The 113,554-nt window shown below is 66.5% G+C and carries 107 protein-coding genes, 1 other RNA gene, 1 pseudogene and 2 riboswitches (1 of these 111 only partly in view); of the genes and pseudogenes, 48 read left to right on the top strand and 61 right to left on the bottom strand.

Annotated elements, in window-relative coordinates; all coding sequences use genetic code 11:
- Positions 1–7: 7 nt before the first annotated feature.
- Entirely contained in the window at positions 8–550 is a 543-nt protein-coding gene (locus ACO6D6_RS01575; RefSeq protein WP_484782692.1) for a magnetosome magnetite crystal formation protein family, read from the top strand.
- 102 nt (positions 551–652) lie between these two features.
- Here ACO6D6_RS01575 and ACO6D6_RS01570 read toward each other — a convergent pair whose 3' ends face one another.
- The 6 genes from ACO6D6_RS01570 to ACO6D6_RS01545 form a co-directional block, all read right to left on the bottom strand.
- Entirely contained in the window at positions 653–892 is a 240-nt protein-coding gene (locus tag ACO6D6_RS01570; RefSeq protein WP_484782691.1) for a hypothetical protein, read from the bottom strand.
- Positions 893–988: 96 nt separating this feature from the next.
- Entirely contained in the window at positions 989–1,789 is an 801-nt protein-coding gene (locus tag ACO6D6_RS01565) for an energy-coupling factor ABC transporter ATP-binding protein (protein WP_484782901.1), read from the bottom strand.
- Entirely contained in the window at positions 1,786–2,544 is a 759-nt protein-coding gene (gene cbiQ, locus ACO6D6_RS01560) for a cobalt ECF transporter T component CbiQ (protein ID WP_484782690.1), read from the bottom strand. The genes ACO6D6_RS01565 and cbiQ overlap by 4 nt, the downstream gene beginning before the upstream one ends.
- A complete protein-coding gene (locus ACO6D6_RS01555; protein WP_484782688.1) occupies positions 2,534–2,848 on the bottom strand; it encodes an energy-coupling factor ABC transporter substrate-binding protein in 315 nt (104 codons plus the stop codon). The genes cbiQ and ACO6D6_RS01555 overlap by 11 nt, the downstream gene beginning before the upstream one ends.
- Positions 2,845–3,522, bottom strand: a complete 678-nt coding sequence (locus tag ACO6D6_RS01550; RefSeq protein ID WP_484782686.1) for an energy-coupling factor ABC transporter permease — start codon at positions 3,520–3,522, stop codon at positions 2,845–2,847. Before ACO6D6_RS01550 ends, ACO6D6_RS01555 begins: the two co-directional genes overlap by 4 nt.
- 32 nt (positions 3,523–3,554) lie before the next feature.
- A riboswitch (cobalamin riboswitch) is annotated at positions 3,555–3,669 on the bottom strand.
- A gap of 218 nt (positions 3,670–3,887) precedes the next feature.
- Positions 3,888–4,538, bottom strand: a complete 651-nt coding sequence (locus tag ACO6D6_RS01545; protein ID WP_484782685.1) for a precorrin-8X methylmutase — start codon at positions 4,536–4,538, stop codon at positions 3,888–3,890.
- Positions 4,539–4,762: 224 nt separating this feature from the next.
- Here ACO6D6_RS01545 and lipB point away from each other — a divergent pair, with 224 nt between their 5' ends.
- The 5 genes from lipB to ACO6D6_RS01520 all read left to right on the top strand — a co-directional run bounded on the left by lipB (position 4,763) and on the right by ACO6D6_RS01520 (position 9,785).
- Positions 4,763–5,425, top strand: a complete 663-nt coding sequence (gene lipB / locus ACO6D6_RS01540; protein ID WP_484782683.1) for a lipoyl(octanoyl) transferase LipB — start codon at positions 4,763–4,765, stop codon at positions 5,423–5,425.
- Between the two features lie 73 nt (positions 5,426–5,498).
- Positions 5,499–6,452 (top strand): lipoyl synthase, encoded by a 954-nt coding sequence (locus ACO6D6_RS01535; RefSeq protein WP_484782682.1) that lies wholly within the window; start codon positions 5,499–5,501, stop codon positions 6,450–6,452.
- Positions 6,452–7,255: a DUF4191 domain-containing protein gene (locus tag ACO6D6_RS01530; RefSeq protein WP_484782681.1), complete on the top strand. Its 804-nt coding sequence runs from the start codon at positions 6,452–6,454 to the stop codon at positions 7,253–7,255. Before ACO6D6_RS01535 ends, ACO6D6_RS01530 begins: the two co-directional genes overlap by 1 nt.
- A 34-nt stretch (positions 7,256–7,289) precedes the next feature.
- A complete protein-coding gene (locus tag ACO6D6_RS01525; RefSeq protein ID WP_484782679.1) occupies positions 7,290–9,047 on the top strand; it encodes an ABC-F family ATP-binding cassette domain-containing protein in 1,758 nt (585 codons plus the stop codon).
- 39 nt (positions 9,048–9,086) lie between these two features.
- The gene (locus tag ACO6D6_RS01520; protein WP_484782677.1) at positions 9,087–9,785 is read left to right on the top strand and encodes a GntR family transcriptional regulator; all 699 of its coding nucleotides are present in this window, start codon (positions 9,087–9,089) and stop codon (positions 9,783–9,785) included.
- Positions 9,786–9,793: 8 nt separating this feature from the next.
- On the opposite strand, the gene ACO6D6_RS01515 is transcribed toward ACO6D6_RS01520, so the two are convergent.
- The 7 genes from ACO6D6_RS01515 to ACO6D6_RS01485 form a co-directional block, all read right to left on the bottom strand.
- Positions 9,794–10,486, bottom strand: coding sequence for a sugar isomerase domain-containing protein (locus ACO6D6_RS01515; protein ID WP_484782676.1), 693 nt, complete (start codon positions 10,484–10,486; stop codon positions 9,794–9,796).
- Positions 10,483–10,917 (bottom strand): PTS sugar transporter subunit IIA, encoded by a 435-nt coding sequence (locus ACO6D6_RS01510; protein WP_484782674.1) that lies wholly within the window; start codon positions 10,915–10,917, stop codon positions 10,483–10,485. Before ACO6D6_RS01510 ends, ACO6D6_RS01515 begins: the two co-directional genes overlap by 4 nt.
- Positions 10,902–11,207 (bottom strand): PTS sugar transporter subunit IIB, encoded by a 306-nt coding sequence (locus tag ACO6D6_RS01505; RefSeq protein WP_484782672.1) that lies wholly within the window; start codon positions 11,205–11,207, stop codon positions 10,902–10,904. The genes ACO6D6_RS01510 and ACO6D6_RS01505 overlap by 16 nt, the downstream gene beginning before the upstream one ends.
- Positions 11,204–12,628, bottom strand: a complete 1,425-nt coding sequence (gene ulaA / locus ACO6D6_RS01500; RefSeq protein ID WP_484782671.1) for a PTS ascorbate transporter subunit IIC — start codon at positions 12,626–12,628, stop codon at positions 11,204–11,206. Before ulaA ends, ACO6D6_RS01505 begins: the two co-directional genes overlap by 4 nt.
- Before the next feature lie 110 nt (positions 12,629–12,738).
- Positions 12,739–14,097: a hypothetical protein gene (locus ACO6D6_RS01495; protein ID WP_484782669.1), complete on the bottom strand. Its 1,359-nt coding sequence runs from the start codon at positions 14,095–14,097 to the stop codon at positions 12,739–12,741.
- 217 nt (positions 14,098–14,314) lie between these two features.
- A complete protein-coding gene (locus ACO6D6_RS01490) occupies positions 14,315–14,851 on the bottom strand; it encodes a GNAT family N-acetyltransferase (protein ID WP_484782667.1) in 537 nt (178 codons plus the stop codon).
- A gap of 140 nt (positions 14,852–14,991) precedes the next feature.
- Complete coding sequence (locus ACO6D6_RS01485) at positions 14,992–15,180, bottom strand: hypothetical protein (protein ID WP_484782665.1); 189 nt, start codon at positions 15,178–15,180, stop codon at positions 14,992–14,994.
- Between the two features lie 3 nt (positions 15,181–15,183).
- On the opposite strand from ACO6D6_RS01485, the gene ACO6D6_RS01480 reads away from it, so the two are divergent.
- From ACO6D6_RS01480 to ACO6D6_RS01470, 3 genes are read left to right on the top strand one after another with little or no spacing between them, the layout of a single operon-like run.
- Positions 15,184–15,912: an ABC transporter ATP-binding protein gene (locus tag ACO6D6_RS01480; protein ID WP_484782664.1), complete on the top strand. Its 729-nt coding sequence runs from the start codon at positions 15,184–15,186 to the stop codon at positions 15,910–15,912.
- The gene (locus ACO6D6_RS01475) at positions 15,909–16,682 is read left to right on the top strand and encodes an ABC transporter permease (RefSeq protein WP_484782662.1); all 774 of its coding nucleotides are present in this window, start codon (positions 15,909–15,911) and stop codon (positions 16,680–16,682) included. The genes ACO6D6_RS01480 and ACO6D6_RS01475 overlap by 4 nt, the downstream gene beginning before the upstream one ends.
- 4 nt (positions 16,683–16,686) lie before the next feature.
- On the top strand, positions 16,687–17,289 hold the full coding sequence (locus tag ACO6D6_RS01470; protein WP_484782660.1) for a TetR/AcrR family transcriptional regulator: 603 nt from the start codon (positions 16,687–16,689) through the stop codon (positions 17,287–17,289).
- On the opposite strand, the gene ACO6D6_RS01465 is transcribed toward ACO6D6_RS01470, so the two are convergent.
- The 3 genes from ACO6D6_RS01465 to ACO6D6_RS01455 all read right to left on the bottom strand — a co-directional run bounded on the left by ACO6D6_RS01465 (position 17,251) and on the right by ACO6D6_RS01455 (position 19,150).
- On the bottom strand, positions 17,251–17,439 hold the full coding sequence (locus ACO6D6_RS01465) for a helix-turn-helix transcriptional regulator (protein ID WP_061787200.1): 189 nt from the start codon (positions 17,437–17,439) through the stop codon (positions 17,251–17,253). The two genes, ACO6D6_RS01470 and ACO6D6_RS01465, sit on opposite strands and share 39 nt — an antisense overlap.
- Before the next feature lie 37 nt (positions 17,440–17,476).
- Positions 17,477–18,016 carry an ABC transporter permease gene (locus ACO6D6_RS01460; protein WP_484782658.1) on the bottom strand — a complete coding sequence of 180 codons (540 nt, stop codon included), beginning with the start codon at positions 18,014–18,016 and terminating at the stop codon, positions 17,477–17,479.
- 297 nt (positions 18,017–18,313) lie between these two features.
- On the bottom strand, positions 18,314–19,150 hold the full coding sequence (locus ACO6D6_RS01455; protein ID WP_484782657.1) for an ABC transporter ATP-binding protein: 837 nt from the start codon (positions 19,148–19,150) through the stop codon (positions 18,314–18,316).
- Between the two features lie 249 nt (positions 19,151–19,399).
- Here ACO6D6_RS01455 and glnA point away from each other — a divergent pair, with 249 nt between their 5' ends.
- The 9 genes from glnA (at position 19,400) to ptsP (ending at position 29,849) form a co-directional block, all read left to right on the top strand.
- The gene (gene glnA / locus ACO6D6_RS01450; protein ID WP_484782655.1) at positions 19,400–20,821 is read left to right on the top strand and encodes a type I glutamate--ammonia ligase; all 1,422 of its coding nucleotides are present in this window, start codon (positions 19,400–19,402) and stop codon (positions 20,819–20,821) included.
- 28 nt (positions 20,822–20,849) lie between these two features.
- A complete protein-coding gene (locus ACO6D6_RS01445; RefSeq protein ID WP_484782654.1) occupies positions 20,850–22,973 on the top strand; it encodes an MMPL family transporter in 2,124 nt (707 codons plus the stop codon).
- Between the two features lie 174 nt (positions 22,974–23,147).
- The gene (locus tag ACO6D6_RS01440; RefSeq protein WP_484782653.1) at positions 23,148–24,647 is read left to right on the top strand and encodes a PTS mannitol transporter subunit IIBC; all 1,500 of its coding nucleotides are present in this window, start codon (positions 23,148–23,150) and stop codon (positions 24,645–24,647) included.
- On the top strand, positions 24,640–25,080 hold the full coding sequence (locus ACO6D6_RS01435) for a PTS mannitol transporter subunit IIA (protein ID WP_484782651.1): 441 nt from the start codon (positions 24,640–24,642) through the stop codon (positions 25,078–25,080). The genes ACO6D6_RS01440 and ACO6D6_RS01435 overlap by 8 nt, the downstream gene beginning before the upstream one ends.
- On the top strand, positions 25,081–26,127 hold the full coding sequence (locus ACO6D6_RS01430; protein WP_484782649.1) for a zinc-dependent dehydrogenase: 1,047 nt from the start codon (positions 25,081–25,083) through the stop codon (positions 26,125–26,127).
- 11 nt (positions 26,128–26,138) lie between these two features.
- The gene (locus ACO6D6_RS01425) at positions 26,139–26,930 is read left to right on the top strand and encodes a DeoR/GlpR family DNA-binding transcription regulator (protein ID WP_484782648.1); all 792 of its coding nucleotides are present in this window, start codon (positions 26,139–26,141) and stop codon (positions 26,928–26,930) included.
- A complete protein-coding gene (gene pfkB / locus ACO6D6_RS01420; protein ID WP_484782647.1) occupies positions 26,927–27,856 on the top strand; it encodes a 1-phosphofructokinase in 930 nt (309 codons plus the stop codon). The genes ACO6D6_RS01425 and pfkB overlap by 4 nt, the downstream gene beginning before the upstream one ends.
- A 35-nt stretch (positions 27,857–27,891) precedes the next feature.
- Entirely contained in the window at positions 27,892–28,164 is a 273-nt protein-coding gene (locus ACO6D6_RS01415) for an HPr family phosphocarrier protein (RefSeq protein ID WP_484782646.1), read from the top strand.
- A gap of 8 nt (positions 28,165–28,172) precedes the next feature.
- Positions 28,173–29,849 carry a phosphoenolpyruvate--protein phosphotransferase gene (gene ptsP / locus ACO6D6_RS01410; RefSeq protein ID WP_484782644.1) on the top strand — a complete coding sequence of 559 codons (1,677 nt, stop codon included), beginning with the start codon at positions 28,173–28,175 and terminating at the stop codon, positions 29,847–29,849.
- 140 nt (positions 29,850–29,989) lie between these two features.
- On the opposite strand, the gene ACO6D6_RS01405 is transcribed toward ptsP, so the two are convergent.
- From ACO6D6_RS01405 to ACO6D6_RS01395, 3 genes are all read right to left on the bottom strand, one after another.
- Complete coding sequence (locus ACO6D6_RS01405; RefSeq protein WP_484782642.1) at positions 29,990–30,985, bottom strand: ABC transporter substrate-binding protein; 996 nt, start codon at positions 30,983–30,985, stop codon at positions 29,990–29,992.
- A complete protein-coding gene (locus ACO6D6_RS01400; RefSeq protein WP_484782640.1) occupies positions 30,982–31,821 on the bottom strand; it encodes an ABC transporter permease in 840 nt (279 codons plus the stop codon). Before ACO6D6_RS01400 ends, ACO6D6_RS01405 begins: the two co-directional genes overlap by 4 nt.
- Positions 31,822–31,890: 69 nt before the next feature.
- Positions 31,891–32,030: riboswitch (FMN riboswitch) on the bottom strand.
- A 35-nt stretch (positions 32,031–32,065) separates the two neighbouring features.
- Positions 32,066–34,987, bottom strand: coding sequence for a bifunctional [glutamine synthetase] adenylyltransferase/[glutamine synthetase]-adenylyl-L-tyrosine phosphorylase (locus ACO6D6_RS01395; RefSeq protein WP_484782638.1), 2,922 nt, complete (start codon positions 34,985–34,987; stop codon positions 32,066–32,068).
- Between the two features lie 62 nt (positions 34,988–35,049).
- Here ACO6D6_RS01395 and ACO6D6_RS01390 point away from each other — a divergent pair, with 62 nt between their 5' ends.
- Entirely contained in the window at positions 35,050–35,526 is a 477-nt protein-coding gene (locus tag ACO6D6_RS01390; protein WP_484782636.1) for a sterol carrier family protein, read from the top strand.
- Here ACO6D6_RS01390 and ACO6D6_RS01385 read toward each other — a convergent pair.
- The gene (locus ACO6D6_RS01385) at positions 35,513–36,805 is read right to left on the bottom strand and encodes a glutamine synthetase family protein (RefSeq protein ID WP_484782900.1); all 1,293 of its coding nucleotides are present in this window, start codon (positions 36,803–36,805) and stop codon (positions 35,513–35,515) included. The two genes, ACO6D6_RS01390 and ACO6D6_RS01385, sit on opposite strands and share 14 nt — an antisense overlap.
- 228 nt (positions 36,806–37,033) lie before the next feature.
- Between ACO6D6_RS01385 and ACO6D6_RS01380 the strand changes: the two genes are divergently transcribed.
- The 4 genes from ACO6D6_RS01380 to map are packed head-to-tail and all read left to right on the top strand — an operon-like array spanning position 37,034 to position 40,794.
- Positions 37,034–37,882 carry a DUF2510 domain-containing protein gene (locus ACO6D6_RS01380; protein ID WP_484782635.1) on the top strand — a complete coding sequence of 283 codons (849 nt, stop codon included), beginning with the start codon at positions 37,034–37,036 and terminating at the stop codon, positions 37,880–37,882.
- A 59-nt stretch (positions 37,883–37,941) separates the two neighbouring features.
- Positions 37,942–38,910 carry a DUF2510 domain-containing protein gene (locus ACO6D6_RS01375; RefSeq protein WP_484782634.1) on the top strand — a complete coding sequence of 323 codons (969 nt, stop codon included), beginning with the start codon at positions 37,942–37,944 and terminating at the stop codon, positions 38,908–38,910.
- 52 nt (positions 38,911–38,962) lie between these two features.
- Positions 38,963–39,892 carry a DUF2510 domain-containing protein gene (locus ACO6D6_RS01370; protein ID WP_484782632.1) on the top strand — a complete coding sequence of 310 codons (930 nt, stop codon included), beginning with the start codon at positions 38,963–38,965 and terminating at the stop codon, positions 39,890–39,892.
- A gap of 47 nt (positions 39,893–39,939) precedes the next feature.
- Positions 39,940–40,794 (top strand): type I methionyl aminopeptidase, encoded by an 855-nt coding sequence (gene map / locus ACO6D6_RS01365; protein ID WP_484782631.1) that lies wholly within the window; start codon positions 39,940–39,942, stop codon positions 40,792–40,794.
- Positions 40,795–40,803: 9 nt separating this feature from the next.
- On the opposite strand, the gene ACO6D6_RS01360 is transcribed toward map, so the two are convergent.
- The 4 genes from ACO6D6_RS01360 to ACO6D6_RS01345 all read right to left on the bottom strand — a co-directional run bounded on the left by ACO6D6_RS01360 (position 40,804) and on the right by ACO6D6_RS01345 (position 43,892).
- On the bottom strand, positions 40,804–41,007 hold the full coding sequence (locus ACO6D6_RS01360; RefSeq protein WP_484782629.1) for a hypothetical protein: 204 nt from the start codon (positions 41,005–41,007) through the stop codon (positions 40,804–40,806).
- A gap of 299 nt (positions 41,008–41,306) precedes the next feature.
- Positions 41,307–41,677, bottom strand: an RNA gene (rnpB, locus tag ACO6D6_RS01355) — RNase P RNA component class A.
- Positions 41,678–41,709: 32 nt separating this feature from the next.
- Positions 41,710–43,152: an RNB domain-containing ribonuclease gene (locus ACO6D6_RS01350; protein ID WP_484782628.1), complete on the bottom strand. Its 1,443-nt coding sequence runs from the start codon at positions 43,150–43,152 to the stop codon at positions 41,710–41,712.
- Positions 43,152–43,892 (bottom strand): zinc ribbon domain-containing protein, encoded by a 741-nt coding sequence (locus ACO6D6_RS01345; RefSeq protein ID WP_484782626.1) that lies wholly within the window; start codon positions 43,890–43,892, stop codon positions 43,152–43,154. The genes ACO6D6_RS01350 and ACO6D6_RS01345 overlap by 1 nt, the downstream gene beginning before the upstream one ends.
- A gap of 56 nt (positions 43,893–43,948) precedes the next feature.
- Between ACO6D6_RS01345 and ACO6D6_RS01340 the strand changes: the two genes are divergently transcribed.
- Entirely contained in the window at positions 43,949–45,406 is a 1,458-nt protein-coding gene (locus ACO6D6_RS01340; RefSeq protein ID WP_484782625.1) for an aminopeptidase P family protein, read from the top strand.
- Between the two features lie 72 nt (positions 45,407–45,478).
- Here the strand turns inward: ACO6D6_RS01340 and ACO6D6_RS01335 are convergent, their stop codons facing one another.
- Both ACO6D6_RS01335 and ACO6D6_RS01330 read right to left on the bottom strand, forming a co-directional pair.
- Complete coding sequence (locus tag ACO6D6_RS01335; protein ID WP_484782623.1) at positions 45,479–46,300, bottom strand: alpha/beta fold hydrolase; 822 nt, start codon at positions 46,298–46,300, stop codon at positions 45,479–45,481.
- Positions 46,301–46,314: 14 nt separating this feature from the next.
- On the bottom strand, positions 46,315–46,845 hold the full coding sequence (locus ACO6D6_RS01330; protein ID WP_484782621.1) for a YflT domain-containing protein: 531 nt from the start codon (positions 46,843–46,845) through the stop codon (positions 46,315–46,317).
- A gap of 55 nt (positions 46,846–46,900) precedes the next feature.
- Here ACO6D6_RS01330 and ACO6D6_RS01325 point away from each other — a divergent pair, with 55 nt between their 5' ends.
- Genes ACO6D6_RS01325 through ACO6D6_RS01310 form a run of 4 tightly spaced genes read left to right on the top strand, consistent with a single transcriptional unit; the run spans position 46,901 to position 50,224 of the window.
- Positions 46,901–48,172: a magnesium transporter MgtE N-terminal domain-containing protein gene (locus ACO6D6_RS01325; protein WP_484782619.1), complete on the top strand. Its 1,272-nt coding sequence runs from the start codon at positions 46,901–46,903 to the stop codon at positions 48,170–48,172.
- Positions 48,165–48,686, top strand: a complete 522-nt coding sequence (locus ACO6D6_RS01320) for a DUF1003 domain-containing protein (RefSeq protein WP_484782618.1) — start codon at positions 48,165–48,167, stop codon at positions 48,684–48,686. Before ACO6D6_RS01325 ends, ACO6D6_RS01320 begins: the two co-directional genes overlap by 8 nt.
- Positions 48,683–49,045, top strand: a complete 363-nt coding sequence (locus tag ACO6D6_RS01315; RefSeq protein WP_484782616.1) for a hypothetical protein — start codon at positions 48,683–48,685, stop codon at positions 49,043–49,045. Before ACO6D6_RS01320 ends, ACO6D6_RS01315 begins: the two co-directional genes overlap by 4 nt.
- A 21-nt stretch (positions 49,046–49,066) precedes the next feature.
- Positions 49,067–50,224, top strand: coding sequence for an Mrp/NBP35 family ATP-binding protein (locus ACO6D6_RS01310; protein WP_484782615.1), 1,158 nt, complete (start codon positions 49,067–49,069; stop codon positions 50,222–50,224).
- Here ACO6D6_RS01310 and ACO6D6_RS01305 read toward each other — a convergent pair whose 3' ends face one another.
- From ACO6D6_RS01305 to ACO6D6_RS01285, 5 genes are all read right to left on the bottom strand, one after another.
- Entirely contained in the window at positions 50,225–50,635 is a 411-nt protein-coding gene (locus ACO6D6_RS01305) for a sec-independent translocase (RefSeq protein WP_484782614.1), read from the bottom strand.
- A gap of 27 nt (positions 50,636–50,662) precedes the next feature.
- Positions 50,663–52,072, bottom strand: coding sequence for a zf-HC2 domain-containing protein (locus tag ACO6D6_RS01300; protein WP_484782613.1), 1,410 nt, complete (start codon positions 52,070–52,072; stop codon positions 50,663–50,665).
- 3 nt (positions 52,073–52,075) lie between these two features.
- Positions 52,076–52,663, bottom strand: coding sequence for an RNA polymerase sigma factor SigE (gene sigE / locus ACO6D6_RS01295; protein WP_484782612.1), 588 nt, complete (start codon positions 52,661–52,663; stop codon positions 52,076–52,078).
- 157 nt (positions 52,664–52,820) lie between these two features.
- Entirely contained in the window at positions 52,821–53,711 is an 891-nt protein-coding gene (gene dapA, locus ACO6D6_RS01290; RefSeq protein WP_484782610.1) for a 4-hydroxy-tetrahydrodipicolinate synthase, read from the bottom strand.
- Between the two features lie 3 nt (positions 53,712–53,714).
- Complete coding sequence (locus ACO6D6_RS01285; protein ID WP_484782608.1) at positions 53,715–53,897, bottom strand: hypothetical protein; 183 nt, start codon at positions 53,895–53,897, stop codon at positions 53,715–53,717.
- Between the two features lie 56 nt (positions 53,898–53,953).
- Between ACO6D6_RS01285 and ACO6D6_RS01280 the strand changes: the two genes are divergently transcribed.
- Positions 53,954–54,610: an O-methyltransferase gene (locus ACO6D6_RS01280; protein ID WP_484782607.1), complete on the top strand. Its 657-nt coding sequence runs from the start codon at positions 53,954–53,956 to the stop codon at positions 54,608–54,610.
- A 73-nt stretch (positions 54,611–54,683) separates the two neighbouring features.
- Here ACO6D6_RS01280 and glgC read toward each other — a convergent pair whose 3' ends face one another.
- Complete coding sequence (glgC, locus tag ACO6D6_RS01275; protein ID WP_484782605.1) at positions 54,684–55,910, bottom strand: glucose-1-phosphate adenylyltransferase; 1,227 nt, start codon at positions 55,908–55,910, stop codon at positions 54,684–54,686.
- A 63-nt stretch (positions 55,911–55,973) separates the two neighbouring features.
- On the opposite strand from glgC, the gene glgA reads away from it, so the two are divergent.
- Entirely contained in the window at positions 55,974–57,164 is a 1,191-nt protein-coding gene (glgA, locus tag ACO6D6_RS01270) for a glycogen synthase (protein WP_484782604.1), read from the top strand.
- 60 nt (positions 57,165–57,224) lie between these two features.
- Here the strand turns inward: glgA and ACO6D6_RS01265 are convergent, their stop codons facing one another.
- Genes ACO6D6_RS01265 through dapE form a run of 4 tightly spaced genes read right to left on the bottom strand, consistent with a single transcriptional unit; the run spans position 57,225 to position 59,685 of the window.
- Positions 57,225–57,392, bottom strand: a complete 168-nt coding sequence (locus tag ACO6D6_RS01265; protein ID WP_071162211.1) for a DUF3117 domain-containing protein — start codon at positions 57,390–57,392, stop codon at positions 57,225–57,227.
- A 10-nt stretch (positions 57,393–57,402) separates the two neighbouring features.
- On the bottom strand, positions 57,403–57,864 hold the full coding sequence (locus ACO6D6_RS01260; RefSeq protein WP_484782601.1) for a hypothetical protein: 462 nt from the start codon (positions 57,862–57,864) through the stop codon (positions 57,403–57,405).
- Between the two features lie 17 nt (positions 57,865–57,881).
- Positions 57,882–58,604, bottom strand: a complete 723-nt coding sequence (locus ACO6D6_RS01255; RefSeq protein WP_484782599.1) for an LOG family protein — start codon at positions 58,602–58,604, stop codon at positions 57,882–57,884.
- Positions 58,605–58,617: 13 nt separating this feature from the next.
- Positions 58,618–59,685, bottom strand: coding sequence for a succinyl-diaminopimelate desuccinylase (dapE, locus tag ACO6D6_RS01250; RefSeq protein ID WP_484782598.1), 1,068 nt, complete (start codon positions 59,683–59,685; stop codon positions 58,618–58,620).
- A 122-nt stretch (positions 59,686–59,807) separates the two neighbouring features.
- On the opposite strand from dapE, the gene dapD reads away from it, so the two are divergent.
- The 3 genes from dapD to ACO6D6_RS01235 are packed head-to-tail and all read left to right on the top strand — an operon-like array spanning position 59,808 to position 62,895.
- Positions 59,808–60,770 carry a 2,3,4,5-tetrahydropyridine-2,6-dicarboxylate N-succinyltransferase gene (gene dapD, locus ACO6D6_RS01245; RefSeq protein ID WP_484782898.1) on the top strand — a complete coding sequence of 321 codons (963 nt, stop codon included), beginning with the start codon at positions 59,808–59,810 and terminating at the stop codon, positions 60,768–60,770.
- A gap of 1 nt (position 60,771) precedes the next feature.
- On the top strand, positions 60,772–61,605 hold the full coding sequence (locus ACO6D6_RS01240) for a hypothetical protein (protein ID WP_484782597.1): 834 nt from the start codon (positions 60,772–60,774) through the stop codon (positions 61,603–61,605).
- Positions 61,606–61,656: 51 nt separating this feature from the next.
- Complete coding sequence (locus ACO6D6_RS01235; RefSeq protein WP_484782595.1) at positions 61,657–62,895, top strand: serpin family protein; 1,239 nt, start codon at positions 61,657–61,659, stop codon at positions 62,893–62,895.
- Positions 62,896–62,954: 59 nt separating this feature from the next.
- On the opposite strand, the gene dapC is transcribed toward ACO6D6_RS01235, so the two are convergent.
- From dapC to ACO6D6_RS01220, 3 genes are all read right to left on the bottom strand, one after another.
- Positions 62,955–64,064: a succinyldiaminopimelate transaminase gene (gene dapC, locus ACO6D6_RS01230; protein WP_484782594.1), complete on the bottom strand. Its 1,110-nt coding sequence runs from the start codon at positions 64,062–64,064 to the stop codon at positions 62,955–62,957.
- Complete coding sequence (gene fdxA, locus ACO6D6_RS01225) at positions 64,061–64,381, bottom strand: ferredoxin (RefSeq protein WP_484782592.1); 321 nt, start codon at positions 64,379–64,381, stop codon at positions 64,061–64,063. The genes dapC and fdxA overlap by 4 nt, the downstream gene beginning before the upstream one ends.
- A gap of 70 nt (positions 64,382–64,451) precedes the next feature.
- The gene (locus ACO6D6_RS01220) at positions 64,452–66,167 is read right to left on the bottom strand and encodes a VanW family protein (RefSeq protein ID WP_484782591.1); all 1,716 of its coding nucleotides are present in this window, start codon (positions 66,165–66,167) and stop codon (positions 64,452–64,454) included.
- Positions 66,168–66,268: 101 nt separating this feature from the next.
- Between ACO6D6_RS01220 and ACO6D6_RS01215 the strand changes: the two genes are divergently transcribed.
- A complete protein-coding gene (locus tag ACO6D6_RS01215; RefSeq protein WP_484782589.1) occupies positions 66,269–67,489 on the top strand; it encodes an MFS transporter in 1,221 nt (406 codons plus the stop codon).
- Positions 67,490–67,493: 4 nt separating this feature from the next.
- On the opposite strand, the gene ACO6D6_RS01210 is transcribed toward ACO6D6_RS01215, so the two are convergent.
- The 7 genes from ACO6D6_RS01210 to ACO6D6_RS01180 all read right to left on the bottom strand — a co-directional run bounded on the left by ACO6D6_RS01210 (position 67,494) and on the right by ACO6D6_RS01180 (position 73,855).
- The gene (locus ACO6D6_RS01210; protein WP_484782588.1) at positions 67,494–67,703 is read right to left on the bottom strand and encodes a hypothetical protein; all 210 of its coding nucleotides are present in this window, start codon (positions 67,701–67,703) and stop codon (positions 67,494–67,496) included.
- A 4-nt stretch (positions 67,704–67,707) separates the two neighbouring features.
- Entirely contained in the window at positions 67,708–69,393 is a 1,686-nt protein-coding gene (gene sppA / locus ACO6D6_RS01205) for a signal peptide peptidase SppA (protein ID WP_484782586.1), read from the bottom strand.
- A 63-nt stretch (positions 69,394–69,456) separates the two neighbouring features.
- Positions 69,457–71,511 carry a transketolase gene (tkt, locus tag ACO6D6_RS01200; RefSeq protein WP_484782585.1) on the bottom strand — a complete coding sequence of 685 codons (2,055 nt, stop codon included), beginning with the start codon at positions 71,509–71,511 and terminating at the stop codon, positions 69,457–69,459.
- A gap of 87 nt (positions 71,512–71,598) precedes the next feature.
- Positions 71,599–71,808, bottom strand: coding sequence for a hypothetical protein (locus ACO6D6_RS01195; protein WP_484782583.1), 210 nt, complete (start codon positions 71,806–71,808; stop codon positions 71,599–71,601).
- A gap of 30 nt (positions 71,809–71,838) precedes the next feature.
- Positions 71,839–72,333: a phosphoribosyltransferase gene (locus ACO6D6_RS01190; protein WP_484782582.1), complete on the bottom strand. Its 495-nt coding sequence runs from the start codon at positions 72,331–72,333 to the stop codon at positions 71,839–71,841.
- Between the two features lie 17 nt (positions 72,334–72,350).
- Complete coding sequence (locus tag ACO6D6_RS01185) at positions 72,351–72,848, bottom strand: GNAT family N-acetyltransferase (RefSeq protein ID WP_484782580.1); 498 nt, start codon at positions 72,846–72,848, stop codon at positions 72,351–72,353.
- 35 nt (positions 72,849–72,883) lie between these two features.
- Positions 72,884–73,855: a sugar-binding transcriptional regulator gene (locus ACO6D6_RS01180; protein WP_484782578.1), complete on the bottom strand. Its 972-nt coding sequence runs from the start codon at positions 73,853–73,855 to the stop codon at positions 72,884–72,886.
- 195 nt (positions 73,856–74,050) lie between these two features.
- On the opposite strand from ACO6D6_RS01180, the gene ACO6D6_RS01175 reads away from it, so the two are divergent.
- Genes ACO6D6_RS01175 through ACO6D6_RS01150 form a run of 6 tightly spaced genes read left to right on the top strand, consistent with a single transcriptional unit; the run spans position 74,051 to position 79,538 of the window.
- Positions 74,051–75,037, top strand: a complete 987-nt coding sequence (locus ACO6D6_RS01175; RefSeq protein ID WP_484782577.1) for a phosphotriesterase family protein — start codon at positions 74,051–74,053, stop codon at positions 75,035–75,037.
- Position 75,038: 1 nt separating this feature from the next.
- Positions 75,039–75,689 carry an orotidine 5'-phosphate decarboxylase / HUMPS family protein gene (locus tag ACO6D6_RS01170; protein ID WP_484782575.1) on the top strand — a complete coding sequence of 217 codons (651 nt, stop codon included), beginning with the start codon at positions 75,039–75,041 and terminating at the stop codon, positions 75,687–75,689.
- A complete protein-coding gene (locus ACO6D6_RS01165; RefSeq protein ID WP_484782574.1) occupies positions 75,686–76,549 on the top strand; it encodes an L-ribulose-5-phosphate 3-epimerase in 864 nt (287 codons plus the stop codon). Before ACO6D6_RS01170 ends, ACO6D6_RS01165 begins: the two co-directional genes overlap by 4 nt.
- Positions 76,549–77,217: an L-ribulose-5-phosphate 4-epimerase gene (locus ACO6D6_RS01160; RefSeq protein ID WP_484782897.1), complete on the top strand. Its 669-nt coding sequence runs from the start codon at positions 76,549–76,551 to the stop codon at positions 77,215–77,217. Before ACO6D6_RS01165 ends, ACO6D6_RS01160 begins: the two co-directional genes overlap by 1 nt.
- Before the next feature lie 5 nt (positions 77,218–77,222).
- The gene (locus ACO6D6_RS01155; RefSeq protein WP_484782573.1) at positions 77,223–78,167 is read left to right on the top strand and encodes a sugar kinase; all 945 of its coding nucleotides are present in this window, start codon (positions 77,223–77,225) and stop codon (positions 78,165–78,167) included.
- Between the two features lie 12 nt (positions 78,168–78,179).
- Positions 78,180–79,538 carry an MFS transporter gene (locus tag ACO6D6_RS01150; RefSeq protein ID WP_484782572.1) on the top strand — a complete coding sequence of 453 codons (1,359 nt, stop codon included), beginning with the start codon at positions 78,180–78,182 and terminating at the stop codon, positions 79,536–79,538.
- 92 nt (positions 79,539–79,630) lie between these two features.
- Here the strand turns inward: ACO6D6_RS01150 and ACO6D6_RS01145 are convergent, their stop codons facing one another.
- The 7 genes from ACO6D6_RS01145 to ACO6D6_RS01115 form a co-directional block, all read right to left on the bottom strand.
- The gene (locus ACO6D6_RS01145; RefSeq protein WP_484782570.1) at positions 79,631–82,318 is read right to left on the bottom strand and encodes a penicillin acylase family protein; all 2,688 of its coding nucleotides are present in this window, start codon (positions 82,316–82,318) and stop codon (positions 79,631–79,633) included.
- Between the two features lie 263 nt (positions 82,319–82,581).
- Positions 82,582–83,730, bottom strand: a complete 1,149-nt coding sequence (locus tag ACO6D6_RS01140; protein ID WP_484782568.1) for a VWA domain-containing protein — start codon at positions 83,728–83,730, stop codon at positions 82,582–82,584.
- Positions 83,727–85,865: a DUF5682 family protein gene (locus ACO6D6_RS01135; RefSeq protein WP_484782567.1), complete on the bottom strand. Its 2,139-nt coding sequence runs from the start codon at positions 85,863–85,865 to the stop codon at positions 83,727–83,729. Before ACO6D6_RS01135 ends, ACO6D6_RS01140 begins: the two co-directional genes overlap by 4 nt.
- Before the next feature lie 13 nt (positions 85,866–85,878).
- Positions 85,879–86,964 (bottom strand): ATP-binding protein, encoded by a 1,086-nt coding sequence (locus tag ACO6D6_RS01130; RefSeq protein WP_484782565.1) that lies wholly within the window; start codon positions 86,962–86,964, stop codon positions 85,879–85,881.
- Positions 86,961–88,412, bottom strand: coding sequence for a DUF5691 domain-containing protein (locus ACO6D6_RS01125; protein ID WP_484782564.1), 1,452 nt, complete (start codon positions 88,410–88,412; stop codon positions 86,961–86,963). The genes ACO6D6_RS01130 and ACO6D6_RS01125 overlap by 4 nt, the downstream gene beginning before the upstream one ends.
- Positions 88,409–89,707, bottom strand: a complete 1,299-nt coding sequence (locus ACO6D6_RS01120; protein WP_484782563.1) for an SWIM zinc finger family protein — start codon at positions 89,705–89,707, stop codon at positions 88,409–88,411. The genes ACO6D6_RS01125 and ACO6D6_RS01120 overlap by 4 nt, the downstream gene beginning before the upstream one ends.
- A 163-nt stretch (positions 89,708–89,870) precedes the next feature.
- Positions 89,871–90,956 (bottom strand): S-(hydroxymethyl)mycothiol dehydrogenase, encoded by a 1,086-nt coding sequence (locus ACO6D6_RS01115; protein ID WP_484782562.1) that lies wholly within the window; start codon positions 90,954–90,956, stop codon positions 89,871–89,873.
- Positions 90,957–91,123: 167 nt separating this feature from the next.
- On the opposite strand from ACO6D6_RS01115, the gene ACO6D6_RS01110 reads away from it, so the two are divergent.
- A complete protein-coding gene (locus ACO6D6_RS01110; RefSeq protein ID WP_484782560.1) occupies positions 91,124–93,655 on the top strand; it encodes a DEAD/DEAH box helicase in 2,532 nt (843 codons plus the stop codon).
- On the opposite strand, the gene ACO6D6_RS01105 is transcribed toward ACO6D6_RS01110, so the two are convergent.
- Positions 93,636–94,481: a GNAT family N-acetyltransferase gene (locus ACO6D6_RS01105; protein WP_484782559.1), complete on the bottom strand. Its 846-nt coding sequence runs from the start codon at positions 94,479–94,481 to the stop codon at positions 93,636–93,638. The two genes, ACO6D6_RS01110 and ACO6D6_RS01105, sit on opposite strands and share 20 nt — an antisense overlap.
- A gap of 131 nt (positions 94,482–94,612) precedes the next feature.
- On the opposite strand from ACO6D6_RS01105, the gene ACO6D6_RS01100 reads away from it, so the two are divergent.
- The 7 genes from ACO6D6_RS01100 to ACO6D6_RS01070 all read left to right on the top strand — a co-directional run bounded on the left by ACO6D6_RS01100 (position 94,613) and on the right by ACO6D6_RS01070 (position 104,044).
- Positions 94,613–95,323, top strand: coding sequence for a hypothetical protein (locus tag ACO6D6_RS01100; protein WP_484782557.1), 711 nt, complete (start codon positions 94,613–94,615; stop codon positions 95,321–95,323).
- A gap of 149 nt (positions 95,324–95,472) precedes the next feature.
- A complete protein-coding gene (locus tag ACO6D6_RS01095; RefSeq protein ID WP_484782555.1) occupies positions 95,473–97,308 on the top strand; it encodes a glycerophosphodiester phosphodiesterase family protein in 1,836 nt (611 codons plus the stop codon).
- Positions 97,309–97,369: 61 nt separating this feature from the next.
- Positions 97,370–99,118 (top strand): DEAD/DEAH box helicase, encoded by a 1,749-nt coding sequence (locus tag ACO6D6_RS01090; protein WP_484782553.1) that lies wholly within the window; start codon positions 97,370–97,372, stop codon positions 99,116–99,118.
- Between the two features lie 85 nt (positions 99,119–99,203).
- Positions 99,204–100,004 carry a purine-nucleoside phosphorylase gene (locus ACO6D6_RS01085; protein WP_484782552.1) on the top strand — a complete coding sequence of 267 codons (801 nt, stop codon included), beginning with the start codon at positions 99,204–99,206 and terminating at the stop codon, positions 100,002–100,004.
- Entirely contained in the window at positions 100,001–101,647 is a 1,647-nt protein-coding gene (locus ACO6D6_RS01080; protein WP_484782551.1) for a phospho-sugar mutase, read from the top strand. Before ACO6D6_RS01085 ends, ACO6D6_RS01080 begins: the two co-directional genes overlap by 4 nt.
- Before the next feature lie 61 nt (positions 101,648–101,708).
- Entirely contained in the window at positions 101,709–103,565 is a 1,857-nt protein-coding gene (locus tag ACO6D6_RS01075) for a DUF2207 domain-containing protein (RefSeq protein WP_484782549.1), read from the top strand.
- Positions 103,566–103,612: 47 nt separating this feature from the next.
- A complete protein-coding gene (locus ACO6D6_RS01070) occupies positions 103,613–104,044 on the top strand; it encodes a DUF2207 domain-containing protein (protein WP_484782548.1) in 432 nt (143 codons plus the stop codon).
- A 1,380-nt stretch (positions 104,045–105,424) separates the two neighbouring features.
- On the opposite strand, the gene metG is transcribed toward ACO6D6_RS01070, so the two are convergent.
- The 7 genes and pseudogenes from metG to ACO6D6_RS01035 all read right to left on the bottom strand — a co-directional run.
- Entirely contained in the window at positions 105,425–107,212 is a 1,788-nt protein-coding gene (metG, locus tag ACO6D6_RS01065; RefSeq protein WP_484782546.1) for a methionine--tRNA ligase, read from the bottom strand.
- Between the two features lie 60 nt (positions 107,213–107,272).
- The gene (locus ACO6D6_RS01060; protein WP_484782544.1) at positions 107,273–107,872 is read right to left on the bottom strand and encodes a hypothetical protein; all 600 of its coding nucleotides are present in this window, start codon (positions 107,870–107,872) and stop codon (positions 107,273–107,275) included.
- A 2-nt stretch (positions 107,873–107,874) separates the two neighbouring features.
- Complete coding sequence (locus ACO6D6_RS01055) at positions 107,875–108,741, bottom strand: ATP-binding cassette domain-containing protein (protein ID WP_484782542.1); 867 nt, start codon at positions 108,739–108,741, stop codon at positions 107,875–107,877.
- A complete protein-coding gene (locus ACO6D6_RS01050; protein WP_484782541.1) occupies positions 108,731–110,791 on the bottom strand; it encodes a S9 family peptidase in 2,061 nt (686 codons plus the stop codon). Before ACO6D6_RS01050 ends, ACO6D6_RS01055 begins: the two co-directional genes overlap by 11 nt.
- A 21-nt stretch (positions 110,792–110,812) precedes the next feature.
- Positions 110,813–112,126, bottom strand: a complete 1,314-nt coding sequence (locus tag ACO6D6_RS01045) for a threonine/serine exporter family protein (RefSeq protein WP_484782539.1) — start codon at positions 112,124–112,126, stop codon at positions 110,813–110,815.
- 11 nt (positions 112,127–112,137) lie between these two features.
- Positions 112,138–112,671, bottom strand: a pseudogene (locus ACO6D6_RS01040) (ribonuclease H family protein); the annotation flags it as partial.
- Positions 112,668–113,554: the 3' portion of an adenosine deaminase gene (locus ACO6D6_RS01035; protein ID WP_484782537.1), read on the bottom strand. The gene runs 205 nt beyond the window's last position; the window shows 887 of its 1,092 coding nt (coding positions 206–1,092); its start codon lies off the right edge, out of view; it ends in the stop codon at positions 112,668–112,670. The gene ACO6D6_RS01035 and the pseudogene ACO6D6_RS01040, both read right to left, overlap by 4 nt.

Raw genomic sequence — 113,554 nt, 5'->3', positions numbered from 1 at the left:
GGATTGCATGACCACGAGAATCAGCGACGCCACCCGGGACAACGCCATAGACATCGTTCAGCGTGCCTACGCGGAGGGACGCATAAACGAACCGGAGCTGGAGCACCGGTTGGACCTGATCCTCAAGGCAAGCTCAGCCCAACAGCTGCGCCTGGCGATCGCGGACCTGCCCGCGTCTCCCCGGACGCTGGCTCCCGTGCAGCCCGCCACCACCGCAGGGCTCGCGAGTTCCTCCACCGATGCTGCCGCGCTGATCCACTTCACCGGGCTGTTCTCGGGACCAATCGGCCCCGGCCTGGCCTGGCTGGCTACCAAGAGCGGATCGGCGGTCAATCGTGAAGCCGCCAAGGCGCTGAACTACCAGATTCTCGCCACCGCTGGTTTCATCGTGGGAGGGATGCTTAGCATCCTCGGGTTCGGGTTTCCCGTCTTCCTGTGGTCCATCGGCTGGCTGGTGCTCACCATCATCAGCGTGGTCAAGGCCAATCGGGGTGAGGACTGGGAGAATCCGCTGACCCAGATCACCGGGTTCCGGCCCATCAAATATTGACCCCTGCCCCTTGATCGAAGCTCCTCGGAGAAGCTGACGGCAATCGTCCTGCGCCAGGCACCCACCGGAATCGGTGACCCGTGGCGCAGGACGATTTCACGGTCAGCTCTCGATCGCGCTGGGCATCCGGGTTTCCGGATCCCCGGCGTCGCCGAAGAGGTGTCCCGGCAGCCACATCGGGTTTGCCAGGCACCCTCCTGGGCATTCATCAACCTGCCCGAGCCCGGTTTCCACCCCATCCCGGACCGACTCCGACGTCGCTTCTCCCCTCAGCACCTTGAACTTGGTGGTTTTCCGGGGCAATCCCGAGGATGTTGAACTACGCTCCTTCGCTTTTCTCATGAGAACAACCACTTCTTGTGAAATCCATTTCAATTCGTATCCGGGACCCGCTGCCGGAGGCCGCGGCAGCCCCGTGAACCCGGCGATGGGCTCGCTTCAGCCGACGGGCCAGCGTTGCCTGACCTGCTCGACACTGGTAGCGGGGCTTTCCCATCCCAGCGCCGCGGACAACTGCAGCAGGATCGGTTGACGCAGGCGGGCGGCCGTCAAGAGCTCGGCGTCGCTGAGCAGCTCCACGAGCCCGCCCTGCCGCAGCCTCCCGTCGGTCATCACCGCGGCATGGGTGGCGAAGGCCAGAGCGTTGTCCACCTCGTGGGTCGAGAACACCAGCGTGGTGCCCCGCGCATTGATCTCCCCCAGCGTCTGCAGCAGGGCCTCGACCCCGGCGGGATCCAGCCCGGCTGTCGGTTCGTCGAGCAGCAACACATCCACGTTCATCGCCAATGCACCGGCGATGACCACACGCTTCCGCTCCCCGTAGCTGAGTTGATGGGTGGGCCGGTCGGCCAGGTGTTCGATGCCCATGGCGGATATCGCCGAATCCGTGGCCTCGGCGGCCTCGGTCTCGGACAGCCCCAGGTTCAGCGGACCAAAGCTCACGTCCTGCCGCACATCCGCGGAGAACAACTGATCGTCCGGGTCCTGCAGCACCAGCTGCACACGACGCCGATGCGCCCTCAGCCCGGCACGGTCGAAACGCACCGGCTCCCCGTCGAGACGAACCTGCCCGGCCGATGGCCGGTGCGCACCTGCGATGGTGCGCAGCAGGGTGGTCTTGCCCGAGCCATTGGCACCGAGCAACGCCATCCGGGCTCCAGCGGGAACCCCCAGGTCAAGGCCCCGCAACACCTCGCGCCCCTCGAAACCCGCGACGATTCCCGTCGCGGCCAGTTTCATCGCGTCCACAACGCAACTCCCCACATGAGACTCAAACCCACCAACACCCAGATCGGAAGATTCCGGTTTCCGCGCCGAGACGGCAGGGTGGTCAAAGTTGACTCGTGTCCCCGGATGGCCAGGCCGTCGGCCAGGCGGGCGGATGCCAACCAGGTCCGAACGGCAACCGCCCCGACCAACTGCCCCGTCTCGGCGAACCTTCGCCTCATGGGTCCGGTGCCACCGAGTCGTTGCTGCTGGGCCCGGCGTACCAGAACCAGCGAGTTCCAGGCGGTGAAGATCATCCGGTACATCAGCGAGGCGATCTCGATCAGAGGGGCCGGGACGTGCAGTTTTCTCAGCCAGCTGAGCAGATCCACCATGGGGGTGGTCATCGCCAACACCAGCACCCCCAGGGTTCCGGCCGTCGCGCGCAGCAGCAGACCCAACCCCAAGGCCATGTCGGCCTCCCGGATTCCCAGCCAGCCCCAACGCCAACCGGGTCCTTCGAAAGCGCCGATCGTCAGCGTCGCCGAAACCGCTCCCAGGATGATGAACACCGCGGGAGCGGTCATGGCGGCGGCCACCATGCGGACCGGAATCCTGGCGACAACCAGGGCGGCGACGGCCATTGCCGCGACGAGAACCGCGGTTGGCCAAGGACGAGCCAGCAGCGCCGTCAACACGAGCAGCAACGACAGGCCCACCTTCTGACCGACCGGGATTGTCCGCCAGGGACTGCCCCAGGCGGAATCGTCCAGGCCGCTAATCCTCAACGGAAGCGGCCCCCCCGGCTTCCTTCTCGGCCTTGCGCCTGCCGGCCATGCGGCCGAGGCAGTAGAACATGATCCCGGAACCGAGAGCGGCCTGCATGGCGAACAGACCCGACTCGATCTCGCCACCCGCGGGTGGGGCGACGGGCTTGAACCAGGGCTCGGCGCCGTTTTCTTCCAGAATGTCGGTCACGGCCGAGTCGGTGCCACCGAACTCGGACTCGGCGGGCGCGGTGTAGAACGGGATGCAGAACAGCAGTACCAGGGCGACGATTCCCGCGATGATTCCCCACTTGTTCAGTTTCATGACGCCACCTCCACGTCCTTGCGGGAGAGCACACCGAGCTTCGACAGCTCGGGCGTTGCAACCCTGGTCAGGAAGGAGAACAGGAACACGCCGAGAACACCCTCGGCGAGAGCCAGCGGGATCTGGGTCAGGGCGAAAATGGACATGAACTTCATCAGGGTGGCCCCGAAGCTGCCCTCGGTGCCCGGGTAGGCGATGGCCAGCTGGAAGCTCGTGACGACGTAGGTGCTGAGATCTGCGACGGCCATGGCGAGGAACACCGCCACCATCTTGTTGACCCTCTTGAACAGCACCCACATCAGGTAACCGCACCAAGGGCCCGCGACGGCCATCGAGAACACGTTCGCCCCGAGGGTCGTGAGGCCGCCGTGCGCCAGCAGGATCGCCTGGAACAACAGCACGATGGTGCCGAGGAAGGCCAGAACCGGTGGTTTGAACAGCACGGCCCCGGCTCCCGTCCCGGTCGGGTGTGAGGAGGAACCCGTCACCGATGGCAGCTTCACCGCCGACAGAGCAAAGGTGAAGGCGCCAGCGGCAGCCAGCAGGAGTTTGGAGTCAGGATCCTTGCGCACTTGTTTCACGACGGCCATGGCCCCGTGGATCACGAACGGCGTCGCGGCCACGAACCAGGCAGCGGCCTGCAACGGAGGCAGGAAACCCTCTGCAATGTGCATGACGAAACACATCCCTTCTGCGGAATCATGCGTTCCGCAACGGGGCGTGGGACGAGTTCCTGACTCACCTGGATTGGTTCACAGTGGCGCGACCGTCCCGGATTTCCACCGGGTTCCTCGTGACTAACCCACGCTTCGGGCCTCACATTACCGGAACGAAACGCAGCATCCGCACCTGTCGGAGGTAGCCACTTGCGTCAGGAAGGATCCGGATGGCAAGGAAAGCCTTCACATGTCCACTGGTCCGGACCGAGTCCCACCACCGAAACGGTGGCCCGCCGTTCACCGGCCATGGGTTCGCCGGGGACGTGTTGTTGGCCCCGTGGTCCCGGTCGGGCCGACACCGATGGCCCACGGGGTCCCGGTCACAGCTCGGACTCGCTCGCCAAGGCGTTGATCGCCGAAGCGGCCAGCGCGGATCCCCCACGATGCCCGTGAACCACGAGCCACGGCACCCCGAAATCGGAATCCGCGAGGGCCTGTTTCGACTCTGCCGTGCCGACGAAACCTACGGGCACGCCGATGATCGCCGCGGGACGTGGCCCGCCGTCGGCGATCAGTTCCAGGAGGTGGAACAGCGCCGTCGGGGCGTTTCCGATGGCGACCACCGCCCCCTCTAGGTCATCGCCCCACAGCGAAACCGCGGCCGCGGACCGGGTGGTTCCCCACTCATCGGCCAGAGCCACCGCCCGCTCGTCGCGCAGGAGACAGCGCACCTCGTTGTCGGCGGGAAGGCGCCTGCGGGTGATGCCGGACTTGACCATGTTCGCGTCGGTGAAAATCGGTGCTCCCCCACGCAGGGCACCGCGCACCGCGGACACCAGTTCAGGATGGAAGACGACTCGTCGGGGCAGGTCGAGATCGCCGGCGGTGTGGATCATGCGCACCACCACCTGGGCCTCCTCGGGGGTGAAAGCCGTCAGGTCGGCTCCCTCCCGGACGATGCGGAAGGACTCCTTGGAAATGGCGGAGCCGTTGGTTTCGTAGAAGTAGCGTCTCTCGGGTCGCTTCACCACCGAGATCACCTGCCGGCCGCGGTCAGGACGGTCCCGGCAGCCACCGGGGTGATGAACCCCACCCGCTCTCCGCCGGACCCACCGCAGTTCTCATCCATGGTGTGTCGGGAGTGTGGGAGGCCGGGGCAACGGTCATGTTCAACGGTTCGAATCATGCCTGCCATTCTGTTCCACCGGCCTGCCCACCGTGGGAGATGACATCCGGGAATGCCGTCAGGGCTACGATGTCCGCGATGTTGACCTTCGAGTACCGCGGCCTGGGCCCCGATCATTTCCACAGCGACTACCGGGAATCGTGGGATTACCAGCGCCGGGTGCACGCCGAGGTGGCGGCCGGGAAACGACCCGGGCACGTGATCCTGCTGGAACACGAACCCGTCTACACGGCGGGACGGGCCACCCTACCCGAAGAACGTCCCTTCGACGACACCCCGGTGGTGGACGTGGACCGGGGCGGGAAGATCACCTGGCACGGCCCCGGCCAGCTCACCGGCTACCCGCTCCTTCGCCTGCCCGATGGTGTCGGGGTGGTGGATCCGATCCGGCGTTTCGAGGACGCCGTCGTCGACCTGCTGATCGGTTACGGCCTGGACGGGCGTCGCGTGGTGGGCAGGACCGGGGTCTGGCTGCCCGCATCCGGGAGCCGGCCGGAACGCAAGATCTGCGCCATCGGGATCAGGGTCGCCAGACGAACCACGATGCACGGTTTCGCCCTGAACGTGCTCCCCAACCCGGAAGCCTTCGGCAACATCGTTCCCTGCGGAATCAGCGATGCCGGGGTGACCTCCCTGGCGGAGGAACTGCCCGGGAACTGGGATGTCGCCGCGGTGGCCCACGACCTGGAGCCCCATCTCCGTTTTCGTCTGGCGGCCTTCGATCACGGGTGAACCGGCGCTCACGAATCCGCGAAGCGGTTCGATGAACCGCGCGACCATCGGTTCAGCGGGTATCATCCCCCGGGTGACCGCTGTACATCCGGATGGACGTCGACTGCTCCGCATCGAGGCCAAGAACGCCGAGACCCCGATCGAACGCAAACCCGGCTGGATCCGCACCACCGCACGCACCGGCCCGAACTACAGGGATCTGCAGCAGATCGTGCAGAAAGCGGATTTGCACACCGTCTGTCGTGAGGCGAACTGCCCCAACATCTTCGAGTGCTGGGAGGATCGCGAGTCCACCTTCCTGATCGGTGGTGACCAGTGCACCCGGCGCTGCGACTTCTGCCAGATCACGTCCGCGAAACCCGAGGGTTACGACCCGGCCGAGCCGATGCGCGTCGCCGCGTCGGTGAAGAAGATGGGGTTGCGCTATGCCACCGTGACCGGGGTCTGCCGCGACGACCTGCCCGACCAGGGTGCGTGGTTGTACGCCGAGACCATTCGCCAGATCCACGCTGTCAATCCAGGGGTGGGGGTGGAGATGCTCGCCCCCGACTTCTCCGCGGAACCGGACCTGGTGGGCCAGGTCCTGGACACCCGGCCCGAGGTGTTCGCCCACAATGTGGAAACCGTGCCACGGATCTTCAAACGCATCCGCCCGGCCTTCCGCTACGACCGTTCCCTCGACGTGCTGCGGATGAGCCGCGACGCGGGACTGGTCACGAAATCGAACCTGATCCTGGGCATGGGTGAGACCCGTGAGGAGGTCTCCCAGGCCTTGGTCGACCTGTACGAGGCGGGAACCGAGTTGATCACCATCACCCAGTACCTGCGCCCGAACGCGACCCTGCACCCGATTTCCCGCTGGGTGCCTCCCGAGGAGTTCGACGAGCTCGCCGAGGAGGCAAAACAGATCGGCTACTCTGGCGTGCTCTCCGGGCCTCTCGTACGCTCGTCCTATCGGGCTGGCAGGCTGTACAGGACTGCGATGGAAGAACGTAAGAAGGCCGCGCGGAAGGCTGGTGGAAAGTGATGGCACGCAGCGAGAGGGCCCGGGAACTGGCCCAACGACAGAAGGAACAGAAACAGAGACAGAAGGAGAAGGCCCGCGCCGAGAAACTGCGCCGCAGGAACTCCGACAACCCGGCCGACTGGGGCCAGATCCGCCAGATCACGGAGTCGTACAAACTCACGAAACAGCAGGATCCGAAGCTGCCGTGGATCCTGCTCGCCGCGGGCCTCGTCCCGTTCGCGCTGGTCCTGACCCTGGGATTCGTGCTGCATTCGCCCATCGTGTGGGGCATTTTGGGTGTCGCCGTGGGTCTGCTGGCGGCGTTGTTCGTGTTCACGCGGCGCGTGAAACGAGCTGCCTTCAGCCGCTACGAGGGTCAGGCTGGCTCCGCCGAGCTGGCGTTGAACATGCTCGGGAAGAAGTGGAAGCACACCATCGCGGTGGCGGTCACCCGCAATCGCGACTCCGCGAACGTGGTGCACCGCGCCATCGGTCCCGGTGGTCTCGTGCTGATCGGTGAAGGGGACCCCAAGGGCCTCAAGACCCTGCTCGCATCGGAGAAGAAGAAACACGAGCAGGTTGCCTACGGCGTGGACGTGGTCACCTTCGTGGTCGGCAGGGGCGGTGGACAGGTGCCCCTCGACCGGCTGGCCGACGAGATCAAGAAACTTCCGAAGTCCTTGACCGCGTCGAAGATCACGGAGGTGGAGGACAGGCTCCGGGCGCTCGACGCGATGCGCCCGAAGCTGCCCATGCCGAAGGGCCCCATGCCCACCGGAAAGGGCGGCATGAAAGGAGCCCGGCAGGCGCTCCGTGGGCGTTGACGCGCTCCCCGGCTTTCGCTGGTAGCTTTCGGACGTGGCAAATCTGGTCAATCTGGAATCCGTCTCCCACGCCTTCGGCACCCGTGTGCTGCTGGACGGGGTGAGCCTCGGGATCGGGGCGGGCGAGGTTGTCGGTGTGGTCGGGCGCAACGGGGACGGGAAGACCACCCTGCTGCGCATCCTGACGGGCGATCTGGTGCCCGATTCCGGGCGGGTGACGATCTCCAACTCCGCTTCCATCGGGGTGCTGACCCAGCATCAGGCCGGCTCCCCCGGTGAGACGATCCGGCAGGTGGTGCTCGACGGCGCCGCCGATCACGTCTATGCGGCCCGGGCGGATCGGCGTGAGATCGTCGAGGCGCTGCTGGCGGGAGTTGACCTGGACCGTCCCATCGAGACCCTGTCCGGGGGCGAACGAAGGCGGGTCGGACTGGTCGAGGTGCTGCTCGGTGACCACGACCTGATCGTGCTGGACGAGCCCACCAATCATCTCGACGTGGAGGCGATCGCCTTCCTCGCCTCCCATCTGCGTTCCCGCACCGCGGCGGGGCTCGCGATGCTGGTGGTCAGCCACGACCGCTGGTTCCTGGATGCGGTGTGCACCCGCATCTGGGAGGTCCACGACGGTGTGGTGGACGCCTACGACGGCGGCTACGCGGCGTATGTGCTGGCGCGGGTGGAGCGGCAGCGGCAGGCCGCGGCCTCGGAGGCACGCCGCAGGAACCTGGCGCGCAAGGAGCTGGCGTGGCTGCGGCGCGGGGCCCCTGCCCGCACCTCGAAACCGAAGTTCCGCATCGAGGCGGCCGAGGCCCTCATCAGCGACGTGCCCCCGCCGCGCGACCGGCTGGCCCTGGAGAAATTCGCCACCTCGCGTCTCGGCAAGGACGTCTTCGACCTGATCAACGTCGACTACTCCGTCGATGGCCGCAAACTGTTGAACCGGCTCACCTGGTCCATCGGGCCGGGCGACCGCATCGGCCTGGTGGGTGTCAACGGCGCGGGCAAGACCACCCTGCTGGACCTGCTGGCCGGTCTGAGGTCCCCTCAGGGCGGGAAGATCAAGCGTGGCATCACGCTCAGGGTCGGATACCTGTCGCAGAGCGTCGGGGAACTGGACGACGAGGACCGTGTACTCCAGTCCGTCACCCGCCTGAAACAGGCGACGAGGTTGGCGACCGGCCGGGAGGTATCGGCCGGCAATCTGCTTGAGGAGTTCGGTTTCACCGGCGACAAACTGGTCGCCCGCATCGGCGACCTGTCCGGTGGGGAACGCCGCCGCCTCCAGCTGCTCCGGTTGTTGCTCGAGGAACCGAACGTGCTGCTCCTCGACGAACCAACCAACGACCTCGACATCGACACCCTCACGGTGATCGAGGACTACCTCGACACCTGGCCGGGCACCCTGATCGTCGTATCCCACGACCGCTACTTCCTGGAGCGCGTCACCGACGCCTCGTGGGCGTTGCTGGGTGACGGTTCATGTGTGCTGCTGCCCGGCGGGGTGGAGGAATATCTGGAACGTCGCAGCGGGACGAAGACCCCCTCCCCCTCACCCACTCCCCCCGCTGCCAGGCCCCGCTCCGATGCCGCGGCCGAACGCGCCCGGAAGAAGGAACTGGCGCGTCTGGAGTCACAGCTCGCGAAGGTGGACTCCGAGATCGAACGCATCCACGACGCCATGGCCGCCTCGGCGACCGATTTCGAGAAGCTCGCTGCGCTGGACACGGATCTGCGGACCGCCCGGGCACGCAAGGACGAGCTGGAGGACGCCTGGCTGCTGGCGGCCGAATGAGAGGCCATTTCAGCAGGGTCCGGCACTAGAATCCCCGACGTGCCCACCGAGCCGAGCCCCAAGTACCTGACGATGCGAGAACGACTCCGCAGGAGAGTCCTGAAGCTGCCGATCGGTGCCCCGATAAGTTCCGAACGGGACCTGGCCCAGGAATACGGGGTCTCCCGCATGACGGCCCGCCGCGCCGTCATCGACCTGACCCGGGAAGGCCTGTTGGATCGGCACGTCGGGCGTGGCACCTTCGTGGCTCAACCGAGAATCGAATTACGGCTCTCCCTGAACTCCTTCACCGATGACATGCGGGCGAAAGGAAAAGAGCCGGGTGCGATAGTGCTCGACTTCGGCAGCGAACAGGCCAATGACAAGAGCTTCTTCCCGGTCGGGACATCGTTGGTGACGATGACCCGGATCCGCACCGGGGACGGCGTGCCCCTCGCGATCGAGGAGACCCACCTGGATTCCTCACTCGTACCCGGCTATTCCATCGACGACGCCGAGCAGTCCCTCTACGAAATCCTCGGCAGACGTTACGGCCTGCGTCTCGACTCGGGCGAGCAGCGGATCGTCGCCGTGGAATGCCCGAAGGACATCGCCAAATCGCTTCACATCAGGCCCGGCGCGCCGGTTATCCGCATGGATCGCAGGGCCCTAATCCGGGAGCGTCCCGCGGAACACACGATTTCCTGGTACCGGGCGGATGCCTATGAATTCACCGCAAAATTGTTGCCCTCCTCGTGACGGCCGGTTCAAAGTTCGGGTATCCGGTCCCGCAACTGTTCGGCCAGAGCGGTGTTGAAGCCGTCGTTTCCGTCCTGGTTGGCGCTCCGCCACAGACACACCCCGGGGTCGAGTTCCACGGTGGCCGCGAGGATCTCGGTCCAGAGCGCACAACAGGCCAGCGTGGAGAGCGGACCGGTCACCGGATTCCCCGCCGGGGACGACACATCTCCCGGAGGGACCAGGGTGTCGAGGACGACATCAGCCACCTCGTAGAGGCGATGCGCCCCCCGGGGCCGGCTCGCCCGGCTCGCCCCGACGCTGGTCAAGGCCACGACGACCGCCCCGCGCGCCCTCGCCCCCTCCGCTATCTCCACCGGGTACGGGTTGCGCCCCGAGTTCGAGAAGATCGCGACGAGATCTCTCGGGCCCGGATCGACGGCGGTCACCATTTCGGCTCCCACACCGGTTTCCCGTTCGGCCATCGTCGATCTCAGGGCACCGTTCAGGGGAAGCATGTCCGCGCGGAAGAAAGGACGAACGATGGCCAGTCCGCCCGCGCGAAAAAAGGTTTCCATCACCATCGCCAGGGAATGCCCGGAGCCCGCCGTGAAAACGAGCCCTCCCTCGCGATGGGTCCTGGCAATGCAAGTCGCTGCGACGGAAATCTGTTTCTCGTTGTGAGCGACCACCTCATCGATCCAGGTTCCCAGCGAACTCATGCGACCGACGCCTCCGCCAGCAGGCCGGCCAGTTCTTCAGGAGCAGCACCGCGGAGTCTTTCCACCAGATCACCTGACATGGCGAGCGCGAAGGCCCGAAGGCCAGCCATGTGGGTTTCATTGTCCGGGGATGCCAGGCAGAACACCAGATCGACGGGATCGTTCGCCTCGTGGCCGAAGTCAACCGGCCCATCCAGTCGGAGCAGCGACAACCCCGGGTGCAGGCAGGTGCCCTCGGCGCGGGCGTGGGCCAGCGCCACCCCGGGGCTCAACACGAAGTACGGGCCCAGCTCCTCGGCCGATCCGATGCAGCGCTCCCCGTACTCCGGGGTGGTGGCCCCAACCTCCACGAGGAGCGCTGCGGCGGCACGTACGGCGTTTCTCCAACCAGTGGCGGCACCCACCGCCGCCGCGGTCAGCATACGTCCCATCCCGCTGCCGTGAATCCGGTCCGGAGTTTTTCCTCGACCACGGCATCGTCGAGGAAATCATCCACCGACACGATGACGGGTGCGAGTCCCTCCAGTTCATCGGTGTGCATGCCCTGCCCGACCACCACATCCGGTTCCATGCTCCGGGCCGATGAGAGATCGGTGTGATCGATCTCGGTGTTCAGACCCATCCTGTTGAGGGCGGTTTCCACGGTCATGCGAAGGATCAGGGAACTTCCCATTCCCAAGCCACAGACGCAGAGCACCTTCACCGGGTCAGGCATCGTCATTTCGTCTTCTCCTTCGTTTCTGCGTCCTCCGCGTTCACGAGGTTGCGTTTCCGGACGAGCAGCAGGGCCGCCATGGTGATGACCAGGGCCACCGCGCCGACAATCCACAGCCCGACACCCCCGAGCCCTTCGAACAGTTTCCCGAGACCGAGGAACAACCAGCCGACCGCGTACCAGTCGGAATCCGCGAGGGTGGCCAGCTCGGGGGCCGTGGAGCTGTACCAGCCCCAGCCGATCCACTGCCCGAAGGCGAGGATCAAACCGTTGAGCACCCCACCGAAAACGGCACCGCGCCAGCCCGCCGTGGCATTGCCGAAGACTCCGGCGGCACCGCCACCGAAGAACAGCATGATCATGGGTGGGACGAGCGCGAACCAGCCTGCGGTGGCGAAGACGCCCATGCAGACCAGGAAAGTCACCATTGAGGCCAGGAAACCGATCATGACGGCCGTGGGGGATTTCGGGAAGACCGTGGGAATGTCCAGTGCGGGCCGGGAACCCGGCAGGAGTTTCTGGGAGATGCCACGGAAAGCCGGAACTATCTCGGCCAGGAACATCCGGACCCCGTAGAGAAGGACAGCGATTCCCGCCGCGAATCGCAGCGCCTGCACGAATCCCCACATCACGGGGGCCATCGTGCTGTCACCCATCTGCTTCGCGACGACGCCGCCGTCGGCGAACAGTATGGAGACGATCATGATGATGCCGATGACGAACACGGTTGAGACGTTGATGTCCTTCAGGAAGGAGATTGCCTTCGGCATCCGGATCTTCTCGGTGTCGTGTTTCACCGGATCGCCCAGGTGGAGGGCCTTGGCACCGTATCCCGAAAGCAGTGCCAGGCAGGACGTGGTGTGCCCGAGACCGAAGTTGTCCCCGCCGACGACACGTTTCATGAGTGGTTCCATCCACATCGGCTGCAGCGTCCAGTAGCAGGCGACGACCACGGCGGAGACCACCGTGAGGGCGACGGGATCCGCCCCGGGAATCGCCTCCACGAACGTGGCCACCAACACCAGGGACATCCAGTACATCAGGTGCCCGGTCAGATAGACATAGCGCGCCGATTTGAACAGGGCGACCAGGATGAGGTGGATCAGGAAACCGAACGCGATCACCAAGGGAACCACGGTGCCCCTGCCCGCGAGGAAGGTAGTCATGTTGCTGGTGCTGGTCGGCGGCGTGATCCCGAAGGCACTGGAGACGATCGCCTGGAAGGCGACCAGACCGGCAACGAAGATGTCCACGCCGATGTTCAGGATCACGACCCCGAGGGTGGCCCTGACCGCGCCACCCACCACCTGTTCGAGAGGTTTGCGTTGAAGCAGGAGACCGATCAGGGCGATGAGCCCGATGAGAACGGCAACCTGCGAGAAAAGATTGTTCGCCAGCGCAGAGGCGATGTTGGCTATGAGATCCACTGCTACCTCCAATTTTGATGCCGGAGTGAATCCGTCCGGCGAAGACAGTTCTGGCACCCCTGATTGGATTTGCTTTTCCGGATCCGTTGCGGGGCGCCCGGCGATGATGGCTATCGCGGAATGTAAAGACGCACGTCCTTGATGCTCGCCGTCCCCTCATAGAAGTTCATGTGCGGAATGCCGATCATGAAATAGTCGGGATAGGACGAACCGGCAGGCCAGATGTTGGGATCCACGAAGGTCTTGTCACCCGCGGAATAGGTCCAGTCCATGTTGTACCGGCCGTCGTACTCATCGGTTCTCTGGTTGTAGTGATGGATCGGGTGTTCACCGTCATCGAAGGGCTGACTGTACCGGTACGTGCCCCACCCCACGTTGCGGAAATACCCTGAAACCTCGAGTGTGTACTGCCCGCCGCGACGCTCTATGGCGAAAACGTAGCTCGCCTCGGGCATCTTCTCGGGAACCATGTCGACCTGGCTGACGATCGCACCGCCATGGACGGTTCCGCACTCGGATTTCATCAGGTACTGGGTCCCCGGAGAGCTGGAATAGCGACGGAACGGGGTCATGAAGAGCATGTTCACACCATTCCCGCTGCCCCACTCGTACGGCTGGAAGGCACCCGAGACGGGATCGCAGTACCGCAGACCGTTTCCGGTGTAGCGATAACGGTTGTAACCGTCCATCACCACCTTGCGCCGCTGATGGACGAAAACATTGTTGTGTGGAGCCACCGGATGGTCCATGATCGACAGGAAGTAGTAACCGTTGGAGTCACCGGTGACGTCGAGCCAGTCGCATTCCCCCGGGGCGTAGTCGGCACCCGGAGAGCCCGCCCATGGGAAATTGGTCTTGCAACCACCGGGGCCGTACCCATTGGTCTTGCCGTCGTAATCCCAGGAGCCGTTGCGCTGTCCGCCGAAATCGATTGCCCGAAGGGTCACCTCGACGCGGTACTCCTCGGGCAGGGCCTCGGTGGATCGGAGAATGGCGGCGGAGTTGTGATCCGGAACGGTGAAGGTGCCGACGGATCCCGTCTTCCTCGATTTCGTGCGCGCGAACGTGGGGACGCCGTCAGGGGTGCCGTCCCGGTCCCGGTCCCGCGCGGCGAGCTCCACGGTCAGCCACCCACCCTTGCCGATGGCGTAGGAGCGCCGGTAGAGATCCATGGTGGCCAGATGTTCCCGGAACGCCTCCCCGCCGAAGGTCTGGAAGAACTCCCCGTCGTTGTCGTAGGCATCCACGTCGTACTCGGTGTCCTTCTCGTCCTTGCTCGGGAACCAGCCGGTGTCTCCCCTGACCTTCAACGGCCGGTTGAAGCTCTCGGCACGGACAAGCTTCCACGCCCCCTTGCCTCGGGGGTTTTCCGGGAGCGAGGACAAGCTCGGCGAACCAGCTGCCACCCCGGAACCGAGAATCACGGAGGCCAGCACCGCGACAGCCAGCACATGTCTTGCACGAATCATTCGCTCCTCCTCGAGCGACCAACAAATGGTATAGACCATCTTAGGCGGAGGTGCCTCGGGGGTCAACAGTTGACGAGATCTCGGACCCGGGCATCCCGGCCGACCCGGCGAGCACTGCACCGACCTGCGTCCGGGAGCGTCGAAGCAGACCCGGCGGGCGACGCCCGGCCGGCCCCACCCGGGCCGACGATTCGAGAAACCTCAGCCGATGCCGCGTCTACTCAATGTTCGGAACAGCGGTGATCGGCAACGGTTCGGTTCGCGGGGTGGGATCGCTCGCCAGGCGCCCGTAGGTCACGACGTCGATTCGCTGCCCGTCGATCAGGAATTTCTCCCGTTCGACGCCTTCCTGGACGAACCCGGCGGCGAGCGCCACTCCTCGGGATGCGGGATTGTTGACCCGGTGGCCGAGTTCCAGGCGATGCAGTCCGCCCGATGTCAGGGCCCAGTTCGCGACGGTGGCCGCCGCACGGCCCGTCCAGCCACGCCCCCGAGCCGCGGGATGGGTCCAGTACCAGAACCACGCGTTGCGGTTCCCGGAATCGACACTCAGGGCAACGAGCCCGAACAACAAATCGCTTTCCCCGGCCATTGCGAATGGCAGATGCGCGGCATCGGGATCAAGCAGTCGTGCCACGTAGGCCTCCGCCTCCGATGGATCGGTGACCCGTCCCTGCCGGGCCATGTCACCGGCCGACGTAAACGCCTCCAGCACTCGGGGCGTGTCGCCGATTTGCAATGGCCGAAGCCTCATCCCAGTCATCGGTTGCCCTCCGGGTAGTTCCGCATCTCCTCGGTGCAGCAGACACCTCGGAGAAACCGAGAGTCCCGGGCGCGAACAACGACATCCCGGCAATCGGGTCTCATGGTATGCCCAGTTTCCAGAAAGCCGGATCAACCGATGCCGGCGCAGCGACCCATCGCTGCACCCTCCCGCGGCAGCGCACCGGGGCGTCCCGCATCGAAGGTGGCGAGGGCTGCAAGCAGGCGCTTGTTTTCATGACGGTCCGCCACCGATCGGAAGCCGCCCCCTGCCCAACCGACCTTCTCTTCTACTTTGTCATCCAGACGGGTATTATTCATCACATGATGAACTCATCACTTGATGAATCAGCTGTCTCCGTGTCCGGCCTCGTCGTCAGGCGCGGCCGCAGCGAGATCCTCCACGGGGTCTCCCTCTCCCTACCCCGCGGTTCCGTCACGGGGTTGCTGGGTCCCTCGGGCTGCGGGAAGACCACCCTGATGCGCGCCCTCTTGGGGGTGCAGCACATCACCGCGGGCTCGGCGACGTTGCTGGGACTGCCGGCCGGGCATCCGAGGTTGCGCCGACGGGTGGCCTACACCTCGCAGGCCGTGAGCATCTACACCGATGCATCCCTGCTGGCCAACACCACTTATTTCGCGCGCCTGCTGGGTGCCGGGCGCGACTCGGCGCACCGGGCCATCGAAAGGGTGCAACTGGACGGCCTGGAGCACCGCCGAATCGATCAGCTGTCCGGGGGTCAGGCGAGCAGGGCCTCCCTGGCCTGCGCGCTGGTGGGTGATCCTGAGGTGTTGATCCTCGACGAGCCGACGGTGGGTCTGGATCCCCTGACCAGGCAGGCCTTGTGGGAACTGTTCCGCGACCTGGCCGGCCGGGGAACCACGCTGCTGGTGTCCAGTCACGTCATGGACGAGGCGACCCGCTGCGATTCCGTGTTGTTCATGCGGGACGGACGGTTCCTGGCCCACGAACCCGTGGCGGCTCTCCAGCGCAGAACGGAAACCAGCACCCCGGAGGATGCTTTCATGGCCCTGATCGAGGAGGCGGCATGATGAGCACCCACACCGTCGCACGATCGGTACCGTTCGCCACGGTGGCCCGGATCGCCGCGCAGTTGAAGGGCGACCCGCGTGCCATAGCCCTGATCCTCCTGATCCCGCCCCTGCTGTTGACCCTGCTCTACTACGTCTTCTACGACCTGCCGACACCACCCGGGCAATCCCGCGTCTTCGACACGACCGGCCCGATCATGCTGGCCGTGCTGCCAATGTTCATGATGTTCATCGTCACCTCGGTGATCATGCTCCGGGAGCGCACCTCCGGGACCCTGGAACGGATCTTCACCACTCCCCTGACGCGTTTGAACCTGCTGGTCTCCTACGCCTGCGTGTTCGGTCTGCTCGCGGTGCTGCAGAGCAGCATCCTGGTGGTCCTGCTGCTGGGCCCGCTGGAAATCGAGCTGACCGGCCCGGCCTGGGCCCTGCTCCTGCTGTCCTTCCTGGGCGCGGTGATCGGGGTGGCCTTCGGCCTGCTGGCCTCGGCCTTCGCCCGGACCGAGTTCCAGGCGGTGCAGTTCATGCCGGTCTTCATCGCCCCGCAGCTGTTTCTCTGCGGCCTGCTCGTCCCGAAGGAGCAGCTCCCGGACGTGTTGGAGGCCATCGCGAACTGGCTGCCGATGACTTGGGCGGTCGATGTCGTGCGCGACGTGCTGGCCAATCCGGAGCTAGGCTCGGACAGCTGGTGGCGGTTCACCGCCCTGGCCGGGGTGATCTTCGCCGCCCTGCTCATCGCCGCGGCCTCCATGCCGAGAAAGACGAGGTGATCGCTTGTCCGGGGGTTCGAAGTCGGAACGCACCAAACTGCGCATCCAGCAGGCGGCCGCGAAGCTGTTCGCATCCCGGTCCTTCGAGACGGTCAGCACCCGCGCCATCGCCAAGGAGGCCGGGGTCGACGCCGCCCTGATCCACCACTACTTCGGTTCGAAGGAGGGCCTGTTCCAGGCGGTGCTGAACGCCGCCATCCGCCCGGAGCAGTTGGAGGCATTGGTCGTCTCGGAATCCCCCGATGACTGGGGACGGCAGCTGGTGCGCGCCGCCGACAAGGTCTGGACCTCACCCGCCGCCCCCGCCCTGAAGGCGGTGGTGCGGCGGGTTCTGGTGGGCCACGAGGGCATGCTGCGCGAATTCGTCACACGCTCCCTGCTCAACAGATTCCTCTCCCACATCGAAGGCCCCGAACCGGAGCGACGACTCCGGGCCTCCCTGATCGGATCCCAGATGTCAGGACTGGTGATCGCACGCCACATCGTCGGCATCGAACCGCTGGCAAGCCTTTCCACCGACGAGGTCGCCGACCTGATCGGCCCCGTGCTCCAGCACTACATCACGGGCTCACTGCAACCGGGGAAAATCGTCGAGGGAGAAAACTGACTCCACGGGAACCTCGAAGAACCTGGCGATCCTGAGCGCCAGATGCAATGACGGCGAGTACTCACCCCGTTCCAGGTAACCAACGGTCTGGTAGTGGACACCGAGCGCCTCGGCCAGCTCCCGGCGGCTCACCTTGCGATCCGCCCTCATGACGGCAATGCGATTGAAGACCCGCTCCTCCACCAAGTCATCCTCCCGCCAGGGAACGAATGTTGGTTTGCATGCGTGAAAGCCTACCGATGCTCTCCTTGCGGAAACCGCGACGCACCAGGGCCGCGGCAACCGGGAAGCCCACGAGAACCCAAGCGGTCAACACACAGAAGGCCAGAAGCGGCTGGAACGAACCACCCACCTCCCAGGCCGGATCACCGACGAGCGCCCAGCGGGTCAGGTGCCCGGACCAGTAGAACGGGAGTGCCTGCTGGATGACCTGCACCCAACCGGGCAGCGTCACCAGCGGTATGGCCGCCCCGCTGGTCCCGAGCAGCGCGAACACCAGCACGTAGGAGAGCATCTGCAGATTGGAACCGCGCGCCACCGCTCCGGACAGGAAACCGATGGGCGCCGCCGCCAGGGATGCGCCGATCGCCAGGCCGACGACGGGGATCAATTGCCCCCACCCGAGCGGGAAACCATTCAGCAGGAACATCCCGAGCACCAGGAGGATCACCTGGCTCACGACGAGTATCGCCGCGGTCGAGATGGTCTTGCCGATGGCCCACACCATAGGGCCGTGCGGCAGGACCCGGACGCGCAGCAGGGCCCCCCCCGACGCGGTCCGTGTAGGTTTCCGCCCCCACCTGTATGACGATCATGCAGCTCCACGAACCGACGAAACCAGCCACCGTGAGCGAGTCCGTTCCCGGGCCCCCGGTCAGATTCAGCCGGGACAGCCAGAGGATCAACAGCGCCGGCAGGAACGCAGTGAAAATCCCCGCGCCAACGAAGGCCGGCCGCAGGTCCCCACGGACCTGGACCAGAGCGGCGCGGAGAATCGCGAGGAACGTGGGAGGGGTTGCGCGGGTCATTTCCCCTCCTTGGTCAGGGCCAGGTAGGCATCCTCGAGGTTGGGGCGGGTGATGGTGAGACCCGAGATGGCGTCGAGATCGAGGGTTTTGACGAACCCCTCGGGGGAGCTGGTCGCGTGGACGTGACGTTCACCCGCCTCGTGCCACGTCACCTGGGCCGTGCCGGAGAACTGCTCACGCAGTTCGGTGACGGTGCCGTCCGCGAAGACCCGGCCCCGGCCCATGATCACCACCCTCGACGCGAGCCTTTCGACCTCCGCCAGGTCGTGGCTGGTCATCAGCACAGTGGCGGCGTCATCGACGCGCTCGAGGATGAGATCGTGCACCCGCGCCCTGGAGGCCGGGTCCAGACCCGCGGTCGGTTCATCGAGGATCAGCAGCTCCGGTTTCCCCAGGAGGACAGCAGCTAGGTCGATGGTCCGGCGCTGACCTCCCGAGAGCCGTCCGAGCCGAACCTTGGCCTTGTCCTCCAGACCGACCATGCGCAGCACTTCAGCCACGGTTGAGCCGGACCGCCCTGATGTGGCCTGAATGGCGCGCACCCATTCGAGCTGGTCACACACCCGCCACCTGGAGTGATCGGACCAGCTCTGCTGGACGAGACCGATCCTGCCCCAGAACCCGGCATCCGCTTTCCCGGGATCCACGCCGAGTACCCGAATCCTTCCGGAATCGGGCGACAGGAAACCGAGCAGCAACTCGACGAGGGTGGTCTTACCCACCCCGTTGGGCCCCAGGAGGAACACGACCTCACCCGGCCGGATCCTGAGATCCACTCCCCGAAGCACCGGTAGGTTGCCGTAGGCGAAATCGACCTGTTCGACCACAATCACTTCAATCGCACCCTCTCTCGGTAGCGAAGACACCAGCTTTCATAGCAGGAATGCTACATATCATACTATATCCATTCCACCTTGGGTTCGTCCCTGACGCGACAGCCACCGCGAGGACCATCCGGAACGGACCCCGGAAACCGGCAGAGCCTGCCCTCCGCGCTGTAACACCGCCGTTACGATGACGGAAGATCTGGGCAATCTGGGCCCCGTAGGGTGGTCCCAGTTCACAAGACAACTGGAGGGTTCATGTTCACAAGCGCCGAGGAGCTCCTGGCCTTCGTCAAGGAGGAGGGCATCGAGACCATCGACTGCCGCTTCTGCGACCTGCCGGGTGTGATGCAGCACTTCACCGTCCCGGCCGGCTCCTTCGGCCCCGAGGTCTTCACCGAGGGCCTGAGTTTCGACGGTTCCTCGATCGCTGGTTTCCAGAAGATCCACGAATCGGACATGGCGCTGCTCCCGGACCCGGCCAGCGCCTTCGTCGATCCCTTCCGCAGGTCGAGGACCCTGAACATCAACTTCTTCGTCCACGATCCCCTCACGAAGGAGCCCTACTCCCGCGACCCGCGCAACATCGCCCGCAAGGCCGAGGCCTACCTGGTCTCCACGGGTATCGCGGAGACCGCCTTCTTCGCCCCCGAGGCCGAGTTCTACGTCTTCGACGACATCCGCTTCGACTCCACCCCCAACGCCTCCTACTACCACATCGACTCCGAGGCCGGGGCCTGGAACTCCGGTCGCGTGGAGGACGGCGGCAACCGGGGCTACAAGGTCAAGTACAAGGGCGGCTACTTCCCCGTGGCCCCCGTCGATCACTTCGGTGACCTGCGCGACGACATCGTCCGCCACATGGAGAACGCGGGCCTGGTGGTCGAACGCGCCCACCACGAGTGCGGCACCGCCGGTCAGGCCGAGATCAACTGGCGGTTCGACACCATGCTGAAATCCGCCGACGACGTGATGAAGTTCAAGTACCTCGTCAAGAACACCGCCTGGGAGGCAGGCAAGACCGCCACCTTCATGCCGAAACCGATCTTCGGGGACAACGGTTCCGGGATGCACGTCCACTCCTCGCTGTGGAGCGACGGGAAACCGTTGTTCTACGACGAGAACGGCTATGCGGGGCTGTCGGACATGGCCCGCTGGTACATCGGCGGCATCCTCAAACACGCGCCCGCGCTGCTGGCCTTCACCAACCCGAGCGTCAACTCCTTCCACCGCTTGGTTCCCGGTTTCGAGGCCCCCGTCAACTTGGTGTACTCGCAGCGCAACCGTTCCGCCTGCATCCGCATCCCGATCACCGGTTCCAACCCGAAGGCCAAGCGCATCGAGTTCCGCTGCCCGGATCCGTCGAGCAACCCCTACCTGGCCTTCGCCGCCATCCTGCTGGCAGGACTGGACGGCATCCAGAACCGCATCGAGCCCCCCACCCCCATCGACAAGGACCTCTACGAACTGCCCCCCGAGGAGCATGCCGAGGTCCCCACCGTGCCCGCCAGCCTGAGCGCGGTGCTGGATGCCCTGGAGGCGGATCACGAGTTCCTGCTGGCGGGAGACGTCTTCACCCCCGACCTGATCGCGACCTGGGTGGGGCTCAAGCGCGCGGAGATCCAGGCCATTGCCATTCGGCCGCATCCACACGAATTCGAGCTCTACTACGCCCTCTGAGTCCCCCGGGAGCCGTAGGCTCGTTCCCGTGAAAACCCGAACGGCTCGTCTCCTCACCCCAATCGCCCTGATCCTGTGCTGGCTGCTGGCCGGCGGGATCGGCGGTCCGCTCTTCGGGAAGGTCAGCGAGGTCGCAAGCAACGACCAGGCGAGTTTCCTTCCGACCAGCGCGGAGGCAACCGTCGTCGGGCAGCGGTATCGCGATTTCGTGGGCAACGATCAGATCCCCGCCATCGCCGTGTTCACCGGGGAGAATCCTCTGACGGAGGCCCAGAAACAGGCCGTGGTGGCCCTCGGGCAGGACCTGGGTTCCGTGGAGGGCGTGGCCGCGGTTTCGCCGCCGATCACATCCGAGGACGCCAAGGCGATCCAGGTCTTCGTGGGGGTGGACGCGGCGGCGAACGTCTCCAGGACCGTGAACTCCGTCCGGGATGTGATCGCGGCACACGATCTCACGGGATTGGAGTTCCACGTGACGGGTCCGGCGGGCTTCACCAGCGACCTCTCGCGGGCCTTCAGTGGGATCGACGGCCTGCTGCTGCTCGTGGCCCTCGGCCTGGTGCTGGTGATCCTGGTGGTCGTGTACCGCGCGGTACTCCTTCCATTGGTGGTGTTGTTGACGAGCGTGTTCGCCCTCGCCGTAGCGCTCCTGGCCAACTGGTGGCTGGCGAAATGGGGGGTACTGACCATCACGGGACAGACCCAGGGAATCCTCTTCATCCTGGTGATAGGCGCGGCCACGGACTACTCCTTGCTGTACACGGCCCGGTACCTGGAGGAGCTGCGACGCCACGAGTCGAGGACGGAAGCCACCCGGGCCGCGCTGCGTGGTGTCCTGGAGCCGATCCTCGCCTCCGGGGGCACCGTGATCGCCGGGCTGCTGTGCCTGCTGTTCAGTGATCTGGGTTCCAATCGTTCCCTGGGGCCGGTGACCGCCATAGGTGTGGCCTTCGCGGTGCTCGCATCCCTGACCCTGCTCCCGAGCCTCACCTACCTGCTGGGACGGGCCTCCTACTGGCCCCGGATGCCGCGTTTCGACTCCAGCCGCACGGATGAGGAACAGACCCACACCGGCGTGTACGCGAGAACCGGCCGGTTCGTCTCAAGGCGTCCCCGCGCGGTGTGGATCGCCTGCGTCATCCTGTTGGGCATCGGCGCCGCCTTCCTTCCCACCCTCAAGGCGGACGGGGTTCCTGTCAGCAGTTTCGTGCTGGGCACCTCCGACGCCCGGACCGGCCAGGAGGCGTTGTCGCGTCACTTCCCGGGTGGGGCTGGCTCACCCGCCTATGTCCTGACGAGCGAGGACAACCTGCAAACGGTGGCGAACCAGTTGCTGGGCAACGACAAGGTGGCCTCCGTCAGCATCGTCTCGAAGGCTTCACCCTCGGGATCCGCACCCGTCACGACGGCGGGAATCCAGCCCGTCGGACGACTGGGAACGCCGCCCCCGGCTCCCACCGTGGACGACGGTGAGGTCATGTTGCTGGCCACCTTGACCGCCGCGGCCGACAGCGACGAGGCAATCGAAACCGTGCGCGGGCTGCGGGCAGATCTGTCCGGGACCGCACGCATCGGAGGCGCCACCGCCACCGATCTGGACACCCGGACCACAACACAACACGACAGGGCCCTGATCATTCCACTGGTGCTCGCCGTGATCCTGGCCATCCTCATCCTGCTGTTGCGCAGCCTGCTGGCCCCCGTGCTGCTGGTGGCGACCACGGCCCTCAGTTTCGGGACCGCAATGGGGGTGGCGGCCATCGTGTTCAATCACGTCCTGAACCTCCCGGGAGCCGATCCCTCGGTACCGCTGTACGGGTTCGTCTTCCTGGTGGCCCTGGGCATCGACTACAACATCTTCCTCATGACCCGGGTGCGTGAGGAGGCGCTGGTGCACGGAACACGTGGAGGCATGTTGCGTGGACTGGCGGTCACGGGCGGGGTCATCACCTCGGCCGGCCTGGTGCTGGCGGCCACCTTCGCCGCACTGGCCGTCCTCCCGATCCTGTTCCTGGTGCAGATCGCCTTCATCGTCTCCTTCGGAGTGTTGCTGGACACCTTCATCGTGCGCACCCTGCTGGTCCCCGCCCTGGTCCAGGACATCGGCCCCGCGGTGTGGTGGCCGTCCCGGCTGCTCAGGAACCGGCCCTGACCAGCCCTTTCGCAGAACCTGCCCGTTTCAGTCCGGTACGACCCAAAAATCATTTCTGTTTCCACCCGTTTACGGCTTGACTCTCCCCGCTTCTGCCCGTATTCTTCTGATATCGGCTTTGAAACCCATTCGAAGCCACACATTCAGACATCGGAGTCAGAAAGGGTGATTCGCATGTCCCTACCGGATGCGCGCGTCAACAAGAACCTCGAAGGCAGTGGCTTCCGTGCCCGCGTCCAGCGCTTCGGAGGTCACCTGGCGGGGATGATCATGCCCAACATCGGTGCATTCATCGCCTGGGGTCTGCTCACCGCGCTCTTCATACCGAAGGGGTGGGCACCCAACGAGGCCCTGGCCACCATGGTGACCCCGATCATCACCTATCTGCTTCCCATCCTCATCGGCTACACGGGCGGCCGGATGGTCCACGGGCAACGCGGCGCGGTCATCGGGGCCCTGGCGACGATGGGAGTGATCGTCGGCAGCGACACCCCCATGTTCCTGGGCGCCATGGTCATGGGACCGCTCGCCGCTTGGGTCCTCAAGCAGTTCGACCGGGCGGTCCACGGCCGGGTGGCGAGCGGGTTCGAGATGCTCGTGGACAATTTCTCCCTCGGCATCATCGGCATGATCATGGCCATCCTGGCCCGCCTCGGGATCGGTCCCGTCGTCGGTTTCCTGGTCAACCTGCTCGGTCAGGGGGTCCAGACCCTGGTGGACAACGGCCTGCTGCCGCTGGCCTCCATCGTCGTGGAACCAGCGAAGGTGCTGTTCCTGAACAACGCCATCAACCACGGCGTCCTGTCCCCGCTGGGTGCGGCGCAGGCGCAGGAGATGGGACAGTCCATCCTGTTCATGGTGGAATCGAACCCGGGACCCGGCCTGGGTGTCCTCCTGGCGGTGTGGTTCTTCGGCCAGAAAACGCTGCGCAGCACCGCTCCCGGTGCCGTCATCATCCACTTCTTCGGCGGCATCCACGAGATCTACTTCCCCTACGTCCTGGCCAAGCCGGTTCTCATCGTCGCCTCGATCGCGGGCGGCGTGAGCGGGCTGCTCGTCGGCAGCATCACGGGCGCCGGTCTCGTCGGCCCGGCCTCCCCCGGCAGCATCATCGCCTACCTGGCGGTCACGCCACGCGGCGGATACGTCGCGGTGCTGTCCGCAGTGATCGCCGCCACGGTGGTCAGTTTCCTGGTCGCCGCCCTGCTGCTCGGTTTCGGGCGGGGCAGGAAGACCGAAGCGCCCGGGACCTCGGCCGATACCGGGGAATCCGTGCCGGCACATGCGGCCGAACCCCGGATCCCGTCCGATGCCACGGAATCCCCTGTCGAGGAGACCGAGGAGAAAACCGGAATCCCGGCCACGAACACCCACGTGCTCAATGGCCGCGACGTGAAAAAGCTGGTCATCGCCTGTGATGCCGGGATGGGCTCCAGCGTCATGGTGGCCAGTTCCATGAAGAAGCGCCTCGCTCCCTACGGGGTCGAGGTGTCCCACTCCCCCGTCAACCAGGTCAGCCCGGATACCGAGTTGGTCATGTGCCAGTCGGGCCTGGCCGATCGGGTCCGCAAAATCGCCCCCGACGCCGTCGTCGTCACCTTCGAACAGTTCCTCGGTGACCCGGCCTTCGCCCGCGTCGAGAACGCCATCAAATCAGGAGAGAACCTTGTCTGAAATCCTGTCCCGCGAAACCATCCGCCTCGGATTGACCGCCACCGACAAAACCGATGCCATCACGCAGTGCGGTTCCCTGCTCGTCGCCGTCGGCGCCGTGACCCAGCCCTACGCCGAGGCCATGTTCGAACGCGAACACCAGGTGCCCACCTACCTCGGGGAGGGGGTCGCGATCCCCCACGGCACCAACGAGTCACGGGAACACATCCAGCGCACCTGCCTCGGTTTCCTGCAATTCCCGGACGGGGTGGACTGGGACGGCGAACGGGTCTTCGTCTGCATCCCGATCGCGAGCCGCGGCGAGGAACACGTCGAGATCCTCGGAGCCCTCGCCGAGGTGCTGATGGACCCCGAAGCCGCCGCCCAGCTGCGCACCACCACCGACCCTGATGACGTCCTGCGTCTGCTCGGCGCCTTCGGAAAGGAGAACTGAATGCTCGCCCTGCGTTTCTACGCCCCCGAGGACCTGCGCCTGGAGGACGTGCCGGAACCCACCTGCGGAACCGGCGAGGTGAAGATCCGGGTGAAGAACTGCTCGACCTGCGGAACCGACGTGAAGATCCGCAAGAACGGGCACCAGAACCTGACCCCGCCTCGCATCATCGGGCACGAGATCGCGGGCGAGGTGGTGGAGATCGGTTCCGGGGTCGCCGGCGACTGGAAACCCGGCGACCGGGTCCAGGTCATAGCCGCGGTTCCCTGCGGGAAGTGCCACGAGTGCCGGAAGGGATGGATGGCCGTCTGCCAGAACCAGACCTCCGTGGGCTACCAGTACGATGGGGGTTTCGCCGAGTACATGATCGTTCCCCGCGAGGTGTTGGCGGTCGACGGCATGAACCGCATCCCCGACGGGGTCGGTTTCGCAGAGGCCTCCGCGGCCGAGCCCTTCGCCTGCGCCATCAATGCCCAGGAGCAGCTCGGAATCGAACCGGGCGACGACGTGGTGATCTTCGGTGCCGGCCCCATCGGCTGCATGCACGTGCGCATCGCCCGCGGAGTCCACCGGGCCGGGCGCGTCATCCTGGTCGACATCAATTCCGAACGGTTGAAGATGTCGGCCGACGCGGTGCAGCCGGATGTCGTGATCAACGCCTCCGAGGTGAACATCGTCGAGGAGATCCTGAAACTCACCGACGGTCGGGGCGCGGACGTGATCATCACCGCCACCCCCGCGAACATCACCCAGGAACAGGCGGTCTCGATGGCGGCCCGCAACGGGAGGATCAGCTTCTTCGGCGGGCTTCCCAAGACGAACCCGACCATCACGCTGGACTCCAACCTCGTCCACTACCGGCAGCTGCACATTCACGGCGCCAACGGTTCGGCACCCGAGCACAACCGCCGGGCCTTGGATTACATTGCCAGTGGTGAGGTGCCCGTGGCCGACCTCATCACCCGCCGCATCAAGCTCCGCGACGTGCTGGACGCATTCGGGATCGTCGAACGCGGCGAGGCCATCAAGGTCACCGTGGAACCCTGACAGGAGCCCTGATGAACGCCACCGCCCCGACCTCCCGGATCCGGTACGCCGCCGAAAGGCAGGAGGCCATCGTCGACACAGCCCGGGCACAGGGTCGCGTGGATGTCACGGAGATCTCGGAGCAGCTCGGCGTCACCCCCGAAACCGTGAGGCGTGATCTCACCATCCTCGAACAACGGGGCCTGGTGAGGCGCGTCCACGGCGGGGCCCTGCCCGTGGCCCAGACCGACCGCGAACCAAGCATCCTGCAGCGCCTCGGACTCGGGGCGGGAGAGAAACAACGCATCGCCGAACGGGCATTGGCGGAACTGCCCGGCCAGGGCACCATCCTGCTGGATTCCGGCACCACCACCCTGGCGCTGGCCCGGCTGCTGAAAAACGACCTGGGGCTGGCTGTGGTGACCAACTCGGTGGCCATAGCGGCCGTGCTCTCGGATCACCCCGATCTCCAGTTGCACCTGCTGGGGGGGCAGGTCAGAACCCGCACCGGGGCCGCGGTGGGGTCCTGGGTGGAACAGGCTCTGAGCGGGACGTGCATAGACGTCGCTTTCCTGGGCACCAACGGTTTCAGCCTGGAACGGGGCATGACCACCCCGGACCTGGCGGAGGCCGATGCGAAGCGGGCCATGGTCGCGGCCTCCCGGCGCCGAATCGTGCTGGCGGACGCCAGCAAGGCCGGGCTGAGCCATTTCCAGCGCTTCGCCGGCATTGAGGAGGTCTCGCTCCTCATCACCGATTCCCGCCTCGATGACGAAACCACCGAGGCACTCGACAACGCAGGCATGGAGGTGGCCCGCGCATGATCGTCACCCTGACACCGAACCCGAGCATCGACCGCACCGTGCTTGTGGAGAAACTGCTGCCGGGCGAGGTGAACCGAGCCGCCAGCAGCCGCATCGACCCGGGGGGCAAGGGGGTGAACGTGGCCCACGCCCTGATCCGCAACGGCCATCCCGCCCGTGCCGTGCTGCCGTTGGGCGGCCCGGACGGTGAACTGCTGGCCCGCCTGCTGCAAAACACCGGGGTTCCCTTCGACGCCGTCCCCATCGCGGGGACCACGCGGACGAACATAGCCATCGTCGATCCCGCAGGGGTCACCACCAAGGTGAACGAACCCGGGCCCGAGTTGTCCCCCGACGAGGTGGAACGGCTCGGGAAAACCGTGGGCGGGGCAACCGGTCCCGTGGTTCTGTGCGGCAGCCTGCCGCCGGGCACGGACGAATCGTTCCTCGCGGGGATGATCGCCCGGCACCCCGGCAGGGTCGCCGTCGACACGTCGGGGACCCCGCTGGCCGCCGCCGTGGCGGCCAAACCCTGGCTGATCAAACCCAACCGGGAGGAACTCTCCGAACTGACCGGCCGGGAACTTCCCACCCTGAGGGCCGTGGTCGATTCCGCCCGCGAACTGGTAGCGGGCGGAATCGGAGTGGTCGTGGTGAGCCTGGGCGCCGACGGGGCCCTGTGGGTGGACTCCGATGTCATCCACCACGCCAGGGCCACCGTCACCGAGCCACGTTCCACGGTGGGCGCCGGCGACTGCCTGCTGGCAGGGATCCTCAGCGCCCTCACCACCGGGTGCGACCCGGCGACCGCCCTGAGCCGGGGAGTCGCGTGGGGGGCGGCCGCGGTGGCGCTGCCCGGCAGCGCAGTGCCGGGCCCCGAGGAGATCGCGGCCGTGACGGTCACGAGCACCCCCGCACCTGACCTGAACACCGTGCTCACCGGCTGAGCGCGGGCAACCCGAACACAGACAAGGAAAAACCCATGACCACCCGTACCGCAATCATCGCCTCCTCCGTCGGCCTTCACGCCCGCCCGGCGAGCCTGTTCGTCCAGAAGGTCACCCGCTCCGGGTTGCCCGTGACCATCGCCCGTCCCGGCGGGAAACCCGTCAACGCGGCATCGATGCTGGCGGTGATGTCCCTGGGCGTCAAGTGCGGGGAAGAGGTCGAACTCTCCTGCGAGGCGGAGAACAGCGAAGCCTTCCTCGACGAGCTCGTGGCCTTCCTCGCCGTCGATCACGACGCGAAAGGATGACCAGCACCATGCGCACCCTGACCGGAATCGGAGTCTCCCCCGGCAGCGCCATCGGCCCGGTGGCCATCGTCCGGCCACCCCAGCCCCTGCCCGCGGCAGAACCCTGCTCGGCGGATCCGCAACAGGACCTGGCAAAGGTTACGGACAGCCTGTTGGCCGTCGCGGATGATCTCGACGCCAAGGCGGCAAAACTGGAGGGCGACGCCGCGGAGATGGTTGCCGCCGCCGCCATGATCGCCCGCGACCCGGGGCTGATCGAGGCCGTCGAACAGAACCTCGACGGCCGCACCGGCCCCGCTCATGCGCTGCAGGCCGCGGTCGCCGGTTATGCGGAACAGTTCGAGGCCCTCGGAGGGTATTTCGCCGAGCGGGTCGCTGATCTGCGCGACGTCGGGATGCGGGCGGAGGCCGTTCTCCTGGGCCGCCCGGTGCCAGGGGTCCCCGAGCTCACGGAACCGAGCATCGTGGTGGCCGAGGACCTGGCTCCCGCGGAAACCGCCCTGCTCTCCCCGGAACTGGTGCTGGGCATCATCACCTCCGGGGGAGGCAGGACGAGTCACACCGCGATCCTCGCGGCGCAGCGCGGCCTACCCGCCGCAGTCCAGGTGGCCGGGGCACTCGAGATCCCCGACGGAACCATCGTGGCCCTCGACGGCGAGTCCGGGGCCGTGGTGCTGGATCCCGACGAAACCGTGAAGACGAAACTGCGGGCCCGGAGCGAACGCCTGGCGCAGCTCAACGAGTTGACCTCACCGGGCAGCACCTCCGACGGACACCCGGTGGCCCTGCTGGCCAACATAGGCGACGTCAATGACGCCCGGGCCGCGGCACTCACGGCCGCCGAAGGGGTTGGTCTGTTCCGCACCGAGTTCGTGTTCCTGGACGCCCAGAACGCGCCCGGCGTGGCGGAGCAGGCGGACCTGTACGAGGCGGTGCTGGCTCCTTTCGGGACCCGCCCCGTAACGGTACGCACCCTCGATGCCGGGGCCGACAAACCACTCGCGTTCGCGGATCTGGGGCCGGAACCCAACCCCGCGTTGGGCCGCCGGGGCTACCGCCTGATGGAGGAACGCCCCGACCTGTTGAGGGACCAGCTCGCCGCCCTGGCGGAGGCGCAGCGCCGCACCGGGGCGAGCGTGAAGGTGATGGCCCCCATGATCGCCACGGCGGATCAGGCAAGGGCCTTCGCGCAGGCCGCTCACGAAGCGGGACTGCCCGTGGCGGGCACCATGATCGAGGTGCCGTCCGCTGCGCTGCGTTCCCGTCATCTCCTCGCCGCCTGTGATTTCGCGAGCATCGGCACCAACGACCTGTCGCAGTACACCATGGCCGCTGACCGGATGGTCGGGGAACTCGCGGACCTCCTGGACCCGTTCCAGCCCGCGGTGATCGATCTGGTGGCGGCGGCCTGCGAGGGCGGCCGGATCAATGAGCGGCCCGTGGGGGTCTGTGGCGAATCGGCGGGTGACCCGCTGATGGCCCTGGTGCTGACCGGTCTGGGGGTCTCCTCGCTCTCCATGTCACCAAAACGGATGCCCCTGGTCCGGTTCGCCCTCGGCCTGCACGAGCTGGCCACCTGCCGCGCCATGGCGGAGGCCGCCAGGGCCTGCGTGGACGCGGTCGAGGCGCGGGCGGGCGTCGCCGCCCTGGCCCACCCGGAGCTGCGCGAGCTGCTCGGCGTCTGAGGGGCCACGTCAGCGGGACCGTCCCGGTACCGCGAAACCCCACGGCCCTCGCACACGAGTCGCCGTGAAACCTGGTTTCACGGCGACTCGGGTCCGGCACTGGTCCGGTTGATTTCGTCGTTCCTTCTCCCGGGAGCCCCTCAGCCCACTTCCAGGACCGTTTTCTCGGGGGCGGCCTCGATGATCCCAACTCGGGCGAGGAACTCCCCCATCCGGGTGAAATCGTCCCGCTCGACCTTCACCGAGGCCTTTCCGTCCGTCCCCAACCAGAATTTGCTGGTGGCCTCGAGGACCGCTTCCGCTTGTTTCCGCTGGGCTTCCTCCGCGAGGGCGGGGACCTGCGCCTCGGTGGCCTTGAGGGCCAGTTCAGGGTTGTTCAGGATCCGGTTCTCCGCCTCGAGAACGGCCTCCGTGATCAGTTTGAGCTGTTCAACGGGAAGGACACCCTCCCGGGTGACCAGCCCGGGACCGACCAGGTTCGGTTTCTCCTTGTCGACCACGTCGAGCTGGTTGTAGGGGAATCCCGCGGCCGTCAACTGAACGGCCTCATTGTTGCTGAACCCCACGACGGCATCCGTCTTGCCCGTGGTCAGTGCTGCAACCTGTGTCCACCCGATCTCGGTGATGTTCACCTGCTCCTCACCAAGACCTGCGCGGTCCAGGGCGGCGAGGGTTGTGTACCAACCCGCTCCGTACCGCCCCTGCACCCCCAGGTTTTTCCCGGCGAGACCGGAAAGATCCGTGATGTCGCCGGCGCCGAGGATCACCCCCGGGTACTGCCGGTAGCAGGTGGCAAAGGTCCGCAGTTCAGGCATTCCCCCCGCGGCCGAGACCACGGCTTCGTCGCTGGATGCGAACACCACCTGTTCTTCTCCCGCCGCCAGGGCGGTGAACAGACCCTCCTGGGTTCCGTGGTGCCTGAGAGTGAGGTTGATTCCGGCGTCCTTGAAGAGTCCCTCGGATTCGGCCACGTAGAAAGGGCTGAACTGGATGTTCGGAATGTAGGTGAGCCCCACCGTGATGGCCGTCTTGTTCGTGGTGGTGTCCTGTTGCTTCTCCTGCCCACCACAGGCCACCAGCGTCGCCCCGCCGAGGGCTGCGACACCGAGGAGGAATGAGCGACGGTTCGGTTTCATAGATGTTCTCCTTGCAGGTTTCGGTTGGCGACACGTTCGACGAGACCCATCAGGGACACGAGAACGGCCGCGATGATCGCCAATAGGACCAGGACCGTGAAAACCCCGATGGTGTCCACTGCTTGCTGGGACTGGGTGAGCAGGACTCCGAGCCCCTGCCCGCCCATGACGAATTCGCCGACGATCGCGCCGGTCATGGACAGCACCACTCCCCCACGCACCCCGGCCAGGACGGCGGGAGCGGCCATCGGGGCCTCGACGTGGATGAGACGCCGCCAGGTTCCCGCCCCGTCGAGCCAAGCGGTCTCGATCACGCGCATGTCCAGGCCACGCAGTCCCACGACGGTGGTGGTGACCATGGGGAAGAACGCGATCACCGAGCAGAGGACGGCGACTGGAATGGTGCCGTACCCGATCCACAGCACCAGCAGCGGTGCGACGGCCACGAGTGGAACCGTCTGGGAAAAGGCTATGAAGGGTTCGGCGACGGCCGCGAGCAGCCGTGAGTGGGCAATCGTGAATCCCAGTGGCAGGGCGACGACGATGGACAGGACGGATCCGAGCAGCGCAGCCACCAGGGTTGGTTCGATGTAGCGCCATGCGATTCCGGACTGCACCCAGCGGGCGACACGAGAGACCACGGCCACCGGGTCCGGGAGCAACACCGCAGGGGTGACCCGGGTGAGCAGCCACCAGGTGAACAGCGCCACCAGCACGGCCACGAGGGGGGGCAGGACACGCGCTACGAGTGAAACCGGCCGGGTGCGGGCGGGATAGGCGGACCACAGCCCGGCCCGGGCGACGAGCCGACCACGTCGCGTTTGCTGCTCGGTCAAGAAAACCCCGGTCCTTCCTCGGCCCGGGGTGCACGCACAGCGTCCACGACCCTGTCGGCGTGGACCGTCGACGCGCTCCTCCCATCCAGACTTTCACTGTCGGTCCCGGAGTTTCACCGGATCAACCTGTTGGCCCCGTTCAAACCGGGCCGCGAGGGTCGCGGACTGTAACCGCCGGTTCGGACTTTCACCGACCCCGGATGCGTCGGCAACACCCTATCCCATCCCGGACGGGGCCGCGAACTCACTCCTCGGGCATCTCATCCCAGAACACCCGGTTGACCACCCTGGACGCGCGTCGCATGACCCGGATCGTGTCGTCGACGAGCCTGGAGCGCTGACCCGGGCCGTATCCGGCCAGTTCGGCGACGGCCGACTGCTCCCGGTAGTCGACGGGCAGGGCATCGCCGGGCCGGCCGCGCACCAGCATGATGGCGTTGCGCACCCGGCTGACGTGCAACCACCCCTCCCGCAGGTCGGCGGCCTGTTCGGCGGTCAGCAATTCGAGTCCCTCCGCGGCGTCGATGGCCTGGAGCGTGGAGGCCGTGCGCAACGCGGGCCGGGTCCCGGCGTGCTGCAGTTGGAGCAGCTGCACGGCCCACTCCACATCCGACAGCCCACCTGATCCGAACTTGAGGTGACGTTCCTTGTCCATGCCGCGGGGAATGCGTTCGGTTTCCATCCGTGATTTCAACCGGCGGATCTCGGCCACCTGCGCGGTGGTGAGACCCTCGTCCGGGTACCGCAGCCCCTCCAGCTCCCCGAGCACGGCCGAGGCCAGTTCCTGTTCCCCCGCCGCCGGGCGGGCCCGCAGCAGGGCCTGCGCCTCCCAGACGGAAGACCACTTCGCGTAGTAGGCGAGGTAGGAGGAAACGGTTCGCACGAGCGGCCCACCCTTCCCCTCGGGACGCAGACCGGCGTCCACCACCATCGCCGGGTCGGGTCCGGGTTTTCCGACCAGATCGCAGGCCAGGCGCACAAGTCTGATGGCCGCCGCCTGCTCCTCGGGCCCGGAACCGTCGGGAATGACGAACATCGCGTCCGTGTCGGAGGCGTAGCCGAGTTCGAACCCGCTCCAACGCCCCATGCCGATCACACCGATGGGTGGCGCCTCCACTTCTCGGCGGGCGAGTTCGAGCGCAGCATCCAGGGTGGCTCCCGCCAGGTCACTGAGTGCCAGACCCACCGTGGTGACGTCCGCGGCTCCCAGCACATCGGCCAACGCTATCCGGCACAGTTCGGAGCGGCGCAGCGCCCGGACCGAGGCCACCGCTGCGGCCCTGTCCGAGGCACGCCCGATGTCCCGGCTCATTGACCGGGAGAGCAGTTCACGCGGCCTAAGTTCCAGGTTCTCGCTGCTGGCGAGCATCTGCACCATCTCGGGAGCCCGCATCAGCAGATTGACCACGTAGCGGCTGGAAGATGCGATGCGCGCCAGTCGCTGCGCCATCCACCCCTCGTCACGCAGCGCCCTCAGATACCAGGAGCTGGTTCCCAGCGCTTCGGAGAGCTGCCGGAAGGCGAGCAGGCCGTAATCAGGATTCGGCCCCTCGGCGAACCAACCCAGCATGGCGGGCATGAGCTGCCGCTGGATCTCGACCGCCCTGGTCGAGCCGTTCGTCAGGGCCTGGATGTGCCCCAGGGCGGCGTGGGCGTCCTCGAAACCGAGCACCCGCAGGCGTTCCCGGGCCGCATCCGTTGAGAGCCGCAACTCCGCCGTGGGAATGGCGGACACGGCGTCGAGCAGCGGGGAGAAGAAGATGCGTTGCTGCAGTTTCTCCACCGCGCGGGTGCTACCACGCCACATGTCCCTGACCTCATCAGGGGTTTTACCGGTGGTGCGAGCCAGATGAACCCAACCCGGTTCGTCGTCCGGCACCAGGTGGGTGCGGCGTAGCCTGCGCAGCTGAACCCGGTGTTCCAGCACCCGCTGGAACCGGTACGCCCTGGCCATGTCGGCGCCGTCATCACGCCCGATGTAGCCGAAGGCGACCAGGGAACGCAGTGCCTCGAAGGTGCCTCGGGCGCGCACCCGCTCGTCACCGCGTCCGTGGACGAGCTGCAGGAGTTGCACGGTGAACTCGGTGTCACGCAACCCCCCGACACCGAGTTTGATTTCCCGGCCGGCCTCCTTGGCGGGGATCAGGGAGATAACCCGGTTCCTCATGGCACGCACGTCCGGCAGGAATCCCGGACGCTGTGCCGCCTCCCACACCAACGGGGACACCAGGTCACAGAAAGCCTGTCCCAGTTCCCGGTCCCCCGCCGCGGGACGCGCCTTCAGGAGGGCCTGGAACTCCCAGTTCTTCGCCCATTTGCCGTAGTAGGTGGCGCAGGACGCGAGGCTGCGCACCAGGGGACCTGCGTTGCCCTCGGGACGCAGGGCGGCGTCAACCGGCCATATGGTGCCCTCCGAGGTGTGTGCCGAACAGATCCGGGCCATGGCTGCGACGACCCGCGCCCCCACCCGCATGGCCTCCTCGTGGTCCACCCCGTCGACGGGTTCGGCAATGTGAATCACATCGACATCCGATATGTAGTTGAGTTCCTCAGCCCCGGTCTTCCCCATCGCCACCACCGCGATCCGCACCGAGGAGGACCCGGGCACCTCGGCCCGCGCGCATTCGAGGGCGCATTCGAGGATCGCATCGGCCAGGTGACTCAGTTCGGAGGCGATGTCATCGACCAAGGCGATGGGGTCCTCGCTGGCCAGGTCCCTGGCCGCCACCTGCACCAGAGCGGCGTGGTTCGCCCGGCGAAGCAGGTTCGCGTCAACCTGGCCGGAGTCGTTCACGGCACGCGACCGGATGTAGTCCCGCCAGCCTGTTCTCCGCGGCCCGGGTTCGGATGCGAGCACCTCGAGTTCCTGGGGGTTCTTCACCAGGAAACGCGCGAGCACGGAGGATCCCCCCAGCACGAGCAACACCCGGTCGAGCCACCCCGGATCCGCCGCGATTCGTGGGAGCAGAGCGGGTTCCCGTTTCCCGATACCCGTCAAACATTCCAAGGCCTGGTCCCGGTCGGCGGCCCGGGTGAACGCCTGCAGGGGCACCGGCGGTTCGGTTCCCAGCACTGCGCACCAGTCCTGCCACACCCGCGCGGCGTTGCTGGGGGACTCGAAACCTCGTCGCGCGAACTCGCCCACCTTGGTGCTGACCCTGTTCACGATTCCACCCTAACGGCCCGCGCCGCACCCATTTCCGGCGACGCGGCCTTTAGTATTACCGCATGTTCAGCGCTGACGAGAAGACCATCGCAGAGTTGCGGGATCTCCGCGAATGCCTGGCCGCCATCGACCCCGCCGAGGCCACCGTCCTGGGCCTGGCGCTCGAGGGCGAATTGAGCCGACGCACCCCGGACCTGACACGGGTGTTGCTGCGCGCCGCAGATTCCGCGGGGAAACACGGCCTGGCCCTGGGCCGCACCTTGACGTCCGCCTGTTGCCGTGCTTTCTGCGCACGGCTGGGTGATCTCCATCCGGGTGCCGCGATCGAGGTGCGGGTCCCGCCCTGGGCCGCGGTTCAGGTGAGTTTCGGGGACGGTCCGAAACACACCCGGGGAACACCCCCGAACGTGGTGGAGATGGAACCCTCCACCCTCCTGGGCCTGGCCACCGGGCAGCTCTGCTGGGCGGAGGCCGAGGTGAAGGTGTCAGGTTCCCAGGCGGAGCGGGTGGCTGCGGCGTTTCCCCTCACAGCACCCTGATGTGCCGGGCGACCTCCCACGGGGTGACCTGCCTGCGATAGGCCTCGAACTCGGCGCGTTTGTTCCGCATGAAGTAGTCGAAGACGTGTTCCCCGAGCGTCTCAGCGGCGAGTTCTGAGCCCTCCATCACCCGCAGCGCCTCGTCGAGGCTGCGTGGCAGGGACTTGATTCCCAACGACCGGCGTTCCTTCTCGGTCAACCGCCACACGGCGTCCTCGGTCTCCTCCGGCAACGGGTATTCGTTCTCGATCCCCGCCAGCCCGGCGTTCAGCATGAGCGCGAAGGCCAGGTAGGGATTGCAGGCCGGGTCCGGGGCACGGTACTCGATACGGGCCGAACTCGCCTTGCCCGGCGAGAACTGCGGCACCCGGATCAGCGCGGACCGGTTGGCCCGGCCCCAGCAGGCGCAGGTGGGGGCCTCCGAACCTCCCATGAGACGTTTGTAGGAGTTGACCCACTGGTTGGTCACGGCGGTGATTTCCGGGGCGTGCCTCAGCAGCCCTGCGACGAACTGCCGGGCTGTCTTGGACAACCGGTACTCGTCGGCGCCGTCGTGGAAGATGTTGGTGTCCCCCTCGAACAGCGACATGTGGGTGTGCATCCCGGATCCGGCGTGTTCCGTGAAGGGTTTCGGCATGAAAGTCGCGTGGATGCCCTGGGAGACCGCCACCTCCCGGATGACGACCCGGAAGGTCATGATGTTGTCCGCCATGGTCAGGGCATCCGCGTACCGAAGGTCGATCTCGTGCTGCCCAGGTGATCCCTCGTGGTGGCTGAACTCCACGGAGATCCCCATCTGTTCCAGCATCGTGATGGCGTCGCGCCTGAAATCGGTTCCGTCCCCGAGGGTGGTGTGGTCGAAATAGCCGCCGTCGTCGAGGGGAACCGGCGGGTTTAGCTGACCGAGCAGGAAGAACTCGATCTCCGGGTGGATGTAGAAGGTGAACCCCATGTCGGCGGCCTTCTTCAACGCGCGTTTCAGCACGTGCCGGGGGTCCGCGAAACTCGGGGTGCCGTCAGGCAACTGGATGTCGCACAGCATCCTGGCCGTGCCGCGTTCCGTCTGCCGCCAGGGCAGCACCTGGAAGGTCGACGGGTCCGGGTGAACGACCATGTCCGATTCGTAGACCCGGGCGAAGCCCTCGATGGCCGAGCCGTCGAAACCGACTCCCTCCGCTATGGCCCCCTCGACCTCGGCCGGGGCGATGGCCACTGATTTCAAGGACCCCAGCACGTCGGTGAACCAAAGCCGTACGAAACGAATGTCCCGTTCCTCCATTGAGCGCAGCACGAACTCTGTCTGCCTGTCCATGGCACTAGTGTGCCGTAGTCCGAGCAGGTTCAGGCGCTGAACCCTGTCGGAAACCCCGATTGGAGGTGTTCGAACAGGAGCGACCCGAACTCCGCCCGGTCCCCGCGTCGCCAGCGCCCGCAGTCCACCAGTTTCTCCCTGACCAGCACCGTTGCCACGATCCCGTGACACCAGCCACCCTCCATAATGGGCTTCATGGCGACGCCCGGCTGGTACCCAGATCCCGATGGTTCCAACACCCCCCGCTACTGGAACGGCAAGAACTGGGAGGATTCCTTCAGCGAGAAAACCGACGAGCGTTCCGCCTCCCGGAACAGCGTCTGGCTCTTCGGCGTGGGCGTGCTCACGCTGTTGGTAGTGGTTTCCGTGATCCTCTGGCAACCCTGGAAGAGCAACCCTTGGAGTTCCCCCACGGACAACAACTCGTCCCGCCCAACCGGCCGCCAGTGGGACGAGACCGTCCCCTCCGAGACCCCGACCTCCCCCCAGCCATCTGAAGGCCGGGGCCGCCCCACCGCGTGCCCGATAGCCCGGAACTCCTCCACCCCGGCCCCGCAGGACAACTGGTTCTCCTCCGGAGGCATCAGGTACCAAGGGGTTCCCGGCTGGAGGACCAATCAGGGAGACTACATCGACTTCGCCTCGGAACGCTCCGGCCAGGACAACCATGTGACGGGATCCTGGGTGGCCGTGACCGCGATCGGGCAACTGTCGAAGACGGACTACAGCGCCGACACCAGGACCGCCGCCAAACAGCTGATCAGCTGCCTGTCAACCTCCTACTACTACCTCCACCTGGAACGGGTCGAGACGCTGGAGGACAAATCCTTCCGCACCGCCGACGGGGTGGAGGGGTGGCTGATCAGAGCAAATTTCTGGAACGAACCCGGCCACTACGACGTGCTCGGCGACGAGGCGGTGGTGGTCATCCTCGACCAGGGAGCCGCCAACACCGTCACCCTTTTCCACACCCAGGCGCCCATCGGCGACTCCGCCAGGCAGGAGATGGTCAAGAAGAGCCTGGATTCCCTGGGCCGGGGCTGAACTGCTGATGCCGGAAGGCCTGTCGCGGGCTTTGCCGAGCAGTATCTAACATGGAGCCCATGGCTGCTCCTCCCGGCTGGTATCCGGATCCCCAGAACCCCCATCGCAAGCGCTACTGGGACGGCATCCGCTGGACGGTGCACGTGCAGAACCCGCCCGCCCTCAAGCCGACGACATCGGGTACTCCGCCCGACCCCCAACCCGGATATCCCGTTCAACCGCAGGTGCAGCCCGAAAAGCACGGCTACCCGCAGGTCCCGGAGCAACCGGCCTCAACGCCCCCTTCACCCAGGAATACCCGGCAAATCGTGCTGTGGATGGCGATGGGAATGGTCATGACCATGCTCATCGGGGGTGGCCTGCTGTTCCTGCTGAACAGGCAGCAGCCCACGAACCACCCCAGCCCCTCGGCTTCACAGAACACGACCCCGAGCGCCTCATCGACGGCCGGCGCCTCGGGAAGCTCCGACACGGGCATCAAGGTGGGTTATGCGATACGCGGGGAGAGCAACTGCCCGAAAACGGCAAACGACGCCCAAGGGGTGCTGGCCGATGGGCGCATCACGTCCCCGGGAGGCCTCAGCTTCCCGGAGATCCAGGGTTTCTCCGCCTCGCCGATCAACTACGGCTTCATCCACCAGTCGAACACGATGACGAAAACCTATTCGGGCCAGGAGGGGCAGGCGATCGTCACCGTCGGCACCCTGAAGACCGAGGACGGCTTCGACAACGCCATCAGCAGCGCGGTCCGGACCGTTCGATGCGTGATAGGCAATCCGAAGTTCTACAGCAACAACCCGACGGCCGAGGTGACCCAGATCACGGAGAACCAGAGCGACGGCACCGTGGTGCTCCAGGTCCACGTCCCGACCGAGGGCAGGGCCGGAAGCGCGGGGGACAAACTCGCTGTGGCGATCTACCCGGAGAAATCACGCAAGCAGGTGGTCCTCTCGCTCGTTCCCCAAGACGACTCCTCGGCCTTGGAGGCCGTCAACACCGCTCTGGCCGGGCTCAGCCTGAATTCGTAACACACCTAGTCACCCCGAAAACGGCGACTACCCGGGACCTACGATAAAGAACATGTCAACATCAGGTTGGTACCCGGATCCGCGCGACGATGGTCAGGAGCGGTTCTGGAACGGCACCGAGTGGACGGAACAGGTGAGACCGGCGGAGACCCCGCCGGGTGCCGGGACGCATTCAGTGGTGGTCCCACCGACACCGAGACGCAGCAACACGGTGCTGTGGGGTGTGCTGACGTTTATTCTGGCCATGATAGGTGGGGGCGGCTGGTGGTTGTCGACGGCCACCGGTCCGGCTCCCGCCACGAGTCCTTCAGCCACCGGGCCGGCCCAGCAGCCGCTCGCCAGCCGTTTCCCCACGAGGCACAGACCCAACCACGAGTCTCCTGCGACCCCTCCGGCTTCGGCCGCGACACAGGATCCGGGATCCTTGAAAGTCGGCGATGTTCTCCGCGGTACCCCGGACTGCCCGAACACGGCCACGGATTCGACCGGTACCCTCGGCGACGACGGCCGCATCGCGTCCGCGGGTGGGCTGAGTTTTCCCGCGATCGCGGGGTTCACCCCCACCAAGCTGGATTACGGGTTCATCCACCAGGCCAACACCGTCGTGAAACGCTACCCGGAAAGCAACGACCTGGTGGCGGCGGTGGCCGTCGGAACCCTTGAGCCCTCCGAGGGATTCACGGAGGTCGTTCCCGCCGCCGCGCGCGTCGTCGGTTGCTTGCTGGGGCGCGGTGTCTTCCACCAGCCCGGTGCCATGGCCGAGGTGATCGAAATCAATCACGACCCCGATGCCGTCGCCGTGTGGATGAACACGAGAATCCAGATAAGCGGGATCGCCGGGGTCAACACCAACAACATCTCGGTGTTCACCCATCTCGCCGACAACGGGGTCATGCATGTAGCGCTGGTCGTCGAACCGGATCACGACCCGGAGGGTGACACCGCCATCTGGACCGCCATTGAGGACCTGCGGCTGTCCTGACGACCAACCGTCCTGAATCCACGATTCGATCGCTACACTGTGGCCGCGTGAGTCCAGTAACCCCGTTCCAGGTCACCCCCCGCCTGGAGGTCCCAGCAGCGATCGCCCGGCCTCCGTACGTCGGAAAACGAGCCCCGAAACGCTACGAGGGCGACGACGTTCAGCCGCCGGAAATCATCGAGGCGATGCGGGAGGCCGGAGCCATCGCATGCGAGGCCATGCACGAGGCGGGCAGGGCGGTCCGTCCCGGGGTCACCACCGACGAACTCGACCGGATAGTCCACACCTACATCCTGGATCACGGCGCCTACCCGTCGACTCTCGGTTACCGCGGTTTCCCGAAGTCCTGCTGCACATCCGTGAACGAGGTGATCTGCCACGGCATCCCCGATCTGCGTCCCCTCGAGGACGGTGACATCGTGAAGATCGACGTGACGGCCTTCAAGAACGGGGTTCACGGCGACAACTGCTACACCTTCCTCTGCGGCGACGTGGACGAGGAGTCGCGGCTTCTCACGCAACGCACCCAGGAGGCCATGAACCGCGCCATCCAGGCGGTCAAACCGGGACGCCCCACCTCGGTGATCGGACGCGTGATCGAGTCCTACGCGAAACGATTCGGTTACGGCGTGGTGCGCGAGTACACCGGGCACGGCGTCCACACCGCCTTCCACTCGGGGTTGGTGATTCTCCACTATGACGAACCCCGCTACTCCACCAAGATCCGCCCGGGAATGACCTTCACCATCGAACCGATGCTGACCCTGGGTTCCCCCGAATCCGAGGTCTGGAAGGACGACTGGACCGTCGTCACCCTCGACGGCTCCCGCTGCGCCCAGTTCGAACAGACCCTGGTGGTGACCGAGACCGGGGCCGAGATCATCACGGCTCCCCGCAGCTGATCACCCGGGTCAGTCGTCCGGGCCTTCCCGGAAGGTGTGCACGAGCTGAGCCACTCCTGCCAGTCCCAGCAGGATCCCGGTCGCGATCAGGAGGAACGGTGGGGCTTCCCTGAGCAAGGAGGACGTCCTGGTGCCGTATTCACTCTGCACCTTGCCCGCGCTGATTCCGATGAGGGTCAGCAGGATCCCGGCACAGATCTGAGCAGCACCCACCAGCGCTCGATGAACCCTGCCGGCATCCCATTTGTCGGGGCTCCTGCGCTCCCTTCTGTGATCTTCCGCGGCGAATCCAAACGACCCAGAAGGTTGGCTGGGGGGTATTGGTGGCAACAGGGTCATGTTCTCTCCAAGGCCAGCGCCCATGGCGACGGTCACACAGCTTCCAGCAACGCTAGTGCACGCATCCCGGCGAAACCAAGGTGTTCACGCCCCCGAAAACAGGCCACCCGCCACGACGGCAGGGCGAACAATGTGGTTCTGCAACCCTGACGTGCCCATGGCCCGGCCTTTCGGGGACGAGCCGGCCTGTAAGCCGGATTTTGTCTGACGGTGACCATCCATCTGAGGCCCGCCGTTGCCGACGGGCTCCTGCAACCTACCCGGAAACCTCGCGCGAGCAGCGCTCAGACGGTTTCCGCGGCCAGCGGACTGGCCTTCTTGGTCTTGCTCCGGGTGGGGTTTACCGAGCTGCGCCGGTCACCCGACGCACTGGTGGTCTCTTACACCACCGTTTCACCCTTACCCGGCCCTGAGGCCGGGCGGTCTGTTCTCTGTGGCACTGTCCCGCGGGTCACCCCGGGTGGGTGTTACCCACCACCCTGCTCTGCGGAGTCCGGACTTTCCTCAGCCCGGTTTCCCGGGCCGCGATCACCCGGCCGACTCGTCCTGGCAGCAATTTTAGCTCCCCCAGCGGCCTCAAGCAGCATGGGAGAACACCGTCCTGCCCTCGCTGAGATCCACCTCCTCCAGCCGCACCCGAACCGCCCGGCCGGGTTCACGGCCCTCCGCGGGCAGTTTCGCCTCCACAGCCGGATCGGCGATCTGGAAGGTTCCCATCCCGGACCTCGGATTGACATCGATGAGGACCGCGTCGAAGACCTCACCCACCCGCGCCTGGAGGACCAGCGCCTCCGTCAGGTCCACCAGCGCATGTTCCCAGGCCCGGGCCCGCCGGTTGCTGGCCGCCATCAGCTCCGGCAGCCCGGCGAGGTTCTCACGCACCCATCCGGGAACCGGTTCTCCCTGCCCGATGCTCACGCAGATCTCGGACGCGAAACGATCCACCAACCGACGCAGAGGTGCGGTGACATGGGTGTAGCGGGCCGCCAGGGCGGCGTGTCCCAGGTCGTCGCCGGGCAGCGAACCATCGAAACTCCGGTAACCGGCACCCCGGAACAGCGAGGCGCAGCGGGCGAGCACCGCGAGTTCCGCGGGTTCCCCCGGTTCCAGCCCCCGGACGAATTCCGGGTACGACTGCGAGATGGGCCAGTCAACCCCCAGCGCCCCGGCGCTGAGACGAAGGCGATCGACCGCATCGGGAGCGGCGGCCGGCAGGGTTCGCAGGATCCCGACCGCTGCGCCCACCATGAGTTCTGCGGCGGCCATGCCGGTCAGGAGCGAGACCTGGGCGTTGTGTCTCTCCACCGGGAGCGGGGAGCGAAACCTCGTCAGCCAGGTTCCGTTCTCCGCGATGATCTCCTGTCCGGGCAGGTTGAGGGAGACTCCCCCGCGTTCGGCCTCAAGGCGTTGCCGCAGTTCACCGAAAACGGGTAGCAGTGCGACGCTCGGGTGCGCCCGACCCGCATTCACATCCGCCTGGACCTCCTCGTAGGAGAGCTTCGCGTGCGAACGGATCATGGCCCGCTCGACACCCACCCCGGTGGGCACCCCGTCGGCATCCAGATCGTGGGTCCACAGCACCGCCGGGCGGGGTCTGCCATCGGCCAGCAACGATCCGATCTCTTCCGAGAAGGAATCGGGATACAGCGGCACCTTGGCCCCGGGCGCGTACAGCGTCTCCCCGCGTCGCCTCGCCTCGGTCTCCAGAACGGATCCCGGCCTCACCCACGCTGCAACATCCGCGATGGCATAGTGAACCCGGTATCCCGACCCGTTCCGTTCGATCCGGACGGCCTGGTCCAGGTCCTTGGATGCGGCGGGATCAACCGTGACGAGTTCCACATCGGTCCGGTCGGTGTGTCCAGGAAAACCGGGCGGGTTGTCCCGGAGGTTCGCCACCTCCTCAAGCGCCTTCCCGGTAAAACCGGCAGGCACGTCCAGCCTGCCGCGCAGCTGGGCGAGCCCCTCCAGGACAGCGCTGGGAATCTCCGGTGAGACCCTGAGTTCGCGGCTCGGCATCAAAGACCCGAATCAGCTGTCCGAACGAGAATCCGGTCACACTCGACGCACCTGAGCACCTCGTTCTCCGGGGCCTTCCGGTACGTGTCGAGGTCCGAGACGGTGAGTTCCAGCTGACATCCGCCGCACCTGCCGCGGTGCAGCCTGGCGGCCCCGAGGCCGCTGTGCGCGCGGATTTTCTCGTAGAGTGCCAACAGCGGGGCGGGCACCTTCTTGGCCTCGGAGGCCCTGCTGGAAGCGATGACCTTCGCCTCGCCGCTCAACCTGCCCACCTCGGCATCGCGGGCGGCGACATCGACGCGCAGTTCGTCCTCGACTTTCTTCTTGCGGACGGCCAGTTCGTCGCGTTCCGCGGTGGCCTCCTCAAGCTGCCCCATCAGATCGAGTTCGGCATCCTCCAGCTCGGTTATCCGCCGTTTGATGCGCTCCACCTCCTCCACGAGTCCGCGTAGCACCTTCGGATCCGTGACGGAACCGTCGTCCACCCTCCGGCTCTCCCTGTCCAACCGGGCCCGCACCGGCACCAGATCGGATTCCGCCCGGTGAACCGAGAGCTCCAGGTCCTGGGTGCGGGTGGTCGCAGCCACCAGATCGTCGGTGACCGCCTGCCGGGTCGTCATCAGCTCAGCGATGCGGGCGTGCTGCGGCAGGGTCTTGGCGGTGTGTTGCAAACGCCCGATCTCGGAGTCGAGTTCAGCCAAGGTCAGTAGGTGTTGCTGGTCAGCGGGGTCTGCGAGCATGCGTTTCCTTCCAACGTTCTGGAACGTAAATCTACCGGGAATTAAACTCATGCCTCATGAGCACAGAGCAGGTAGACAGCCACGAGGCGAAAGATCGCACAGACAACCGGAAGTCCCCGTACTCGGAGGCCTTCAAGAAGTTCATCGTCTCAGGTTGGGCGCCCTACTCGGAGGTTCCGCCCGAGCGGTTGGCGGCCGCCGATTGGACACCCGCCCGCTGGGCCTCTCTGCGCGAGGCCTTCCCCGGCGCGACCCTCGTGATCCCTGCCGGGCCGTACAAGGTGCGTTCCAACGACTGCGACTACCGGTTCCGCCCCCATTCCACCTTCGCCTGGGTGACCGGGTTGGGTGAGGACCGGGAACCCGATGCGGTTGCCGTGGTCTCCCCCACCAGTGTCTGCCTGTACTTCCGGCCTCGCTGCCCCAGGACTGACGAAGAGTTCTACGCCTCCAGCCGGTACGGGGAGATGTGGGTCGGCCAGCGTGACTCCCTGGAGGAGATGGCCGCCCGGGTCGGTTTCCCCTGCCGGGATCTGCGTCAGCTGAAGGACGAGCTTTCCGGGGTCGTCGGGCTGCGTGTGGTACGCGAGGCCGACCCGGAGATCACCGCCATGATCGACGAGCTGCGCGGCGGCCAGGCGCAGGACGCGGACGCCGAACTGTTCCGCACGCTCTCCGAGCTGCGCCTGGTCAAGGACGACTTCGAGGTCGAAGAACTGCGCCGCGCCTGCGAGGCCACCCGGGTGGGTTTCGAAGCGGTTGCCCGCGAGCTGCCGAACGCCGTGGCAGGCGGTCGCGGCGAACGCTGGGTGGAGGGGGTTTTCAGCCTGCACGCCCGTCACCTGGGCAACAACGTCGGCTACGACACCATCTCCGCAGGTGGTGATCACGCCAACACCCTCCACTGGATCCGCAACGACGGCGACATCCTGAACGGTGACCTGCTGCTGCTGGACGCCGGGGTCGAGGTCAACTCGCTGTACACGGCGGACGTGACCCGCACGCTGCCGGTCAACGGCCGTTACACCGACGCGCAGCGCCGCGTCTACGAGGTGGTTCTGGCGGCCCAGGAGGCAGGTATCGCGGCCTGCCGGGCGGGCAATGGTTTCCTGGATCCGCACCGCGCGGCCATCCGGGTGATCGCGGAGTTCCTGGCGGAGATCGGTGTGCTGCCCTGCTCGGTCGAGGAAACCCTCGCCGACGACGGCGGCTATCACCGGCGCTGGATGGTGCACGGAACGTCGCATCACCTGGGCCTGGACGTCCACGACTGCGCCGCCGCCCGTCGGGAGAGGTACCGTGACGCGGAGCTGCTGCCGGGCATGGTGATCACGGTGGAACCGGGTCTCTACTTCAAGTCGACCGATCTTCTCGTGCCCGAGGAGTACCGCGGCATCGGGGTGCGCATCGAGGACGACATCCTCATCACCGAGGGAGATCCCGAGAACCTGTCGGCCTCGCTGCCCCGCGCGAGCAGGGACGTGGAGGCCTGGCTGGCTCGTTTGAAGGATTGACCACCGACAACCCCGCCTCGGTGGAACCATCCCGTCGAGGCGGGCCCTTCTCAGGTTCGGAAACGTATCTCGTCAGTCGTCGGGAAGTTCCGTCCTGGACTCCCGGGCCACCCGGTCCATGAACGCGCGCAGCAGATTCGCCGTGGTGTCCGGGGCGGCCACCGTGACCTGGTGGGAAGCCTCCGGGATCACGGACAGCTGGGCGCCGGGCACGGTGGCCGCGACCAGTTCTTGGTTCGCGATCGGTGTGGAGCTGTCGCGATCCCCCGCGATGAGAAGCAGCGGGCAGCGGATGTCCGCCAGGTCGGCGCGCAGGTCGTGGTGCGCCAGGCAGCGGCAGAGCTGCGCGTAGGAGTGGTCGTCCGCCGCGGCCAGGCCCTCCATGATGGCGGTCGTGACGCGGGGATTGGCCGCCTTGAACGCCGGGGTGAACCAGCGTTTCGAGGTTTCTTCCAGCAGCTGCTGGGTACCGGAGGTCTCAACGAGTTCGGCGCGCTCCACCCATCGGTCGGGTTCCCCGACGGTTGCCGCCGAGCACAGAACCGCGACCCCGGCCAGTTCATCGGCGTGATCACGTGCCAGGTGCAGGCCGGTCGCTCCGCCTATGGAGAGCCCCGCGAAGAACACGGGAAGCTCCCCGACCTGTTCCCGGACCTCGTGAACAACGTCCATGATGGCCGAGGCCACCACGTCCAGGGTTGGTTCGTCCTCATCATCCCAGACCTCGCTCAGCGCATGGCCGGGGTAGTCGATGAACACCACTCGGGCGTCGCTGGTCAAGAGCTCCGCGACCTTCGCCCACTGGTGTGAACAGTTCCCGCCGAGGCTGGGGGCCACCACGAGGATGCGGTCGGCGCGGCTGGCGGGGTTGTACAGATCCCAAGTCAAGTCCATACCAGAAACCCTACTCAGTTGGTCCCGGTCGCCCTGTACCCGGGCCACTTGGCAAGCATCTCGCGCGCCTCGGCTGCCACCTTGTGCTCACACAGCACCTCGTAACCGGTGGCCACCACCTGCCGCATCGACTCGAAGTCTCGCCGCCCACCGCTCAGCGCATAGGCCAGGGCCGCGGAGAGCATGCCGAAGCTGACACCGAGCCCGAGCCCGGCCAGGATCAGCGACAGGAAGGTGTTTTCGCTCTGCATGAACAGGTAGAACATCAAACCCACGATGATCCCGGTGCCGAAACCCGAGATGGCTCCCTGAATCAGGACGGAACTCCAGGTGCGTCTGCCCACCACGCGTTCCACCGATTTCAGGTTGGTTCCCACGATCATCAGGTTCTCCACCGCAAACTTCGAATCGGACAGGAAATCGACCGCCGCCTGGGCCTCCTCGTAGGTGCCGTAGCTCCCGACGCGTTGGGGATAGTCCAGCTCGAACAGCCTGCTGGTGGAAACAATCGGGGTGAATCGTCGGGGCGGAACGGCGGGGGTCATCTTGGCTCCTGGTCGGTGTCCGGCAGGCACTTACGCACTGCTCAAGTGTAGATTCATGCCCATGAGCGCCAAGAAATCCGCGGTTTTCATCTCCCGCCTGGTCGGTCTTCCCGTGGTCGACGCGGCGGGCGATCAGGTGGGGCGCGTCAAGGACGTGGTCTTCCACCTGCGAACCGGCACCCTGGCACCCCGGGTGCGTGGCCTGGTGGTCGAATTGTTCGCCCGACAACGGATCTTCGTGCCCATGATCCGGGTGCACAACATAACGGTCAACCAGGTTGCCATCCTCGGTCAGGTCGACACCCGCCGCTTCAAGAAACGCGAAACGGAATGGCTGGTGGCCGCCGACCTGTTCGATCGTCCCGTTCCCCGCGACGTCCCGACCCGGATCTACGACGTCTCGATGATCCAGGTGCGCAACCGCGAATGGGAGCTGTTCCAGATCGCCATCACGAGCCGCACCAGGGTGAGCCGTTTCGGTTTCGGTGGCCGCCGCGTCACCGACATCATTCAGTGGAACCAGGTTCCGGACCTGGTTTTGATGACCGGCCGGTCCCCGGAACACCTGGTGGCGAAGTTCTCGGACATGAAACCCGCGGACATCGCCCAGGAGCTGCACGACCTCGACCCGGATCGCCTGGTGGACGTCGTCAAGGCCCTTGACGACGAGACCCTGGCGGAGGCCCTCGAAGAGCTTCCCGGTGACGAACAGATCGAGCTGATCTCGAAACTGGAGACGAATCGTGCCGCCGATGTGCTGGCGGAGATGGATCCGGACGACGCCGCGGACCTCATCAAGGACCTCCCGGAGGCGGTCGCGGAGGACCTGCTCGAGCGCATGGAACCGGAGGACGCCTCCGACGTGCGCCGGCTGCTGGTCTACGGCGAGTTCACCGCCGGCGGCATGATGACCCCCGAGCCGGTGGTGCTGGGCACGGACGCGACCGTGGCGGAGGCCCTGGCCCGCATCCGCGAGGAGCAGCTGACCCCGGCCCTGGCCTCGATGGTGTTCGTCACCCGCCCTCCGTTGGAGACCCCGTCGGGCCGCTACGTGGGTGCGGTGCACTTCCAGCAGCTGCTGCGGGCCGCCCCCACCCTGATGGTGGCCACCATGATGGACCACAACCTGGAGCCCCTGAGTCCCGACTCGCCCCTGGCGCAGGTGTCACGTTTCTTCGCCACCTACAATCTGGTGGTCGCGCCCGTGGTGGACTCCGAGGGGGCGCTCGTCGGGGCGGTGACCGTGGATGATGTCCTCGACCACATGCTGCCCGACGACTGGCGCGGAACCCAGATGGACGAACTCGTGGAGGTGAGCCATGGCTGAGCGCAGCCCCCTGTCGGAGCCCCTGTCGGAACCGCGGTCGAGGCGGCGTCGGCTGATGCCGAAGGTGATCCTCGACTCGGAGGCCTTCGGCGAGTTCGCGGAGGCCGCCGCTCGTTTCATGGGAACCGGCAAGTTCATCGCCTACATGACGGTTTTCGTGGTGGTGTGGGTGACCCTCAACGTGGTCGGCATCTACGGCTTCCGCTGGGATGTCTACCCGTTCGTCCTGCTGAACCTGTTCTTCTCGACGCAGGCCTCCTACGCGGCCCCCCTGATCCTGCTGGCGCAGAACCGGCAGGAGGTGCGGGACAAGCTGAGCCTCGACGAGGACCGCCGTCTGGCGGCCCAGTCGCGAGCCGACATGGACTTCCTGGCCCGCGAGATCGCCGCCATCCGGATGCACCTGGGGGAGCTGGCAACCCGCGACTTCGTGCGTTCCGAACTGCGTTTCGAACTGCGTGAACTCACGGAACGCCTGGAACAGGCCGTCAACGAGAAAAGGGAGGAACCATGAGCGAACCCCAGTCGATCAGCTGGTATTCCGTGGTGCTGTTAGCTGGGCACCTGGTGATGGCGGGAGTGGCCACATGGTCGCTCTGGGTGATCGGTTCGGGTCTCTGGGTCGGGGCCGGAGCGGCCCTGCTGCTGTTGGTGGCCTACGGTTTCCTGTGGCGGCTCCGCCTGGCCCCCGCCGCCCAGAACCGTTTCGCCTACCGGCAACGGTTGACCGTGCATCTGATTCTCGGCCCCGCAGTGGTGGTGCTTGCCGTCCTGACATCCCTCTGGCTGCCCGCCCTGGTTGGGGGCAGCATGGCGCTGCTGGGAGACGCCCTGGCGTCCCGCGCCGATTCGACTGGGCTGGAAACCAACTGAACTGTGCGGGAGTATTGAGGGGTGACGAATGAGAACCCTCTTCTTCCTCTGGTCCGAGCTGCACTGCACACCGTCGAGGATCCCGAAATTCGCCGCCCGATAACCGACCTGGGCATGGTCGATGAGTTGACAGCCGACGATGAAGGGCAGATCTTCATCCGGGTTCTGTTGACCGTTCCCGGGTGTCCGATGCGCACCGAGATAACCAAACGCGTGACCGAGGCCGTGGAGACCGTCGAGGGTGTCAATGGCGTGCACGTCGAGCTCGGTGTGATGAATGACGAACAACGAGCCGCGATGCGACAGCTGCTGCGCGGCGGTCAACCGGAACGCGAGATCCCGTTCGCCAAACCGGGAAACCTGACGAAGGTGATCGCGGTCGCTTCCGGAAAAGGCGGGGTCGGGAAGTCCTCGGTCACGGTGAACCTGGCCCTGGCCCTCGCGAAGGCCGGCCGCAGCGTCGCAATCCTCGACGCCGACATCTACGGCCATTCCATCCCCGACATGCTGGGTTTGGGCGATTCCCGCCCGACGGTCGTCGACGACATGATCCTGCCGGTCCCTGCCGCAGAAGGGCTGAAGGTGATCTCGGTGGGCATGCTGAAACCTTCCCGTGACCAGGTGGTCGCCTGGCGCGGCCCCATCCTGGACCGGGCCCTCACGCAGCTGCTGGCCGATGTTTTCTGGGGTGATGTGGATTTCCTGCTCCTTGATCTCCCACCGGGAACCGGCGATGTCGCGATGAGCCTGGGACAGAAGATCCCGAACTCCGAGGTGCTGGTCGTGACCACCCCGCAGCTCGCCGCATCCGAGGTTTCCGAACGGGCCGGCACGATGGCCCACATCCTCAAGCAGAAGGTGCTCGGGGTGGTTGAGAACATGAGCTGGCTGGAGTTCACCGCCCCCGACACCGGGAAGTCCTACCGGATCGAGCTGTTCGGCTCGGGAGGCGGGGTTCTGGTGGCGGAGGCCTTGAGCGAGCGGCTCGGATACGAGGTGCCGCTATTGACCCAGGTGCCCTTCGACGAGGCTCTCCTGGCGGGTGGGGACAGGGGCGAGCCCATCGTGCTCAGCGCCCCGGACCATCCGGCCGCGCAGGCCCTGTTGAAGCTGGGCCAGGAACTGGCGAATCGCAGCCGGAACCTGTTGGGACGGATGCTGCCCGTCAGCCCGGTGTGATCAGGTCGCTTCCGGGTCGTAGGGGGCGGTCAGGGGTTTGGGCGGAGAGGTTTCGGGCACCGCATCCGCCGGACCGGGTTTCGCCGCCGCAGCGGCCGTCACGTCCGCGGCGGCGGCCTTCGCGGCACTACCCGTGGTGGAGATCTCGCGTTTGGCCTCCTCGATGGCCGCGATCTCCTCGCGCATGTGCTTGGCGACGAACTTTTTGGGGTTCAGGTCCTCGATCTTGAGGTCGGAATACTCGGGCCCGAGTTCTTCGCGCAGCTGCGTCTGGGCATTGTTCGCGATCCCCCGGAGCGCCACGAACACCCGGGCCGCCTTCCGCGCGAACGAGGGAAGCTTCTCAGGCCCGAACATGACGACGCCGAGTACCAGAAGAAGAATCAGCTCGGTGGCGTCGATGTTGAACACACGCTCAGGCTACTCGCGGCCGGGCGTTCAACCAATCCCGACCAGCCGCCCCAGGCCACTTCCCATGCGTTCCAGCAGGCCGAACTTGTTCTCCCGCAGCTTCGGCAACGCCTTGCAAGCCTCCGCCATCAGTGCCCGCGGACCGTTGGTCGCCACGGAAACCACACCTTCGCCCACCTGCCAGGCGGCCACCTGGGGCAGCCCGGGCGAGTTGTCGGAAACCCGGGATCCACCCGCCAGCACACCCGGGGTCCATGAGACGCTCAGGGTGCGCACACCATCGGAGTAGACCAGCCGCTGGTAGACGCTCTCCCCCTCGCCGGAACCGGCGCGGGCCACCAGGGGAAGGCCTCCCAGTTCCATCGGGCACTCCGGCAGACCCACACACCATCCGGAAGTGCTGGCGCTGGAGACGGATTCCATCGGGTAGGGCTGGGTGGAGTCCGTGGCCAGTTGAGCCGTCCCGATGTTGATACTGACGAATCCGAAGACCAGCATCGGACGCCCCGTCGTGTCGTAACGCTCAACCCACAGCGGAAGCCCCGTCTCGTCGTCGAGCCACCAGCGCGCCACGAGATACCCGTCGCCGCGGGCCTCGACAACGGACGCGCTGCGCCCCGCCACCCTGTCCGAACTCTGGTAGGTGTAGAACTGCCAGCCGGTTTCAGCGAGGGATGAACAGCAACCCATCGTCGGGACGAACCAGGAGAGGAAACGTTCCCCGGTCCCGTCCAGGACCGCCAGAGTGGCTCCTTCTCCCGCGACGACGTCGACCTCCACGTCGTTCGGCCGGTGAACACCGTCGCCATCCATCAACCAGACCCGCTGCCGTCCGGAATATGTGATGCTCTGCCCGTTGTTGCCGAGCCGGGTCATCGCGTTGTTCTCGTCGATCGGGACGGCCTGGCCGAGATCGAGGACGCGGGGACTGAGCTGCGTTGCTGCACCGGGCCTGGCGCCTCGTTCACGCGCCCAGTGCACGGCACCGACTCCCTGTCCGACGCTGATGGTGGTCAGCGCCAGCGAGTACTGTTCCCGCGCCGCCCTGATCGGATCACCCACGACCGCGGGCTCCTTCGCAAGCGCCAGGGAGAGCATCATCAGCGTCGCCAGCGCAACGGTGGCGGCCATGCCACCGCGGATCAGGCGCCCACCGAGGCTACGGCAACGTGACCCTTTCTCGGTCAGGTACAGCGGCTGGTCGCACTCGTTTCCCGCAATGCCCTGGAGTCTTTCGGCCAGGGTTTCGGGCAGGGGGGCGGCGGCCCGGCAGGAGTTCAGTCTGGAACGCACCCTCCGTAGCTCGTCGACGATGGCGGAGCATTCCGGGCACCGGATCAGGTGTTCACTGAGCTGGTTGAGGCGGCGTTCGGGCAGGGTCCGGTCGACGAACCCGGAAAGGTCGTCCTTGTAGCGGCGACATTCGTTTCCCCGCACCTCCTATGACACCCCGAGGTATCGGGCATGGTCCTCGCTCGGTGCGCGATGGGCGAGTGCGTCACGCAGCTGGGCGCGTCCGCGGGCGATCCGGCTGCGCACGGTGCCGAGCTTGATGCCCAACACCTCCGAGATCTCCTCGTAGCTCATTCCCTCGATGTCGCAGAGCACGACGGCGACGCGCTGCTCGGGTTTCAGGGCCGCCAAGGCATTCGCCACGTCGGCGTCCAGGGCCCCGTCCGCGTGGAGCTCCTCGGGGCTGCGGTCCTGTCCCCAGACGTGTTCCGGTGCCGAGCTCAGGGCATCCATGCGGATCCGTTGCCGGCGCCGCGCGGAATCCAGGAACAGGTTGGTGGTGATGCGGTGCAGCCAGCCCTCGAGAGTGCCGGGTCGGAAATTGTGGATCGACTTGAACACCCGGACGAACACGTCCTGGGTGAGGTCCTCGGCATCGTGGCAATTGCCGGTGAGCCGGTAAGCCAGGCGGTAGACCTGCGCCGAGTGGTCCCGGACCAGTTCCGCCCAGGTGGGCGCAACCCAGTCCGGCTCGTTCGGCCTCGCCTTGTTGCGGAACACGCCTCGCCTCTCCATGGAAAACAATCTGGCACCTCATCCTGTGAGGAACCTGTGTGTGAAGCGTTCCACGCCTCTCACCAACCTTCAACGCACGGCGGCGAGGCTTTGTTCCCAACGGGTTTCCGCCACCGGGCAGGGCCTTCAGGTCCCTGTGAGTTTTCCGGGAAAACGCTCAGAGTTGGGTGTCCAGAATCCCCAGGAAACGTTCCAGGACCTCCGGGGCGACCGTTCCCATGGGAGGGCGACACCTCCCGACATCGAAGCCGCGGCGGTTCAGGGCCGCCTTGACCATCATCGTTCCCTGGGTGGCGAAAACCCCCCGGAAGACCGGCAGCAGCTGGGCGTTGAGTTGCCGCGCCTGTTCGAGGTCCCCCGCGACGAACGTGTCGATGAGCGCGCGGACCTGGGGGCCCGAGAAGTGCGTGGACGTCCCCACCACCCCTGCCCCACCAACGGCCAGCAACGGCAACAGGTAGGCGTCGTCGCCCGCGTAGTAGGTCAGCGTGGTGTTGGCGATCACGACCGAGGACGAGCAGATATCCGCCTTGGCGTCCTTGACCGCCGCGATCCTGGGATGGTCCGCCAGGCGCACCAGCGACGCCTCCGGAATCGGGATCCCCGTGCGGTGCGGGATGTCGTAGAGCATGAGGGGGAGTTCGGTGGCGTCGGCGACGGCGAGGAAATGAGCTTCGAGCGCATCAACGGGAGGGCGCGAGTAGTAGGGGGTCACCACCAGCAGCCCGTCGGCACCGGCCTCCGCGGCCTGCCCCGCGAGTTCGATCGTGTGGCGCGTGTCGAAGGTGCCGACCCCGGCCACCACCGAGGCGCGGTCCCCGACCGCCTCGACCACCGCCTTGAGCAGTTCCTGTTTCTCCTCGTCGCTGGTGGTGGGGGATTCCCCGGTGGTTCCGTTGATCACCAAGCCGTCGTGTCCCTGCCCATCCACCAGGTGCCGGGCCAACCGGACCGCCTCGGCGAGGTTCACGCTCCCGTCCGGCCCGAACGGGGTGATCATGGCGGTCAGCAGCCGCCCGAAAATGGGCTGTTCCGGACTTGCAGGCATGGTTCAGGCCTCCTCGAAAGTGACGAGCAATTCCTCGTCGTGGATGTTTTCCTGCCCGGTCATCGCCGACGACGCCAAGCCGGACCCATGTGATGCAGCGGTATCGGCACCCCCCAAACGCCGACCGGCAGCAACGACCAACTGCTGCGCACCGCCCGGGTTGTCGGCGTCGGCCACATGACTCATGCGGTTCAGGATAGAGCCTCCACGGATAAGGGCATTGATCTGGGTAGAGTTGCCGTGTGACTCACATAGCTGATTCTCCCATTCCGGCGCCGACTGCGGAGAGCTGGAGCTTCGCCGAGGCCCACTCCCCCATCGCCGATGGTCTTCAGCAGGCCCGGGTGGAGGCGGCTCAGGCCGGGCTCACCCCGGTCAGTCAGGGTGTGGCCTCCACCCTCACCGTACTGGCCAAGGCCGTGAATGCGCGAACCGTGGTCGAGATCGGTACCGCGCTGGGCACCTCCGCCCTGCCCCTGCTCGCCGGGATGACCTCCGACGGAGTGCTGACCAGCATTGACTCCGAGGCCGACAACCAGCTGCCGGCACGGTCCTTCCTGAACGCCGCGGGCTATCCGCCGTCCCGTTGCCGGCTGATCGCGGGCGCTCCCTTGGAGATCCTTCCGAAGCTGCGGGACGGCGCCTACGACATCGTCTTCATCAACGGCGACAAACTGGAGTACGTCGAGTACGTGGCCGCCGCCCTGCGCCTGCTGCGCCCCGGCGGTCTCCTGATCATCCATGACGTGCTCTGGTACAACACCGTCGCCGATCCGGGCCGGGAGGGCGACGAAACCATAATCATCCGCGAGGCCCTCGACGCGGTGAGGGCCGCCGACAGCTACACCACCACCCTGCTCACGGTGGGCAACGGCCTGCTGGTGGCTGTCAAGGACTGAGGAGCCACCAGCTGGCGAACGATGGCCGCCCGGGTGGATTCCATCCCACCCGGGCGGCCATCGGTGTTTTCTCTCAGTCCCGCGGGACGACGGTGTCCTTGCCGACGACGACCACACCATTGGGTGAGACGTGGAAACCACGCTCCCGGTCGTGGTCGTGGTCGACACCGATCTGCGCTCCGTCGGTGACGATCACGTGCTTGTCGAGGATGGCGCGGCGCACGACCGCGTCACGACCCACGTTCGCGCCGTCCATCAGCACGGAGTCCGAAACCTGCGACCACTTGTCGATGCGCACATTCGGACCGAGCACCGTGCGGTCCACCTCGCCGCCGGAGATGATGCATCCGGGATTGACGATGGAGTCCTCCGCCTTTCCGCGGATGACGAACTTCGCCCCGGGTGCCTGGGGCTGGTTCGTCAGCAACGGCCAGTCCTTGTTGTAGAGGTTGAATTCCGGCTCGATGGACACCAGGTCCATGTGGGCCTCGTGGTAGGCGTCGATCGTGCCGACGTCCCGCCAGTAGTTGAGGTCCTTCTCCGTCGCGCCGGGAACCACGTTGTCCTTGAAGTCGTAGACCTGTGACTGTCCCTGGGCGGTGAACCACGGGACGATGTCACCGCCCATGTCGTGTTTGGCCGTCGGGTTCTCCGCATCTGCCCTGAGCGCCTCCACCAGAGCATGACGGGAGAAGATGTAGTTGCCCATCGAGGCGAACGACTCGTCCGGCGAGTCCGGCAGCCCCGGCGGGTCGGCCGGTTTCTCCAGGAAGCTCTTGATGCGCTTGTCCTTCCCCGCATCGATGATGCCGAACGCGCTGGCCTCGCTGCGGGGCACACGAATGCCCGCGACGGTGCAGCCAAGCCCGGAATCGATGTGAGCATCCACCATCTGCTCGATGTCCATCCGGTAGATGTTGTCCGCACCGAACACGACGACGTAGTCGGGATTGGCGTCTCGGATCAGGTTGAGCGACTGGTAGATGGCGTCGGCGGACCCCTGGTACCAGCGGGGCCCCAGACGCTGCTGGGCGGGGACGGGCGTCACGTAGGCGCCCAACAAGGTCGAGAACCGCCACGTCATGGAGATGTGCCGGTCCAAGGAGTGGGATTTGTACTGGGTCAGGACCGCGACCTGGGTCAACCCAGAGTTCGCGAGATTGGACAGGACGAAGTCGATGAGCCGATAGCTGCCTCCGAACGGCACCGCTGGCTTGGCGCGATCGGAGGTCAGCGGCATCAACCTCTTCCCCTCGCCGCCGGCGAGGACGATTGACAGGATCTTCGGGCGTGCCACCATGTTTGAAACCTAGCGCTTCGCCGGGTCCCTCACAACAGATTCGGAAAGATATCATTGCGAAGCATGAAACTGTCGCTGCTGACTCGCGAGTATCCACCATCGATCTACGGCGGCGCTGGGGTCCATGTCGCCCAGCTCGTCCCGCAGCTCAGGAAGTTCATCGAAGTCGATGTTCACTGCATGGGAGAGCCCCGCGACGGCGCTGTCGCACATCCCGAAACCTGGCCGGCCGACGCGAACGCGGCCCTGCGGGTGTTGGGAGCCGACCTGTCCATGGCGGCCGCGGTCGCCGACGACACCGATGTGCTGCACTCCCACACCTGGTACGCGAACATGGGCGGTCACCTGGCCGGGCTGATGCTGGACCGCGCCCACGTCGTCACCTCGCACTCCCTCGAACCGCACCGCCCCTGGAAGGCAGAACAGCTGGGAGGCGGCTACCGGGTCTCGTCCTGGGCGGAGAAGACCGCCTTCGAGGCCGCCGACGCCGTCATCTCCGTCTCCGAGGGGATGCGCAAGGACGTTCTCGCCTCCTACCCGGACCTGGACCCCGACAGGGTGTTCGTGGTCAAGAACGGAATCGATCCCGACGAGTTCAAACCTGACACCGGCACCGATGTGGTGCAGGACCTGGGTATCGACCTGGACAGCCCGACCGTGGTGTTCGTGGGCCGCATCACCCGCCAGAAGGGGCTGATCCATCTGGTTCGGGCGGCCCAGCAGTTCGATCCCGAAACCCAGGTGGTGCTGCTAGCGGGTGCCCCCGACACCCCCGAGATCGCCGCCGAGTTCGACGGCGCGTTCGCTGAGCTCCAGGCCAGGCGCAGCGCCCCCGTGATCTGGGTACCGGAGATGCTTCCCCGGGCCTCAGTGAGGCAGGTCATGACCCACGCGACGGTTTTCGCCTGCCCGAGCGTCTACGAGCCCCTGGGCATCGTGAACCTGGAGGCGATGGCCTGCGAGACCGCGGTCGTCGCATCCGCGGTGGGTGGAATCCCGGAGGTGGTCGTCGACGGCACCACGGGCCTGCTCGTCCCCTACGACCCGGCCCGGGCATCCGATCCTAAGTTCATCTCCGCATTCGAGGCCGATTTCGCGACCAAGGTGAACCGTCTCACCAGCGATCCCGCTCTCGCCGAAAAATTCGGGAAGGCGGGTAGGCAGCGCTGCATCGACGAGTTCTCGTGGGAGCAGATCGCGAAGGAGACCATCACGGTCTACGAAAAGGCCATCGCCTTCCACAAATCCCGCTGACAACGAGGATCGCCCGGGAGACCAGCTCCCGGGCGATCCCATCAACACGGATCCAGCTGCTCAGCCAACGACACCCCTCAATGCGTTGAGCAGGTCGGTTGCCTCCGTTGCATTCATCTCGACCACCAGTCGCCCACCGCCATCAACGGGAACACGCATCACGATGCCGCGTCCCTCCTTCGCGACCTCCATGGGTCCGTCTCCCGTGCGGGGTTTCATCGCTGCCATGTGCCAAACCTCAATCCTTGGAGTCCAAGTGAACTCCTCCATTATTCCGCATCCGCGAAGTCCCTGATGCATCAGATGGCTCCGAGGCAACCGGCGGCAATCCCCCGGGGGCGGCGACGGCCCCGGATGTGGGCGATCCGGAACGCAACCCGAGGTCCTCGGCGATCCTGCTGATCACCGCATCCACCGCCTGCATGTCGTAGCCCCCGACGACCACGTCGAACTGGGGCGGATGCTGCGGCGGGTGATGCCGGGCCTCCTCCAGGAAACCGTCCACCTGCCCCTTCTCGTATCCGACGGAGACGCTCGGCAGGCGCAGCCGCTCCATGAACTCGGCCCCAAAAGGCAGGTCGGGGATGAACCCCTTGGGTCGGTCGTTCATCGGTTCCGGCATCTCACCGAGCCGTCCCGTCCCCGCCCAGGCGGCCAGGGCGATCACCACCATGAAAACGACCCCGAAAACCCAGACCATGCCCCAACCCTACCGATTCAGCCCTGAACGGGAGAGCCCATGGCGGCAACCGCTTCGCCGACGTCATCGGTGAGGGTGATCAGGTCGAGATCGCCCGGGCTGACGAAACCCTCGGCTTCGACCTCCTGCCTGATCCAGTCGAGCAGCGGCCCCCAGAAGCGGCTGCCGAAAAGCACCACCGGGAAATGGGTCACCTTGCCGGTCTGGATCAGGGTCAGCGACTCGAACAACTCGTCGAGGGTGCCGAAACCACCGGGCATCGCGATGAATCCGCGCGAGTACTTGAGGAACATCGTCTTGCGGACGAAGAAATAGCGGAAGTTGATGCCGAGCCCGACGTACGGGTTGAGCCCCTGCTCGTGGGGAAGTTCGATGCCGAGGCCCACGGACATGCCACCTGCCTCGGTGGCTCCCTTGTTGCCGGCCTCCATGATGCCGGGTCCGCCACCGGTGATGACGGCGAACCCCCGCTCCGCGAGGTCCCGGGCGATCTGTTCCGCGGCCCGGTACATCGGATCCGTGGGGGCGGTTCGCGCGGAACCGAAGATGCTGACGGCGGCGGGCAGCTCGTGGAGGGTGTCGAATCCCTCCACGAACTCGGACTGGATGCGCAACACCCGCCACGGATCCTTGCTGGCCCATTCGTCCCCGTCGGAGCCGAGCAGCGCCTCGTCGGCGGTCGGCACCTCCTCACGGGCCTGGCCACGAAGCACCACGGCTCCTTGGCGGCGTTCGGTCATTCGGGTTCCTCCTTCAGGCAAGCCAGCGGCGAAGGCCATCGGCACAGGTTCTCAGGTGTTCGGCGGGGCAGCGTTCGTCGTCGCGGTGGGCCAGCGAGGGATCCCCGGGACCGTAGTTGACCGCGGGAATCCCGAGGGCGGAGAAGCGGGACACATCGGTCCAGCCGTACTTGGGGAAAGCCTCCCCGCCGACCGCGTTGACGAACTCCTGAGCGAGTGGCCTGTCCAGCCCGGGCCGGGCTGCCGGGGAGAGATCGGTCACCTCGAAGGTGTAGCCGTCGAAGACCTCCTCCAGATACCCCAGGGCCTCGTCGAGACTCTTGTCGGGCGCGAACCGGTAGTTGATCTCCACCCACGCCTCGGGGGGGATGACGTTACCAGCCACTCCCCCGCCGATGCGAACGGCGTTCAGCCCCTCCCGGTACTCCAGACCTTCCACCTCGATCCGTTTCGGCTCGTGGGCCGCGAGCCGCGCGAGCACGTCCGCCAGGCCGTGGATGGCGTTGTTGCCCATCCAGGCGCGGGCACTGTGGGCGGCCCTGCCCTCGGCGGTGATCCTGACGCGGATGGTTCCCTGGCAGCCCCCCTCGACCCGGGCGCCGGTGGGTTCCATCAGGACGGCGAAATCCGCCTCGAGCAGGTCGGGGCGGTTGCCCGCCAGCCGCCCGAGGCCGTTCAGGGAGGCGTCCACCTCCTCGTGGTCGTAGAACACCCAGGTGATGTCGAAACGGGGCCGGTCGAGTTCGCAGGCGAGCTTCAACGCGACCGCCACCCCACCCTTCATGTCCACGGTGCCCCTGCCGTGGATCACGACCCCCTCCGGGGTCTCCTCCACCGTGCTCGGCAGGTTTCCGGCCACCGGGACGGTGTCCAGGTGACCGGCGATCAGCACCCGTTGCCCGCGACCGAGCCGGGTCCGGGCCACCACGCAGTCGCCGTCGCGCGCCACTTCGAGATGGGGCTGGGCGCGAAGCACCTCCTCCACCAGATCCGCGAGCCGTTTCTCGTTCCCGGAGACGCTCTCGACATCGACGACGGCGCGCAGCAGGGTCACGAGATCGGTACCGGGATCGAGAATCATGGCTGCGAGCCTACTGCCACGAACACCATCGGCGCTCGTGGCCGGGGTTCTCATCCGTCACGCCAAAGAAGGCCGGGCCAGCCATCCGGATCTCCCGTGGACGAAGGCCCGGCCGGGTGTCGTTGTCAGGTGCGTTCACTACACTGACCCGCATGACTGACGTGCTTCGCCAGGGCTGGGGCTGGGGCCTCGCCACCGTTCACAACTCCGGTTCCGTTCTCGATGTGTTCTACCCGGAACCGCAAATCGGTGGCGACGTCACCAAGGAGGCTCCGCCATCCTTGTTGGCGGCACAGTTCACCGATGACCTGCGCCAGGTCACCGCCAAGGTGGTGTGCATGGTCATCGACCTCGACGCGGCACCCGGGAACATCGAGGACGCCTACCTGCGCCTGCACCTGCTCAGCCACCGCCTGGTCCGGCCCCACGGAATCAACCTCGACGGCATCTTCGGCAAATTGCCGAACAACGCCTGGACCAGTCGCGGCCCGGTTCGCGTGGAGGACGTCACCCACATCCGCACCGCTCTTCGGGGGCGGGGCGAGACGCTGCAGGTCTTCAGCGTGGACAAGTTCCCGCGCATGACCGACTACGTCATCCCCGCCGGGGTGCGGATAGGGGACGCCGACCGGGTGAGGCTGGGCGCGCACCTGGCATCCGGCACCACCGTGATGCACGAGGGTTTCGTCAATTTCAACGCGGGCACCCTGGGGGCCTCCATGGTCGAGGGGCGCGTCTCGGCCGGGGTGGTCGTCGGTGACGGTTCCGACATCGGCGGTGGCGCCTCCATCATGGGGACTCTCTCCGGGGGTGGCCGGGAGGTGATCCGCATCGGTGAACGCTGCCTGCTGGGGGCGGAGTCCGGTATCGGGATCTCGCTGGGCGACGACTGCGTCGTGGAGGCGGGGCTCTACGTGACGGCGGGCACGAAGGTGGAGCTTCCCGGGGGACGCGTGGTCAAGGCACGGGAGCTCTCCGGTGTCCCGGGCCTGCTGTTCCTGCGCGACTCGCAGTCGGGGAGAGTGGTGGCGAGGCCACGTCGGGGCGGCACTGTTGAACTGAACGACGAACTGCACGCCAACTGACATGCGCAAGAAGACAGCAATCATCCTGGTCGCGGCGCTCGTGGTGGTGGGCGCCCTTGGTTTCGGGGCCTGGAAGGGCTACGAGTGGTTCGTCGCACGCATGACCCCCAACGCCTGCTACCTGCAGGTTGACGGCGTGGAGGAGCCGCTCCGGCTCACCAACGAGCAGGCGAGGAACGCCTCCATCATCGTCGCCGAGTCCTACAACCGTGGCCTGTCGGAACAGGCGGCGGTGATCGCGCTCGCGACGGCCTGGCAGGAATCGGGGTTGCGGAATCTCAACTACGGCGACCGCGATTCCCTCGGCCTGTTCCAGCAGCGTCCCTCCTACAACTGGGGCACCGAGGAACAGATCATGGATCCCTGGTACAGCTCCGGGCGGTTCTACGAGGAACTGGTCAAGTTCGACAGCTGGGAGAGCACCGACGTCAATGACATCGCCCAGAAGGTGCAGCGTTCCGGGCATCCCGAGGCCTACAGGAAACACGAAACCAACGCGCGCGCCCTGGCCGGGGCCTTCCGGGGGTCCCGGGAGGGCGTCTTCACCTGCATCAGCCGGGACGCCACCGGCACCGATCACAGCGCCCTGGACAAGGTGGTGGCCACCATCCCCGGGGTCAGCCTCCAGGACAACGGTTCCGAATTGACCATGACCGCGGGCAACGCCGACACCGCCTGGTCGGCCACTCAACTGGCCCTGGCGAACACTTCCGAGCTCGGAATCGAGAAGGTCAGCGTCGGCGGAAACGAATGGAAACAGGGGGAACGAACCTGGAAGGATGTCCAACCGGTTTCCGGCGGCTCCGTGACGGTGACCATCAAACTCAGGTCGTGACCCTCACAGGGGTGATAATGGATTGATGTTCCACGCCCCGGGAGGAAACCCATGCTGCTGAACCGACGAACCCTGATCCTCGCAGGTCTGGCAGCCGCTGCGGTGAGCGGTTGCTCGGCCGAACCGAAGGTGGAGACGCTGAAGGGGAACGCCGCATACGTGGCACAGAATCCGGACCACCCCCTGGCCAAGGTCGCCGCCGCCTCCTCACAGCAGATCGGTTGGCGGCTACTCGCGCAGGGCGAACGCACGGGAAACCAGCTGCTGTCCCCCGCCTCATTGTGCGCCGCACTGGCCCTGGTCGGGCTCGGGGCCTCGGGGGCCTCAGCGACCGGCCTCGACGAATTGTTCGGGATGGGCTCCGAGGACCGGGCGGTCGGCATCAGTGCGTTGCGGGCCGGTCTGGCGGACTACGCATCCCTACCGGAGAGCATCGATGCGAATAACCCGCCCGAGAAGCCGATCATCAATCTGGCATCGCGTCTCCTGATCTGCAGTGACGTCCAGCCCAAGTCTCCTTTCCTGGATGCCATCCGGAAACATTTCGACGCCTCGATGGAGAAGGTGGAGAACTCCGCTGCCCAGGCCAATCTGGATGCCTGGGCGAAGAAGAACACCGCGGGACTGATCGAGAAATCAGGGATCCAGGTTGGCCAAGGAACAGCACTGGTGGTGCAGGATGCCCTGCTGTTCGCCTCCCGTTGGGAAAAGCAATTCAAATCCGACGACGCCCCGCTCACCTTCACCACCGGGAGCGGGGAAACCTTGGAGATCAAGGCCTTGTCGGACAGCTTCTCCGCCCGGGCGGCCTCCGGGCAGGACTGGCAGGCCGTCCGGCTGCCCTACGACGAAAACCTCGCCATGGATGTCATCCTCCCGGAACGGGGAATCCACCCGTTGACGTGGGACGCCCACGTGCTGCTGGAGACCCACGAGAAGCTGAGTGCTGCCCTCGAGAACAGGATCGAGGTCACCATGCCCCCCGCCGACCTGGCCGTGAAACGCAAACTCAAGGAGGAACTCGCCCAGTTGGGAGTGGAGCTTGATCATCTCGACGGCATCTTCGACGGCGCCGGAGCAAACCAGGCCGTCCAGCAGGTGCGCCTCCAGGTGAATGCGAAGGGCACCGTAGGCGCGGCCCTGACGGAGATTGGTGGCGCTGGAAGCGCTCCCATGGAACTGCCGCCCCCCAAGCTCGTGGTGGACCGGCCCTATGTGATGCGGGTGTTGGATGTCCGCACGGGCTGGCCGCTGTTCTTGGCCGTGGTATCGGATCCCGAGGCGAAATGACCCGGCGCCGGAACCACCCGGCGATCCGGATTCCAGCCGGAACCCACCCCTGGCCGTGATCAGTTGCCCTGGGGTTGTTCCCCCAACCGGGCTGCGGCGGAGGCGATTCGCTCATCCGTGGCGGTGAGGGCGATCCGGACGTGGGATGCGCCGGAGGTTCCGTAGAAATCCCCCGGGGCGGCGAGAATCCCGCGCTGCGCGAGCCACTCAATGGTGTCCCGGCACGGTTCACCGCGGGTGACCCACAGATACAGCGACCCCTCGGAATCGTCCACCCGGAAACCTGCGGCCTCCAGGGCGGGGCGAAGCACGGCTCGCCTGGCCAGGTAACGCCGCCGCTGCTCCTCCACGTGTTCCTGATCGGCCAGCACGGCCGCCAGGGCGGCCTGGATCGGGCCGGGAACCATCATGCCGAGATGTTTGCGGGCCTGCACCAGGTCCTGCACCACCGCCGGATCCCCTGCGACGAACCCGGCGCGGTATCCGGCGGCATTCGAGCGTTTCGAGACGGAATGCACCGCCAGCAACCCGGAGAGGTCACCGTCGTTGACGCGCGGATCGAGGACGCTGGTGGCTTCTTTCTCCCAGGCGAATTCGCCGTAGCATTCGTCGCTGGCCAGCACGGCCCCCTCACGGCGGGCAACCGCCACCCAGGCGCGCAGCTGTTCCGGGGCAAGGATGCGGCCCGAGGGGTTGGCGGGCGAGTTCAGCCAGACCAGCTTGGTTCCGGCCGGGATGGCCCCGGGATCGTCGCAGGCCACGGGCCTGGCGCCGGCCGCCCGGGCCCCCACCTCATAGGTCGGGTAGGCGATCCCCGGATGGACCACGACATCACCTGCCCCCAGACCGAGGAAGGTGGGCAGCCAACCGACCAGTTCCTTCGTGCCGATCACGGGCAGCACGGATTCGTGACTCAGACCGCGCGCATTCCATCGGCGTTCCAGGTAACCGACTATGCCGTCACGCAGCTCCGGGGTGCCCCACACCGTCGGGTACCCGTGGGCGTCCGACGCTGCGGCCAGTGCGTCCTTGGCGATTTCCGGGGTGGGGTCCACCGGGGTTCCGACGGACAGGTCCACGATCCCGCCCGGATGTCCACCGGCCACACGCCGGGCCTCCGCCAAGGAGTCCCAGGGGAAATCGGGCAATTGCCTCGCCAGGGACATCATTCACCCTGCGGAGGAAGCTGCTCCACCGTCGGGTGGTCGTAATCAACGGGACCCAGGCGCGCGGCCCCACCGGGTGAGCCGAGGTTTTCGAAGAACTGGGCGTTGATGTCGAAGTATTCCTCCTGGTCCTCGGGCAGGTCATCCTCGTAGTAGATGGCCTCCACCGGACACACGGGTTCACACGCCCCGCAGTCAACACACTCCTCCGGATGGATGTAGAGCATCCGGTTGCCCTCGTAGATGCAATCGACGGGACATTCCTCCACACAGGCCCTGTCCTTAACATCAACACACGGCAGGGCAATGATGTAGGTCACTTCACTCCTTCTGGTTCTTCCGTGAGAAGCTTAGCGCGCAGCGCCGGAATCGGCTTCTGCCCGAAGAGCCTCAGGAGGAGCAGGTGACCTTGTCCCCTGCGGCGTAGGTCCACGAGTAATCCTCGGTCTTTGCCACCTTGCCGTCCTTGTAGAACAGCCGTTTCCAGGTGGCCTTGAAGCCCTTGATAGGGGCCTGGGGCTCGCAGTTGGGGGTGCTCACGACGCGTTCCCCACCCGAGTAGTAGTCGGACTTCACCGGCTCCGTCGACTCCACCTTGTCCCAGGTCGGGCGAGACCAGATCCGGAAGGTGAGGCTTCCCTTGCTGCCCGATGTGGAGGGGGTGTTCACCCCTTGGATGTAGGCTGGGTATTCGGTGTTGTTCTTGAACTTCATGTCGAAGCTGCCGTAATAGATGGTGGCCTCGCGACCCGCCGGGTAGCGATCGAAGTAAAGCGTGTGGGGACGGTGTTCGACGTCCTCGTATCCGGCGAAGAAACCGGCGTTGTAGATGGTCGTTGCCGCCTGGGAGATGCCGCCTCCGGCTTCCTTGACCAGCAGCCCGCCGTTGATGACGTAGCCATCGGTGAAACCGTTTGCCGGGGTGCGGGGGCCCAGGGTGTCGTTGAGGCTGAACGTCTCGCCGGGCAGGAGAACCTTGCCGTTGATGAGTTCGGCCGCCCGTCCCAGGTTCTTGTTCCGGTAGTCGGCGTGCGGGTAGTGGGTGGTGAACTCCCCGATCACCTGGGTGGGTTTGAGGGCCTCCGCCTGTTCGGTGGAGAACTCCGCGGACCCGTCGATCACCTCGACGGTGGTGGTCCGGGCCTCGCCGCTCTGAGCCGCGGCCTTGGTCACGCCCTCCGCCAGACCCTTCATGTCGAGCTGCTGGCCTCCTTCGGCGGGCACCACCTCGATGGTGCTGCCCTTGAGGGTGTAGCCGGCGTTCTTTCCCGTCACCAGGCCGAGACCAGCGCGGGCCTCTGCGGTCACCTTCAGCAGCTGCTCCGGGTTGAGGTGCGGAACCAGTTTGCCTTCCTCGGCCGCGAAGGTGGTGACCGCGGCGATCTGTTCCGGGCTCACCTGGAAGCTCTTGTCACGGACCTGCACCGTGACGGGGCCTGACAGCGCCGGGGTCGCGAAGCTCGCGACCGCCTCATCCACCATCGCCGACGTGACGGCTGGGGCCTGCGCCTTGGTGGTGGGCGCGACCTCGCGGGTCCCGGATTTCATGGCCTCGGCGACCGATGTGCTGGTGGCGTCGACGTCCAGGACCGCCGAGTCGGTGGACTCGGTGCGGCTGATCGCGCCGTCCACGAAGGCGAGGGTGGCGTCGGTTCCCTCGACCGTGAAGACCGGGGCGTGGGAGGTCAGCGTCTCCTTGAGTTTCTCGGTGTCGACGTTCTTGGGCAGCTCCGTCGGTCCGCCACCCAGCAGGGTCTTGAACACGTCAACCGGATTCGGGCTCACTCCCCCAGCCGCTTTCACGGCGCCCGCGTAGTCGACGCTCAAACCGCTGTCCAAGGGCGCCAGTTCGACGGAATGCCCCTTGCCGTCGGTCACGGTCATCGTGGCCTCGTACCGAGCCCCCAGCTCGGTGCGCAGACGCTGCTCGGCCTCGGCGGGATGCATCCCACCGATTGCCACTCCTTCGACCGTGGTGTTGGCGGGTACCTTGTCGCCAGCCATCAAATAGGCTGCCGCGTAGGCACCGCCCAACAACATGACGAGTCCGACGCTGCCGCCTATCAGCCATTTCCTGCGTCGCGATTGGGGTTTCTTGCTGGTCAACTCCAGTCCTTCTCTTGTCACTGGTTTCGGGGGAATGAGCCCGCCCAATGGTACGCGAGTAGGCTGTCACGTTGGTCGGGGGCCAGCAGGAGGGAGACGACGTGGGACTCAGGACACGGCTGAGGGCAACCGGACTGCCCCGCACCGCATGGGTGCTGGCCACCACGACCTTCCTGATCGCCGTCGGTTTCGGGGTCGTGATCCCGGTGCTGAGTCCCTTCGCGCGCACCTTCGGAGCCGACAACTTCCAGCTCGGGCTGGTGGTTTCCATGTTCGCCCTGATGCGGCTGGTCAGCAGCCCGTTCGTCACCCGGATCGGGCAGATCACGGGGGAACGCAACGCGCTCACCCTGGGAATGATCATCGTGGCCATCACCACCTTCGGGGTGGCGCTGTCCCCCAACCTGTGGTGGATGATAACGGTGCGGGCCCTCGGCGGGATCGGGTCCGCGATGTTCACCATCGCGGCCATGAACCTGCTGATCTCCACCACCCCACAGCACTTGAGGGGTCGCGCCTCGGGCCTGAACCAGGGTGGTTTCCTGCTCGGCAACATGGCAGGGCCCGCCATCGGGGGGCTGCTGGGGTCGTTTTCCCTGCACGCGCCTTTCTATTTCTATTCGGGGATGCTGGTGGTGGCCGGGGTGTTCGCCACGCTGCTGCTCCCGGCCAGGTGCGACCCGTTGCCAACCGCCGCGAAGGAGCCGCTGACGTTCTGGGAGACGTCGAGGGACATCCGTTACCGGGCCGCCTGCCTTCTCGGATTCGCCCAGGGCTGGCAGTCGATCGGAGTGCGCGCCACCCTGATCCCGGTGATCATCACCGAGATGTACGCCCTGGAAACCGGCTGGACGGGGATGGCCTTCGCGATCGCGGCCGTGTTCCAGGCCGCTGCGCTGACCCCGGCCGGGCTGGCCACCGACCGGATCGGCCGCAAACCCGTCATGGTGACCAGCGGACTGGTGTGCGGCCTGTCGGCCATCGCCATGCCCTTCGCCCCCGGGATCTGGGTGCTCATCCCGCTGCTGTGTCTCTACGGAATCGGCGCGGCCATGCAGGGCACCGCCCCCGCCGCCGCTGTGGGCGACGCCTCGGGTGGGCGTGGCGGCACGCCGGTCGCGGCCTACTCCATGATCATCGATCTGGGGGCGATCATCGGGCCCGTCGCCGTCGGCCGCCTGGTGGATGTCACCAACTACCAGGTGGGTTTCGCCGTCGGCGGTGCGCTTCTGCTGCTGGGCAGTTTCACCGCCTCCCTGATCCCGAGGAAACTGGACCGGTCCTTCCTGAACCCACCGGTTCCCGAGGGCGACGACAACTGAGAGGTCAGTGCTCGAACTCGATCCCCAAGGCCTTCAGGAGGGGCCAGGACTCTGCCGGGCTCAGCTTCAGTCCCTTCGTCCGGTTCTCCCTGGGATCGAACACGTAGCCGAAGGAACCGACAAGGCCGGCCCCGGGCAGGTTTCCCTCGATCACGACGTCGGTCACCAGACCCGGAGGGGCATCTGCCAGTTCCGCCAGGGACAGCGCGGGCACCGGGTCAGCGCACCTTGATGTGGAAGGGCAGGCTCAGCACGCCGTGAATCGGGAGCCCGACCAGCTCGGCGGCCCGCGTCAACAGGTCGTCGGCCGTCGGGAGGGCGATCCGGGCGGACTCGGCGCGGTGTTCGCTGGAGCGTGCAGGGATGATCCTCTCCAGCACGGAACCAGCCCCGATCCTGACCGGGGTGGCCTCCTCGGGGTCGATGTCCGCCAGCGCGCAGGCGCGCCGCCAGGCCAGGCGCCAGTCCCCGACGTGATCCACCAGTCCCCGTTCGCAGGCGTCGGCGCCGCTCCACACCCTGCCCCGGGCCAGCGACTCCAGGTGTTCGTGATCCATGGCGCGGTCCTGCGCGGCCAAGGTCGTGAACTGCCGGTAGATGCGATCGAGTTCCGCATTGAGACGATCCCAGTCCTCGGGGGAGAACTCCGTGGCCGTGCTGAGCATCCCCGACGCCGCCCCGATCCGGATCGACTCCCGTTTCAACCCCAGTTTCTCGTACAGCCCACGGGTGACGAACTTGCCGGCCAGAACACCGATGGAACCCGTCAGCGTGGTCGCGTGGGCGACGATCTCGTCGCAGGGCATCGAGACGTAGTAGCCGCCCGAGGCGGCCATGGCACCCATCCGGGCCACCACGGGACGGCCTGATTCCCGGAGCCGCAGGACACTCCGGCGGATGAAATCGGAGGCGACGGCCGACCCGCCGGGGCTGTCGACCTCGAACAGCACCGCCTTGATCTGGTCGTCGCGCAGGACCGCCCGGAGGTGTTCGTCGACCACATCTGCGCCGACGCTGGGGCCCGTGAAGGTTCCGGGACGTCCCCGGCCGGTCTCGATGGGGCCACGCAGGCTCACCACGGCAACCTTCGCCCGGTCCCTCCGGAACGCCCCCGCGAGGTTGGGGAGGGGCTGATACCGGGAGGCATAGAGCAGGTCCCCGGGTTTCGCGGCCCACTCGGCGAGCACCTTGGCGTAGGCCTCGTCGCGGTAGCCGATCTCGTCGATGAGACCCAGTTCCTTGGCGCGCTCCGGCTCCACGGGGGAGTTGTTGACGGCTTCCCAAACGGTTTCCAGCGTCACTCCCCGGCGCCTGGCGACGACCGCCACGGTGTCGTCCACTGCGGACTGGGCCAGGCGATGGGTCATCTCCCGGTTGGCCTCGGTGACCTCGGGTGCCGCGAACTGGTCCGCCGCGGTCTTGTACTCGTGGCGCTGCCCGAACTGCGGGGTGACCCCCGCCTTCTCCAGCAGCCCGCGGAGGAGGGTGATGTCAACCTCGACGCCGCCGATGCCGAGCATGCCGGTGGGTTGGAGCCAGATGGTGCGGCACGCCGTGGCGAGCTTGTAGGCGGCCAGGGAGTTGCCGAGCTCCCCGAACGACTCGGCCCACGCCATGGTCGGCCGTCTCGTCCCGAAGGCCTCGATCAGATGGGCGATCTCATCCATCACCGCCATCGGCTGGCCACAGTCCACCGCGTGGACGATCAGCCCGGCGACGCGCTCATCCTTGACCGCCTCCGCGAGGTGTTCACGAAGGTCGTTTATCGCCGTCGCACCAACCACCTGGAGCATCTGCAGGGGGTTCCGCGGGAAGGTCTCCAGCACGCCCCGGGCCAGGTCGAGTTCGAGCACAATGCGCCGGGTGGGGCGGGGCAACTTGTCGAGAAAGGACTTGAGCACCATGTGCCAAGCCTACCGACAGCCACCAACGCCCCACCCGGGGAAACAGGCTCGGTGTGGTTCTCCTCAGAGCACGGAACGTGCCGTCTTGATCACGTTCTCGACCGTGAACCCGTACTCCTCGAAGCACTTCGCCCCGGCGGCCGAGGCCCCGAAGCACTCGATGCTGATGCTGGCCCCGGCATCTCCGACGTACTTGCCCCAGCCCATGGCGATGCCGGCCTCGATCGAAACCTTGGCCTTCACGTCCTTGGGCAGCACCGACTCGCGGTATTCGACGTCCTGCTCGTCGAACCATTCCATGCAGGGCATGGACACCACGCGGGTGGGGACGTTGTCCTCCTCCAGTTTCGCGGCGGCATCGAGGGCCAGGGCGACCTCGGAACCGGACGCGATCAGGATCAGCCTGGGTTTCTCGGAGGCCTCCTTCAGCACGTACCCCCCACGGGCCACCCCCTCGGCGGAGGAGTACTCGTCGCCGCGCGCCACGATGCGCAGGTCCTGACGGGACAGGATGATCCCTGCGGGGCGATCGGTGCGGCGCAGGATCTCGCCCCACGCGACGGAGGTCTCATTGGCATCCGCGGGGCGCACCACGTCCAGGTTGGGGATGGCACGCAGCGACGCGAGGTGCTCCACGGGCTGATGGGTGGGACCGTCCTCGCCGACCCCGATTGAATCGTGGCTCCACACGAAAATGGAGGGCAGGTTCATCAGGGCCGCCAACCGGACCGCGGGACGCATGTAATCGGCGAACACCATGAACGTGCCACCGTAGGCACGGGTCAGGCCCGACAGGACGATGCCGTTGATGATGCCGCCCATCGCGTGTTCGCGGATTCCGAAGTGGATGGTGCGCCCGTAGGGGTTGCCGGGCCAGTCCTCCACCTGTCGCGCCTCGGGCAGGAAGCTGGGCTCACCCTTCATGGTGGTGTTGTTGGAACCCGCCAGGTCGGCGGAACCACCCCACAGCTCCGGCAGCTGGGGGGCCAGCGCGGACAGCACCTCCCCGGAGGCCTTGCGGGTGGACATCTTGCCCTCCTCGAAGACCGGGAGCTTCAGGTCAGCGGGAAGTTTGCGGGCGCGCACCCGCGCCAACAGGGAGGCCCGTTTCGGGTTCGCGGTCCTCCAGGCCTCGAATTTCTCGTCCCACTCGGCACGATCCGCCTTGCCGCGGGAAGCCGCGTTGGCCCGGGCATGGGCGACCGCCTCCTCGTCGACCGCGAAGGGCTCCGCGGGGAAACCGAGTTTCTCCTTGAGGGCCGCGATCTCCTCGGCCCCGATCTTGGAGCCATGGATGGCGTGGTGTCCGGCCTTGTTCGGCAGCGGCCATCCGATGATGGTGTCCAGTTTGATGATCGAGGGTTTGTCCCTGACGGCCTTGGCCGCCCGGATGGCCGAGAGCAGCGCGTCGAGGTCCTCCTCGTACCCGGTGCCGCCGTTGGTCCAGTCGACCTCCTGGGTGTGCCAGCCGAGCGCGTCGTAGCGGCCCAGGACGTCCTCGGTGAAGGCGATGTTGGTGTCTCCCTCGATGGTGATCCGGTTTGCGTCGTAGATCACGATGAGGTTGCCGAGGTCCTGGGTCGCAGCCAGCGACGAGGCCTCCGCGGCCACGCCCTCCTGGAGGCAGCCGTCCCCGACGAGGCAGTAGACGAAGTGGTCGAAGACGGACTTGCCCTCGGGGGCTTCCGGATCGAACAGGCCGCGTTCCCTGCGTGCGGCCATGGCCATGCCGACCGCGTTGCTGATGCCCGCGCCGAGGGGCCCGGTGGTGCACTCGACGAACCGGGTGTGGCCGTACTCGGGGTGTCCCGCGCACTTGGATCCCCAGGTCCGCAGCGACTTCAGGTCGTCGAGTTCGAGATCCGCACCTGCGAGGTAGAGCTGGCAGTACTGGGCCAGGGATGCGTGTCCGATCGACAGGACGAAGCGGTCACGGCCGAGCCACTTGTCATCGGTCGGGTCCACCTTCATGACCTTCTGGTAGAGCAGGTAGACCACGGGGGCCAGTGAGATCGGGGTTCCGGGGTGGCCGTTGCCGACCTTCTCCACGGCGTCGGCGGCGAGAATCCTCGCCGTGTCAACGGCTCGGGTGTCCAGTTCGGTCCAGTCGAGGTTCATGTTCCGTCCTTTGAGCTCCTAAGAGATGGGGCAGCTGCGCCCAAAACCCCACACTATCGGATTGTTAACGTAAACACCTGCGTTGTGTCAGATGTCCGTGACGTTGATGGAAAGCCCTGCCCACTGGGGCAGCGCGGTGAGCGAGGCCTCTTCCCCCGCCACGGGCTCGTCCTCCGGGGAAACCGTCCCGGGAACCGATCCGGGCGTTATGGGGCGGATGGTCTCCCCCAGTGCCTCACGGACGAGGCGCCCGAGGTCAGAACCACCTTCGGAATCGTGGGTGCGGATCTCAGCCATGGCCCGGATTTTACTTGGGGCCGCCGACAATCAGTGCAGGGGTGGTCTGGCGGACCACGGGAACACTATCCAGCGGTCGGTGTGCTTCCAGCAGAAGTCCGGTTTCACGATCGTGGTCGGCTTGGAGTAGAGCACCGCGCTGCGAACATCGGCCCCGAACCCGCGCAGCAGTTTCACCACCAGCGAGAGGGTGCGTCCCGAGTCCGCGACATCATCCACCACGAGAAGCTGCCTGCCTGCGATGGATTCGGTGTCCAGCATGGGGGCCAGCAGAACCGGATCGGGGAGGGTCTGGTGCACGTCGGTGTAGAACTCGACGTTGATCGCATCGGTGAGCTTCACCCCGAGTCGGTAGGTCAACGCCCCGGCCGGGATCATGCCACCCCGGGCGATCGCGATTATCACCGAGGGGTGGAACCCGGATTCGTGGACCTGGAGCGCCAGGTCGTCGGCGGCCTCCCCGAGCCCTTCCCAGGTGAGCACCTCCCTGCCTTCGTGGTCGCTGGTGTCGCCGTGGTAAACCATGGCGGAATGCTACCGAGTCAGTCGAAGTGGCGGGTGACGAACACGACGTCCAGCCAGCGCCCGAATTTCCTGCCGACCTCGGGCAGCACGGCCGACTCGACGAATCCCAGATTCTTGTGGAAGGCCCGGGAGGCCGTGTTGTCCGCATCCAGGACACCGATCATGACATGGACCCCGCGACCCCGGGCATGGTCGAGGAGGGCACCCAGCAGCATCCGGCCGACCCCGTTGGAGCGGCTTCCCTCGGCCACGTAGACGGAGTGCTCGACGGTGTGGAGATAGGCCGCCTTGTCGCGGAACGGCCCGTAACTGGCGAACCCGGCCACCCGGCCGTCCTCCTCGAGGACCAGGACGGGATGCCCCTGGTTCCGCAGCCGCTCGAACCAGGCGGTGCGTTCCTCGAGGGTGACCGGTTCGATGTCGTAGGAGGCGGTGGTGGCCACCCCGCTCTCGTTGTAGATCTCCACGATGGCCGGGATGTCCTCATGGCTGGCGAAGCGGATCACGGGAGGCATGGATTCATGCTAGAGGCCACGTGGTGGGCAGCCCCTCAGGGCCGGTAACCGAGAAGCAGCCTGGCGGTCTCCTCGTCCGTGGCCAGGGCCGAGACGAACCCGGTACGCAGGCTCGCGTGCAGGGCGGGCACCTTGGCCACCCCCCAGGCCACCAGGAGAGCGAGATCGATCCCCGCCAGCCGCTCCGGGGGCATGGAGATGATCCTCTCGCACATCCGGTCCTTCACGTGTTCTCCCTGGGCGTTGAAATAGTGCCCGCACATGTGGGCCACGGCCCCCCGGCGGTGCACGTCGAGGGCGATCTCGGGGGTGATCCACGGCTCCAGGATCGCCCCCGGGTACCCGTGGGGCCCGACCGCCCCCACCCCGACCAGCGCAATGTCCGAGCGGGCCGCGAGCTCCAGGGTCGTCAGCACCAGCTCCTCCTGCTTCATCGCCTGGGCCATGGCGGCGGACCCCAGCACCAGGGGCACCGGCATGGGCCGGTAGGTTCCACCCAGCCGCCTGGCCATCCGCCTGCACAGCTCCGGGGAGTCCACGAGGTCGGTTCCCACCTGCCCCAGTGAACCCACCATCTGAACGACGTTGCTGTACTGCCACTGGCGCCTCGGCATGGCGGCCACGACACTCGCGACCGAGGTGCCGTTCGAGAGGGCCAGGATGGTGTGGGAGTTGCCCGCCTCGGCGATCACGGACGCCGCAATCTCCCCCACCGCCTCCGCCGGGGTTCGTTCGGGGCTCTGGGCGACGGCCACCGTCTTGAGCCGGAACCGCTTGGCCAGCTGCCGTTCCAGCTCGAAGGCCTGTTCGATGGGGTGCTCGATCCGGATCTTGACCATCCGCCGCTGCCTGGCCTCGGTCAGCAACCGCGAGACCGTGGGCCGCGAATACCCGACCTCCTTCGCGATCGCCGCCTGGTTCATGCCCTGGATGTGGTACAGCCGGGCCACCTCCAGCAGCAACTGGATGCGCCCTCGATCCGCCCCCGGCAATTCCTCTGCGCACATATGTGCCTCTTCCTCGACACCCTCTCCGGCATCTTTAACTCTAATACCTTGACATACCGGCATTAGACATCGCGGAAGCGCCTCTGGTGCGCACATATGTTCACGCTCGGGGTGGTCTTCGAGTGGATGATCTCCAACGATTGAGGTATGGCAAAGGAGCCGGAAGGCGGCTCCAGCGACATCAGGAGGCCAAGAATGCAACTCGTTCGAACCATCCTCGGAGACATCGCGCCGGAGCGTCTCGGCGTGGTCAACGCCCACGACCACCTCATCCGGGTCGGCGCCGGTGAGGTCTACATCGATCCCGACCACCAGCTCGCGGACGTCGACAAGGCCGTTGAGGAGGCCACCCACTTCGTCAAGGCTTCGAAGAACTGGGCGGCCGCCGGCACGGTCGTCGACATGTGCCCCGCCAACTGCGGGCGCGACCTGAACAAGCTGGCCGAGGTCAACCGCAGGGTCCCCGACCTGCACGTGGTGGCGGCCACCGGTTTCCACCGGGAACACGTCTACCTGGAAACCCAGTCGCACTGGGTGTCCCGCTACACCGTCGACCAGATCACCGAGCTTCTCATCGCCGACATCACCGAGGGCATCGACGCCAACGACTACTCGGGCCCGATCGTCAACCGAACGGAACACAAGGCTGGTGTCATCAAGGTGGCCACCGCATACGGCAAGATCACGGCATTCGAGCGCAAGTGCATGGAAGCCGCGGCGGCCGCGTCCATCGCCACCGGCGCCCCCATCAACACCCACACCACCTACGGAACCTGCGGTCTCGAACAGGCCCAGGAACTCATCAAGCTGGGCGTTGCCCCGGAGAAGATCGCCATCGGGCACATCCAGCGCAACGCCGATGTCTACTACCTGACCCAGATCCTGGAGACCGGCGTCTACCTGGAGATCGACGGCACCTACCGCATCAAGTACCAACCCGACTCCAACCGCATCATGGAACTGCGCGAACTGGGCGAACGCGGCTACGGCAAGCGCATCCTGCTCGGCACGGATTCCGGAAAACGCTCGTACCAGAAGGCCTACGGCGCCGTCACGGGCGTCGACTTCAACCCCGCCAACGACGGTCCCCGCATGCTCGCCGAGGGCTTCGAGAGGGCCTACGTCGAGGACCTTCTCATGCGCAACGGCCAGCGGTTCTTCGCGTTCGTCGAGGAGGACTGACATGCGGCCGAGACTGCAGGTCGCGGTGGACAACCCGGATCTCGTCTCCGCCCTCTCGGCCCTCAACAGGGCAGAACCCGCGGTCGACGTCATCGAGTGCGGCACGATCCTGATCATCGCCGAAGGCCTGCGGGCCGTGCGCGAGATCCGGGCCCTGTACCCGGAAAAGACGATCCTGGCCGACGTCCGGATCGCCGAGGCCGGGTCGCTGATCTCCCGTCACTGCTTCGAGGCCGGGGCCACCTGGGTCTCCTGCGTCGCGGGCGCATCCCTGGCCACCATTGGACAGGTGGTCAAGGTTGCCGCGGAATTCGGCGGCGAGGTGCAGGTGGAGCTCGGCGAGAGCTACGACGCCGAACGGGCCAAGGCCTGGCGGGAGCTGGGCGTGGGTCACGTCATCGTGAAGCGCTCACGTGACCGGGAGGCCGCCGGGGACCTCAGCTGGGGTCCCGAGGACCTGGCGCGGATCTCGGAACTGGCGGGCCTGGGTTTCACGGTGACCATCACGGGTGGCATCAAGGCCGCCGAACTCGACGCCTTCGCCGGCGCCCCCGTCGGGGTGGTCATCGCCGGGCGCAGCATCATGGGGGCCCGGGATCCCCTCGCGGCCGCGCAGGAACTGCAGGAGGCCATCGGGAGGACCTGGCCATGAGGGGCATCAAACTCGGAATCTACGAGAAGGCGCTCGTCGGGCTGCCCGACTGGGCGGCGTTCTTCGCCCAGGTACCCGAGGCGGGCTTCGGTTTCGTCGACCTGTCGATCGACGAGACTCCCGAACGGGCCGCGCGCCTGGACTGGGACCGCGCAACACGCAGGCGGGTCCGCGATGCGGCCGCGGACGCGCAGGTCCAGATCGGTGGTCTGTGTCTCAGCCTGCACCGCTCGGTCATGCCCGGCTCGGCCGACCCGGAGATGCGGCGACGTGCCGCCGATGTCTACCGGAAGGGCATCCACCTGGCCTCCGATCTCGGCGTCGGGGTGGTGCAGGTGGCGGGATACTACGCCTACTACGAGCCCGCCGATCCCGGTGCGCGACAACGCTATGTCGACACCCTGCTCGACGCGGTTCCCCACGCCGCACGGGAGGGGATCGTGCTCGGGATCGAGAACGTCGACGGAAACGACATCGCTTCTGTGCCCGACGTGATGGAGCTGGTCGATTTGGCGGATTCCCCCTGGGTGCAGTGCTACCCGGATGTGGGAAACATCGCGGGACACGGCGGGGAATCGGCGGTGGAGCTGCGGGCCGGTGAAGGGCACATCGTGGCCCTTCACGTGAAGGACGTCCTGCCGGGTCAGCCCCGGAGGGTCCCCTTCGGAACCGGGATCGCCGATTTCGATTCCGCGTTCAAGGAACTGGTGCGCCAGGGCTGGTCGGGCCGGGTCATGCTCGAGATGTGGCATGACGACGCCCCCGATTCCCTGGCCAACTGCCGGGTGGCAAGGAAATTCATCGAGGACAAGGCCGCGGCCGCGGGACTGCGGATCGTCGAGGACAGGAGTCGGCAATGATGCTGGAGGAACTGCGCGAGCAGGTGTGGAAAGGAAACCTGGCGCTGCCCGCCAATGGGCTGGTCGCCTGGACGGGAGGCAATCTGTCGGCCATCACGGCCGACCGGGAGCTCATCGTCATCAAGCCCTCGGGGATGCTCTACCCCGAGATGACGCCCGCCGACATGGTGGTGGTGGATTCCACCGGCCGCGTCGTCGACGGTGACCGGGGCCCGTCCTCCGACACGGCCTCCCACCTGGCCATCTACGCGGGCAGGAAGGATGTGGGCTCGGTGGTGCACACCCACTCCCGCTACGCCACGGCCTTCGCCGCGGTCGGGAAACCCATTCCGTGCTGCCTGACCGCCATCGCCGACGAGTTCGGCGGTCCCGTGCCGTGCGGCGGCTACGCCCAGATCGGTTCCGACGCCATCGGCCGCGAACTGCTGGCCGCCATCGGCGACTCCCCCGCCGTCCTGATGCGGCAGCACGGCGTCTTCACCATCGGAGCCACGATCAACAAGGCCCTCCAGGCGGCCGTGATGGTGGAGGACGTGGCACACACGGTCTTCGCCGCCATGCAGCTCGGGCAGATCGAGGAACTGCCCGCCGAGGAGATCGCCGCCAACCATGACCGATACACCAACCGCTACGGAACCATCAACGCTTCCACCGGAGTAAGCAGGTGACACAGATGTTCGACCTCACAACCATCGGCGAAGGCCAGATCCGCCTGACCGTCCCCCAGGGGGAACGGCTCTCCAACACCCGTCAGCTGCGCATGACCGCGGCATGTTCCGAGGCCAATGTCGCGGGGCTCCTCTCCCAGCTGGGCCGCCACACGTCCTGGTGCTCGGTGCTGCCGCACAGCGACCTGGCGGAGCGCTGCATCTCCGAGTTCCGCTCGGTCGGGGTGGACATGAGCAACATGATCCGGGTGCCCGAGGGAAGGGTGGCGCTCTACTTCATGGAACCCGGTGAACCCCCCATGCCATCGCGGGTCACCTACGACCGCTTGAACACCGCCTTCCGTGAGATCCGTGTCGAGGACGTGAACTGGGACTCGATGCTGAACACCCGGTTGGTGTTCGTCACCGGGATCACCACCGCCCTGACCGAGGCGACCGCCAAGGTGATCCGTCACTTCGTGGACGCCGCCCACGAACGGAACATCGACATCGCCCTCGACGTGAACTACCGCGGTCTCCTCTGGAGCCCCGAGAAGGCCCGCGAGGTGTTGACGGGAATCGCATCCAGGAGCAGGATCATCTTCTGCTCCCGGAAGGACGCCGGAATCGTCTTCGGGATGGAAGGTGAACGGGCCGAGGTCTCGCGCCAGCTCCGTGAGGCCTTCGGGGCGGAGTACGTCGTCTCCACCGACGGGCACAACGGCGTCTACTACGCCGGACCCGACGGTCTCGACGACCGCCAGGTGGACATCGTTCCCGTCATAGACCGTCCCGGCGCCGGTGACTCATTCGTCGCCGCCACGCTGCACGGTTTCCTGGGTGGCGACGTGCGTCAGGGAATCAGCTACGGCCTGCGGGTCTCCAAGTACGCCCTCACCCATCACGGCGACCTCACCCACATCACCCCGTCGGAGCTGGCGATTCCCACCACCACCGACATCATCCGTTGACTGGAGGATCCGATGAGCACTCAAAACGTTCCTCCCGCTGCGCAGACCGCAAGCGATCAGATCGACGCGAAACCCCTGACCGGTAACCAGAAGAACCTGATCGCCCTCGTGATCGTGGCCAACATCTCCGAATTCTTCGACATGTTCCTGATCGGGTTCGTGGTCTCGCTGCTCACAAAACCCTGGAACCTCACCGGCTGGGAGGCCGGGATCATCCTGGCCTGTTCCGGGCTCGGAACCGTCATCGGCTCCATCATGTGGGGAGCACTGGCCGACCGGATCGGGCGGCGCCGCTGCTTCTTCTGGTGCGTGCTGCTGTTCACCGTGTTCACGGCCATCACCCTCCTGACCCCCGAACGCGGCTGGATCATGCTCGCCGTGCTGCGGGTGCTGGTCGGCATGGGCGTCGGTGGTCTGAACATCACGTCCATTCCCTACGTGCAGGAATTCGTGCCCGCGAAACGCCGTGGCCTGCTGGCGGGCCTGGCCTCCGTGTTCATCCCGCTGGGTCTGCTGCTGGGCGCCCAGGCCCAGCAATGGCTCGCCGGCCCCATCGGCTGGCGCGGACTGATCGCGCTCGGGGCAGTACCCATCCTGCTGCTGATCTGGCTGCGCCAGATGCCGGAATCACCACGTTTCCTCCAGATAACCGGGCGCGATGAGGAGGCGAGGTCGGCGTATGCCTGGGCCCTGCAGATCCCGGCTGAACAGGTTGGCGCCCTGCCGCGGATCGAGGCCACGAGCAAGTCGTCGTTCGGGGTCGTGTTCCGGAAGTATCCGAAGCAACTCGCCATCATCACCCTCGGCTCGTTCAGCTTCATCCTGGGTTCCTTCACGGTCCAGTCCTGGGGGCAGACCCTGCTCAAGGACGGTTTCGGTTTCGAGGCGGCCATGGTGGGTGGGTTGTTCACCATCGTGTCGGTGGCCGACATGCTCGGGCGCCTCGGATCGGCGTGGCTGGCCGACCGGATCGGGCGCCGCTGGGTGATGCTGAGTTTCGGCCTGCTCGGCGCGGTCGGCTGCGTGATCGCCGCACTCGCGCAGGACCCGTGGCTCTTCTTCGCCGGGATCCTGATCGTCATGACCTTCGGGGACGGTGCTTTCGGCATCCTGAACGCCTTCGGGGCGGAGCAGTTCCCCAACGAGGCACGATCCACCGGGCTGGGGCTCGGCTACGGCATCGGTGCGATGGCCAAGGTGGTCGGACCGTTCCTGATGGGCGCCCTCATCGGCGGTGACGCCATCAAACAGAACGTCACCCGGGACGCCGTACCACCCGCGTTCTACCTGTTCGCGGTGTTGTTGGTCATCGGCGGTGTGCTCTACATGTTCGCCAAGGAAACCCGCAACGTCTCCCTGGAGAAGATCTGATCCACCACATCGATCTCCGTGTTCCCCGGGATGAGCCGGGGAACACGGAGATCGGTTTTCTCCGGGCCGGGATCACCGGTCCCGCGCAGAGATTATTCGGGTCGCAACGTCAGGGTATTCCGTGTCGCCGCGGCGACGGCCTCACGGCTGAAGGGCCAGTCGAAGAATTCACCCGTGGCCCAGGCCTCGAACTGGTCCGCGACGTGTGACGACCAAGGGTGCCCGGAGCTTCCCGAGGAGATCACCCACCGGGCCCGGTCGACATCGCTCAGATCCACCGCCATGCGCATGGAGGGCCCCGCGATCACCTCGTAGTCGACCTGTCCGTTGTCCTTGACGCTCTCGTCGTAGCTGTTCGCATTGGGAATTTCGAACCCACCGCCGACAGCCCGTGGTTTCTGGCTGAAGTGGTCCCTGATGAACCAGGGCAGGCCCTCACCTCCCAGGATCTGGTGCCTCGGAGTCTGGACGTGGAGGCCGCCCCACCGCCACGCGGTGTGGTCCCGGCCCAGCCGGGCGGTCAGCTCGGCGTCGGTCTCGGCGTAGGCGCGGCGCATGATCTGAGCTGCGTCCTCCACCTCTGGGGTGTTCTTGTCATCCCACAGCGGGTTCTGGGGTTCTGAAATCAGTTTCCCCATCAACTGGGTTGTCGGGTACGCGCCCCCGTCGTCCGCCAGGGCCGCATTGCTGAGGTGCGAGAAGAGCGACGCCATGATCATCGCCCCCGGCTCATCAACGGCGTAATGGCCGCCCCGTTCGTACCAGCGGGCCAGTTCCGATTGCAGTTCCTCGTGGCGTTCATCGTTCAGTTCCACCGCGGTCAGGGCGGGGGCGAGTTCCTGGGCCTGCGGCGAGCCGTCGAGGAGCATGATCTTCGACGCCTCCTCCAGCGTGACGGGGCCCTGCGCTGCGAGTTGCGCGATGGCGTCGTACATCTGCTGGGAACGATAGCCCGCAACGTAGTAAGAACCGAGGTAGGGTCCGCTGGCCTCGGGCGTGACCGGCTGGTTCGCCGGGACGATGATCCCGTCTGCCGGGTTGAGCACGGCAGGCATGTCCGAGGGGGCGTAGAACCCCTGCCAGTCGTAGCTGGAATCCCAGCCGGGGCGCGGCCAGCGGCCATCGGCCCCCAGGTTGTCCGCCTCGTGGGCGACACCACCCCGCCCGTCGGCCGGGGCCTTGACCGGTCTCACCGGGTACTTGCCCGGGGCCTGGTAGCCGATGTCACCAGAGGCAGTGGCGAACAGGATGTTCTCCGCCGGATTCGCCATCAGGGCCGCCGCGGCAGAGACATCCTCAGCATTCGTGGCACGGCTGAGCGCGAAGAAAGACTCACCGGTCCTGTCGGGCATCAGAGCGGTCCACTGCAGGGCCACCGAGAGATTCTCCGACGCACCGGGAACCGGCCTGAACTGTTCGTCCGGCGCGAGCAGCCCGGAGACGACGGGACCGTGCACCGAGGTCCGCACCCGAATCTCGACATCCTCGCCGCCAGCAACCCGGATCGTCTCGGTACGGGTCTGATAGGCGAGACACCTGCCGTCGCGTTGGTAGAAATTCTCGCCGACGTTCTTCTCGACCACCAGGTCGCTGACGTCACCGCCAAGATTGGTCAGGCCCCAGGCCAGGTCGGCATTGCGCCCGATCATGACTCCCGGCATACCGGCCATGGAGAACCCGGAGACATCGAAGGTGCATTCCCCGTTCAGCTGCTCGCAGTGCAGACCGACCTGGAACCAGACCGAGGGGTAGGCGATCTGGAGGTGGGGGTCGTTGCCGATGACGGGTTTCCCGGATGCGGTGTGCTGCCCCGAGATCACGAAGGAGTTCGATCCGACCGCCGGGCCGTCGCCCAGCAGATGCGGCACGGTCTCCATCGCCTGCTGGACGCTCTGGAGCGCCCCGATGGCGTCGCCGGAACTCATCGAGGGTGTTTCGCCGCCGGTTTCAGGCGACTGTGAAAGGAACTGATCGGGCTCGGGGCAGTCCTCGGGATTCGTTTCCTGAGTTTCCAGCGGCAGCGGGTCAGCCACCGGATACTCGGCACGTGGCCGCAGGTTGCTCCCCGCCGTCTCCTGCCCGATGATCGGCCTGCGTTTCTCCTCCTCGGCCCCCGGAAACAGCTCCTCCACCGCCGACGGACTACCCAGTTTCTGAAGGTAGCCCATGCGTTCGACCTCGATCCCGAAGCTCCCGCTCAGGTCCCGGGCCATGGCTTTGAGCCAGACCAGCGAATCAATGCTGGTCCACGGCTCGATGTCGGCGACGGGCAGGCTCAAGCCCAGCACGGCGTACTCATTGGCCAGCTGCCACGGTTGTTTCCCCGATATGTAGGCATTGATGCCCTCGGCATAGGCCTCGTAGAATCCGCGGGCCTCATCCGACAGCAGTTCCCACTCCTTTTCCGCCACCTGGCGCCATCCCATGGTGCGCACCGTGATGTCCGATTCCTTCCCGGACTCCCCCACGAGTTCCGCCAGTCGCCCGGAGGCCATGTGACGCGACAGGTCCATCTGGAAGAAACGTTCCTGGGCGTGCACGTATCCCTGCGCGAAGAACAGGTCGTGGTCGGTGGTGGCATGGATGTGGGGTACGGCCCGGTCGTCGCGCAGCACCCTGATCTCGGCACGTGGTCCACTCAGGATCACCTCACCAGAGTGCTTCGGAAAGGGTCCTCTCAGCACCACGACCACGGCAGCGGTCGCTACCAGGACCAGACCAACGGCAACGGCGAGCACGGTGAACAGCACTCGCCGCAGCGTTTTCTTTTTCTTGGACATTTCTCATTCTCCCGGAGGCGTATCGTCGATTCCCTCACCCGTTCCCCACACATGTGGCCAGAACCCCCGAGAACGTTATTGTCTTCCGTCGTGGCCAGGCATCCGCCCGTGGTCCACTACCCCATCAGGCCCTTCCCCCTACCTGACCCTTACGGGTTCTTCACGTGCCACGGCGGATGTTCGGCAGTGGGAGCAACGCTGCTGGCCCTCCAGAAGCGCCCCGCCCGTTCAGTGATCCGTGTCCCGCCGCTCGTCACCACCGACTACGCCTTCGCTGCCTTTTCCGCGGAGGCCCAGCCCGCCAGGTCACCCCTGTTGATCGCTAGGGCGATCAGCTCCGGGAAGGCGTCGGGGGTGCAGGCGAATGACGGGATTCCCATGGCGGCCAGGCTGCCCGCCACGTCGTGGTTGTAGCTGGGGGTGCCGTTGTCGTCAAGCGCCAGCAGGGTCACCATCGTGACTCCCTGCTGCTGGAACTGGCTCATCTGGCGCAGCATCTGTTCGGGTTTGAAGTCGTAGAGGTCGCTGATGAGGACCATCACCGTCTCGCGGGGGCGCTGCACCAGGTGCTCGCAGTACGCGAGGGCCTTGCTGGTGTCCGTGCCGCCGCCGAGCTGGGTGCCGAAGATGACGTCGACGGGGTCGCTGAGCTGATCGGTGAGGTCCACGACCGATGTGTCGTAGACCACGAGGTGGGTTTTCACCGCCTTGATGGAGGCCAGCACGGCCGCGAAGATGCTGGCATAGACCACCGACGTCGCCATGGAACCCGACTGGTCGACCACCAGCACGATCTCCCGTTGGAAACCGTTGTTTTTGCGGCCGTAGCCGATTAGTCGCTCGGGCACGACGGTGTTCAGTTCGGGAAGGTAGTTGCCCAGGTTCGCCGCGATCGTTCGTGACCAGTTGATGTCGTTCAGGCGGGGCCGGTTGGTGCGGGCGGCCCGGTTCAAAGCACCCCGGACCGCCTGTTGCACCTTGTCGGCGAGTTTCTCCTCCACCTGTTTGACCACCCGGGCCACGACCTCGCGGGCGCTGGCCCTGGCCTTCTGCGGCATGACCCGTCCCAGGCCGGCCAGGGTGGCCACCAGATGCACGTCGGCCTCGACGGTCTCCAGCATCTCCGGTTCCAGCAGCAGCTGTTTGAGGCCCAGCCGGTCGATGGCGTCGGCCTGCATCACCTGCACCACCCGCGACGGGAAGTAGGTGCGGATGTCGCCGAGCCACCGCGCCACCCTCGGTGCCGAGGCACCGAGCCCGGCACGTCGTTTCTGCCCGTCGCCGCTCTGGTTGTCGTAGAGGGCGGCCAGGGCGGCATCCATGGCGGCATCCTGCCGGGACAGGGTTTCTTCGGCGCCCTCCGGGGCGGTCCCCAGCAGCAGCCGCCAGCGCCGGTCGCGTTCGTCGTTCATCGTGCGCTCTCCAGGATCTCGTCGACGGTTGCGAGCACCGCCGCGAACTCGGTCAGGTCCAGTTCTTCCTCAACCACCGGGTCGGCTCCGTCGAGGTTCGCGACCTTCCCCGCCAGGGCCCGCCGTTCGGGTCGTTCCCAGCCGCCGAAAGCCCGCCGGACCACCGGGAGCACGTCGGTGAATGATTCATCCGGCAGCCCCATCACCCAGGTGTCGAACACCTTCAGCAGAGCCGGGGAGTGGAGCAACAGCAACGAGCTGCCCGACAGCACCCCCTCGGCCCAGGCCGCCTGCTCACCCGGGGCGTGGCCTCCCGACAGGGCCAGCGACAGCCGCTGCTGCACCTCGTCGACTCCCAGGTCGCCGCCGTCGAACAGCAACCTGACGATGCGTCCCGCCAGCAGACCGGGAAGGTCGTGGCGATCGGCCGCGGCCAGCAGCGTGTTCCGCCACAGCTGTCGGGATTCCTCCCCGAGCAGCCCGACAGCGGCGTTCGCCTTGTCGATCAGCTTCCGGTACCGGTCGGCCGAATCCGGCGCCAGCCCGCCCAGGGCGACGGGAAAACCCGCGCAGGCGCGCCCCAGGAGGGCCGCGACCACATCCCCCAGGCGCCCGGTGTCGGTGCCGCGCACATCGCCGTAGCGATACGCCTGCACGAGATCGGGAAGCGCCGCCAGCAGCCGCGCGACATCGGTTTCGGCCGCCGCCCGGATGTCAAGGAGCCGCAGCAGTTCGGGCATGGCCGCGGACAGGTCGGCGGCCAGTGCCTCGTTCACGCCCCGGGTCACCCCGGCCAGGTCGTCGACGTCGTCCAGCAGCCGGGCCGCCGCGGCGGTCTCGACGGTATTGCCCCAGCGCGAAGCGTCCACCACTGCGATGGAGAGTTCCGGTTCCCACAGCAGACGCCAGGTCTCCTTGAAGGTGCCGGTGCCGGAACTTCCGGCGGGCGTGCCCCAGCCGATGCCGAGGATTCTCAGGCGCCTGAGGAAACAGGATCTGGCGAGACCGTTCTCCTTGCGCAGGTCGAGGTCGAGTTCCTTCTCGGTGGCCTCCTGTTTGAGTCTGAGCCGCCGCGCGGTTGCCGTGAGATCCGCGTCGAACGGGGTGCGGGGCACCTCGTCGGGCACCTCCCCGAGCAGTTCACCGACGATCGCCTCCCGGGTGACCAGGTCGAGGGCCAGGTCGCTGCCCTCGCACAGCACCGCCAGGGTGGCCTCCTGCACCTCGGGCAGCCCGGGCATGGGGCGGCCGCGCAGCACCGCGAGGGCATCGGCCAGCCGGATGCCCTCGATGACGTGTGCGGACGAGGTGGGCAGGTCGTGTTCACGCAGCACGGCGCCGACATGGGTCAGCCAGCGTTCGACGGGACGGTCGGGGGCGGCGAACAGGTGGTGGTACCAACCGGGGGAACGAACCCCGGCCCCGTAACCGGAGGCAGCGGCCAGCCTCCCGTGGGACCATGGCACCCAGGTGAGCTGGGTTTTCACCTTCGGCAGCTGTTTCAGCAGTGCGTTGTCGTCGGCCACCTTCACCTTCGCGGTAAGCGCCGGGACGTGATAGGCCCCGCACACCACAGCAATTTTCTCGTGGGCGCGTTTCGCCGCTCGCAGCGCCTTGCGCATGTGTGCCTCACGCAGCAGGGTCTCCTGGTCATCGTCGCCGCTCTCGCGGACCGCGGCCATGGCCTCGGCGATCACTTCGAAGACGTCCTCGTCACGCTGCTCGACGAGGTCCTCCCACCAACGTTCCGGGTCGTCGTACCCGGCGGCCCCGGCCAGCAGGCCCAGCGGATCCGATTCCACCGTGCGTTCATCCCGGGAGCGGGCGAGGCCGAGCGAGCTGGGAAGGTCGATGAACGATGCGGGACGGGAGTTGCGGGTGGCCCAGTCGAGGGCCTGCCATTCGGGCGAGAAGGTGGCGAACGGCCAGAAGGCGGCCCGGGATGGTTCGCCGACCACCCACGCCAGCAGCGCGACCGGGGGTTTCAGGCCGGCCACGTGGGAGACCATCGCGTCGGCGTCCGCGGGACCCTCGATGAGGACCGCGTCGGGGGCGAAGTCGTCGAGGGCGCGCAGCAGCGACCGGGCCGACCCCGGTCCGTGGTGACGGATCCCGTAGATCCGGATCTCGCTCATGGACGGTCCTCGATCACCGCGCCACCTGGCGGCAGGCCCGGTAGAAGTCCTTCCACTCGGCGCGCTCCCGAACCACCGTCTGGAGGTACTCCTGCCAGATCACCTGGTCGGCCACCGGGTCCTTCACAACCGCTCCGACGATGCCGGCCGCGACATCCTCGGCCCGCAGCACACCGTCGCCGAAGTGCGCGGCCAGCGCCAACCCGTTGGTCACCACCGAGATCGCCTCGGCGGCGCTGAGGGTGGCGGACGGGGTTTTCAGGGAGGTCTTGTTGTCCTCGGTGTGGCCCTGCCGCAGTTCCCGGAAAACCGTCACGACGCGGCGGATCTCGGCGATCGCATCGGTGGCCTCGGGCAGTTCCAGGGAACGTCCCAGCTCCGCTACCCGCTTGGTGACGATCTTGAGCTCCTCCTCGGCGCTCGAGGGCAGCGGCAGCACGACGGTGTTGAAACGGCGCCGCAGCGCGCTGGAGAGGTCGTTGACGCCGCGGTCCCGGTCATTGGCGGTGGCGATCAGGTTGAACCCGGCGCGGGCCTGCACCTCCATGCCCAGCTCCGGCACGGGCAGTGTCTTCTCACTGAGGGTGGTGATCATGCCGTCCTGGACATCGGATGGCATCCGGGTGAGTTCCTCGACCCGGGCGATGGCGCCGCGCTCCATCGCGGTCATGATCGGTGAGGGCACCAGCGCCGCCTCCGATGGTCCCTCCGCGAGCAGGCGGGCGTAGTTCCAGCCGTAGCGCACGGCCTCCTCGGCGGTGCCCGCGGTGCCCTGCACCAGCAGCGTCGAGTTGCCGGAGACCGCGGCCGCCAGGTGTTCGGAGACCCACGACTTGGCGGTGCCCGGCACACCCAGCAACAGCAGGGCCCGGTCGGTGGCGAGCGTCGCCACGGCGACCTCGATCAATCTCCGGTTTCCCACGTACTTCGGGGTGATCTGCGTGCCGTCGGGAAGGGTGGCCCCCATCAGGTACTGCACCACCGCCCAGGGTGAGAGCCGCCAGTTCGCCGGGCGTGGTTTGTCGTCGATCCTGGCCAGGGCGTCGAGTTCGTGGGCGAAGGCCTGTTCGGCGTGTGGGCGAAGCACGGTCTCGGTCATCTGGGCTCCTTGGTGTGGGCGATGGATTCGTGGATGCTCTGGCGCAGGGTCAGGGCGGCGATGGCGTCGCGTACGGCGCGCTTACCGGGTTGGGGAATGTCGGGATCCCCGTTGAGTGCTGTGATCCGGTCCAGCAGCTGGGGAATGTCCCGGGGATCGGTTGAGAAGGCCAGAAGTTGTGTGGCGGCCTGGTGAACACCGGCATTGGCGTTCACACAGGCCCGGATGCCGTCCAGGACAGCATCGGCCGTCTCGGGACCGAGACGCATCCCGTCCCGCTGCTGCAACAGGTGACACAGGTCGGGGAATTGCTTGAGTGTGGTGGCACGGATCGCTTCCGCCAGGAAGGCGTCACGGACCGCGGGGGGCTGTAGCAGCGCGAGGGCCGGGACGGGACGCTCGTCGAACAGCTCACGGGCGGCATCGGCGTCACCCCAGCGGAGCACGGCACGGGTCAACGCCCGGGCGAGCGGAACCGGTTCGTCGTCGAGCAGCACCCCGGAGGCCAGCTCGGGGACGCTGAACCCCAGCTCCGCCCAACACCTCGGCGGCACCACCGCGACGAGGCGCTGCACCCGCCCGGCCGGCCCTTCGGCGACGCGGATCGAGGCGACATCGGCGTGGAAGTCGGCGGCCAGGTCCTTCTCGGGTGGCGCCACGGCGATGATGGAGCGTTGCGAGGTGCGCAGTTTCCCGAGCAGCCCTTTCCGGGGTTTCTCCTCCCATCTGAAGCCAGCGCGGGCCAACTCGACCGCGCGGGCCAGGTAGGCCGATCCCTCGAGCCTGGCGAGGAGCCCTGCGGCGGTGCGCCCCACCTCCTTGGAACGGTCCTTCAGGAATCCCTCGAGCAGTTCCTCGTCCTCCGGCCCCAGCCCCACCTCCAGGGCGTCGACGAACCTGGCCCGGTCGGGGGCCTTTTCCTTCCGGCTCTGTTCGACCAGTTCCCGCCCCGCGGCGGCATCGGTGGCGCGCAGGTGCCGCAGCCATGCGACGCGTTCGGGGAGGCTTCCCTCGTCCCAGTCCAACGATTCCGGTTCGGCCACGACCTGACCCCGCGGCCAGACATCGCCGAGCCCCACCAGCCAGCGGCCCCGGGATCCCAGCACCGCGGGAAGCGCGGCCGCGATGTCCCGGTTGCCCTCGGCAATCTCCAGCAGCGGGACAATGAGCCGGGTGGGCAGTACCAGTCCCGCTTCAGCGAGAAGCCCCAACGCCTCGAGCAGGATCGGGTCGCGCATGGCCGGGGGACGGGCACGAACCGCATTCACCGTGGTGACGAACGCTCTCGGGGGCTGGTTGGGTTCCTGCGCCGGAGCGGGCGAGGGCTTCGGTAGATCGCGGGTGCGAACGTGGGCGCGGTGCACGCTGGCCTGCCGGGCCGCGTGGTCGAGAAGATCCGGTTCGGGGCCGCCCACCAGGGAAACGGCGATGAGCTGGGCGGGTTTCACAGCGGGTGCACCGTCGCTTCCTGCAGATGGGCGATGGGTCGCATACCGTCGGCACCGAGCTCACCGAACACGGTGGTGGGGGTGGTGCCCAGCTCGGCGAGCAGGCGCCAGTGGTCGGTGGTGTTGCCGATCAGGGGCACGGCCCGATCCGCGACCAGCCACGCTCCGTCGTCCCAGGTCAGCGACCCGTGGATGGCCACCGGCCAGGCCTCGCACCACGGGTCGGCCGCGACGGCCTCGCGGAACTGGGCCACCGCGGTGGCGACGTCATCGCCCACGATGTCCCAGCCGTCGACCCGCCGGGACTCGGCGCGCCGGGTCCCGACGACCGCCCGCAGCCGGGGCCGCCCGGGATGGAAGTGGAGGTCGGCGTCGATCTCGGAACCCGGATAGAGACCGGTGTCGAAGCCGTCGCCGGCCCGGGCGAAGAACAGCACGAGGGCGCGGGTGCCGGTGTCGCGGCCCCACAGCCAGACGCGCCGCACGCTGACCTGTTCCTCGTCGGCGTCACGCATGCCCAGCACCACCCAGCGGTCCCTGAGACCGGGGGTCGCGAGCACGTCCTCGGTGCGGGTGCTCAACCCGATGTGGGATCGCACGGTGGCGACCAGATCAGCGGGTAGTTTCTCGCGCCCGGCCCACGCCCGGGCCAGGAGGTGCAGGGAACCGTACTCATCGACGACACGGGTGGGCCAGTCGCCCGACGACGGCTGGGCGGCGAGTTCCCGGAGCCGGGATGCGACGCCGGGGGCCTGGGCATCGACCATGCGGGCCGCCATGTGCTCCAGGCGCCGCGAGCGGTCCCCCGCGTGGGTGGCCAGGCCTTCGCGGAGCTGGTCGGCCAGGAAACGATCCAGCTCGGTCAGGCCGTCGGTGATTCTCTCCTCCCGTTGCGCCGCCCTTTTGACGGCGGCCGCCTTCTGCTCCTCCGTTCGTTCCCTCGGTTCAGTTTTCCTTGCCGCCCTTGTCTCACGTGCCTCCGCCCACTGGGAGGCGAACCCGGCAACCTCACCGGATTCGGAAACCCGGCCCTGGGACCACAGGAACAGCAGGGCGAGGGCGTGTTTGCAGGGAAATTTGCGACTGGGGCAGGAACACTTGTAAGCGGGTGAGGCCACCTCGATGCTCACCCGGTACGGTGTTTTCCCCGACCCCTGGCAGGCGCCCCACAGCAGATCCCCCTGGATTCCGATCTCGGACCAGGGACCAGGTGTGGCAAGTTTGCGGCCCGCCTTGATCGACGAGGCGTCGGGGGCGGCTGCCTCGACCCGATCCTCTGTCCACGGTTCACCCATGGCCCCAGAGAGTAACGGGCACCACCGACAAGAAACCTCCCGGGAATTGACCGGGATCAACGCTCCTTCGGCGGGAGGAGGCGCAGGAAGGCCCCGTTCCCGTGGGTCACTCGCATCGCTCCCTCGGTGTCCGGGACGACCGGGGCAGTGGTTCGTCCGGCGTTCACAGGACCACCACCGATCGCAGGACCTCGCCCTGTTTCATCCGGTCGAAGGCCTGCTCCACCTCGCCCAGGGCGATCTCCTCGCTGACGAAGGCGTCGAGATCCAGCCGTCCTTGGCGGTAGAGATCGACGAGCACCGGGAAGTCACGGCTGGGCAGGCAGTCGCCGTACCAGCTCGATTTCAGGGAACCGCCCCGGCTGAAGACGTCGAGCAGTGGGATCCGGGGCATCTTCTCTTCCGGGGCGGGCACCCCGACCAGCACGACGGTTCCCGCCAGGTCGCGGGCGTAGAAGGCCTGTTCCCAGGTTTCCGGCAGGCCGACGGCGTCGATCACCACATCGGCCCCGAAGCCCTCGGTGAGGTCGCGGATCGCCGTCACGGGATCCTGTTTCCTGCTGTCCACCACATCGGTGGCCCCCAGATCACGGGCCCAGCGAAGTTTCCTCTCGTCCCGGTCGACCGCGATGATCCGTCCCGCACCGGCCAGCGACGCGCCGGCGACGGCCGCGCATCCGACCCCACCGCAGCCGATCACCGCGACGCTCTTGCCGTGCTTGACCTCCCCGGTGTTGATGGCGGCTCCGAGCCCCGCCATCACGCCGCAACCAAGCAGCCCCACCGCGGCCGGGCGCGCCCCGGGATCGACCTTGGTGCACTGCCCGGAGTGGACGAGGGTTTTCTCGGCGAAGGCGCCGATCCCGAGCGCCGGGGTGAGTTCTGTGCCATCGGTGAGGGTCATCGGCCGGGATGCGTTGAAGGTGGCGAAGCAGTACTGGGGTTCGCCGCGTCCGCACGCCCGGCAGGTGCCGCACACGGCCCGCCAGTTCAGCACCACGAAATCCCCCGGGGACACGTTGGTCACCCCCTCGCCGATGCGTTCCACGATCCCCGCCGCCTCGTGTCCCAGCAGGAACGGGAAGTCGTCGTTGATGCCGCCGTCCCGGTAGTGCAGGTCGGTGTGGCAGACCCCACAGGTGAGGATCCGCACGACCGCTTCCCCCGGGGCGGGGCCGGGCATGACGATCTCCTCGAGCGTCACGGGGGCACCCTTTGACATTGCGACCAGGCCACGCACTGTTTCCATGTCCTCGAGGCTATGCAGGGAACCTGTGCCGTAAACCCCTGCGGCCGGGTTCACAGAAAACCCACAGCCCGGGGATGCCGGTTCCCGGGAGCGCGAATCGCGGTTCCGGCTTCGGGAAACAACGCGCGACTGCCCTGCTTCGGCTTCGTGGGAGAATCGGGGACGCCATGACGAACCTCAGCGACCTCCTGCCCCGGGATCCCTCCCCCGATGCCCTCCTCGATGTCTTCACCGGCTGGGTGGAGTCCTCGGGCATCTCGTTGTACCCGCACCAGGAGGAATCGCTGCTGGCGGTTCTCGCGGGCGACAACGCCATCGTCACCACACCCACGGGCTCCGGGAAGTCGTTGATCGCGCTCGGCGCCCATTTCGCGGCCCTGGCGGAGGGGCGCCGCACCTGGTACACCGCCCCCATCAAGGCCCTCGTGAACGAGAAGTTCTTCGCCCTGTGCGAAGCGTTCGGGGCCGAGCGGGTCGGGATGGTCACGGGGGACGCCTCGGTCAACGCCGACGCCCCCATCATCTGCTGCACCGCCGAGATCCTGGCCAATCTGGCGTTGCGGGAGGGGCGCGGCGCCGATGTCGGGCAGGTGGTGATGGACGAGTTCCACTTCCTCGCCGAACCGGAACGCGGCTGGGCGTGGCAGGTTCCGCTGGTGGAACTCCCCCAGGCGCAGTTCGTGATCATGTCGGCGACCCTCGGGGATGTGACGGAACTGGCCGATGACCTGACCCTGCGCACCGGCCGTGAGACGGCCGTGATCGGTGGGGCGTCCCGTCCCGTCCCGCTCACCTACCGCTGGTCGCTGGCGCCGCTCCACGAGACCATCACGGAGATCGTCGAAACCCACCAGGCGCCCGTCTACATCGTCCACCCCACCCAGGGGGCGGCCGTCGAACAGGCAACGGCCCTGCTCAGCCAGGGGGTGGTGCGCAAGGCCGGTGCCGCGGTCCCGGAGGAGTTGAAACAGGCCATCTCGGGGTTTCCGTTCGCCGGTGGTTTCGGGGCGACGCTGTCCAAGCTGCTGCGCGGCGGGATCGGGGTCCACCACGCCGGGATGCTGCCTCGTTACCGGCGCCTGGTGGAGCAACTGGCCCAGCGCGGGTTGCTGGCGGTGATCTGCGGCACCGACACCCTGGGGGTCGGCATCAACGTTCCCATCCGCACCGTGCTGTTCAGCTCCCTGACGAAGTTCGACGGCCGACGCCAGCGGGTGCTGCGCAGCCGCGAGTTCCACCAGATCGCGGGCCGCGCGGGCCGCGCCGGTTTCGATTCCATCGGCAACGTGGTGGCCCAGGCCCCCGAGCACGAGGTGGAGAACGCCCGGATCCTGGCCAAACACCAGGGGGACGAGAAGAAACTGCGCTCGGTAAGGCGCAAGAAACCACCGGAGGGTTTCGTCAACTACACGCAAGCCACCTTCACCAAGCTGATCGATTCATCCCCGGAGCAGCTGCACGCCCGGATGAGGATCAGCCACTCCCTGCTGCTGAACCTGTTGCAGCGGGACGAGGAAACCGGCCTCGCGGTCACCCGTCTGATCGACTCCACCAACCCGGAACCGAAGGCACGCCGCGCCATGCTGCGCCGCGCCGCCGGGCTCGGCAGGTCGTTGCTGCGGGCCGAGGTGATCACCCGACTGCCCGAACCGACCCCCGGCGGTCGCCGCTACCGGCTGAACGTCGACCTGCAGCGTGACTTCGCGCTGAACCAGCCCCTGTCGGCCTTCGCCCTGGCGGTGGTCGAGACCCTCGACCCCGACTCCCCCGACTACGCCCTCGATGTGGTCTCCGTGATCGAGGCGACCCTGGAGGATCCCCGGGTGGTGTTGCTTGCCCAGCAGTTCAGGGCGCGCGGCCAGGCGGTCGCGGAGATGAAGGCCGACGGCTGGGACTACGAGGAACGCATGGAGGCCCTGGAGGAGATCACCTGGCCCCAGCCCCTTGCCGAGCTGCTGGAGCAGGCCCACATCGAGTACTCGGTGGCGCATCCCTGGCTGTCGGAGACCCCGGTCAGCCCGAAGTCGGTGGTGCGGGACATGTACACCCAGGGCATGACCTTCGGCGAGTACGTGGCCCACTACAAGCTGCAGCGCACCGAGGGATTGCTGCTGCGCTACCTCACCGACGCCTACCGGGCGTTGCGGCAGAGCATTCCCGAGGGGTTGCGCACCGACGAACTGGAGGACCTGATCGCCTGGCTCGGTGAGGTGACCAGACTGGTGGATTCGTCGCTGCTGGACGAGTGGAACGAACTCGCGACCCTGGCCGGGGTTCCCGTCGGGCAACGAGCCGAGGCGGCTGCCCCTGCCCGGCCCGTCACGGGCAACGAGCGCGCCTTCAAGGTGATGGTGCGAAACGCCATGTGGCGGCGCGTGGAGCTGTGTGCCGACGACGACGTGGACGGTTTGACCGCCCTGACCAGCGGGGATCCCATGACCAGGCAGCGTTGGGATGACGCCCTGGGTGACTATTGGGACGAGCACGAGGACATCGGCGTCGGCGCGGATGCGCGCGGCCCCGCGTTCTTCGTCGTCGAGCCGAAGAGGAACGGCCGACTCTGGGAGGTGCGTCAGATCATCGACGATCCCTCGGGCAACCGCGACTGGTCCATCTTCGCCACCGTCGATCTCGACGCCTGCGACGAGGCCGGGGAGCTCGTGCTGCGCACCTTGGACTTCAGCCGACTGGATGGTTGAGCAGGGGCAGGATCCGCTCGGTGAACAGGGGTGCCCATCCGGGTTCCGGGAAGGCCGGGTCCACGAATCGGGCCTCCTCGATCTCGGACCGCGGAACCGGGAGCCGGTCGAGGGGGGCGGGGGCGCGGAAGACGTCGGCGAGAACGACGGTGTCGGCCTCGTTGGCAGCCGCGGCACGAAACCTTCCCAATGGCAGCAGCTCCCCCGGGTCGAGTTCCAGCCCCATCTCCTCACGCAACTCGCGGACAGCACACTGCTCCGGGGTTTCCCCCGGTTCGGGTTTCCCACCCGGATTGAAGAAGGCATCGGTGCCGCGTTTGCGGACCATAAGCACCCGGCCCGTAGTGTCGGTGAGGACCACAGCACTGACCCGGATCTCCCCCGGCCTTCGCATCCTCGTGTGCGGTATGCCCGCCTCCGGGTACTCCGGCCCCACCGGCTCGAATCCGAATCCGCGGTAGAACGGAACCACACGGCTCTGCGAGTGGATCACGATCGGCTGCCCGCCGAAGCGTCCCAGCACGGCCGCGACCAGTGCGCGTGCCAGGCCTTCGCCGCGCCGATCGGCCCTGACGGCCACCCTCCCGAAGGACCGGGTCGCCCCCAGTTCGGGTTCACCGAGCAGCACCGTTCGCAGGTATCCCGCGCAACCGGTTTCGTCGGCGACCCACCAGTGGAGGGTCCCGGGATGCCTGTCGAGGTCGTCGAGGTCGGGAATGTCGATGCGCTGCTCCACGAAGAACACCTCGGATCTCAAGGACACGATCTCGAAGAACTCGTCCCGGGTCAGTTCTTCCCAGCTCCTGACCTGTATCGAGGTTTCCACGATGTCGCCCGCTCCCTTCACCCACCACGGGAAACCCGCGGGAACCACCCGGCCCCGTTTTGGTGGTGTGGCGTAACCTGAGACTACAGGGCGCTTTCTAGGAGTGATTTACCGTGAGCCTTGGTGGCTTCATGATCATGATGATTGTTGCCGGGATGATCTTCCTGGCTCTCAGGGGTTCGCGCGCATTGAACGGGGGCCAGCAGCCGCAACAGCTCGGCGCGGGACCGGTGCAATACGGCGAGACCCCCATCGGGGATGCGGCACGCGCGTCCCTGGATGCCGACATCACACGTTTCGGCGACGAGTTGCGCGATCTTGACCTGGACGTTGTGGGCATCGAGCTGAGCGAGGAGGCCCGGACGAACTACTCGGAGGCCCTCGATGCCTACGAGAACGCCAAACAGGCCATGAACCAGGCGCGCTACGAATCCGACGCCACCGCCATCGCCCACATCCTCGAGGAGGGACGCTACGCGATGGCCTGCGTGAAGTCCCGCGCCCAGGGCAAACCGGTACCTGAACGCCGCCCGCCGTGCTTCTTCGACCCGGCCCACGGACCCTCCACCAAGAACGTCACCTGGGCTCCCCCCGGCGGCGCGCCGCGCGAGGTCCCGGCCTGTGCACTCGATGCGGCCCGGGTCACCTCCGGGGCGGACCCGCACATCCGCATGGTCCAGCAGGGCTACCAGGCGGTGCCCTACTGGAAGGATCAGGGGCACGCCGCCTACGCGCGCGGCTACTACGAACCCTACGGGATGGATCCGGTGGTCCAGGGACTGGCGAAAGGCGCACTGCTGTTCGGGGGGTTCTCCCTCCTGATGGGGCTCCTCGACGACTGATCCATTCGGCCCCGGTTTTCCTCCGGGGCCGAATCCATGCCCAGGGCCCGCAGCTCCCTCTTTCCGGAGACGTGACGGCCCGCCCGGTGGCGGGAGACCCGGTCGTGCGGAAAAATGAGGCACTCGTCCGATGAGGGTAGGCGGTTCACGTGTTCAGGGAACTTCGAGAGGGGATCGGTGGATTCCTGCGATCCACCGGCCTCATGTTCCGGTATCTGGTCGTCACGAGCATCCTCCGGGCCGCGGTTCTCTTCCCCCTGTTCTGGTGGGCCGCGAAATACCTGTTCGCGATGCGGGGCCTGGTGTCCTTGAACAACGCCAACGCGGGCCGGTTCCTGCTGTCCACCCCGGGGGCGCTGTTCATTCTGCTGGCCCTGACGATGGTGTTGCTGACGACCCTGCTGGAGGTTGGCGGGTTCGTGAAACTGAGCGCCATCGCGATCGGGAGCGACACCAAACCCTCCTACCTCACCGTCATCGGCAGCATCCTCCGTTCCCTGTTCAAGATCGCCGGACCGGGTCTGGTCCTTCTCCTGCCATTCGCACTGGTGGTGCTGCCGCTGACGGGTTCGGCGCTGAACCCGAGTTTCCTCACCGGGTTACGCATTCCGAATTTCATCACCGCCGCCATTTTTGCCAACCCCCTGTACGCCACCGCTTATTGGGGTCTCGTGGCCCTGATGCACGTCGCGGCCCTGATGATCGTTTTCGTCTTCCATTTCATGTTGCTCGGTGATCTCAAGGCCCTCGCCGCCATCAGGGCGAGCATTCGCCTGATAAAACCGAATGTGCTGCGTTTCGTGGCCTTCATGCTTCTGGCGATCCTGTTCTTCGCCCTCCTCGCCGCGCTCATCGTCGGAGCGGTCTCCGGTCTCCATCTCCTGAGCATGATGGCCGTCCCGGAGGATGCCACCGCCCTCGCGACCTTCGTCGGTTCCGTTTTCGTGATCCTGCTGGCCCTGGTGGTTGGCCTGATGGCCAGTTTCGTGGTGCCGCTGGAGCTGTACCTGCTCACCAACCGCTACTACGCCTTCCTGCGGAAATTGCCCGAATCCGATCCGCTCAGGCCGTTGGCCGATGTCGTGCCCACCATGCCTCCCAAGAAACGTCCGAGCCTCCTCGACCGCGTCCTGGGGCACCGGGTCGCACTCGGTTTTCTCGTCGTGGCGTTCGTGGTCGGCATCGCCGGTTTCTTCACCGTCACCGCCGACGAGCTGACGGCCGCGCCCGACATCGCCGTGGTGGGGCACCGCGGCGGACCGGAGGACACCGCGGTGGAGAACAGCATGGAGGCGGTCGAGCAGTCGATCACCGCCGGGGCCGGTTACGTCGAGGTGGACATCCAGCGCACCCTGGACGGCCAGTACGTGGTTTTCCACGACGATAATTTCTCGCGGTTCACCCACGAACGCCGCGCGGTTCACGAAATGACACTGGCCGAGATCCGGGAGCTGGATCTCGGCGAGAAATCGAATGGCAGATTCAGCAACGTCAGGGTGCCCACCCTGGAGGAGCTCCTGGAAACAACCCGCGGGCGCATCGGGATCTTCCTCGAACTAAAGGGCCGCAGCGCCGACCAGCAGATGGCCGACGACGCCGTGGCGGCCGTGAAACGCCACGACATGCTGGACCACGTGGTGGTGATATCGCTCAAGTACGAACTGATCACCGGAATTGAGGAACGCCACCCCGAGGTGACGAGCGGTTTCATTTATTTCCTGTCCTTCGGGGACACCGCGCACCTGGTCGGCGACTACCTGATCCTTGAGGAGGACGCCGCCACATCCGACACGATCGCGCAGATCCACGAGGCCGGTAAACGCGCCGCCGTCTGGACCGTCAACACCGAGGAATCGATGTGGAAATTCGTCAACTGGCCGGTGGATGCCGTGATCACCGACCGGATCCGGCAGTGGCAGGCCGTCGCGGAGGAACGCCGGCAGGCCGCCCCACTGGACGTGCTGATGCGTGAGCTCATCGAGTAGGAGGCTCCGGCGCCGTGGCGGCGCAGGGGTGCCGCGGACCTGGGGTACGCTTCGGGGCCGTATGACTTCCTCCGCGTTCGAACACCTCTCCCCCGCGTTCCCGCAACGCGCCGCCTGGGGCACCGCGCAGAGTCTCCGGGCCTGGCAGGTGGCCGCCCTCGAGCTGTACGAGACCACCCGGCCCCGAGACTTCCTGTGCGTGGCCACCCCCGGGGCGGGCAAGACGACCTTCGCGTTGCGCGTCGCCCATCAGCTGCTGCACACCCGGACCGTGAAACGTGTCGTGGTGGTCACCCCCACCGAACATCTCAAGACGCAGTGGGCCGATGCCGCGGCCCGGGTCGGCATCCATCTGGATCCGGGCACCGGCGGGGTGAGGCGGGGACGATCCAGGCAGTTCGACGGATCGGTGGTGACCTACGCCGGGGTTTCCCTGCGCGCCTACGCCTATGAGGCACTGTGCAACCAGGTTTCCACGCTGGTGATCTTCGACGAGATCCACCACGCGGGCGACACCAGGAGCTGGGGGGACGGCATCCTGCAGGGTTTCTCCGAGGCCACCCGCCGCCTGGCTCTCACCGGTACCCCGTTCCGCTCCGATGACAGCCCGATCCCGTTCGTGACCTACGAGGAATCCGAGTCGGGGGTCAGGACCTCGCGGGCCGACTACACCTACGGCTACCGGGAGGCCCTGGCGGACCACGTGGTGCGGCCCGTGATCTTCATGAACTACGGCGGGCAGATGCGTTGGCGGATGCGTTCCGGGGAGGTGCTCGACGCCGACCTGGGAACGATGCTCACCAAGGACCTGACCGCCCACGCCTGGCGCACCGCCCTGTCGCCGACGGGCGAGTGGATCCCCGCCGTGCTGCGGGCTGCTGACCAGCGCCTGACGCAGGTGCGTCGCGCCATCCCCGATGCAGGCGGCCTGGTGATAGCCACCGATCAGTCCGTGGCGCGCGCCTACGCGAAGATCCTGACCGGGATCACGGGGAAACGCCCCACCGTGATCCTCTCCGACGACGCCAGGGCCGGCGGGAGGATCGAGGAGTTCGCCGCGGGGCAGGATCGCTGGATGGTGGCGGTCCGGATGGTCTCGGAGGGTGTGGACGTGCCACGGTTGGCGGTCGGGGTCTATGCGACATCCACCTCGACTCCGTTGTTCTTCGCCCAGGCGGTGGGCAGGTTCGTGCGTTCGAGGCGGCGCGGCGAGGTGGCGACGGTGTTCCTGCCCACCGTGCCGATCCTGCTGGCCCACGCCGCGACGCTGGAGAGGCAACGCGACCACGTGCTGGGACGTCCCCGCTCCGGGGAAACCGACATCTGGGCGGAGACGGAGGCCCTCATCGATGCGGCCAACCGCGAAGAAACGGCCTCCGATGACCTCCTGGGCGAGTTCGAGGCCCTCGAATCCCAGGCCACCTTCGACCACGTGCTGTTCGAGTCCCAGGCCTTCGGGATGCACGCCGAACCCACCTCGCAGGACGAACTCGACTACCTGGGACTACCCGGTCTCCTGGAACCCGAGCAGGTGAGCACCCTCCTGGCCGAGCGGCAACGCCGCCAGCTCAGACGGCGCGAACGCAGGGATCCGAAGTCGCAACCGGAGGTGCCGCTGCACCGGGCACTCGCGAACCAGCGCAAGGAACTCAACTCCCTGGTGGCCCAGCTGGCTCGCCTGGAACAACGCCCCCACAGCCACGTCCACGCCGACCTGCGCCGCGAGTGCGGCGGCCCACCGCTGGCCCAGGCGACGACCGAACAGGTTGCCGAACGCATCACCAGGGCGAGGGCCTGGCTCAGGCGCTGATCGCCGGCACTGGACCGGTCGGCGGGCCCCGGCTGACACGGCCGGGAGTCCTGTTTTCCGGCTCGCCCGCTACTACGCTTGGGGCATGAGCGATGACCCCAAGAAAATGGCGCGCGAGGCAGTCGAGTTCCTCTCCTCCCGGTTCGGCCTGGACCGCATCGACCTGGCGCTGGTGCTGGGTTCCGGTTGGTCCGCCGGGGCCGATCAGTTGGGTGAAGGACTCGGCGAGATCACGCTCGGAGCGGTACCGGGTTTCCGCAAACCCGTCGTGAAGGGACACGGTGGTGTCCTGAAACTGGTCCGAACCGCGGGAGGCAGGACTGCCGCGGTCCTGACGGGCCGCACCCACTACTACGAGGGCCGGGGGGTCGACCCGGTGGTCCACGGGGTGCGCACCGTCGCCGCCTGGGGAGCCTCCACTCTGGTTCTCACCAACGGTTGCGGCGGGTTGAACCCGGCGTGGGCGCCGGGCACCGTCGTTCTGATCCGAGACCACATCAACCTGACCGGGGCCACCCCGTTGCGGGGAGCGACCTTCGTGGACATGACCGAGGCGTACTCGGGTCGGCTGCGCGACCTGGCCCGCACCGTTGCCCCGGAACTGCCCGAGGGCGTCTACGTGCAGTTCCGCGGCCCCCAGTACGAAACCCCCGCCGAGGTGCGGATGGCGGGACTGCTGGGGGGAGACCTGGTCGGGATGTCGACCGCGCTCGAAACCATCGCCGCCCGAGAGGCCGGGCTGGAGGTGCTGGGGCTCTCCCTGGTGACCAACGCCGCCGCGGGCCTGGCGGAGGCGGGACTCGACCACGCCGAGGTGCTGCAGGCCGGGCGCGATGCCGGGCCGCGGTTGGCCTCGTTGCTGGCGGGAATAGTGGGTGTGTTGTGACCGCCCGGGATGCGGCCCGCTCCTGGCTGGCCGCCGACCCCGACCCGGACACCCGCGCCGAGCTCGAGGAGCTGCTGGGGGCGGCCGATTCCGGGGATCCAGGAGCCTCGGAGATCATTGAGGATGCCTTCAGCGGCCCGTTGGTCTTCGGCACGGCCGGGCTCAGGGGCCGGATGGGGGCCGGACCGAACCGCATGAACCGCCTGGTGGTTGCCCAGGCCGCGATTGGCTTGGCCGACTGGTTGGAGGAACACGGCCACGCCGGCGGGCAGGTGCTGGTCGGCCACGACGCCCGCCACAAGTCCGAGGAGTTCGCCCGCGACACCGCGGAGATCCTGGCCGGGGCGGGTTTCAAGGTGCTGCTCACGGGAACCCCCGTCCCGACCCCCCTGGTTTCCTTCGGCATCCGCCGTTACGGCTGCGTCGCGGGGATCGTCGTGACGGCCTCCCACAACCCGGCCGCCGACAACGGCTACAAGGTCTACCTCGGTGACGGGTCACAGATCATCCCGCCGACGGACACGCAGATCGCCGCCCGCATCGCCGCCCACCCCGTCGATTCCCTCGCCCGGCTTCCGCGCAGCGACTCATACAGGGTGATGTGTGACCAGATCACCCGCGACTACGTGGCCCGGGGCGCCGGTCTCGTCCCGGAGGGGGCTGCCCGTGAGATCACCTGGGTGCACACCGCGATGCACGGTGTGGGGGCCCGCACCCTCCGGGAACTGACGGCAGCGGCGGGGTTCCCTCCCGCCCACGAGGTTCCCGAACAGGCCGAACCGGACCCGGACTTCCCCACCGTCGCCTTCCCGAACCCGGAGGAACCCGGTGCGATCGACATGGCCTTGGCGCTGGCCGGGAAAACCGGGGCCGATCTGGTGGTGGCGAACGACCCCGACGCCGACAGGTGCGCGGTCGCCGCTGTCGTCGACGGCCGGTGGCGGATGCTGACGGGCGACGAACTGGGTCTGCTGCTCGCCGACCACATGATCCGGCGAGGCACGAAGGGAGTGCTGGCCAGTTCGGTGGTCTCCTCCGGTGCCCTCGCCGCGCTGGCCGCCGCGAGGGGACGGGATCACGTCACCACCCTCACCGGTTTCAAGTGGATCGGGAGGGTTCCGGATCTGGCCTTCGGCTACGAGGAAGCCATCGGCTACTGCTGCGATCCCGGAGCGGTCCCGGACAAGGACGGCCTGACCGCGGCCCTCATGGTTCTCGAACTGGCCGCCGGGTTGCGGGCCGAGGGCCTCACCCTGGCTGACCGGTTGGACGAGTTGACCGCCGAGCTGGGGCTCCACGCCACATCCCAGCTGGCGATCCGGGTCAGTGATCTCTCCCTGATCGCCGACGCCATGACCAGGCTGCGTCGGAACCCACCCACTTCCCTCCTGGATGAGCCCATCACCTACCGCGACCTGGCGGAGGGCGCATCCGGGCTTCCCCAAACCGACGCGGTGGAGCTGTCCGGCGACGAGGTGCACGTGGTGGTGCGCCCGTCCGGGACCGAACCGAAACTGAAGTGCTACCTGGAGGTGAGGCTGACCCCCGAGAGATCCCGGGTCGGCGCGGAGGCCAGATCGGCCGCCGAGATCCGGATGACGACCCTACGCGGGCAGATGCAGTCCGTTCTCGGCCTGGGCTGAGGGACTCCACCAACCCCGAGGCACGGTCCGTCTGCACCCGGAGACCTCTACTCTGGGAATCATGCGTAGGTTGTTCAGAGGGTTGTTCCTCGTCATCACGGTGGTTCTAGTGGGACTGGCGAACAGCCCACAGGCATGGGCCAAGGAGTCGGCTCCGGTCAACTGGTGGAAAGTGAGCGTCAACCTCACCAGCGACGGGGTGGCCCACGTCGAGGCCGAACTGGAAATGGATTTCTCCAAGGTCAATGGGCGGGGACCCGTTTTCTCCTTCACCGAGAAACAGCGGACCGGCAACGAGGGTGAATGGTTGAATTTCGGAATCTCCAACATTCAGGTGAGTTCCCCCACCGGCGCCAACTCCGAAACGAAAATCACCCGCGGGAATGGAACGTTGGGCGTCCGGGTGGGTGAGAAGAACACCGTGTATTCCACCCCACAGACCTACCGGATCAGCTACGAGGTCACCGGTTTGATCGCCACCAACCATGCGGTGAGCGGTCTGGACGAATTCAACTGGAACGTCATGAACGGCTGGGAGTCGGAGATCAGGAATTTCCAGGTCACCGTAACCGGCCCAGCGACAATTTCAAAAGTCGCCTGCTGGCAGGCCAAGGAACTGCACACACCCTGCGAATCCAATTCCAGCGGCGCCGGCGCATCATACACGGTGGACAGGATTCCGGCCGGCGATCCGGTCCAAGTGGTCGCGGGATTCCCGGCAGGCACCTTTCCCGGGGTCACCCAGAAAGTGACGAAGGATCCCACCCTCTCGGAGCTCCTCTCCGAGACGTACTCGCTCACCCCGGCCACGGGGATAACCACCACGCTGCTCGGGGCGGGGGCCGTGGCGGGGTTGTTGTCAATGAGAAACCGGAAAGCCCGCGACGAGGTGTTTCTCGGTCTCACCCCGGGGCTGACCCCGGCCGCCGGAACCGCCGCCGAGGTGGGCAAACGCCGCAGCAGGGCAAACGTCGCCGTCGCCTTCCAGCCGCCCGGGGGAGCCCTTCCGGGAGAGATCGGCACCCTCACCGACGCCACCGCGGATTCCGTGGACATCTCCGCAACCATTGTCGATCTGGCCGTCCGCGGCTATCTCGTGATGACCGCTCTCCCGGGCAGGAATCACCAACTGACCCGCAGCAAGCGGAAACTCGATGACCTGACGGACTACGAGAAACAGCTCATGGTCGACATCTTCAAGGCCGGCGAGACGGTCACCCTGGATCAGCTTCGGAACAAACGCTACGCCGGGACGCAGAACAGGGCGCGAAACAACCTCTACAAGCGGGTGATCTCACGCAAATGGTTCCACGACGACCCGCAAAAGGCACGCAAATCCGCGTTCAGGATGGGTATTTCCCTCACCGTCGCGGGGCTGGTGGGCAGCCTGTTCGTGGGGTTGGCAACCGGTTGGGGTCTAATTCTCCTACCGGTCGCACTGCTCGGCATCGGGCTGATCTTCTTGGCTCCCCGGTTCGGGACCCGCACAGCCCAGGGTTCCGCGGTGCTGGCCCAGGCGCGAGGTTTCGAGCTGTACCTGCGCACCGCGGAGAAGGGGCAGCTGCGATTCGAGGAGGGCGTCGACATCTTCAGCCGTTACCTTCCCTATGCCATGATCTTCGGTATCGTCGACCGCTGGACGAAACTGTTCGCCAAACTCGGGACCGAAGGCAGCTATCAGGTCGATACGTCCTGGTATCAAGGAATGGATCTGTATCACTCGACGGGCATGTTCTACGCGAGCCTGAACAGTTTCTCCCACGACTTCTCACGTTCCCTGTCGTACGCCACCTTCGCCGAGAAGGCAGCCCAGAGGGCTCAAGCAGCGCAGTCGTCCTCAAGCGGTTCCTCCGGGGACTCGGGCTTCTCCGGGGGCGGCGGGTTCTCCGGGGGCGGTTTCAGCGGGGGTTCCTGGTGACCGGACGGGGTCGGTTGGGCTTGAAAAAACGACATGGATTGCAAGGATTGCCGGCGCTGGCCATCGTCCTACTCACGGCCTTCCTGGCCACACCTCAGGCGTGGGCCGACGAATCGGCCCCGATCACCCACTGGAACGTGGACGTCAACCTGTCGCCGGACGGGGTGAGGCACGTGAACGCCGAACTTGAGATGGACTTCTCCAAGACCGTCGGACGCGGCCCGGTTTTCGTCCTGCCCACCCGGCAGCCGGGCGGGCAGGACGGCCAGTTCTACCGCTACGAGATCTCCGGCATCAACGTCAGCTCCCCGCGGCCCCGGACCACCACGGACAAGGAAGACAACATCCAGATCCGGCTCGGCTACGCGTCCCGATATCTCCATGAGAAACACGCCTACCGGATCAGCTACCCCGTGACCGGGTTGATCGCTTGGAGTGGCTATGAGGCTCATTCACAGCTTTTTTTAAGCGCATCATGACTAGGGGTGGTTTCCCCTGCCAATGCGCCGCCCGTGGATGAGAGTCCAATCAGCCCCACATCCAGCAGGGACGAATCTTGATTCCACCTTCGCTGTGGTTCTCGGAGTACGGTTCTAGCGGGTTGTCGTAGCGAACATTCAGGGCGCGAGAAACTTCGGATCTGAGCTAATCAATGGATACAACTGACACCGATCAGCTGGATGATTACGCCACCACTCCAAGAACTCTGATGTGAAGTACTTAACCACGATGATCCCCAAGAAACCCATACGCGAATCAGGGTCATAATCGATCCACGAACTCAAAAACAGTTCCGAGAACCAAGGCTGGGACTCCATTTCTTGGACATACTCAAGCAGCCGCCTTTTCGACATCTTTCTCGAAACATCAAATAATCTTGGAATAGAGTACCCCTGAGCCGCGGATGGAATCAAATCATTAATGTACACCCCGCTGCGGCGATAAATACCCGCAAAATCGTATCGTAGCCCAGACTGAAAGCTTGAAGACATTGGAGAAATTTCTGCAATTATAGAAATTCCATCACACTCGGCCTCACTATAGATCGCGACTGAAGACTCCCCGATCGTCTTCAACCAAGCACGTCCGTAAACTTGAAAGCCCACTCGCGGAATTGCGTTCAGCACTGTACAAACTCAACACCCAGTTGGATGGGGCACTCTTTTACCACGACCCCCACGCCGACGCCTCCCCCGCTGTGGCCTGCCCACTTCCAGATCCACAAAGTGGAGCGCCCATGTTCATTGCGCCGACACTTGGACGGACCCTTATATTGTCTCGTTTCTATCGGAGAGAGCACGCGATGTGCATCTAATCCAAGACGTGTACCAACTACCTTCTGATACATACACCCAGCCGTTGGTATTCGCGCTACGCCAAGGGAGCAGTGAGAGAGAGTATCAAACCTGCGCACGATATCACAGCTTTTCGCCGCACTTTTCCATGTGGGAACGATACAGGTCCGATAGCCGGCTGTCAACTCTTCGGCGAGACTCATGTGTAGACCTCATTCACAGGCATGTCGAACAGCAAAGCCCTAGTCAGAGCGCACTCGAGGATGGCTGTGAATTAGCCTCGTCGTCCCGTGTGACTAGGGCCTGCGCCTCACACATTTTCCCCGACAACGAGGTCGCGGTCACGATGGGGTATGGAGTTGACGATGAGCAGGCACAAGGCTGTGACGCAGAAGGCCCTGCTCACCGAGGGGATGATCGCAAGAAGAAAACGCGGATCCTGAACGAGCTAGTAGGGTTGACTGGCTGGTATCTCTGCGACGCGTTGAAATTGTGTGAGATGAAGCCCGTACAAACCACGACAGCGAACCCACGAAGAGGGTCGATGGCTGGTACTGTTAAAAACTACGGCTTGATCGGTGCCCAGCTCGGCCCCTCCGTCGCCAGTTTCTCGTCGAGTTTGCGGAACAACGGGCTGGGTTTTGCCAGTGGGGTGCCGGCGACGACGGGGCGGCGTTCCCACACCGCCTGCTGGGCCGCGTAGTCGCCGGTCAGGATCGGGTAGGTGATCTCACCGTCGGTGACCTCCCTGAGTTCCGGCTGGGCCGCCCACACCCCTTCGTTACCGAGGGCCTCGAAGACGGCCTGGGCGGAGTGCGGCAGGTACGGGGTCAGCAGGGTGTTGCAGTCGGATACCACCTGCAGTGCAACGTGCAGCACGGTGTCGCGGCGGGCAGGGTTGTCCTTCAGTTTCCAGGGTTCCTGATCGGACAGGTACTTGTTCGCCAGGGAAACGATCCGCATCGCCTCGGTGATGCCGGCCTTGAAACGGCGGGCCGCGATGTGCTCCCCCACCGTCACGAAGGCCGCGGCGGAGGCGTCAAGCAGTTCACGGTCGGCCTCGGTGAGTTCCCCGGCCTGAGGGATCGCACCGTTGTTCTTGTGGGCCATGGAGATGGAGCGGTTGACGAGGTTGCCCCATTCGTTGGCCAGTTCGAAGTTCACCCGGCGCACGAACTCCTCCCAGGTGAAATCGGTGTCCTGGTTCTCGGGACCGGCCACCGCGATGAAGTACCTGAGCGCATCGGGTCCGAACTCTTTCAGGAAGTCGCCGACGAAGATGGAGGCGCCCCGCGAACTCGATACCTTCGAGCCGCGCATGGTCATGAACTCCGACGAAACCACCTCCGTGGGGAGTTGCAGCTCCCCCAGGGCGGGTTTGATCTCGCCGCCGACGGCTCCCTGCCCGTTGGCCCCCAGCAGGATGCCCGGCCAGATGACGGAGTGGAAGACGATGTTGTCCTTGCCCATGAAGTAGAAACTCTGGGCGGTTTCCTCGTTCCAGAACCTCCGCCAGGCATCCGGGTCGCCGCTGCGCCTGGCCCATTCGATCGAGGCCGACAGGTAGCCGATGACCGCGTCGAACCAAACGTAGATGCGTTTCATGGGGGCGTCGATCCAGCCGTCGAGGGGAACGGGAACCCCCCAGTCGAGGTCGCGGGTGATGGCCCTGGGGCGGATCTTCTCCAGCAGGTTGTGGCTGAATTTCAAGACATTGGGCCGCCAGTCCTCGCGGGAGTCGAGCCAGGTCGTCAGCTGCTCCGCGACCTTCGGCAGGTCGAGGAAGAAGTGTTCGGTCTCCACGAACCGCGGGGTTTCACCGTTGATGCGGGAAACCGGGTTGATCAGGTCCGCCGGGTCGAGCTGGTTCCCGCAGTTGTCGCACTGGTCGCCGCGGGCACCGGCGTAGTCGCAGATGGGGCAGGTGCCCTCGATGAAACGATCGGGCAGGGTGCGTCCCGTGGACGGGGAAATGGCTCCCATCTGGGTCTGGGCGATGACATAACCGTTGTCGTACAGTGCCTTGAACACCTCCTGCACCACCCGGTAGTGGTTTGCGGTGGTGGTGCGGGTGTACAGGTCGTAGGACAACCCCAGCCCCTGCAGATCGGAGGCGATCACCCGGTGGTACTTGTCGGCGCATTCGCGGGCCGTCAACCCCTCGGAATCCGCCTTCACCTGGATGGCGGTGCCGTGCTCGTCCGATCCGGAAACCATCAGCACGTTGTGTCCCGCCATGCGCATGTAGCGCGCGAACACGTCCGAGGGGACGCCGAAACCGGACACATGACCGATGTGGCGGGGGCCGTTCGCATAGGGCCAGGCAACCGCCGCTAGAACGTCAGAACACATGGCCCGCATCCTATCTGGTGTGGCTCGGGCCCGTCCGTCCACTCAGCCCCGTCCGTCCGCTCAGGCCCGCGCGATCCGGAAACCTCCCCAGCCTCCCCAGGCGGATCCGACCAGCATCAGGATCACCCAGCAGGTCCCGACGATGAACGAGACCAGCTCGAGCCCGACGAACAGGGGCCACAGCACCAGGTAGAACAGCGCCACCGCAGCGCCCCAGCCCAGGACGGCGATCCCCACCCCACGCCAGCCGTAGCCCAGCCAGAGCGCACACCCCAGCATCAGCAGTGCCACGATCGGCAGCCCGTAGAACAGGAACAGTCCCTCGGAGTGGCCTCCGTCCCCCAGCCCAACGACCAGCCGGGAAATGCTGCCGACGACCTGCCAGAGCATCGGCAGCCCGATACTCAACGCGACGAGCATGGGAAACACCCGCCGCCTGGCGTGTCCCAGGGCGACGGCGAACCGCGCCCCCCACAACCAAAGCAGCGGCACCGAGGCCAGGCAGACCAGGAAAAGCACACCGGCCGGCTCCTGGACGTTGTCCCGCCGGAAGGTGGCAACCATTGCGATGTCGGCCAGCCACGGAATCACGGGCCACCAGTAGCGCCACGCGAATCGCCCACCCATGGCGGACAGCACCGCACCGACATCTCCGTTCATCGTCACTTCCCTCTCTCGACGTCCACCTGGGCGTCACGCCTGGGACCTATCAGCAGGTCGGCCAGTTCCCGGAGACTGACGGGCTTGGCCAGCAGGTCACCCTCCGCCCCCTTCCTGACCACCGCGCTGGCCCATGCTCCTTCCCGGTCCAGCCGCCCGAGCCTGGGCAGCGCGTCCACCTCCGCCACCGGCCCACTCACCCTGGTGAACGAGGTGACCATACCCTTGACGGTGTCGGCGGCCGTGATCCGGCCGCCCTCCATGAAAGCCACGTACTGGAACAGCGGCTCGGCCTCGTCAACCAGGTGTGTGGAGATCAGCAGGGTGCGGGGAAACAACTGCAGCTCCTCCAGCAGGACCCGCGTGAAACGCTGCCGGGCGGGTACGTCGAGCCCGTTGTAGGGCTCGTCCAGCATGGTCAACGGGGCCCGGGCCGCCAACGCCAGGCTGAGGAAGGCGGCCGTGCGCTGCCCACGGCTGAGAGCCATGGGGTGGCGGCTCTCGGGGACATCGAACCAGGCCAGCAGCTCAATGGCGCGTTCCATGTCGAAGTTCGGATGCACCCGGGCGACGTGGCGTGCGAGGTCACGCAGGCGCTGATCCCCTCCGAAGGGCCAGTGCTCCGCCGTCAGGTAGACCATTCCGGATGCGGCCTCGGGCAGTTTCCTGCCGAAAACCTGCGCCTCACCGGTGTACCGGGCCTCACGGCCGGCCAGCAGCCTCAGCAGCGTTGACTTACCGGCCCCGTTCCGTCCGATCAGGCCGGTCACCGAGCCGATGGGCGCCGACAGGTTCACCTGCTGCAACACCACCCGCGATCCCAACCCGACCTGAACATTCCTCAACCCGAAGGCCACATCACCTGCCACGCCGCGCCTCCTTCATGCGTACCGGAAGCTGTTCAGCCCACCAGTCGAGAATCGCTTCGAATCTTTGTCTTCTGTGCCAAGGTGTCCCGGACCGCGACAGTTCGTGGTTCTCCCCGGGGAAGATCAGCATCCTGGCGGTCACCCCGTTGCGCCGCAGCGCGGCGAAGTAGCGCTGCGCCTGCTCCAGCGGGCACCGCAGGTCGCGTTCGGAGTGAATGACCAGCGTCGGGGTCCTGACCTGCCCGACCTTGGCCATGGGTGACTGCTGCTCGACCTTTTCCGGGTCGGCACCGACATAACCGTCCGAGAAGAACCACCCGATGTCGCTGGTCCCGACGAACGCGGCGGGATCAAGATAGCCCCGCTCGACGACGGCGGCGGCGAATCTGTTGTCGTGGGCGGTGATCCACGCGGTCAGGTAGCCCCCGTAGGAGCCCCCCATGATCCCCACCCGGTCCTCGTCCAGGCTTTTGAACTGTCCGCACGCCCCCTCCAGGAAGGCCAACACATCGGCCATGTCGACCACGCCCATTCGTTCCTTGACCGCCCGGCCGTGGGCCTCCCCGTAGGACGAGGAACCCCGCGGATTGCACTGCACCACCGCATAGCCGGCACGAACATAAACCTGGGCCTCGTCGAAGAAGCCCCAGTTGAAGTTCGAGAACGGACCGCCGTGAATGTTCAACAGAACCGGGTGGGGTCCCCGCCCCTTGGGAACGAACACCCAGCCGTGGATGTCGTGGCCTTCCTCGCCCTGGATGGTCAGTTCCCTCGGCTCCACCGGGGTCGCCGCAGCGACGAGAGGCCGCGCGAAATCGGTCAGGCGGACGAGTCTTCCCTCGGTCACCCGGGCGAGTTCCATGGGGCGGGTGGCCTCACTGACGACCGCGACGCTCACCCCAGAGCGTTCGGCGGCCGCGCTGACCACCTTCGGGCCCCTGACCAGAACATGGACCCGACCCTCGGGGGAGATCGCGTGCAATTCCCCGCAGCCCCGGACCCGGGCGGGAGCCAGGACGGATTCCTCCCCGAAGGGCTCCAGGAAACTCCACGGTGCCTCGTAGTCGCTGGTGGCCGGATCCGTGAGAATCCGGGGTTCGGTGCCGGGTTCCGCATCGGCGGCCAGGGCGGCGACGACGGTCGCGCGCCCGACGAAATCGAGCCCGCTCTCCCCGAGGTGCTCCGCCAGCAGGAACAGGGTCCTGCCGTCACGGCTGAACCGGGGCCGTGACCATGCCCGCGTGGAATCGGGACCTCCGGCCACGAGAACCGGTTCCCCGCCGGTGACGGGCACCCCGTGGATCATCGAGCGCAGATCCGAGTCCTCCTCCGTGTGCAGCGCCGCGGTGAAGCAGATCCGTTTCCCGTCGGGGGTGAACTCCGGCTGGTGGCAGTCGGCCTCCAGCGGGGTCAGCAGCCGCGCCGGAGGGATTCCGTGCCGCCCCCCGAGAGCGGTGTTGTCCCTGGGTTCCTCCTCGGTTCCCGTCCCCGCACGCCCCCGGGGTTCCAGCCAGGGTTCCTCGTCGAGGGAGGGAACCTCCAGGAGGTAGATCCCACGGGGACGGTCCCGGATGTATCCGATCCCGTTCGCCTGGTACTTGTTTCCCACGATCAACCTGGGATCCTCACGTTCGGCGGGGACACCTTCGAGGGTTCCGTAACGCCCCTCCTCGGGCATCCTGGCCACGAACGCCAGCCTCCTGGAATCCCGGGACCACACGAACTCGTCCACCCCCAGCGGGGCGTCGGTGATTATCCTGGGTTCCCCGCCCTCGGCCGCGACGACGGCGAGCTGCGGCTTGGCATCGATACCGCCCCGCAGGAAAGCCACCGTCTGCCCGTCGGGGCTCAGCTGCGGCGCCAGGTCCGATGTGCCCCGGGTCAGGGGTCTGGGACGTCCCCTGCCGGCCGTGGCCACACTCCAGATTCTCCCGACGTGGTCGTCAACCTCGAAGGAAGGCCGACTCGCCGCGAAAACCGCCTGCTCACCATCGGGGCTGAGGGTTGGGGACGACAGGGTGACCAGCAGGTCGAGGTGGCGCGGTTTCACACCCCATACCGTAAGGCTTCATCACTTCCGGGCGCCACGCGGGCCCAGTGGACGGATGGGCCACGGCAGTTTCCGGATCGGAACGGACATGGGGCGCGCCATTGCCGCCCCGGCGGCGACACCGGCGGCCAGGATGATGCCGACGGCGGCCGCGGTCATCAGGTCCTGCTGGCCGTCCACGAAGGACATCTCCCCAGTACCTAGGGCCAACTTCAAAACCCCGGACCAGGTCACCAGGCCGGGCAGGATCGGCACCACGGCCGATGCCGAGATGGAGTCCAGCTGCACCCGCAACAGGCGTGCCGCAGCTGCGGATGCCACCCCGACCAGCAGGGCGGCCGCCCCGGTGGCCGCGACCACGGGCCAGCGCTGCGCCAACAACCACAGGAAGAACCACCAGCTGGCCGCGCCGATCAGCCCCGCGCTGACGATAGCCCGCCGCGACGCGCGGGTGCAGAACGCCCACGCCGCGGCCACGATCCCGGACCAGAACACCGAGACGGGCCCCAAGAGGCCATCGATGCTGAACTGCGCGTTGATCCACACCGGAATGCCAAGCCAGCTGGCACCCGCCACCACGACGCTGGCGCCGATCACCAGCCCGATGGTGACGATCAGCCCGTGGATGGCGTGGGCGGTGCCGGTCACGTAGAGACCGGCGATGGCGTCCTCCGAGGCCCCGAGAATGGCCAGGCCCGCGAGCATGGAGATGATGGCGCCGATGACTATCAGCCCCGGTTCGATCCCGGCCAGTCCCGGAACGCCCCATCCCTTGGCCAGGGCCACGCCGACCGCAGTAGCCGCGGCCATCGCCCCGCCGACACACTGCTGGAAGAACACCGACACCCGCCGTTTCGACAGCCACACCTGGGTCCGGTGGATGCTCCAGGCGACGATCAACGCCAGCAGACCGACGATCCACCGGGCCCCGAACATGAGCGCCGCCGCGCTGGAAACCGCCCCGAACCCCAAGGAGACGTCGAGCCCTCCCCAGCGTCCGCGACGCCCGAGGATGACCTCGATCCGGGCCCGGGAGTCCGGGATGCTGTTGTTGCGGGCCTCGGAGGCCACCTGCTGAAGCATCGTTATGAGTTCGAAGTCCTGATGGCCGACGGGAACCACCCGCATGGCGGTCAGGGGTTCACCGTCGGTCTCTCCCCTGACCGAGACGATGATCATGTTCCCGGTGACGTCGGTGTGGTATTCCGCCATTCCGAGGTCCCGCATGGCGTGCCGGGAAGCCCGGATGGCTGACGACACGGAGGCGCCGTGAGCCAGCATCCCGCAACCGATCTCCAGCCCCAGGTCCAGCACCTCCCGGGGATCGGCGGTCATGCCCGCTCGCCGGGAAGCTCGAACAGCGCGAGCTGCTCGGGTGCATCCTCATGCGGAGGTTCCGGTCGTACCGGTTTCTCCCCCGCTCCCGGGAACCCGGGTCCCCGGGCCACGGGGGCACCGTCCCGATGGGCGGTGGCGGCGGCGCGTGCCCGTTCGTCGGCGGCCTCGTTCAGGGGATGACCCGTGTGCCCCTTGACCCATTCGAAACGCACCCGCCTGCCCTGCAGGGCACGGTCCAGTTGTTTCATCAGGTCGGCGTTCAGGACGGGTTTGCCGTCACCCTTCTTCCAGCCGCGGCGTTTCCAACCGGGCAGCCACACGGTCAGGGAATTGATGACGTACTGCGAATCGCACAGGATCAGCAGTTCCTCGTCCGTGCCCGCCGTGGAGTTCAACAGGTCCAGGACCGCCATCAGCTCCCCCATGTTGTTGGTTCCGTGAGGCCATCCCCCGGCGGCCCACCGGTCGTCGTCGATGTACCAGGCCCAACCGGCAGGGCCGGGATTGGTCAGCGAGGACCCGTCCGCGGCTGCTGTGATCACGCCCGCGCCTCGCGACGGGCGGCGTGGAAGGCGGGACGGATCAGCCCCTCGACGAGGGCTTCTCGTTCGTCGTGGTGCAGGAAGGCGGCACGCATGGCCGCCACGGTCACGGCCTCCACCTCGGACAGCCCCCACCCGAAGGTCTCGGAGAGTTTCGCGAACTCCTCGGACAGGGAGGTTCCGCCCATGAGGCGGTTGTCGCAGTGGATGGTGACGTTGAAGCCGAGTTCGGCGAGCCGTCCGACGGGATGCCGGTCGAGGGACTTGGCCACGCCGGTTTGCAGGTTCGAGGTCGGGCACACCTCGAGCGGGATGCGCTGGTCCCGGACAAAGGCCGCGAACCGCCCGAGCCGGGGTCGGTCTCCCCAGAAATCCTCGATGTCCTCGCAGATGCGCACGCCGTGACCGATGCGCTGGGCTCCACAGAGCTGGACGGCCTCCCACATCGACTCGGGACCGTCGGCCTCTCCAGCGTGAATCGTGAAGTGCGCGTTGTTGCGTCGCAGCAGGTCGAAAGAGTCCTGGAAGCGGGTGGGGCGGAACCCCATCTCGGCACCTGCGATGTCGTATCCGACGACGGAGTCGTCGCGATAGGCCAGGGCCAGTTCGGCGATCCCGGTGGTGGGTTCGTCGACGTGACGCATTGCCGTGACGATCTGGGTGGCGACAATGGCCCGTCCCGCGGCCTCGGCCTGCGCCATCCCCTCGGCAAGGCCGTCACGGACCGCCTCCACCGCGGCCTCCTGCGTCAAACCCTTCTCCAGGTGCTGTTCGGGGGCCCAGCGGGCCTCGGCGTAGACAACACCATCGGCGGCCTGGTCCAGCACGAACTCGCGCGCCACCCGCACCAGCTGGTCGCGGGTCTGCATGGCTGCGGTGGTGT

It is taken from the genome of Arachnia sp., assembly GCF_057238465.1.
The sequence above is the reverse complement of the archived record's forward strand: the minus strand, read 5'-3'. Positions and strand labels throughout refer to the sequence as shown.

Excerpts from the sequence above, each read along its gene's own strand:
- ACO6D6_RS01575 (WP_484782692.1), top strand. The coding sequence starts at position 8 with ATGACCACGAGAATCAGCGACGCCACCCGGGACAACGCCATAGACATC.
- ACO6D6_RS01570 (WP_484782691.1), bottom strand. The coding sequence starts at position 892 with ATGAGAAAAGCGAAGGAGCGTAGTTCAACATCCTCGGGATTGCCCCGG.
- ACO6D6_RS01565 (WP_484782901.1), bottom strand. The coding sequence starts at position 1,789 with ATGAAACTGGCCGCGACGGGAATCGTCGCGGGTTTCGAGGGGCGCGAG.
- ACO6D6_RS01555 (WP_484782688.1), bottom strand. The coding sequence starts at position 2,848 with ATGAAACTGAACAAGTGGGGAATCATCGCGGGAATCGTCGCCCTGGTA.
- ACO6D6_RS01550 (WP_484782686.1), bottom strand. The coding sequence starts at position 3,522 with ATGCACATTGCAGAGGGTTTCCTGCCTCCGTTGCAGGCCGCTGCCTGG.
- lipB (WP_484782683.1), top strand. The coding sequence starts at position 4,763 with ATGTCCGCGATGTTGACCTTCGAGTACCGCGGCCTGGGCCCCGATCAT.
- ACO6D6_RS01530 (WP_484782681.1), top strand. The coding sequence starts at position 6,452 with ATGGCACGCAGCGAGAGGGCCCGGGAACTGGCCCAACGACAGAAGGAA.
- ACO6D6_RS01515 (WP_484782676.1), bottom strand. The coding sequence starts at position 10,486 with ATGAGTTCGCTGGGAACCTGGATCGATGAGGTGGTCGCTCACAACGAG.
- ACO6D6_RS01510 (WP_484782674.1), bottom strand. The coding sequence starts at position 10,917 with ATGGGACGTATGCTGACCGCGGCGGCGGTGGGTGCCGCCACTGGTTGG.
- ACO6D6_RS01505 (WP_484782672.1), bottom strand. The coding sequence starts at position 11,207 with ATGACGATGCCTGACCCGGTGAAGGTGCTCTGCGTCTGTGGCTTGGGA.
- ACO6D6_RS01495 (WP_484782669.1), bottom strand. The coding sequence starts at position 14,097 with ATGATTCGTGCAAGACATGTGCTGGCTGTCGCGGTGCTGGCCTCCGTG.
- ACO6D6_RS01490 (WP_484782667.1), bottom strand. The coding sequence starts at position 14,851 with ATGAGGCTTCGGCCATTGCAAATCGGCGACACGCCCCGAGTGCTGGAG.
- ACO6D6_RS01485 (WP_484782665.1), bottom strand. The coding sequence starts at position 15,180 with ATGAATAATACCCGTCTGGATGACAAAGTAGAAGAGAAGGTCGGTTGG.
- ACO6D6_RS01480 (WP_484782664.1), top strand. The coding sequence starts at position 15,184 with ATGATGAACTCATCACTTGATGAATCAGCTGTCTCCGTGTCCGGCCTC.
- ACO6D6_RS01475 (WP_484782662.1), top strand. The coding sequence starts at position 15,909 with ATGATGAGCACCCACACCGTCGCACGATCGGTACCGTTCGCCACGGTG.
- ACO6D6_RS01465 (WP_061787200.1), bottom strand. The coding sequence starts at position 17,439 with ATGAGGGCGGATCGCAAGGTGAGCCGCCGGGAGCTGGCCGAGGCGCTC.
- ACO6D6_RS01460 (WP_484782658.1), bottom strand. The coding sequence starts at position 18,016 with ATGGTGTGGGCCATCGGCAAGACCATCTCGACCGCGGCGATACTCGTC.
- glnA (WP_484782655.1), top strand. The coding sequence starts at position 19,400 with ATGTTCACAAGCGCCGAGGAGCTCCTGGCCTTCGTCAAGGAGGAGGGC.
- ACO6D6_RS01440 (WP_484782653.1), top strand. The coding sequence starts at position 23,148 with ATGTCCCTACCGGATGCGCGCGTCAACAAGAACCTCGAAGGCAGTGGC.
- ACO6D6_RS01430 (WP_484782649.1), top strand. The coding sequence starts at position 25,081 with ATGCTCGCCCTGCGTTTCTACGCCCCCGAGGACCTGCGCCTGGAGGAC.
- ACO6D6_RS01425 (WP_484782648.1), top strand. The coding sequence starts at position 26,139 with ATGAACGCCACCGCCCCGACCTCCCGGATCCGGTACGCCGCCGAAAGG.
- pfkB (WP_484782647.1), top strand. The coding sequence starts at position 26,927 with ATGATCGTCACCCTGACACCGAACCCGAGCATCGACCGCACCGTGCTT.
- ACO6D6_RS01415 (WP_484782646.1), top strand. The coding sequence starts at position 27,892 with ATGACCACCCGTACCGCAATCATCGCCTCCTCCGTCGGCCTTCACGCC.
- ptsP (WP_484782644.1), top strand. The coding sequence starts at position 28,173 with ATGCGCACCCTGACCGGAATCGGAGTCTCCCCCGGCAGCGCCATCGGC.
- ACO6D6_RS01405 (WP_484782642.1), bottom strand. The coding sequence starts at position 30,985 with ATGAAACCGAACCGTCGCTCATTCCTCCTCGGTGTCGCAGCCCTCGGC.
- ACO6D6_RS01390 (WP_484782636.1), top strand. The coding sequence starts at position 35,050 with ATGTTCAGCGCTGACGAGAAGACCATCGCAGAGTTGCGGGATCTCCGC.
- ACO6D6_RS01385 (WP_484782900.1), bottom strand. The coding sequence starts at position 36,805 with ATGGAGGAACGGGACATTCGTTTCGTACGGCTTTGGTTCACCGACGTG.
- ACO6D6_RS01380 (WP_484782635.1), top strand. The coding sequence starts at position 37,034 with ATGGCGACGCCCGGCTGGTACCCAGATCCCGATGGTTCCAACACCCCC.
- ACO6D6_RS01375 (WP_484782634.1), top strand. The coding sequence starts at position 37,942 with ATGGCTGCTCCTCCCGGCTGGTATCCGGATCCCCAGAACCCCCATCGC.
- ACO6D6_RS01370 (WP_484782632.1), top strand. The coding sequence starts at position 38,963 with ATGTCAACATCAGGTTGGTACCCGGATCCGCGCGACGATGGTCAGGAG.
- ACO6D6_RS01350 (WP_484782628.1), bottom strand. The coding sequence starts at position 43,152 with ATGCCGAGCCGCGAACTCAGGGTCTCACCGGAGATTCCCAGCGCTGTC.
- ACO6D6_RS01345 (WP_484782626.1), bottom strand. The coding sequence starts at position 43,892 with ATGCTCGCAGACCCCGCTGACCAGCAACACCTACTGACCTTGGCTGAA.
- ACO6D6_RS01340 (WP_484782625.1), top strand. The coding sequence starts at position 43,949 with ATGAGCACAGAGCAGGTAGACAGCCACGAGGCGAAAGATCGCACAGAC.
- ACO6D6_RS01335 (WP_484782623.1), bottom strand. The coding sequence starts at position 46,300 with ATGGACTTGACTTGGGATCTGTACAACCCCGCCAGCCGCGCCGACCGC.
- ACO6D6_RS01330 (WP_484782621.1), bottom strand. The coding sequence starts at position 46,845 with ATGACCCCCGCCGTTCCGCCCCGACGATTCACCCCGATTGTTTCCACC.
- ACO6D6_RS01325 (WP_484782619.1), top strand. The coding sequence starts at position 46,901 with ATGCCCATGAGCGCCAAGAAATCCGCGGTTTTCATCTCCCGCCTGGTC.
- ACO6D6_RS01320 (WP_484782618.1), top strand. The coding sequence starts at position 48,165 with ATGGCTGAGCGCAGCCCCCTGTCGGAGCCCCTGTCGGAACCGCGGTCG.
- ACO6D6_RS01315 (WP_484782616.1), top strand. The coding sequence starts at position 48,683 with ATGAGCGAACCCCAGTCGATCAGCTGGTATTCCGTGGTGCTGTTAGCT.
- sigE (WP_484782612.1), bottom strand. The coding sequence starts at position 52,663 with ATGGAGAGGCGAGGCGTGTTCCGCAACAAGGCGAGGCCGAACGAGCCG.
- dapA (WP_484782610.1), bottom strand. The coding sequence starts at position 53,711 with ATGCCTGCAAGTCCGGAACAGCCCATTTTCGGGCGGCTGCTGACCGCC.
- ACO6D6_RS01285 (WP_484782608.1), bottom strand. The coding sequence starts at position 53,897 with ATGAGTCATGTGGCCGACGCCGACAACCCGGGCGGTGCGCAGCAGTTG.
- glgC (WP_484782605.1), bottom strand. The coding sequence starts at position 55,910 with ATGGTGGCACGCCCGAAGATCCTGTCAATCGTCCTCGCCGGCGGCGAG.
- glgA (WP_484782604.1), top strand. The coding sequence starts at position 55,974 with ATGAAACTGTCGCTGCTGACTCGCGAGTATCCACCATCGATCTACGGC.
- ACO6D6_RS01265 (WP_071162211.1), bottom strand. The coding sequence starts at position 57,392 with ATGGCAGCGATGAAACCCCGCACGGGAGACGGACCCATGGAGGTCGCG.
- ACO6D6_RS01260 (WP_484782601.1), bottom strand. The coding sequence starts at position 57,864 with ATGGTCTGGGTTTTCGGGGTCGTTTTCATGGTGGTGATCGCCCTGGCC.
- ACO6D6_RS01255 (WP_484782599.1), bottom strand. The coding sequence starts at position 58,604 with ATGACCGAACGCCGCCAAGGAGCCGTGGTGCTTCGTGGCCAGGCCCGT.
- dapE (WP_484782598.1), bottom strand. The coding sequence starts at position 59,685 with ATGATTCTCGATCCCGGTACCGATCTCGTGACCCTGCTGCGCGCCGTC.
- ACO6D6_RS01240 (WP_484782597.1), top strand. The coding sequence starts at position 60,772 with ATGCGCAAGAAGACAGCAATCATCCTGGTCGCGGCGCTCGTGGTGGTG.
- ACO6D6_RS01235 (WP_484782595.1), top strand. The coding sequence starts at position 61,657 with ATGCTGCTGAACCGACGAACCCTGATCCTCGCAGGTCTGGCAGCCGCT.
- dapC (WP_484782594.1), bottom strand. The coding sequence starts at position 64,064 with ATGATGTCCCTGGCGAGGCAATTGCCCGATTTCCCCTGGGACTCCTTG.
- sppA (WP_484782586.1), bottom strand. The coding sequence starts at position 69,393 with ATGGTGCTCAAGTCCTTTCTCGACAAGTTGCCCCGCCCCACCCGGCGC.
- tkt (WP_484782585.1), bottom strand. The coding sequence starts at position 71,511 with ATGAACCTCGACTGGACCGAACTGGACACCCGAGCCGTTGACACGGCG.
- ACO6D6_RS01195 (WP_484782583.1), bottom strand. The coding sequence starts at position 71,808 with ATGGCTGAGATCCGCACCCACGATTCCGAAGGTGGTTCTGACCTCGGG.
- ACO6D6_RS01190 (WP_484782582.1), bottom strand. The coding sequence starts at position 72,333 with ATGGTTTACCACGGCGACACCAGCGACCACGAAGGCAGGGAGGTGCTC.
- ACO6D6_RS01185 (WP_484782580.1), bottom strand. The coding sequence starts at position 72,848 with ATGCCTCCCGTGATCCGCTTCGCCAGCCATGAGGACATCCCGGCCATC.
- ACO6D6_RS01180 (WP_484782578.1), bottom strand. The coding sequence starts at position 73,855 with ATGTGCGCAGAGGAATTGCCGGGGGCGGATCGAGGGCGCATCCAGTTG.
- ACO6D6_RS01175 (WP_484782577.1), top strand. The coding sequence starts at position 74,051 with ATGCAACTCGTTCGAACCATCCTCGGAGACATCGCGCCGGAGCGTCTC.
- ACO6D6_RS01170 (WP_484782575.1), top strand. The coding sequence starts at position 75,039 with ATGCGGCCGAGACTGCAGGTCGCGGTGGACAACCCGGATCTCGTCTCC.
- ACO6D6_RS01165 (WP_484782574.1), top strand. The coding sequence starts at position 75,686 with ATGAGGGGCATCAAACTCGGAATCTACGAGAAGGCGCTCGTCGGGCTG.
- ACO6D6_RS01160 (WP_484782897.1), top strand. The coding sequence starts at position 76,549 with ATGCTGGAGGAACTGCGCGAGCAGGTGTGGAAAGGAAACCTGGCGCTG.
- ACO6D6_RS01155 (WP_484782573.1), top strand. The coding sequence starts at position 77,223 with ATGTTCGACCTCACAACCATCGGCGAAGGCCAGATCCGCCTGACCGTC.
- ACO6D6_RS01150 (WP_484782572.1), top strand. The coding sequence starts at position 78,180 with ATGAGCACTCAAAACGTTCCTCCCGCTGCGCAGACCGCAAGCGATCAG.
- ACO6D6_RS01145 (WP_484782570.1), bottom strand. The coding sequence starts at position 82,318 with ATGTCCAAGAAAAAGAAAACGCTGCGGCGAGTGCTGTTCACCGTGCTC.
- ACO6D6_RS01140 (WP_484782568.1), bottom strand. The coding sequence starts at position 83,730 with ATGAACGACGAACGCGACCGGCGCTGGCGGCTGCTGCTGGGGACCGCC.
- ACO6D6_RS01135 (WP_484782567.1), bottom strand. The coding sequence starts at position 85,865 with ATGAGCGAGATCCGGATCTACGGGATCCGTCACCACGGACCGGGGTCG.
- ACO6D6_RS01130 (WP_484782565.1), bottom strand. The coding sequence starts at position 86,964 with ATGACCGAGACCGTGCTTCGCCCACACGCCGAACAGGCCTTCGCCCAC.
- ACO6D6_RS01120 (WP_484782563.1), bottom strand. The coding sequence starts at position 89,707 with ATGGGTGAACCGTGGACAGAGGATCGGGTCGAGGCAGCCGCCCCCGAC.
- ACO6D6_RS01115 (WP_484782562.1), bottom strand. The coding sequence starts at position 90,956 with ATGGAAACAGTGCGTGGCCTGGTCGCAATGTCAAAGGGTGCCCCCGTG.
- ACO6D6_RS01110 (WP_484782560.1), top strand. The coding sequence starts at position 91,124 with ATGACGAACCTCAGCGACCTCCTGCCCCGGGATCCCTCCCCCGATGCC.
- ACO6D6_RS01100 (WP_484782557.1), top strand. The coding sequence starts at position 94,613 with ATGATCATGATGATTGTTGCCGGGATGATCTTCCTGGCTCTCAGGGGT.
- ACO6D6_RS01090 (WP_484782553.1), top strand. The coding sequence starts at position 97,370 with ATGACTTCCTCCGCGTTCGAACACCTCTCCCCCGCGTTCCCGCAACGC.
- ACO6D6_RS01085 (WP_484782552.1), top strand. The coding sequence starts at position 99,204 with ATGAGCGATGACCCCAAGAAAATGGCGCGCGAGGCAGTCGAGTTCCTC.
- ACO6D6_RS01075 (WP_484782549.1), top strand. The coding sequence starts at position 101,709 with ATGCGTAGGTTGTTCAGAGGGTTGTTCCTCGTCATCACGGTGGTTCTA.
- metG (WP_484782546.1), bottom strand. The coding sequence starts at position 107,212 with ATGTGTTCTGACGTTCTAGCGGCGGTTGCCTGGCCCTATGCGAACGGC.
- ACO6D6_RS01060 (WP_484782544.1), bottom strand. The coding sequence starts at position 107,872 with ATGAACGGAGATGTCGGTGCGGTGCTGTCCGCCATGGGTGGGCGATTC.
- ACO6D6_RS01045 (WP_484782539.1), bottom strand. The coding sequence starts at position 112,126 with ATGACCGCCGATCCCCGGGAGGTGCTGGACCTGGGGCTGGAGATCGGT.